Source organism: Streptomyces sp. NPDC050617 (assembly GCF_040654795.1).
Classification (GTDB): Bacteria; Actinomycetota; Actinomycetes; order Streptomycetales; family Streptomycetaceae; genus Streptomyces.
The window spans coordinates 287,611-386,842 of record NZ_JBFAIS010000004.1 but is presented as its reverse complement, the minus strand read 5'-3'; the positions used below and the strand labels follow the sequence as shown (position 1 = coordinate 386,842).

Genomic DNA, 99,232 nt, shown 5'->3' with positions numbered 1-99,232 from the left:
GAGGGCGCGTCCGGCCCGGCCGACCAGGACGCGATCTTCGAACGCGCCATGCGCCGCCTCTTCGCGGGCTTCGCGGCGGAGAGCGGGGGGCGGGGCCCGGCCGTCGCCGCCGCGGCCCGCGCCGCGGCGGCCGGCTCCGGCTCGCTCGCCGTCGAGGAGCACCATCTGAGCGTCGCCCAGTACCGGGCGGTGCGCTCCGTCACGCCGGGGATGCGCCTGGCCGACCTCGGCCGCGCCGTGGAGCAGCAGCGGGTCGTCAAGGACGAGGAGGAGATCTCCTGCCTGCGCATCGCCGCGGAGATCACCGACCAGGCGCTCGGCGAACTCCTGGAGTCGATCCTGGTCGGCCGCACCGAGCGGCATCTGGCGCTGGAGCTGGAGCGCCGCCTCGTGGACCACGGCGCGGCCGGCCCGGCCTTCTCGACGTCGGTGGGCGCGGGGCCGAACTCGGGCTCGCCGGACCACCGGCCGACGGACCGCCGGGTGGAGGAGGGCGACTTCCTCAGCGTCCGGCTGGGCGCCGACTACGGCGGCTACCGGTGTGAGATCGGCCGTACGTTCGTCATCGGCACCTCCCCGGCGTCGTGGCAGATCGAGCTGTACGAGGTGGTGTTCGCGGCGCAGCGGGCGGGCCGGGAGGCGCTCGCGCCGGGTGTGGCGTGCCGGGATGTGGACCGCGCGGCGCGGCAGGTGCTGCGGGCCGCGGGCCACGGCGAGGGGCTCGAAGCGCGCACCGGCCACGGGGTCGGACTGGAAATCGACGAGGACCCTCGGCTGGAGCCCGCGGCCATGGGTAAACTGGATGCCTGCGTGCCGGTCACCGTCGAACCGGGGGTTCACCTCCCGGGACGGGGTGGTGTCCGGATCGATGACACGCTCGTCGTCCGCTCCGAGGCGGACGGCGGCCCCGAGCTACTCACCATTACGACCAAGGAGCTGCTCGCGCTGTAGCGCGCGCCTCCTGGTTCCACCAGCTTCAGTCCAGGAGATTCCGCAACCGTGGCATCCACGAACGACCTCAAGAACGGCATGGTGCTCAAGCTCGACGGGGGCCAGCTCTGGTCCGTCGTCGAGTTCCAGCACGTCAAGCCCGGCAAGGGCCCCGCCTTTGTGCGTACCAAGCTGAAGCACGTGCTCTCCGGCAAGGTCGTCGACAAGACGTTCAACGCCGGCACCAAGGTCGAGACGGCCAATGTCGACAAGCGCGGCATGCAGTTCTCGTACAAGGACGGCGAAAACTTCGTCTTCATGGACATGGAGACCTACGACCAGCTCTTCATCGCTCCCGAGGTCGTCGGCGACGCCGCCCGGTACCTCCTCGAGGGCTTCGAGGCCGTCGTCGCGGTGTACGAGGAGAACCCCCTCTACGTCGAGCTGCCGGCCGCCGTCGAACTCGTCATCAAGTACACCGAGCCCGGTGTGCAGGGCGACCGCTCCACCGGCGGCTCCAAGCCGGCCGAGCTGGAGACCGGCTACGAGATCGCGGTCCCGCTCTTCATCACCACCGGTGAGAAGATCAAGGTCGACACCCGTTCCGGTGAGTACCTCGGTCGGGTGAACAGCTAACCGTGGCTGCCCGTAACAAGGCCCGCAAACGCGCCTTCCAGATCCTCTTCGAGGCCGACCAGCGCGGTACGTCCGTGCAGAACGTGCTCGCGGACTGGATACGGCATTCCCGCTCGGACGACCGGCAGCCGCCGGTCACCGAGTACACGATGCAGCTCGTCGAGGGGTACGCGGAGTTCGCGCCCCGGATCGACGAGCTGATCGCCGACTACGCGGTCGACTGGACGCTCGACCGGATGCCGGTGGTCGACCGGAACATCCTGCGGCTCGGCACGTACGAGCTGGTCTGGGAGGACGAGACGCCGGACGCAGTGGTGATCGACGAGGCGGTGCAGCTCGCCAAGGAGTTCTCCACCGACGATTCGCCCGCGTTCGTCAATGGTCTTCTCGGCCGTTTCAAGGAGCTGAAGCCGAGCCTGCGGCGCGATACGCGGTAACGGCAGCACCAGCAGGACCGCCGCCCTCGGCGGAACCCGGGAAGGGGTTCCGCCGAGGGCGGCGGCACGTTTCTGCAGTGGTGCGGCGAGACGATCGAGACCTCGGGGGCTTCAGATGTCCTCGTGCTGCACGGCGCGGCGCGCGTCGGCGTCGAGCACGCCCCAGCTGATCAGCTGCTCCGTCAGCACCGAGGGCGACTGGTCGTAGATGACGGCGAGGGTGCGCAGGTCGTCCTGGCGGATCGAGAGCACCTTGCCGTTGTAGTCGCCGCGCTGGCTCTGGATCGTGGCCGCGTACCGCTGGAGGGGGCCGGCCTTCTCGGCCGGCACGTGGGCCAGCCGCTCCAGGTCGAGCACCAGCTTCGGCGGCGGCTCGGCGGCTCCGCCGGGCGTGGTGCCGGGCAGCAGCTCCTGCACCGGGACGCCGTAGAAGTCGGCCAGCTCGGCCAGGCGCTGCACGGTGACGGCTCGGTCGCCGCGCTCGTACGAACCGACGACCACGGCCTTCCAGCGGCCCTGGGACTTCTCCTCGACGCCGTGCAGCGAGAGGCCCTGCTGGGTGCGGATGGCGCGAAGCTTGGCTCCGAGCTGTTTGGCGTATTCGCTGGACATAAAGCTCCCCGGACGAAGACTGGTAACTCACTGTGAGGTTACGCAGCGTAATCTGACTTCGTCAAGCCGAACGGTCCATGCCGTCCCCCGTCAGGGGTGTTGACGTACGCCCCGTACGACCCTGGTAACGTGACTGGCGTAAACCCGACGTCCTTTAAGGTCCGTCCCGTGAGGCGGAGAAGGAGGTCCGTTTCCCATGGACACCAAGAGCCCGGACCTGGGTCCGGACGCAGGCAGCCCGGAACCGGCACGCCCCGTGCTGGAAGCCCCGGACATCGCGCGGGTCCTCACCCGCATCGCCCACGAGATCGTCGAACGCGCCAAGGGCGCCGACGACGTGGTGCTGCTCGGCATCCCCACCCGCGGCGTCTTCCTCGCCGACCGGCTGGCCGCCAAGCTGGAGGAGATCACCGGCCGGAAGATGCCGGTCGGCTCCCTCGACATCACCATGTACCGCGACGACCTGCGGCTCCGCCCGGCCCGCGCCCTCGCCCGCACCGAGATCCCCGGTGACGGCGTCGACGGCCGCCTGGTGATCCTCGTCGACGACGTGCTCTTCTCCGGCCGCACCATCCGCGCCGCCCTCGACGCGCTCGGCGACATCGGCCGCCCGCGCGCCGTGCAGCTCGCGGTCCTCGTCGACCGGGGCCACCGCGAACTCCCGATCCGCGCCGACTACGTCGGCAAGAACCTCCCCACGTCGCTGCGGGAGACGGTCAAGGTCCAGCTCACCGAGGAGGACGGCCGCGACAGCGTGCTCCTCGGCGTCAAGCCCACCGCCCAGTCCGGCGGCGAGCGGTAGCGCGGACACCCCCGACGGACCCGGCCCAGCCGTGTCCGCGGCTCTGTCTGCCTGCCTGCCCCACGGCATCCACGCACCTCTTTCAGCACCCACGGAGTACCCGGATGAATCGTCACCTCATCTCGGCCGCCGACCTCACCCGCGACGACGCCGTACTGATCCTCGACACCGCCGAGGAGATGGCACGCGTCGCGGACCGGCCGATCAAGAAGCTGCCCACGCTGCGCGGCCGGACCGTCGTCAACCTCTTCTTCGAGGACTCGACCCGCACCCGCATCTCCTTCGAGGCCGCCGCCAAGCGGCTCTCCGCCGACGTCATCAACTTCTCCGCCAAGGGGTCCTCGGTCTCCAAGGGCGAGTCGCTCAAGGACACCGCGCTGACCCTGGAGGCGATGGGCGCCGACGCCGTCGTCATCCGCCACCACGACTCCGGCGCGCCGCACCGCCTCGCCACCTCCGGCTGGATCGGCGGCTCCGTCGTCAACGCCGGCGACGGCACGCACGAACACCCCACCCAGGCGCTGCTCGACGCCTTCACCATGCGCCGCCACCTGGCGGGCGCGGCCGACGGCGGCCCCACCCACCACCGGGGACCGGGCGACGGCACCGGCCGGGACCTCGCCGGGCGGCGCATCACGATCGTCGGCGACATCCTGCACAGCCGCGTCGCCCGCTCCAACGTCCACCTGCTGACGACGCTCGGCGCCCACGTCACCCTGGTCGCGCCGCCCACCCTGGTCCCGATCGGCGTCGGGCAGTGGCCCTGCGAGGTCTCCTACGACCTCGACGCGGTGCTGCCCAAGTCCGACGCCGTGATGATGCTGCGGGTGCAGCGCGAGCGGATGAACGCCGCGTTCTTCCCCACCGAGCGCGAGTACGCGCGCCGCTACGGGCTCGACGGCGAGCGGATGGCGCGGATGCCCGACCACGCGATCGTCATGCACCCCGGCCCGATGAACCGCGGCATGGAGATCACCGCCGAGGTCGCCGACTCCGTCCGCTGCACCGCGGTCGAGCAGGTCGCCAACGGCGTCTCCATCCGGATGGCCGTCCTGTACCTGCTGCTCGGCGGCGCCCCGGCAGCCGCCCCTTCGCACACCACCGCCCGCACCGAGGAGACCGAGTAACCATGAGCAAGATCCTTATCCGCGGTGCGCGCCCCCTCGGCGGCGAGCCGCAGGACGTACTGATCGACGCCGGGACCATCGCCGCGGTCGGCCCCGCCCTGGAGGCTGCCGACGCCCAGGTCGTCGAGGCCCAGGGGCAGATCCTGCTGCCCGGCCTCGTCGACCTCCACACCCATCTGCGCGAGCCCGGCCGCGAGGACTCCGAGACCGTCCTGACCGGCACCAAGGCCGCCGCCGTCGGCGGCTTCACCGCCGTGCACGCCATGGCCAACACCTTCCCCGTCGCCGACACCGCGGGCGTCGTCGAGCAGGTCTGGCGGCTCGGCAAGGAGTCCGGCTACTGCGACGTGCAGCCGATCGGCGCCGTCACCGTGGGCCTCGCGGGCAAGCAGCTCGCCGAGCTCGGCGCGATGCACGACAGCGCCGCCGGGGTGCGGGTCTTCTCCGACGACGGCAAGTGCGTGGACGACGCGGTGATCATGCGCCGCGCCCTGGAGTATGTGAAGGCGTTCGACGGCGTCGTCGCCCAGCACGCCCAGGAGCCCCGGCTCACCGAGGGCGCCCAGATGAACGAGGGCGTCGTCTCCGCGGAACTGGGCCTCGGCGGCTGGCCCGCCGTCGCCGAGGAGTCGATCATCGCCCGCGATGTGCTGCTCGCCGCGCACGTCGGCTCGCGCGTGCACATCTGCCACCTCTCCACGGCCGGCTCCGTCGAGATCGTGCGCTGGGCCAAGTCCAAGGGCTGGGCCGTCACCGCCGAGGTCACCCCGCACCACCTGCTGCTGACCGACGAGCTCGTACGGTCGTACAACCCGGTCTACAAGGTGAACCCGCCGCTGCGCACCGAGGCCGACGTGCTGGCCCTGCGCGAGGCGCTCGCCGACGGCACCATCGACTGCGTCGCCACCGACCACGCCCCGCACCCGCACGAGGACAAGGACTGCGAGTGGGGCGCCGCGGCCATGGGCATGGTCGGCCTGGAGACCGCGCTCTCCGTCGTCCAGCACACGATGGTCGACACCGGCCTCCTCGACTGGCAGGGCGTCGCCGACCGCATGTCGGTGCGCCCCGCGGACATCGGGCGGCTCCGCGGCCACGGCCGCCCCATCGCCGCCGGGGAGCCCGCCAACCTCACCCTCCTCGATTCCGCTTACCGTGGAGCCGTGGACCCCGCGGGCTTCGCCTCCCGCAGCCGCAACACCCCCTACGAGGGCCGCGAGCTGCCGGGGCGCGTCACCCACACCTTCCTGCGGGGCCGGGCAACGGTCGTGGACGGGAAGCTGACGTGAGACTTTCGACAATCCTCGCTGCGGAGCAGAAGTCGCAGGAGGTCACCGACTGGGCCGGACGGATCGGCTGGGTCGTCGGGCTGCTGCTCTTCATCGCGCTCGTCTACTGGCTGATGCGCGAGGGCTGGAAGTGGCGCGGCTCGCTCCAGGGCGACCTGCCCGAGCTGCCCGTCGCGCCCGAGGCGCCGGGCGAGCCCCGGCTGACCATGACCGGCCGCTACCACGGCTCGACCACGGCCGGCCAGTGGCTCGACCGCATCGTCGCCCGCGGCCTGGGCACCCGCAGCCGCGCCGAGCTCACCCTGACAGACGCCGGGCTGGACGTCGTACGCCCCGGAGCGCAGGACTTCTTCATCCCCGCGGACCGGCTGCGCGGCGCCCGGCTCGACAAGGGCATCGCGGGCAAGGTCCTCGCCGAGGGCGGCCTGCTGGTCGTCACGTGGGAGCACGGCGGCAAGGAGCTCGACTCCGGGTTCCGCTCCGACCGGGCCGCCGAGCACGCGGAGTGGACCGAGGCAGTCAACACCATGATCAACGCAACGGAAGGCACCGCACGATGACGACCTCCAAGCCGGGGAACGCCTCGCAGAGGCAAGGGGCGGCCCCCGCCGTACTCGTCCTGGAGGACGGCCGCAGCTTCCGCGGCCGCGCCTACGGGGCCGTGGGGGAGACCTTCGGCGAAGCGGTGTTCAACACCGGCATGACCGGCTACCAGGAAACGCTGACCGACCCCTCGTACCACCGCCAGGTCGTCGTCATGACGGCGCCGCACATCGGCAACACCGGGGTCAACGACGAGGACGACGAGTCCCGGCGGATCTGGGTCGCGGGCTATGTGGTGCGCGACCCCGCCCGTACGCCGTCCAACTGGCGCTCCCGGCGCACGCTGGACGAGGAGCTGGAGCGGCAGGGCGTCGTCGGGATCTCCGGCGTCGACACCCGCGCCCTCACCCGCCACCTGCGCGAGCGCGGCGCGATGCGGGCCGGGATCTTCTCCGGCGAGAGCGTCGCCGACGAGGCGGCGCTGCTCGCCCGGGTCCGCGAGGCCCCGCAGATGACGGGCGCCGACCTCGCCGCCGAGGTCGCCACCGCCGAGCCGTACGTCGTCCCGGCGATCGGGACCAAGAGGTTCACGGTCGCCGCCGTCGACCTGGGCATCAAGGGCATGACCCCGCACCGGATGGCCGAGCGCGGCATCGAGGTGCACGTCATGCCGGCGACCGTCACGGCCGAGGAGCTGTACGCGGTGGAGCCCGACGGCGTGTTCCTCTCCAACGGGCCGGGCGACCCGGCCACCGCGGACCTGACCGTGGTCAAGGAGGTGCTGGCGCGGCGGACCCCGCTCTTCGGCATCTGCTTCGGCAACCAGATCCTGGGCCGCGCGCTCGGCTTCGGCACGTACAAGCTGGGCTACGGCCACCGCGGCATCAACCAGCCCGTGCAGGACCGCACCACCGGCAAGGTCGAGATCACCGCGCACAACCACGGATTCGCCGTGGACGCGCCGCTCGACGCGGTCTCCGAGACCCCGTACGGCCGCGCCGAGGTCTCCCACGTCTGTCTCAACGACGGCGTGGTGGAGGGCCTCCACCTGCTCGACCAGCCGGCCTTCAGCGTCCAGTACCACCCCGAGGCAGCAGCCGGCCCGCATGACGCGGCCTACCTCTTCGACCGCTTCGCAGACCTCATGGAGGGCCAGCGTGCCTAAGCGCTCCGATATCCAGTCCGTCCTGGTCATCGGCTCCGGCCCGATCGTCATCGGCCAGGCCGCGGAGTTCGACTACTCCGGTACCCAGGCGTGCCGCGTGCTCAAGGCCGAGGGCCTGCGCGTCATCCTGGTCAACTCCAACCCGGCCACGATCATGACCGACCCGGAGATCGCCGACGCCACCTACGTCGAGCCGATCACCCCCGAGTTCGTCGAGAAGATCATCGCCAAGGAGCGCCCCGACGCGCTGCTGCCCACCCTCGGCGGCCAGACTGCGCTCAACACCGCGATCTCCCTGCACGAGGCCGGCACCCTCCAGGCGTACGACGTCGAGCTGATCGGCGCCAACGTCGAGGCGATCAACAAGGGCGAGGACCGCGACCTGTTCAAGGGCGTCGTCGAGGCCGTCAACGCCAAGATCGGCTACGGCGAGTCGGCCCGCTCCGTCATCTGCCACTCCATGGACGACGTCCTCGCGGGCGTCGAGCAGCTCGGCGGCTACCCCGTCGTCGTCCGCCCCTCCTTCACCATGGGCGGCGCGGGCTCCGGCTTCGCGCACGACGAGGACGAGCTGCGCCGCATCGCGGGCCAGGGGCTCACGCTCTCGCCGACCACCGAGGTGCTCCTGGAGGAGTCCATCCTCGGCTGGAAGGAGTACGAGCTGGAGCTGATGCGCGACCGCAACGACAACGTGGTGGTCGTCTGCTCCATCGAGAACTTCGACCCGATGGGCGTGCACACCGGCGACTCGATCACCGTCGCCCCGGCCATGACGCTCACCGACCGCGAGTACCAGCGGCTGCGGGACGTCGGCATCGCGATCATCCGCGAGGTCGGCGTCGACACCGGCGGCTGCAACATCCAGTTCGCGATCAACCCGGAGGACGGCCGGGTCATCGTCATCGAGATGAACCCGCGCGTCTCCCGCTCCTCGGCGCTGGCCTCGAAGGCGACGGGCTTCCCGATCGCGAAGATCGCGGCCCGGCTCGCCGTCGGCTACACCCTGGACGAGATCCCGAACGACATCACCGAGAAGACCCCGGCGTCCTTCGAGCCCACGCTCGACTACGTCGTGGTCAAGGTGCCCCGCTTCGCGTTCGAGAAGTTCCCGGCCGCCGACGCCACCCTCACCACCACCATGAAGTCGGTGGGCGAGGCCATGGCCATCGGCCGCAACTTCACCGAGGCCCTGAACAAGGCGCTGCGCTCGCTGGAGAAGAAGGGCTCGCAGTTCGACTTCGCGGGCGTGCCCGGCGCCGTCGGCGACAAGGCGGAGCTGCTGGAGAAGGCGGCGGTCCCCACCGACGGGCGGATCAACACCGTCATGCGGGCCATCCGCGCCGGGGCCACGCAGCGCGAGGTCTTCGACGCCACGAAGATCGACCCGTGGTTCGTGGACCAGCTCTTCCTGATCAACGAGATCGCGGACGAGATCGCGGCGGCCGAGAAGCTGGAGCCGGGGATTCTCGGCGAGGCCAAGCGGCACGGCTTCTCCGACGCCCAGATCGCGGAGATCCGCGGGCTGAGCGAGGACGTCGTGCGCGAGGTGCGGCACGCGCTGGGCGTACGGCCGGTCTATAAGACGGTCGACACCTGCGCCGCCGAGTTCGCCGCCCGCACGCCGTACTTCTACTCCTCGTACGACGAGGAGAGCGAGGTCGCGCCGCGCGAGAAGCCCGCCGTGATCATCCTCGGCTCCGGGCCCAACCGCATCGGCCAGGGCATCGAGTTCGACTACTCCTGCGTGCACGCCTCCTTCGCGCTCTCCGACGCCGGGTACGAGACCGTGATGGTCAACTGCAACCCGGAGACCGTCTCCACCGACTACGACACCTCCGACCGGCTCTACTTCGAGCCGCTCACCCTGGAGGACGTCCTGGAGATCGTCCACGCGGAGACGCAGGCGGGCCCGGTCGCGGGCGTCATCGTGCAGCTCGGCGGCCAGACCCCGCTGGGCCTGGCCCAGGCGCTCAAGGACAACGGCGTGCCGATCGTGGGCACCTCGCCGGAGGCCATCGACCTCGCCGAGGAGCGCGGCGCGTTCGGCCGGGTGCTGACCGAGGCCGGGCTGCCCGCGCCGAAGTACGGCACCGCCTTCTCCTTCGCGGAGGCCAAGGACATCGCCGCCGAGATCGGCTACCCGGTCATGGTCCGCCCCAGCTATGTGCTGGGCGGGCGCGGCATGGAGATCGTCTACGACGAGCCGTCGCTGGGCGAGTACCTGGAGCGCCACGCCGGGCTGATCGACCAGCACCCGGTCCTCATCGACCGGTTCCTCGACGACGCCATCGAGATCGACGTGGACGCGCTCTACGACGGCCACGAGCTCTACCTCGGCGGCGTCATGGAGCACATCGAGGAGGCCGGCATCCACTCCGGCGACTCGGCGTGCGCGCTGCCCCCGATCACCCTCGGCGGCTACGACATCAAGCGGCTGCGGAACTCCACCGAGGCCATCGCCAAGGGCGTCGGCGTGCGCGGGCTGATCAACATTCAGTTCGCGATGGCCGGGGACATCCTCTACGTCCTCGAAGCCAACCCGCGCGCCTCCCGCACCGTCCCCTTCACCTCGAAGGCGACCGCCGTCCCGCTGGCCAAGGCCGCCGCCCGCATCTCGCTGGGCGCGACCGTCGCGGAGCTGCGCGCGGAGGGCATGCTGCCGAGGACCGGGGACGGCGGCACGCTGCCGCTGGACGCGCCGATCTCCGTCAAGGAGGCCGTGCTGCCCTGGTCGCGGTTCCGGGACGCCTCCGGCCGCGGCGTGGACACCGTCCTCGGCCCGGAGATGCGCTCCACCGGCGAGGTCATGGGCATCGACTCGGTCTTCGGCACCGCGTACGCCAAGTCGCAGGCCGGCGCCTACGGCGCGCTGCCCACCAAGGGCCGGGCCTTCGTCTCCGTCGCCAACCGCGACAAGCGCTCGATGATCTTCCCGGCCCGCGAGCTGGTCGCGCACGGCTTCGAGCTGCTCGCCACCTCCGGCACAGCCGAGGTGCTGCGGCGCAACGGCATCAACGCCACCGTGGTGCGCAAGCAGAGCGAGGGGGAGGGGCCGAACGGCGAGAAGACGATCGTCCAGCTCATCCACGACGGCCAGGTCGACCTGATCGTCAACACCCCGTACGGCACCGGCGGCCGCCTCGACGGCTACGACATCCGCACCGCCGCCGTGGCCCGCGCCGTCCCATGCCTGACCACGGTGCAGGCGCTCGCCGCCGCCGTGCAGGGTATCGAGGCGCTGACCCGCGGGGACGTCGGGGTGCGCTCCCTCCAGGACCACGCGGAACATCTGACCGCGGCGCGCGAGGCGTAGCGCGCGGGAGGGGGGACACCGGCCGGTGTCCCCCCTCTTCGCGAGACCCGTCTCTCCGTGATTCCCGTGCAGCCCTATGCCCAGAAGGCCCGAAATGTACCGAATCTTCTTTCAGCTGATCTTCCGCCGCATGGACCCGGAGGCCGCCCACCACCTCGCCTTCGGCTGGATCCGCGGCGCCGCCCGCGTCCCCGTCCTGCGCACCCTCCTCGCCGCCCTCCTCGCGCCCCGCCACAAGGCGCTGCGCGTCGAGGCCCTGGGTCGCCGGATGCACGGCCCCTTCGGCCTCGCCGCCGGGTTCGACAAGAACGCCGTCGCCGTCGACGGCATGACGATGCTCGGCTTCGACCACGTCGAGATCGGCACCGTCACCGCCGAGCCTCAGCCCGGCAACCCCAAGAAGCGCCTCTTCCGCCTCGTGCAGGACCGCGCGCTGATCAACCGTATGGGATTCAACAACGAAGGCTCCGCGGCCGTCTCCGCCCGCCTGGCGGCCCGCAACCCCGTCTTCAAGACCACCGTCGGCGTCAACATCGGCAAGACCAAGGCCGTACCGGAGGAGGGCGCCGTCGCCGACTACGTCACCTCCACCGAGCGCCTCGCCGCCCACGCCGACTACCTCGTCGTCAACGTCAGCTCCCCGAACACCCCCGGACTGCGCGACCTCCAGGCCGTCGGCCACCTGCGCCCGCTGCTCACCGCCGTACGCGAGGCCGCCGACCGCACCGTGCCCGGCCGCCGCGTCCCCCTCCTGGTCAAGATCGCCCCCGACCTCGCCGACGAGGACGTGGACGCCGTCGCCGACCTCGCCGTCGAACTCGGCCTGGACGGCATCATCGCCACCAACACCACCATCGCCCGCGACGGCCTCGGCCTCAGGTCCGAGCCGTCGCTGACCAAGGAGACCGGCGGACTCTCCGGGCAGCCGCTGAAGGCCCGCTCCCTGGAGGTCCTGCGCCGCCTGTACGCCCGGGTGGGCGACCGGATCACCCTGATAGGGGTCGGCGGCGTGGAGAGCGCCGACGACGCCTGGGAGCGCATCCTCGCCGGCGCCACCCTCGTCCAGGGCTACAGCGCCTTCATCTACCAGGGCCCCTTCTGGTGCCGCACCCTCCACCGCGGCCTCGCCGAGCGCCTCGCCGCCAGCCCGTACGCCACCCTCGCCGACGCCGTCGGCGCCGAGCACCGGAAGGTGACCGCATGACCAGCGCCCCGGAGCCCTTCGGAACCCGCCTGCGCCGCGCCATGGACGAGCGCGGCCCGCTGTGCGTGGGCATCGACCCGCACCCCTCGCTGCTCGCCGACTGGGGACTCGGCGACGACATCGCGGGGCTGGAGACCTTCACCCGTACGGCCGTGGCGGCGCTCGCCGACCGGGTCGCCGTGCTCAAGCCGCAGTCCGCCTTCTTCGAGCGGTTCGGCTCGCGCGGCATCGCCGTCCTGGAACGGGCCGTCGCCGAGGCCCGCGCCGCGGGCGCCCTGGTCCTCATGGACGCCAAGCGCGGCGACATCGGCTCCACCATGGCCGCGTACGCCGCGACCTACCTCGACCCGGCGAGCCCGCTCTTCTCCGACGCCGTCACCCTCAGTCCGTACCTCGGCTACGGCTCGCTGCGCCCGGCGCTGGACCTGGCCCGCGAGAGCGGCGCCGGCGTCTTCGTGCTGGCGCTCACCTCCAACGCGGAGGGCGCCGAGGTCCAGCACGCCGTACGGGCCGACGGCACGAGCGTCGCCGCCACGATGCTCGGCCACCTGCGGGACGAGAACGCGGGCGCGGCGCCCATGGGCTCGTACGGCGCGGTCGTCGGCGCGACGCTGGGCGACACGCTCGGCGCGGCCGGCGTGGACCCGGCGATCAACGGCCCGCTGCTCGCCCCCGGCATCGGCGCGCAGGGCGCGACCCCCGCCGACCTCCCGCGGGTCTTCGGCGCGGCTGTGCGGGACGTCGTCCCGAGCGTCAGCCGGGGGGTGCTGCGGCACGGTCCGGACGCCGCCGGACTGCGCGCTTCCGCCGCGCGGTTCGCCGAAGAAGTCCGCGCGGCGGTCGGCTGATGTCAAAATTGTTGGTTGTTATGTCCGGAAAAGTACTAGTCGAGCGAGTCTGACCAGGAGTTTTCACCTGTTCTCGCTGACTGGAGCGGGATCGGCCGCTAGTCTCCGACGAGAGCGAACGTGCAAGCGCGTTGCTCGTTGCTCCGTAGGTGTGGGGCGACTAGGTTCCTCACCGGTCCGTATCCGACAGTTCGACATCCGAGGTGACGTAGGCGTGGCTCTTCCGCCCCTTACCCCTGAACAGCGCGCAGCCGCGCTAGAAAAGGCCGCCGCGGCTCGCCGGGAGCGCGCCGAGGTCAAGAATCGACTCAAGCACTCCGGCGCCTCGCTGCATGACGTCATCGAGCAGGGACAGAAGAACGACGTCATCGGCAAGATGAAGGTCTCAGCCCTGCTTGAGTCGCTCCCCGGCGTGGGCAAGGTCCGCGCCAAACAGATCATGGAGCGACTCGGCATCTCCGAAAGCCGCCGTGTCCGCGGTCTCGGCACCAACCAGATCGCCGCGCTGGAGCGCGAGTTCGGCGGCAAGGCGGCCTGACGTTCCCAGGCACTCCTGGGAACCGGGATAATCGCTGCATGAGTACACCAGTCTCCCGGGGGACGGCCCCCGTCCCTCCGGCCAGACATCCGCGGCTGACCGTGCTCTCCGGCCCCTCCGGGGTCGGCAAGAGCACGGTCGTCGCGCATATGCGCAAGGTCCACCCCGAGGTATGGCTCTCGGTCTCCGCCACCACCCGCAAGCCGCGGCCGGGGGAGCAGGACGGGGTCCAGTACTTCTTCGTGGACGACGAGGAGTTCGACAAGCTCATCGCCAACGGCGAACTGCTGGAGTGGGCCGAGTTCGCGGGCAACCGCTACGGCACGCCCCGGCGGGCGGTCCAGGAGCGGCTGGAGGCGGGCGAGCCCGTCCTCCTGGAGATCGACCTCCAGGGCGCGCGGCTCGTCCGCGAGTCGATGCCCGAGGCCCGGCTGACCTTCCTCGCCCCGCCGAGCTGGGACGAGCTGGTCCGCCGGCTCACCGGCCGGGGCACGGAGCCGCCCGAGGTCATCGAGCGCCGGCTGGCCGCAGCCAAGGTGGAGCTGGCCGCCGAGGCCGAGTTCGACACCACCCTCGTCAATACCTCCGTCGAGGACGTGGCCCGTGAGCTGCTAGCCTTGATGCTGAATAACTCTGGGGAGTGATCCCCGGCAACTCTGGGGGATGACCCCCGCAGTACGACGCAGCGGAAGGCAGAGCGTGTCCTCTTCTATGACCGCGCCCGAGGGCATCATCAACCCGCCGATTGATGAGCTGCTTGAGGCAACCGACTCGAAGTACAGCCTCGTGATCTACGCCGCCAAGCGCGCGCGCCAGATCAACGCGTACTACTCGCAGCTCGGCGAGGGCCTCCTGGAGTACGTCGGCCCGCTGGTGGACACGCACGTCCACGAGAAGCCGCTGTCGATCGCGCTCCGCGAGATCAACGCCGGCCTGCTGACCTCGGAGGCGATCGAGGCTCCGGCGCAGTAAGCAGAACGACCCGTCCACGGGCCCGGCAGCGCGGCTGCCGGGCCCGTGGTGTGTCATGGGTACCCGCGGGGTCTGCGCGTGGCAGGCGGTACCCCGCGGCAGCCGCAGTACACCTGAGAGCGCGGGGAGAAGCGAAGAGCATGGAAAAGCCGGATCAGCCCAAGGTCGTCCTGGGAGTGGGCGGCGGCATCGCCGCCTACAAGGCGTGCGAGCTGCTGCGCCGCTTCACCGAGTCGGGCCACGCGGTGCGGGTCGTGCCGACCGCCTCGGCGCTGCACTTCGTCGGCGAGGCCACCTGGTCGGGGCTGTCCGGCAACCCCGTCTCCACCGAGGTGTGGGACGCGGTCCACGAGGTGCCGCACGTACGGATCGGGCAGGGCGCCGACCTGGTGGTCGTCGCCCCCGCCACCGCCGACCTGCTGGCCAAGGCCGCCCACGGCCTCGCCGACGACCTGCTGACCAACACGCTCCTCACCGCCCGCTGCCCGGTCGTCTTCGCGCCCGCCATGCACACCGAGATGTGGGAGCACCCGGCCACCCAGGAGAACGTCGCCACCCTGCGCCGGCGCGGCGCCCTCGTCATCGAGCCCGCCGTGGGGCGGCTCACCGGCGTCGACACCGGCAAGGGCCGCCTGCCGGAACCCGCGGAGATCTTCGAGGTGTGCCGCGGCGTCCTGGCTCGCGGCCCGGAGGCCGCGCGCGCCGACCTCGCGGGCCGCCATGTGGTCGTCTCCGCCGGCGGCACCCGCGAGCCGCTGGACCCGGTCCGCTTCCTCGGCAACCGCTCCTCCGGCAAGCAGGGCTACGCCCTCGCCCGTACGGCCGTGGCGCGTGGCGCGCGGGTGACGCTCATCGCCGCCAACTCCGGGCTGCCCGACCCGGCCGGGGCCGATGTGGTGCGGGTGGGCACGGCCGTCGAGCTGCGGGAGGCGGTGCTGGAGGCCGCTGTGGACGCTGATGCAGTAGTGATGGCCGCAGCGGTAGCCGATTTTCGGCCAGTTCAGTACGCCCAGGGGAAGATTAAAAAGAAGGACGGACAGGAGCCGGCCCCTGTCGATCTCACCCGCAATCCAGACATTCTGGCGGAGATCTCCGCGTCACGGGCGCGTCCGGGACAGATCATCGTCGGATTCGCCGCCGAAACCGACGACGTCCTCGCGAACGGCCGCGCGAAACTCGCCCGAAAGGGCTGTGACCTGCTGGTTGTCAACGAAGTCGGGGAACGCCGCACCTTCGGCTCCGAGCAGAACGAGGCCGTGGTGCTCGCCGCAGACGGAACCGAGACTTCCGTGCCGTACGGGCCCAAGGAGGCGCTGGCCGACACGGTGTGGAGCCTGGTCGCGCCCCGATTGGCGTGAGCGGATCGAGCGCCGTTCGAGGGTGTCGCAGGTCACGACGTTCCCATAGACCGAGACGCGATGCCCAGCTCAGGAGAAGGCCGGATAAACTGGCCCCGGATCGGCGTCGGGCGCAGCCCCCGACCGGTCCGTCAATGATCAGCCAGCAGCCGCTGCAACCCCAGGGAGCGATGTGTCCCGCCGCCTGTTCACCTCGGAGTCCGTGACCGAGGGTCACCCCGACAAGATCGCTGACCAGATCAGCGACACGATCCTCGACGCTCTCCTCAAGGAGGACCCGTCCTCGCGGGTCGCCGTTGAGACGTTGATCACCACCGGCCAGGTCCACGTGGCCGGTGAGGTGACGACGAAGGCATACGCGCCGATCGCCACGCTCGTGCGCAACAAGATCCTCGACATCGGCTACGACTCGTCCAAGAAGGGCTTCGACGGAGCCTCCTGCGGCGTGTCCGTATCCATCGGCGCCCAGTCCCCGGACATCGCGCAGGGCGTCGACGACGCCTACGAGAAACGAGTCGGGGGCACCGCCGAGGACGGCGAGGACGACGCACTCGACCAGCAGGGCGCGGGCGACCAGGGCCTGATGTTCGGCTACGCCTGCGACGAGACGCCCGAGCTCATGCCGCTGCCCATCAACCTGGCGCACCGGCTCTCCCGCCGCCTCTCGGAGGTCCGCAAGAACGGGACCATCCCCTACCTGCGCCCCGACGGCAAGACCCAGGTGACCATCGAGTACGACGGCCACAAGGCAGTCCGCCTCGACACCGTCGTCGTCTCCTCCCAGCACGCCTCGGACATCGACCTGGACTCGCTGCTGGCGCCGGACATCCGGGAGTTCGTGGTCGAGCACGTCCTGGGCGAGCTGCTCCAGGACGGCATCAAGCTCGACACCGAGGGCTACAAGCTGCTGGTGAACCCGACCGGGCGGTTCGAGATCGGCGGCCCGATGGGCGACGCCGGCCTCACCGGCCGGAAGATCATCATCGACACCTACGGCGGCATGTCCCGCCACGGCGGCGGCGCCTTCTCCGGCAAGGACCCGTCCAAGGTCGACCGCTCGGCCGCGTACGCCATGCGCTGGGTCGCCAAGAACGTCGTGGCCGCCGGCCTCGCCTCGCGCTGCGAGGTCCAGGTCGCGTACGCGATCGGCAAGGCCGAGCCGGTCGGCCTGTTCGTGGAGACCTTCGGCACCGCGACCGTGGACGTGGAGAAGATCGAGACGGCCATCTCGGACGTCTTCGACCTCCGCCCCGCCGCGATCATCCGCGACCTCGACCTGCTGCGCCCGATCTACTCGCAGACCGCCGCGTACGGGCACTTCGGACGCGAGCTCCCGGACTTCACGTGGGAGCGCACGGACCGCGTGGACGCGCTGCGCCGGGCCGCGGGGCTGTAACCCTCCCCGCGCGGACAACGGCTGCTTCGCCCCGCCGATCGGACGGATCCGATCGGCGGGGCGAAGCGCTGTCCGGTGCGGCGAGCGGGCGGTGCGCGTTACCTTTTGGGGCATTTCTTACTTTTTGGGGCACTTCTTCCATGCGAAGTGGTACAGCGTGTTGATGCTGCCGTCGGTGGAGTCCATCGCCATGTAGCTGGTGAGCTTGGGATCGGCGTTCTTGCCGTCGACGCGCAGCTCGGTGTTGATGTTGAAGTAGCGCTGTTCGCCGCAGGGCGCGTAGACGCGCGCGTCGAGCTCGGTCTCGTCCGAGGTCTGCCAGTTGGCGTCGTACGGGCCGGTGAACCGGTGGCTGAGGCGAGCCGTCTGCTGGGAGCCCTGGAAGTAGTAGCCGGCCTGCTCCAGGCCGGTGGCCTTGGGCGCGAGGGAGGCGTAGCCGCGGTAGTCGGCGCGGGCGATGGCGTAGGTGAAGCCCTGCGGTACGTGGACGTTCAGCGCGATCTGGCAGTTCTTGCGGGCGTCGGTGGGCTTGGTGTCCTTGCCCGCCTGGGCGAGGTATTCGCTGTACGTCACGGTGAACGCGGTGTTGTCCGGGGCGACGCCCACCGCGGCGCTGCCGGGGCGGCAGCCGGACCCGTTGACCGTGGCGACGGTGATCGTGATCTTGCCGGTGGGCGGCGGCACCTCGTCGCCGCCACGGGCCGGCGAGGAGGGGGCGGCCGTCCCGATGAGGAACAACGCCGCCGCGGCGGAACCAACGCCCAAGGTGCGGATCATGGGCTCTTCCTTCCAGTCGTCCTGGCGTCCCCGCGGCTCGGGGACGACAGGAGAGGAATGACGAGGGCATGCCAGCACGGGGATCATGGAACGGACCCCGCTCGCTCCGAGAGTCGGTGCGAAACTACGCCTTGATTCAGCCGGGGGCGGGCGGGGGGCCGTCCGGGTCGGTGAAGTCGTCCGTGTCGGTGGAGGGGGCTTCGGGGCCGGGGTCGCTGTCGGGATCGGGGGCGCTGCCTGCGCCGGGGCCGCTGCTTGTACGGGGTGCGCCGCCTGCGCTGGGTCCGTTGCCTGTACGGGGCGTGCTACCTGTACCGGGCCCACCGCCCGTACCGGGTGCGCCGGAATCCGGCCCGCCGCCCGTACGGGGTTCGTCGGAGTCCGGTCCGTCGTCATCGTCGGGTGGATCGGCGGCCGGCGGGGGCGTCGGAGCGTCGAAGCGGCGGCGGATCTCGTCGGCGGCGTCCGGCGCGTTCGCGGCATCGAGGTCGTTCGCGATCCGGCGGGCGAACAGCGCGCGCTCGGGGGCGTCCTCGCCCATCCCCGCCTGGTCCATCAGCCTGTCCACCAGGTCGGACAGCACCGTGCCGCCGCCCGGCGGGCCGTCATCGGCGGGAGGCGGCGGCTCGTAGGGCGATCGCTCGTAGGGCGGCGGCCAGGCCCCTGCGAACCGCGGCTCCGGCTCCGGCTCCGGCTCGGGGCGCGACCCGGGCACCAGCCGCTGGAACGGCTCGGGCACGTCCTCGTTGTTGGCCGCCGAGGTGAGCTGGGCGAGCGGGCCGATCAGGTTCACGGTCCTCTCGACCTCGTCCTCGTTGCGGGCCATCCACCACACCACGGCGCTGCCGGTGTCCTTGAGCACGTCCTTCCCCAGGTACTCGCGCTTGTTGCGCTCCCAGTTGCGCTCGTGCTCCCAGACGTCCTCGTCCTTGCGTACGGCGGAGAGTTTGACCAGCCGCTCCGCGTCGGACTCGCAGAGGCGGAGCGCGACGTTCTCGGCCATGGCCTCCACCCTGCACGAAGGGTCGGGGCGCATCGTGCCGAGCGCGCCGTTGAGCTGGTACTGGGCGAGTGAACTGCGGTGCGGCGGCTGGAGGACGGTGATGTGCCGGGCCCGTTCGAGCACCGACTCGATGGCCAGCGCGCCCGCGTTGACGTGCGGGGCGGCGGCCGGGGCGTCCAGCGGACACCAGCGGACGGTGGCGGAGAAGAGAAAGTCGTAGTCGTCCACGCGGCTCGGCAGCGCGATCCCCGAAACGGCCTGCTCCCAGCGCTCCGCCTGCGGAATCGGCCAGTCCGGCTCCAGCGCGTACTCCGGCGGAACCGGCCCGCGGGGGCGCGGGCCGGCCACGAGGACAAGGCCCGCGCCGACCAGCAGCGCCGCGGCGGCCACCGCCCAGGCCCACGGGGGCCACCGCGTGGTCAGCCCGGCGATGACGAGGATCAGCCCGCAGATGACGGTGACGAAGAACGTCATGGTCTTGTGGCCAGAACTCATAGCGCGGCCTCCCGCGTCCGGATCGTCTGAGTTTTCCGCGACACGTGTCACGTGCCGAGGGGGACGGGCTCGATGCCCTGCGCGGCGTCGAGCGCGCGGTCGAAGCGGGATACGAGCGCGGCGCGCTCCGGGCTCGGGTACGCCCAGTCCCTGAAGAGGACGTGGAGACGGCCCGGCGTACCGGGGCGGCCCGCGGCCGCTCGGGCGAGAACGTCCAGCAACTGCTCGCCGCGGCCGCCGACCAGGGCGCCGGCCGCCGCCAGCCAACCGCGCGCGGGCGCGCTCCACTCCTCGCGCGAGCGGTGCCGGAAGACGGCCGCCCAGCCGGTCATGAGGCGCTCGCGCACGGCGACGGTGGAGTAGAGGGCGCGGGTGCGGGAGGCGTGGTCGGCGAGCGCGTAGAAGACGACCGCGTCCCGCGGCCACCTGCCGGGCTCCAGGCGGTCGAGGAGCAGGCGGAAGAGGCGGCCGTCGCCGGCGGCGAGGGCGAGCAGGGCGTCGAGGGCCGGGTTCTCCTTCGCGGGCCGCTCCCGGCGGGCGAGGTGGTGCAGGCGCACCAGGGCCTGGTCGGGGTGGGTCTCCGACATGACCTTGGAGCACACCACGACCAGGACGCGCCTGCGCAACGCCGTCAGGTGCGGATCGAGGGACCAGTCGTAGATCTGCCTCCGGAACGCCCGGCCGTGCCGTTCGTGGCGCAGGCCCACGGCCAGGAGCTGGACGGTGTCGGGCATGAGCCGTACCGCGCCGCCGTGCGTCCACCGCTCGGCCAGCGCAAGCAAGTCCGGGGGACGGTCGGTGCGCAAGCCTTGTTCCGCGAAGTGCGGGACCATGACGGCGCGTTCGGGCGCTCCGAAGGCCGGGTCCAGGACGCAGTCCCTGACCCAGTTCCTGAAGTTGGTCCGTACGTCGGGGAAGTACGTCCAGAAGTGGGTGCGGATCGCCTGGGCGTACGCCGGTATGCGGAAGCGGACCATGCCGTCCGGCTGAGTCTCGGCCCCGATGCCCTTGAACTGTGCGGTCAGATCCAGGTGCTCCAGCCGGGGGCGTTCGTCCGTCGGATGACTTATGGCCTTCAGCAGCGACTCCGTGGCGCGGAAGACCGCGTCCGGCCTGCGCCCGTGGAGCATGGCCAGCGACAGCGCCAGCGCCCGCTGCCGCCCCTCCGCCTTGGCGATGAAGTCCGCGACTTCCGGGGTACGGTCGGTGACCGCGCCCAAGGCGCGTGCGCACCACTGGGGGAACGCGTCGTCCTTTTCGTGGCTGTCGTCCCGCTCCATGCGGATGCGGTCCGCCAACCTGGCGATCTCGCGCATGGGCTCGTGGAGTAGGTACTCCTGCAGGTCGGCGACGGAGTCCACCTCGCTGCGGTCGAAGACGACGCGGTCGACCCGCAGGTACCGCATCAGCACCTCGTGTCCGGACGGCCGCCCGATCTCCACCGTGAATTGACGCTGGCCGGGCCCCTGGAGGTAGCCGAAGTGGGCGGGGAGCACGACCACGAGCCGTGCCGCACGCTCGTTCAGCACCGCGCGAAACGCCGACAGTTCGTTCTGCACGGCGATGTACCGGGCCTCGTCGCTGTTCGACAGGTCCAGCAGCAGGCGGTCGCCCGCTCCGATGACGGAGGTGTCCAGGGCCTGGGAGCCCTTGTCGTCCTGGGTGTCGGGGAGCTCATGGAGGCTGCCCTCGGTCCCCGGCGACCGGTGCAGCAACATGACGGCCGCGGCCCGCCGGCCGCTCCCCGTCCCGCCGCCGAGCAGGACGCTGCCGTGGTCGCGCAGCATGTCGCGCGCCTGGCCGTACCGGTCGGGCTCGATGAAGCGCCGGTCGAGCCATTCGCGTTCGTCCCGGGCGATGAGCCGAGGGCTCCCGCCGAGATCGCCGAGGCGTGAAGTGGCCTGCTGCATATAGAGGTTGAACTGCGTGCCCTCGCCGGTGTGCGTCGCACCGTAGGACTCGGAGATGAAGGTGGTGTTGTCCTCCTGGGCCGGTCCGGCCATCAGCGTTCGCCCTCCTCGTCCCGATGGGAGGAGCCGAACCGAGGGTGGTTGCCGCCCTGGCTGTGGGCTACGTAGCTGGTGTTTTCGCCGTTGAACTGCGGTCCGTTGATCAGCTCGCCGCGCCCGGTGTGGAGCGGGCCGTACGACTCGTGGACGTATGTGTCGAGCCTCCCGTGCATATTGCCGATGCCGCCGCTCTGCCCGGTGTTGCTCATCGTCGGCTCTTGAGGCGCCGCCGACTGCTCGTCAGGGGCCGGGCGGTGCTTGTCCAGGGACGCCAGTTCCGGCACTTGCTGCACCAGCCGGTCGCCCAGCCGGACGAGGTCCGTGTCGGCGGTGCGCTCGTGGAAGCGCTCGAACTGGCACTCAGCCAGCCTGGCGATCGGCTTCGGGAGCCGTCGCGCGTCCAACTGGTCGGTGTGCCGTTCGATCAGGACCGGCACGACGAGCACGCCGCACCCGAACGCCTCCTCCAGCTCCCGGCGGACCCAGTCGTCCGGGTTGTTGAGCGCCCTGCGGCCCCTGCGCCGGGGGTCGGGGGCGTCGAGCCAGTCCGGGCCGACGAGGGCGAGCAGGACACTGCAGCGCCGGACCTTGTTGACGAGGGAGGCGATGTAGTTGGCGCCGAGGTCGATGGACTGGTGGCCGGCGAGGAAGACGCTGTCCGGACCGAACCGCTCGGTCAGGACGCGCTCGAAAGTGAAGGCCGTCGATTTGGCGGTCATGACACGGTAGTTGATGAACAGTTCATGCATGATGTGCGTCCTCTCAGAGAGACGATTGGGTCACAACGCTGCCCAGGTCCGGGGCCAGCGCTCGCACCGCCGCGCTGCGCGGATGCCGCCCCAGCACCCGCGCCAGCCGCCGCAGGTCCGCCGTGATCGTGGCGGAGCGCACCAGCCCGACGGCGTCGAGCAGGCCCCGCGTCACCGCGCACGCCTCCTCGATCTCCCCGGCCGCCGCGTGCGCCAGGGCCCGCCGCACCCCGTACCGGGCCCGCGTGCGCAGCGCGTCCGCGGGAAGGCGGGCGGTCTCCCGGTCGAGGACTTCGGCGGCGCGGCGCGGGTGGCCGAGTTCGTACAGGCACCAGCCGGTGAACATCGAGACGACGTCGGGCAGATGGGAGGCGCCGATCACCGGGGACGACGGGTCCGCGGCGTCGAGGGCGAGGAGTTCGCGGGAGCGGTCGAGGCTGCGCATGCAGGCGTCGTGGTCGCCGGCGACGGCGTGGCTCTGGGCGAGGTGCTGTGCGGCCAGGCCGCGGATGCGCGGTGGCGCGGGGCTGGCCAGGGCGTGGTCGGACAGGCGGACGGCGGCGGCCGTGTCGCCGCGGAAGAGGCTGACGAGGGCCCGGCGTACGAGCGCGTAGACGGCGAGTTCGCGGTCGCCGCCGGCGGTCGCGAGTTCCACGGCCCGGTCCGTCCACCACAGCGCGGAGCCGTCGTTGCCGGACTCCTGCGCCATCCAGCCCGCGTACTCCGCGTACCGGGAGGCCAGGACGAGCAGTTCGCGCCGGGTAGCCGGGCCGGAGCGGGCAGCCTGCTGTTCGAGGCTGTGGGTCTGGGCTATGAGCGGGGGCAGGACGCCGCCGGGGCCGGAGAGCTGGCCCAGCCTCCGGAACTGGTCGAACATCGAGCGGTGGGCGTCGACCAGCGTCGTCGCCCCGGTGTCGGCGGTGATCTGCACGCCGCCGACGCCCATGGCGAGAACCGAGACGGCTCCCGCCGTGAGGACCCGGCGGCGGTTCATCGGGCGGAACGAGCCCGTTCCGTCTTTGCCCAGGCGCATGAGCCACACCTCATCGTCGTGATGTGCGTCGGAGTGGTGCGTGTCGGAGTCGTGTGCGTCGTTGCGACGTGTGTCGTGGCGATGTGCGTCGTGGTGATATGCGTCGTCGTGGTGCGCGTCGTTGCGATGCGCATCGGAATTCGGCAGGCCGGTCGCCGGGGACCGGCCGGGGACCAGGGCGGCGAGCGCGCCGCCGGCCCCGAGCACGGTGTCGCAGAGCCGGGACAGCTCCTGGGTGGGGCGCTTGAGCCCCCGCTCCACTTTGCTCAGCTGGGCCTTGCTGTAGTGCACCGACTGGCCGAGCCGCTCCAGCGACCACTTCGCGGCCAGCCGCCGTCTGCGCAGCTCCCGCCCGAACTCGTACGGCTGCTCCGGCATTTCGACCTCCGTACTCCATGCGCCGGGCAGCTGACGTTCGCCGCGAGTAGCGTGCGGCAGGCCGTCCGGCGGAACAAGGCGAATGGGGACGTTTCCCGTTTCCTCTCTCGTTTCCTCTCCAGACTGCCGTTCGCTCGCGGGGCGCGGGAGTGTCAGTGGCGTCTGCTAAGACTGGAGCTGTGAGCAGCGAGAACGGGCGGCCGGAGCGTAATCCGGCACGGGCGGGCGCGTCCCCGGGGGACGCGCCCGCGCCGGACGTGCCCTCGGCGGGCGACCCCGCCGGGGGAGAGCAGCTCGCGCTCATCCGGGAGACCGTGCGCGAGGCGAAGAAGCCGCGCGCCAAGCCGCGCACCTGGCGCGGCGCCGCGCTCGCCGCGGACCGGCCCGTCGCCCGCGTCCTCGTGGACAAGGGGCTCATCCACCTCGACCAGTTCTTCGACTACGCCGTGCCCGAGGCCATGGACGCCGAGGCGCGGCCCGGCGCCCGGGTGCGGGTGCGGTTCGGGGCCCGCGTCGCCAAGGGGCGCCGCGAGGGCGGCGAGCTGCACAACGGCTTCATCGTCGAGCGCCGGGCGGAGAGCGACTACCGCGGCCCGCTCGCCCCCATCGCCCAGGTCCTCTCCCCGGAGCCGGTGCTCGGCCCCGAGCTGCTGGCGCTGTGCCGCGCCGTCGCCGACCGGTACGCGGGCACGCTCGCGGACGTCGTCCAGCTCGCCGTCCCGCCCCGCCGCGCCCGCCCCGAGGCCGAGCCCGCGCCCGAACCGCTGCCACCGCCCGCCCCGCCCGAGCCCGGCAGCTGGACCCGGTATCCGACCGGCCCCGCCTACCTCGACGCCGTCCGCCGGGGCGAGCGCCCCCGCGCCGTATGGACCGCGCTGCCCGGCCCGCACTGGCCCGACGAGCTGGCCCGCGCCGCCGCCACGGCCCTCGCCTCCGGCCGCGGCGCGCTGATCGTCGTGCCGGACGGGCGCGCCGCCGCCCGCGTCGACGCCGCGCTGACCGCGCTGCTCGGCGACGGCCGGCACACGCTGCTCACCGCGGACGCCGGGCCCGAGGAGCGCTACCGCCGCTGGCTCGCCGTCAGCCGCGGCGGCGTACGGGCGGTGGTCGGCACCCGGGCCGCGATGTTCGCGCCCGTACGGGACCTCGGCCTCGTCGCGATCTGGGACGACGGCGACGCCAGCCACAGCGAGCAGCACGCGCCCCAGCCGCACGCGCGCGAGGTGCTGCTGCTGCGCGCCGCGCACGAGAAGGCTGCCTTCCTGCTCGGGGGCCACGGCTGCACGGTCGAGGCCGCCCAGCTCGTGGAGACCGGCTGGGCGCTGCCGCTGGCCGCCGACCGCGCCCAGGTGCGCGCCGCCGCCCCCATGATCCGTACGGTCGGCGACGGCGACCAGGCACGCGACGAGGCGGCGCGCGCCGCCAGGCTCCCCACCCTCGCCTGGCAGGCCGTGCGCGACGGTCTCAAGAGCGGACCGGTGCTGGTCCAGGTGCCGCGCCGGGGGTACGTACCGCGGCTGGCCTGCGAGCGGTGCCGCGAGCCCGCGCGATGCCGGCACTGCGCCGGGCCCCTGGAGGCGCGCGGCGGCGACGGCGAACTGCACTGCGGCTGGTGTGGGCGCGAGGCCCACGACTGGCACTGCGCCGAGTGCGGCGGCTTCCGGCTGCGGGCCCAGGTCGTCGGGGCCCGGCGCACCGCCGAGGAACTGGGCAGGGCGTTCCCCGCCGTGCCCGTACGGACCTCCGGACGCGACCACATCCTGGACACCGTGCCCGACGGACCCGCCCTCGTCGTCTCCACCCCCGGCGCAGAGCCCATCGCCGAGGGGGGGTACGCGGCGGCCCTCCTCCTCGACGGCTGGGCCCTCCTCACCCGTCCCGACCTGCGCGCGGGCGAGGAGGCGCTGCGCCGCTGGCTGGGCGCGGCCGCCCTGGTGCGGGGGCAGGAGGCGGGCGGCACGGTGGTCGTCGTCGCCGAGCCCACCCTGCGGCCCGTACAGGCCCTGGTGCGCTGGGACCCGGCCGGGCACGCGGTGCGGGAGCTCGCGGACCGCGCCGAACTGGGGTTCCCGCCCGTCTCGCGGATGGCGGCGGTGGCGGGGCCGCCGGAGGCCGTGGCGGACCTGATCGAGGTGGCCGAACTCCCCGCCGACGCCGAGGTGCTGGGCCCGGTCGCGATGCCCGTGACCGAGGCCGGACGGCCGCGCCGTACGGGCGACCCGCCGCCGGGGGAGCGGTGGGAGCGGGCGCTGCTGCGGGTGCGCCCCGGCAGCGGGGCCGCGCTGGCCGCCGCGCTGAAGGCGGCGCAGGCGGCCCGGCTGGCGCGCCGCGAGGGAGCCCCGGTGCGGATCAGGATCGATCCACCGGACATCGGCTGACATCGGCCGACATCGGCTGTCATCAGTTGCCCACCAGTTGTCATAGGCCGATATCAGCTGGCAGGAGACTGGTCGGAGGAGTGGCTGGAATGGCGCTGCCCCGCGGTCCGGCGCGGCCGGGCCTCGGGGCAGTGAAGGGGGCAGTGCAGGGACGGGCGAGTGGAGCGGATTCGGGGGCGGCGGTCGGGTCAGCCGTTGCGGGGGCCGGGGAAGACGCCGGGCCGCGGCTCGTCCCGCAGCCCCGAATCCCGCAGCCCCGAGTCCCGCAGCGCCGCATCGCGGAGACCGGGCTCCCGCAGGCCCGCGTCCCGCATACCCGCGTCCCGCATACCCGAGTCGCGCAGCGCCGGGGCCGACTGCCCCGGCATGGCGCGGGCGGCGGGCACGGCGGGGAGCTGGGGGCCCACGGATACGGCCGGCAGCCCGCCCGTGTCCGGCGTACGGACCGACTCGCCGCCGCCCGCGGCGTTCTGCGCGGTGGCCCGGCGCGTGCCGTAACGCCGGTGCACCGCCTGCTTGGTGACACCGAGCGCCGAACCCACCGCGTCCCACGAGAAACCCAGCGAGCGGTCGAAGTCCACGGCCGCGGTGACGAGCGTCTCGATGCTGTCGCGCAGCTCCTGCGCGAGCCGTACGGTCGGTGCGGGCGCCCGCCCGTACACGACGAAGCCCGCGGACGGGCCGGTGCGCCGCGGGCGGTAGACGTTTCCGAGCTGGGCGGTGAGGGTGCGCAGTGCGTCCACCTGTCGGCGGACCCGCTCGATGTCCCGCACCAGCAGATGCAGGCTGGCCCGTGCCTGGGCGTCGTGGGTTGCATGGTCGGCCATGAACAAGCCTCTCGAACCGGCGTGGAAAGCGGAATAGGGAAGGTGGAACAGGGAAGGTGGAACGCGGACATCAGGGCAGTGAGTCGGCCGGCCATCGGAAGCGAACGAGGGCCGGACCGTGCCGCGGCCCGTTCCGGTCAATCTCTCTTGACCTCAACGCGAGACGTGCCTTGTGGGTCACGCTGAGGGGGCGTACGGCCTGCGCGGCGGGGCGCGAATTGACGCGTACGCCCCCTGCGGCCGCAGCTTCGCTCTGCGGGCCCTGTCGGCCCGTACGGCCGCGTTACGGTCCCGGCGTCCCGTCGGCCTGTGCGACCGTGGCTCCGGTCCCCGGTCGCTGTCTGTCCGTACGGCCGTGGCTCCGGCCCCCGGTCGGTGTCCGCCCGTACGAGCCCCGCCCCCCGGGCCGACCCGAGTCCGCCGGCCTGACCTCCCAGCCCCGCCCGCCCCGCCGGGACGAGGTCGCCCCCGCCGTGCCGAGGCCGCCCCGCCGGACAGGGCCTAGACTGGTCCGCCGTTCAGCTCGGCGCGTTGAGAGGTAGATCGCCACCCATGAGGCTCGTCTTCGCCGGTACCCCCGAGGTCGCAGTGCCCGCCCTCGACGCGCTGCTCGCGTCGGACCGGCACGAGGTCGTCGCCGTCGTCACCCGGCCCGACGCCCCCGCCGGGCGCGGCCGCCGGCTGGTCGCCAGCCCCGTCGCCCAGCGCGCCGAGGAGGAGGGCATCGAGGTGCTCAAGCCCGCCAAGCCGCGCGACGAGGACTTCCTCGCCCGGCTGCGGGAGATCGCCCCCGACTGCTGCCCCGTCGTCGCCTACGGCGCGCTCCTGCCCAAGGCCGCGCTGGAGATCCCCGCTCATGGCTGGGTCAATCTGCACTTCTCGCTGCTGCCCGCGTGGCGCGGCGCCGCCCCCGTGCAGCACGCGGTGCTGGCCGGGGACGAGGTCACGGGCGCGTCGACGTTCCTGATCGAGCAGGGGCTCGACTCCGGGCCGGTCTTCGGGGTGCTCACCGAGGAGGTCCGCCCCACGGACACCAGCGGCGACCTGCTGACCCGGCTGGCCTTCGCCGGGTCCGGGCTGCTCGTGGCCACCATGGACGGCATCGAGGACAACACCCTCGAAGCCGTGCCGCAGCCCGAGGAGGGCGTCACCCTCGCGCCGAAGATCAACGTCGAGGACGCCGAAATCGACTGGACCGTGCCCGCGCTCCGCGTCGACCGCGTGGTGCGCGGCTGCGCCCCCGTGCCCGGCGCGTGGACCCTCTTCCGCGGCGAGCGGCTCAAGCTGATGTCCGTGGCCCTGTGCCCGGACCGCGGCGACCTCGCGCCCGGCGAACTGTCCGTCACGAAGAACGCCGTGTACGCCGGCACTGGCTCGCACGCTGTCGAGCTGCTGTGGGTCCAGCCCCAGGGCAAGAAGCCGATGAAGGCCGCCGACTGGGCGCGCGGCGTCCGGATCGCCCAGGGCGAGCGGCTCGGCGCGGAGTGAGGCGCGGGGCGTAGCCTAAGCCCATCGTCATCCCAGCTCCGGAGCACCTTTCGTGAACGATCAGGCCCCCCGCCGCCGGCCCGCCAGGCCCGCGAAACCCCACCGCCGCCCCAAGAAGGATCCCGTGCGGATCCTCGCCTTCGAGGCGCTGCGCGCCGTGGACGAGCGGGACGCCTACGCGAATCTGGTGCTGCCGCCGCTGCTGCGCAAGGCCCGCGACAAGGCTCGGGACGACGCCGCCGCGGGCAAGGGCGGCCCGGCGTTCGACGCGCGGGACGCGGCGCTGGCCACCGAGCTGGTGTACGGGACGCTGCGCCGCCAGGGCACGTACGACGCGATCATCGCGGCCTGCGTGGACCGGCCGCTGCGCGAGGTGGACCCGCCGGTCCTCGACGTGCTGGGCCTGGGCGCGCATCAACTGCTCGGGACTCGTATCCCCAGCCACGCGGCGGTCTCCGCCACCGTGGAACTCGCCCGTGTCGTCCTCGGCGACGGGCGCGCGAAGTTCGTCAACGCCGTGCTCCGCAAGATCGCCGCAGACGACCTCGACGGCTGGCTGGAAAGGGTCGCGCCGCCCTACGACGCGGACCCCGAGGACCACTTGGCGGTCGTCCACTCCCACCCGCGCTGGGTCGTCTCCGCGCTGTGGGACGCGCTCGGCGGCGGCCGGGCCGGCATCGAGGACCTCCTCGAAGCGGACAACGAACGGCCCGAGGTGACGCTCGTGGCCCGCCCCGGCCGCACCACGGTCGACGAGCTGATGGACGAGGTGGGCGAGGACTCGGGGCTGCCCGGCCGCTGGTCGCCGTATGCCGTGCGGCTCGCCGAGGGCGGCGAGCCCGGCGCGCTGGACTCGGTCCGCGAGGGCCGGGCCGGCGTGCAGGACGAGGGCAGCCAACTGGTCGCGGCAGCCCTGGCGAACGCCCCGCTGGACGGCCCCGACCGGCGCTGGCTCGACGGCTGCGCGGGCCCCGGCGGCAAGGCCGCCCTGCTCGCGGCGCTCGCCGCCGGGCGCGGCGCGTCGCTGCTCGCCTCCGAGAAGCAGCCGCACCGCGCCCGCCTCGTCGAACGGGCGCTGGCCGGCAACCCCGGCCCGTACCAGGTCATCGCGGCGGACGGTACGCGCCCGCCCTGGCGCGAGGGCGTCTTCGACCGCGTCCTGGTCGACGTGCCGTGCACCGGCCTCGGCGCGCTGCGCCGCCGCCCCGAAGCCCGCTGGCGGCGCCGGCCCGAGGACCTGGACGGCTTCGCGCCGCTCCAGCGCGGGCTGCTGCGCGAGGCGCTGCGCTCGGTGCGCGTCGGCGGCGTCGTCGGCTACGCGACCTGCTCGCCGCACCTCGCCGAGACCCGCGCCGTGGTCGACGACGTCCTCAAGGGCCGCGGCGGCCCGGCGCCCGGCGCCGAACTCATCGACGCGCGCCCCCTGATGCCGGGCGTCCCGGCACTCGGCGACGGCCCGGACGTACAGCTGTGGCCGCATCTGCACGGTACGGACGCGATGTACCTGGCGCTGCTGCGGCGTACGGACTGACGGATCCGACCTGTAGGTTCGCTTTTCGCGTGTCCTTTTCTCATTACCGATGGCCTTTGTCCGGCCCCAAGGACAGCGAGGTGAGACGCACTCCCGTCTCATCGTTCACTCGTCGTGGTGCGTTCCCGGTCTCGGGCGCCATGTCCCGGACTTCCTGGTACTGCGGGAGAAGACGTGTGGCGTCGTGAACGTCAAGCCGCGGCGTCTGCTCTTCCTCGTGGCTATCGCTGCGACTGGCCCTTCGACGAGGACCTGCTCGCTGAGATTCGGGGGCGAATCTGGACGGGGCACTGCTGGGCGAGGCGTTTCGTGCTTTTCCGCACCGCCCGGCGTGGAAGATGCGGGCCGCCGTCCTGGGGCTGTCGCGGTGCCAGCACTTCGTGACCGACCTGACCGTGTTGTTGTTCGAGCGCCACAGGTCGGCCACGGTGGTCGGCGCCGGGCAGCCCGGCCTGCTTCGTCCAGTCAAGGAGTGCGGGATCGATGTTGGTGGTGGGATCAGCTTGCACGCCGGCACTCAGGAGTGCTTGCCGACCTCACTACAACACCGCCATCATGAGGCGTTGAGGACGACAGGAGCCACGGGGGAGCAGGCTTGCGATCGGCATCTGAATTACTCGACTGGAATTGTCCGTTCGACCCAGACGCGCTGCCACGCGATGGCGTAGAACGGCTTCCGGCCCCGGGAGCGGGCGTCCTGGAACGCATCGAGGTGTTGTCCTCGTTCGAGGGCACCGCGCACCAAAGCCCCGTGCATCTGCGCCTCCTCGGCATTGCCCAGTTCCTTGCCGGCCAGCCGTTCCTCGCCATCCGGACACTACTGTCCGTACTCGCCCAGGATCCGGGTCTGTCGGCGGCTCAAGTCGATCTGGCTACCGTCTTCGCCCATACCGAACGCATCGACATGGCCATGACCTGCCTGATCCAGGTGATCGACAGCACCACGGCCAAGGCGATGAGAGGTCCTGCGGCAGCCCGAACGCCGGATAAGTTCCGCTTTCTTCCTGGCACCCCGCAGGCCGCCGAAACCACTGGCCGGTACTACGCCGCCAACGACCTGGTCAGACGACGCAAGGACGAACTGTCCTTCCTCCTCCTGCGCACCGCCGAGGATGCGGAGGCCCGTTCACGCTCCCGGTACCTGCGTGCCGAGGAGGTCCTGCGCCACACCACTGCGCTGATCGCGCTCGGTGAGCTGACCGAGGTCGTGCATCCCTTCGACCAGGCCGCCGAGCTGCTCACGCCCAATCTTTCCTTCCTCGATGGGGCGGAGCTGGAGCAGCTCGCGCGGATCCGTATAGCCGCGGGCCCCACGTCCGCGCGGGACGAGGTACTCGGGCGCCTGCAAAAGACGGCACCGCAGTCGCGCGTCCTGAGGGATCATCACCGGCCCTCCATGCTGGAGCGTCGCCTCCAGGAGCAGGATGCCCGCTTCGAGGCTCAACTGCTGGCCCGTGAGGCGATGAACGGGGTCCAGGGATGGACCAGCCTCCGTCGGCCCATCGACCACCTCGTGCTGCGCGCCCGGGCATCGGACCACCCCGAGCCCTATCGGGCCGCATTGGTACAAGCGCAGGCCGTTCCGGGCGGAGGGGATCACCATTCCTGAAGGCATGCGTGACCCCCGGACCGATTCGGCAGCCCTTCGTAGCGTCATGTCCCCCACGCTCGACGAGGCACTGCGGCACCTCGACCGGGTTCCCGCGTCCCAGTACCCCGCACTTGTCGAAATGCTCCACAGCCTGAGCGAGTTGATGCAGCGGACGAACCGCCCGCACGCGGCCACGCTGGCCAACTTCCTCGCCGCGCGCTTCGACGAATCCACTGCGCACGGCAGGAACGCAGCCGGCGGATCCAGCCCGGCGCCTCCACCTGAGAGCACGTCACAGGGCCTGGTCTCCACGTTCCCTGCCCTGGTGCGCCGCGCGTCGGCAGCATCAGCGCTGCTCCACGCCCACGCACTGATCCGCCGCCATCAACACCTGCTCCCGGATCGACCGGTACAGGCCGCACTTCGGGTCTTCGCCGAGGAGGGCGCCGATCGCGATGACAACGCTCATGTCATCGCCGCGCTCGGGCTGTTCGATGAGGACGGGCCCAGCCAGGTGGCCGCCCGGTTGGACTGGGTCGTGCACCTGTTGAAGTCCGGTCGCCGTAGCAGAGCGCTCCATCATGCGAGGCGCGCGCTGTCTCTGCACTACGCCGTCGGCGACGCCACCTCGCTCGCGCCCGCCCACCTCCAACTGGCCCATATCCTCGGCCAGACCGGCGATCTCCCTGGATGCATCGACGTCCTCCTACGGGCCGACGAAGCCGTCGACAGGACTGACGGGATCCCTGCGGCGGTAAGATTCGACCTTCAAACCGCCCTCATCGACGCGTTGATGGAGCTGTACCGCTACCGCGAGGCCATGTCCGTCCTCGATACCGCCGAGGACCTCATTGCGGGCGGCGGACTCGGGAGGGACACCCCGTCTGATCCGCTACTGGAGATCCTCCTCAACCGTGCTGCGGCCTCCGAAGAGCTCGGAGCGATGAGTGCCGCCATCCGTGCCTACCGGCGCATTCTCGACGGCCCCGAGCTTCCCCGGCACGACATCCCCCGGTCCTGGGTGACGACGCAACTCGCCTCCTGCCTGAAGCGGAGTGGAAGGCGACGGGAGGCCGTCCGACTTCTGACGCGCGAGCTGGAAGCGGCCGAGCAGAAAGGGGCCGCCGAGTCATCCGTGCCGGAGCACTGCGCGCTCGCCTGGCTGCTGCTGGAGCACGACCCGGGTGCCGACGTCGACCGTCATCTCGGCAGTTGCCTTTACGACGGCGTCCGCAGCAGCTGGACCGGTCTCGGCCAGATCTTCGTCATCATGGGTGATCTTGAGCGGCGCGATGGCAATCTCCCCGGAGCCGCCGATTGCTACCGGTACGCCCTCTACCTGGCCCCGGGGCCCGAGCACCTGGAACAGCCGGAGCGGCTCCCCGAGCGCGCCGAGCGCGTCCTTCGCCCACGCGGTGATCTGCCCCTGCCTCCGGCCGACGGGGTACTCACCCCGCTTCTCGCACGCCTGCGCAGCGCCTTCGACAGCGGCGACCCGTCTCCGGACCCTCTCTTGCCGGAGCTGCGGATCATGGCCCGGGAGCGGCTCTTCCATGTCACCGCGGACCGCAGCGAACGTGCACGATTGGTGGACGAACTGGCGCACAGGATGCGCCAAGCGCTCCAATGGGACCAGGCCGTCACCCTGCGCGAGCTCACCGTTCCCGTCTCCGAAGTGCTGAACCGTACCCGCGGCCCGGTAGCCGCCGCGGCGCTTCTCACCGAGGTGCTGGACCACCACGAGCGACTCGGCCGTCTCGCGGAAGCCGAGTTGGCCCTGACGCTCGCCCAGCTCCTGGCCGAGCTGCCCGCAGGGCCCCAACGCTCCTTCGACACGCTCTGGCACCATCGTGAACTGCGCCTGCGAAACCGGAAGTTGAACAGTATCCACCGGAATGCTGACGAAGAGGCGGGGCAAGCCCAGCCGATCTACGAGGAACTGCTGTCACTCCTCCACCTCCACGGCGTGAACCTGCGCCTCCCCGACCACCGCTCACCCACGGTGCTGGCCTTCGACCTCCATGAGGAAGGCAAGGCCCAGGGGATGATCGACGACCTCTCCCGGATGCCGCTGGCGCCGCCGCCCAATGTCCCCTTCGACCTCTACATCAGAGAGGGCATCCTCCTCACCGCGCAGCGCCGCTTGGCCGCGGGCGACCACCCCGACCGGGCCGCGCGCTGGAGCGAGCACGCGGAGCTACTGGTCGGTCTGCACCGCCGTCTCGAACTGCTTGCCCCCGACTACGTGCGGCTGCGTCGCGCCGAGAGCGCCCGGTTCGACGACGCGGTCCGGCTGGTGGAGCAAGCCGGACCAGCGGAAGGTATGGTGCTCGCTTCCTACTTCGTCGGTGAGGCGCAGACCTTCTGCTTCGTCCTGGCCTCCGGCAGCTCGGAGCCGGTGCTGTACTGCATTCCGTGTGGCCGGGCGGAGCTTCACAACGCAGCCGAGGAGATCCGGCGGACGGTCGACGGAGACCGGACGATATTTCCGACCATCCCGCCCATCAAACCGCGGCGCCCGACGGCCCTGCCGTTGGAGGGCCTGGCTGACCGGCTGCTGCCTTTCCAGGAACTCCTGGAGGGGCACGCACTGTTGTGCGTCGCCCCGCACGGCCCGCTGTCAATGGTGCCGCTCGGCGCCCTACGGCTGAGTGACGGGCGATGCTGCGCACAGCTGGTCGCACTGACCTACGCGCCGAGCGTTTCCGCGTTGCGCTACCTGCGTGCCACCGGTCCCGTCCGGACCGGGGCAGCACTGTGCGTTCGCGTCGCCGACACGGGTGATCTGCAGGACGGCACAGCAGGGTTCGAGGACCATGCGCCGCCAGCGGCCCCCGGCTGGGAGGTCACTTCCCTGACGGGGCAACAGGCCACGCCGGAGCAGGTGTTCGCGGGTCTCGGCCAAGCCGGGCTTGCCTACATCGCCTGCCATGGCTACCGGGATCTCAACGACTCGGAGAACTCCGCACTGATGCTCTCCAACGGCATAGACCGCCCGAGCCTGCGCCTCGACAGCTCCTCGCGGCAGGCCATCCGCATGTTCCTGCGCGCCCGTGACCTTCCCAAGGGGAGCAGGATGCCTGACCGAGTCGTCCTGCGGGCCTGTTCGGCAGGATGGCATGAGCCCGAGCACCCGGGAGAGGACTTCACCGGCCTGCCCCGCGCCCTGCTCCGCGAAGGCACCCGCACGGTAGTCGCCCCAATCTGGCAGGTGGACCGTGACAGCTCGGCCGAGCTGCTCGACCACTTCACGGCCGGCGTGATGCGCGGTCAGCCGGTCTGGCGCGCCCTGTGGGACGCCCAGCAGCGGATGCTGACGGACGAATCACGCCCGTATCTCTCCCACCCCTACCACTGGGCAGCGTTCGTACCGCTCGGAGACTGGAGCTGATGTGTTCACCACCGGCCCTGGCCGGCCCTTCACCGAGCTCTCCGACCGGACGGTGCTGCTGGCCCTGGAAGAGATCACACACACGCTGAACGGCCGCTTTCCGTCGCCCGTAACCGCTGCTTCGCAAGCACAGGACGTCCTCGACGCGCTCTTCGAAGCCACCGACACCCCACCACTTGCAGTCGCCGGAAGCGCTATTGCGGCGCGGCGGATACTCGCGGCATTCGCCCACGAGGAGGAGAGCGCCAATCTGGCAGGCGAGATCTTGGCAGATCCGCCCAAGGACGACCAGATGGGCGGCGAGGATCTGGCCACCGACCTGGTTGTACTCGCGGGCGTCGTAGCCTTCCTCCGACTTCACATCGGCTTCCACTTCAAGCGCAGCAACGGCCGCTCAACCGTCGAGTTCCGGCTGGAACAGAAGCCGCTCACCGATGGCCTGATGGCCTCCCTGGTCCGTACCGTCCTCGACTTCTTCCAGCGTGAGCAGTAGGAAGTGTCTCTTCGATCAGCGGCTCATGTCTTGATCATGCTCAGCATGGAGAGTCGCCGAGGTGACCAGGCAGATGCGCTCGATCGCACTCTTCACCAGCACAGTGGGACGCCCGGTCACGTACGGCAGAAAGGCAATCTCTGCTCTTGGTTCGGACGAACCCCTGAAGGTTCGTCGGACTGCCACCACGGGGGCCTTCGCCTTCGGGAGCATGCATGGTTCTGCCGCCACCACGTACGAGACCGGAGTTCTTCACCAAACTGAGTTGTCATCAGCCGAGGTTGATCCGGACCACTACCGCCGGCTTCACCGGCGTGTACGCCAAATCCGCCCCAGACACGTGCACCATCGCACTGGTCGGCGCCGACGTGCCGAGAAGACCATCGCCTGGGAAACCATGCCGAAGATCCCGCTCGGCAGCACCTCGGTAGAGGAGAAGCCGGACCACAGGCTGATCAGTCCGCCATCTTGTAGCCCGACAAAAGGGCCAAGTTCGTGAGACAAGATGCCGTGACCCACGAATCAGACATGCCTCAAACACGCAGGTCGCTACAACGGAACAGGACACTCCCATTGCGGGCCTACGCGACCCCGCGGCGGGGCCACGCGTCGTCCGCTGAGATGAGTCGCCGGCACACCATGGGCACGGTCTGCCACGCGACCCGGCACCTCGATCAGACGGTCGCCACACCGCTGACCGGTGTGCCGACGGCCCCAAGCGGGCCCCTTGTCTCCAGCGGCTGGTATCTCTTGTGAAGAAGGCGCCCTTTTGGTGTATGGGTACCCTATGGATACTGACTTGCTCGACGAAACCATCAGGTCCTGACTCCCCGCCTTCGCCATGGATGCTGCGCTGACTGCTGCCGGCCTGGCCGGAGCACACGTCGCCCCGCCGAATCGACTGATCCGGCGGGGCGAAGCCGGCCGACAGTCTCAGCCGGCCGGGCGGGCGGGCGGGCGGCGCGGGCCGCGAGGCTGTCAGGCAGCACTCGACGGCCCTGCCGCGGTGAGGCCGTCAGTAGTCGATGTGGCCTGAGACCTTGGCCGTTCCCTCGAATTGCAGGAAGAACTGGGTGCCGTTCAGCACGTCCTCGGCGGCGAGGCCCCAACGGCCCTGGTGCAGGGGGCGCCAGCCGTTGCAGGTCCAGCCGGAGCCCTTCTTGAAGCACGTCCGCACGTCGAGGTTGCGGGCGGGCTTGACGTTGATGTCGTCGCATCGGGCGGTCGTGGTGGCGTACGTGCCGCGCTTGGGCCAGTACGAGGGGTCGTTGGGGCCGGTCCCCGGATAGCTGGTGAAGGACGGCGCGTCTTCCAGGCACTTCCGCGCGATGCCGGTGGTGTCCGAGGCCGTGGCGGGTCCGGCCGTCGCGGTGACCGTGCCGCTTCCGAGCAGCAGGGCCGCTGCGGTGAGCGGTATGAAGATGAAGGTTTTCCGCATGGTTCAACCCTTTCCTTCGGTGTCTTCGGTGCGGACCGGGCGGTGCCCGTCGGGTGCCGGAGAATCACGTGGACGGGAGCGGAACATCGCTGTCGTCCAGCGGGCCGATTGCCCCTTTCGAACAGGCGGCGTCGGGTGGTGTCCGGCCGGGCGGTCGTGGTCGCGGAGACGAGTCCAGCGGCTCGCGAGTTGTTCGGCAGCCCACTCCCTGCCGCCAAACAACCTGACCGGTCTGGCCGGTAGGGCACTTGCCGCGCCAGAGCCCCCATCCATAACGTGGAATGTTGCTTTATCCGCTGATCGGGGGCGCGTGTGGGGAGGCCGGAGAAGCAACTCGACCCCGGGTCCGGGCCGGTCCAGCGATTCGCCTGTGAATTAAGGAAGCTGCGTCAGAAGGCCGGGCTTTCCTACCGGGCCATGTCCCAGCGCGCGGGCTATTCGCCCACTGTCCTGTCCCAGGCCGCCGGCGGCGACCGGCTGCCGTCCCCGCGCGTCGTACGGGCCTACGCCGACGCGTGCGGCGCGGACCCCGACGAGTGGGAGGAGAGGCGGCGGGCCGCGGCCGAGGAAGAGGCCCGGCGGCCCGTCCCGGACGCGGGCGGCGACGCCGCGTCTCCGCCGTACCGGGGGCTCGCCCGGTACGAACCCGGTGACGCCGCCCTCTTCTTCGGCCGCACACGGCTGACCGAGGAACTGGTGGAATTGGCGGGCCGGAGGAAGGTGACCGTGGTGCTGGGCCCGTCCGGCAGCGGCAAGTCGTCCCTGCTGCGCGCCGGACTGATCACCCGGCTGCGCACGGCGCCCCACGCCGGGCCGCGGCCGGCGGCGGTGCGGATCCTCACACCCGGCAGCCGGCCCCCGCGATCAGCCGATCCGGTGCTGGCGCCCGCCGACGGGGAAGGCGACACCTGGCTGATCGTCGACCAGTTCGAAGAGGTATTCACCCTCTGCCAGGACTCGGGCGAGCGGGCGCGCTTCATCGCCGCCCTGCTGGCCGCCGAGGAACCCGGCCACCGATTACGCGTCGTACTCGCGGTACGGGCCGACTTCTACCCCCACTGCCTCGAACACCCCGGCCTCGCGGCCGCCGTCCGCCACGCCGGTCTGCCCGTCGCCCCGCTCTCACCCGGCGAACTCCGCGAGGCGATCGTCAAACCCGCGGCCGCGGCCGGGCTGCTCGTCGAACGCGCCCTCACCGCACGGCTGATCAAGGAAGCCGCCGAGGAACCTGGCAGCCTGCCCCTGCTCTCCCACGCCCTGCTGGAGACCTGGCGCCGCCGCAGCGGTCGCACCCTCACCCTCGACGCGTACGAAACCACCGGAGGGCTGCGCGGAGCCATCGCCCAGACTGCCGAAACCCTCTACACCGGCCTGCCCGACCAGCTTGCGGCGCAGGTCCGCCGGATCCTCCTCCGCCTCATCACCCCCGGCCAGGGCGCACCCGACACCCGCAACCCTGTCGGCCGCACCGAATTCGACGCCGCACCCGGCGCCCATACCGGCGAGGCCCTCGAACTGCTCGCCCGAGCCCGCCTCGTCACTCTTGACGAGAACACCGTCGACCTCGCCCACGAAGCCCTCGTCACCGCCTGGCCCCGCCTGGCGCAATGGGTGGACGGAGACCGCGAACGCCTCATCCTGCTGCGACGGCTGACCGACGCCGCCCGCATCTGGGACGAACTCGGCAGGGAAGAAGCCAGCCTCTACCGGGGTACCCGGCTCGCCACCGCGGCAGAAGCCTTCGCGGCGCCGGGGCGACGTGGTGAACTCACCGCCCTGGAAAGCGACTTCATCGACGCGGGCCTCGCCGTGCGCGCGAAGGAGCGCCGTGCCGCATCACGTGCCGCGCACCGGCTGCGTACGCTCACCCTCGCCGGGTCCCTCCTCCTCGTCCTCGCCCTCATCGCCGGAGGCATAGCCTGGCAGCAGAGTCGGCTCAGCTCGCGTGAACAGCGGTTGACGGCGGCGCGCCGGGTCGCTCAGGTGGCGCAGGGGCTGTGGTCGACCGACCCGAGGAGAGCGGCGCGGCTGAGCGTCGCCGCATGGCGCGTCGCGAAGCTTCCCGAGACCCGCTCCGCGGTGGTGGCGGCCATGGCCCAGCGGGTGGCGGACGTACTCGCGGTGCCCACGAGAGGTCCTATGGAGGGGCTCACCTCGCTGAGCGCCGACGGCCGGATCCTGCGGGTCCTCTCCGGCGGGGACCGGCTTGAGGAGTGGGACGTCGCCGGTCACCGCCGGGTGGCCGCACGCGAGATCTCGGGAAACGAGGATCATGCCAACCTGTCCGGCGGAGTCAGCCCTGATGGGAGGTATGTCGCCGGGGTCAGTACCGATGATTCCGTGCACTTCGTGCTGTGGGACACGATCGCCGGCACACGGCGCGAGATTCCCGCCACGGCCCGCACCGAGTCGCAAGCGTCCGGAGTCTTCTGGGCGGGCAGCAGCCGGATGGTGGGCGTCACCTTCGACGACCGCGTCGAACTGTGGGACAGCCGGCACCTGCGCAGGACGCTGAGCTGGAAGGTCGGCGCCGTGTCCAAGGGGCGCCTCCCGTCGAGGGCGAACCGGCTGCGGCTCAGCGTCAGTCAGGACGGGCGACTGGCAGCCGTGTGCGGGTCCGGGGGCCGTTTGGAGTTGTGGGACGTGTCGGCCCGACGCCGGCTGAGCGACGAGTGGCCGGGGGAAGAGGCCGGGCTCGGGGACTGCGCCCAGGTGGTTCTCCGCCTCACCGCCGACGGCCGGACCCTGGGCGTCCTCGACCGCTCCGGCCTCCGCATCCTGGACACCTCGTCGGGGCGGCGGACCGGCGCCATCGCGTACCCGCTCCTGCGCTCCTTCAGCTTCAGCTCCGACATGAAGTTCGTGGTGGCCGCGAGCGCGGACGAGGTACTGCTGTGGCGGCTCGACGCCCAGGCGGACAGCCCGGCAGGCCAGACGGGCCAGACAGGCCAGACGGGCCAGACAGGTCAGAAAGGCGAAGGGCGGGCCGTGGACCGGCACGAAGCCGCGGCGCCTGTGTTCCGGCACCCGCTGCTCGGCGACAAGGCCGCCTCGGTCACCATCGACTCCGGCGCCGGCCGTATCCGGTACCTGGGGTCCGGGGCCGGTGAGGAAGCGCTCGTACGCACCATCGATCCCGGGCCCGCGCTCACCGCCGCCTGGCGGACCGCCCCGGCCGATGCCTCCCTTCTCAGCCCGGACGGCCGTCGTCTCCTCACTGCTCGGAAGACCGGCGGCGCCGAGCGGTTCGAGCTGCACGACACCCAGGGCAGCGCCCCGGCGATCCGGCTTCCGCCCGTCCGGCCGCTGCCGGGCCGGCGGGGAACGCCCGTATACGGCGTCACACCCATGGCATTCAGCTCCGACGGCCGCTACCTCGCCTACACCGCCGACGTCCCGGCCTCCGTCACCATCTGGGACACCGCCAACCGGCGAGTGCACACCACATTCACCCCGGCCGACGACAGCGAGCAGCCCGACGCTCTGGCCCTGCGCTCACGCGACGGCGCGCTGTCCGCATACGGCGCCACCCTCACCGACGTGCTGGACCTCCTGACCGGAGAACGTCTGAATCTCACGCCCGCTTACCGCTCCTCCTCGCCGAGCCTGGCTCTGCGCCCCGACGGCAAGCTCCTCGTCTCCGACGACGGCACCGTCAGCGAGCTGCCCAGCGGCCGTGCCGCCCACCGCAACCTGGGTCAAGGAAACGGCTCACCCCTGCTGTTCAGCCCGGACGGCCGCTATCTCGCCGTCGGCAACACCACGGGTGAGGTCACCCTCTGGGACGGCGACGCCCGACATCGACTCGGTGTGCTCTCCGCCGCACAGGGCCCGGCCCGTCTCGGCGGTGCGGAAGCCACCGCCGCACTCGCCTTCTCACCCGACGGCCGCACCCTGGCCGCCGCCGGACGCTCCGGCAGCCTCAGGCTCTGGGACCTCCCCTCCCGCCAGCCCCTCGGCGTCGGCCTCCCCACCCCCGGCGACGAGATCCACTCCATCGCCTTCGACCGGACCGGCACACGACTCCACGTCGCCGGCGCCCACACTCCGCCTCAGCGGATCCCCCTCGCACCCGCTCGGCTCGTCGCCGACCTCTGCGCCCGCACCGGCCCCCTCACCCCTGACGAGTGGCACACCTATCTCCCTGATCTCCCCTACCGGAAGACCTGCTGACCGCGGTGCGCACCCATCGGCCCGCGAATTGACCTTCGAGCCGGTTGAACGTCCACGATCGCTTCCATGAACGACGAGGATGACGACGCGCCGCTGCTGAGCATCGGCGCCTTCGCCCGCTGCGTGGGGCTGGCCCCCAGTGCGCTGCGGTTCTACGACGACTGCGATGTGCTGCGGCCCGCCAGGGTGGACGAGGCCACCGGGTACCGCTACTACGCCCGCGCCCAGCGGCCGCGGGCCGTCGCGTTGCGCAGGCTGCGGGCCGCGGGGCTGCCGTTGGCCGAGGCGGCGGCGGTGCTCGACGGGGAGCCCGAGGAGGCCCGCCGGGTGCTGCACGGGCATCTGCTCCGGACGCGGGATCTGGCCGAGGCGACGCGTGCGGCCGTCGAGGAGATCCTGCGCACGCTGCCGGGCGGCGGCGGGCGCGCGGCGGCCGTCGTCGGCGGGCCTGAACTCGCCGGCGCGCTGCGGCAGGTCGCGCCGGCCGTGGCGCGCGGCGCGGCCCGCGAGGAGTTCCCGGTCCTCGGCAACGTACTGATCGAACTCGACGGCCAGGAGGTGCGGCTGGTGGCCACCGACCGCTACCGCCTCGCCGTCCGCGTTCTGCCGGGGCGCTCGATGGCGGGCGGGCCCGGCCGGGCGCTGGTCGACGCCGATCTGCTGGCGGACGTCGGCGGCTGGGCGCTGCGCGGTACGGACGTCCGTATCGAGGTCGAGGGAGGGCGGGCCGTGCTGCGCGCCGACGACGGGCCGGAGCGCGCCCTGCCGGGGGCCGACGGCGCGTTCCCCTCGTACCGCGTGATGCTCGACGCCCTCGCGCCCGTACGGACCCGCGTGATCACCGACCGGGGCGCGCTGCGGGCGGCCCTCGACGGGCGGCACGGCGAGGGCGAGGGCGGGAGCGTGGTGCGCGTCCGCGCCGAGGAGCGGGAACTCGCCCTGAGCCGGGGCGACTCGCCGCCGACGGCCTTGCGCGCCGTGTGCACGGGGCCGCCGCAGGACCTCGTCTTCGACCCCGCCGTGCTGCTGCCGGCCCTGGAGGCGAGCGTCGGCCCCGACGTCCTGCTGGAGATCGCCTCCGCCGCCGAACCGGTCGTCGTCCGCTCCGCGGACCAGGGCAGTTTCACCATGCTGGTCATGCCGGTGCACGACGGCGTCTGACACGACGGCTTATGAGCGGTACCGAGGAGGCGAAGATCATGATGGACCCCGGCAATCCCGTCGTACGGCTCTGCGTCCAGGGCATGGAGGCCGAGACCCGCGGCGCCGGCGCCGACGCCGACGCCCGCCGGCTGTTCGTACGCGCCTGGGAGACGGCCGCCGACGACTACGAGGCATGCGTGGCCGCCCACTACGTCGCGCGGCACCAGCCCACCGCGCGAGCGACCCTCAACTGGAACGCGGAGTGCCTGCGCCGGGCCGAGCTGGTCGGCGACGAGCGGGTGCGCGGCTTCTTCCCGTCGCTGCATCTGAACATGGCGCGGGCGCACCAGGAGCTCGGCGACCGCGTCAGCGCCCGCGAGCACTTCCGGCGGGCCGCCGGGGCGCTGGCGGACGCGCCGCCGGGGCCGTACGGCGACTGGGGCCGTTACGCGGTCGCCGAAGGGCTGCGGGGCACGGGCGGAGTGGACGGGCGTGCCGACGAGTATGACGGGCGGCTTCGGGAACTGGTCACCGGGCTGTGCGCCCGCGCGGATCTCGTCTCGCTGGCCCTGGTGCTGCCCGCCTTCGTGGGCGACCTCGGCACGGACGGCGACCGGGTCCGGCTGCTGACGGCGCTCGGCCTGCTCCACGCGGGGCGGCGGCTGCCCGCCGCGGAGCAGGCGTCGCTCGGCGAGATCATCGCTTCCCTCCGGGCGCGGGCGGATCCGGACGCCTTGTGATGTGTGCACGTCAGGCGGAAGGGTTCCGAATCCGGGGCGTTATGTGCGGCTCGGTCGCGGAATGCCTGCCTCCCGAGTCGGGGCCGCGGCGCGGGCATGGCAGGCTTGGGGCATGGCCGTGCAGATCAACCCCAGCATCCTGTCCGCGGACTTCTCCCGGCTCGCCGACGAGGCGAGCCGCGTAGGAGGCCCCGGCGGCGCCGACTGGCTCCACGTGGACGTCATGGACAACCACTTCGTTCCGAACCTCACGCTCGGCGTGCCGGTCGTCGAGTCGCTGAGCAGGGCCTCGGACATCCCGCTGGACTGTCATCTGATGATCGAGGAGCCGGACCGCTGGGCGCCCGCGTACGTCGAGGCCGGGGCCGGGTCCGTCACCTTCCACGCGGAGGCCGCCGCCGCGCCCGTACGGCTCGCGCGCGAGATCCGGGCCAAGGGGGCGCGGGCGTCCATGGCGCTCAAGCCCGCCACGCCCATCGAGCCGTACGAGGACCTGCTGCCCGAGCTGGACATGCTGCTGATCATGACGGTCGAGCCCGGCTTCGGCGGCCAGGCGTTCCTCGACATCATGCTGCCCAAGATCCGCCGCACCCGGCAGCTGATCGCCAAGCACGGGCTGGAGCTGTGGCTCCAGGTGGACGGCGGGGTGTCGGCGACCACCATCGAGCGGTGTGCCGAGGCCGGCGCCGACGTCTTCGTCGCGGGTTCGGCCGTCTACGGCGCGGAGGACCCGGCGGAGGCCGTACGCTCCCTGCGTTCGATGGCCGAAGAGAACACCGGAGAGGCGGGCTGGTCGTGCGACCACTCGGCCACGGGGAAGTGAACTCGAAGGTCAGGGCCTGAGCGGCGCCCGCGGCATCTGACAGGATGACGGTGGTGTCCGCGCCGCGGACCCACGCGCACGCACAGAACTTGAACTCATCGCTTCAATCCGTACCTTGAACCAAGTCTTGAACTAAGTAAGGAGACCGCGGTGTCGACGGGCCGTTCAGCCACGCGGATGGGACCCGCCGAGCTCGTTCAGGCGGCGGCCATGGCCCGCCGCTTCTACCTGGAGGGCAAGTCCAAGATCCAGATCGCCGAGGAGTTCGGCGTCAGCCGCTTCAAGGTCGCGCGCGTCCTGGAGACCGCGCTCGAACACGACCTCGTGCGGATCGAGATCAGGGTGCCCGCGGAGCTCGACGCGGAGCGTTCCGATGCGCTCCGGGCCCGGTACGGCCTGCGCCACGCCGTGGTCGTGGAGTCCCCGGCCGACGCCAGCGACGACGCGCCCGACCCGGAGAACCTCGGCGAGGTGGCGGCCGACCTGCTGGGCGAGCTCGTCGCCGAGGGCGATGTGCTCGGCCTCGCCTGGGGCCGCTCCACCATCCACATGGCCGCGGCCCTGCACCGGCTGCCGCCGTGCACCGTCGTCCAGCTCACCGGCGTGTACGACGCGGGCACCGCCGAGCGCGGCTCCGTCGAGGCCGTACGGCGGGCCGCCCAGGTCTCCGGCGGCGAGGCCCACCCCATCTACGCGCCGATGCTGCTGCCCGACTCGGCCACCGCCGCCGCGCTGCGCAACCAGACCGGCATCGCCCGCGCCTTCGAGTACTTCGACAAGGTCACGGTCGCCGCCGTCTCCATCGGCTCCTGGGAGCCCGGCATCTCCACCGTGTACGACATGCTCTCCGCCGAGGAGCGGGCGCGCTACGCCTCCTTCGGCGTCGCCGCCGAGATGTCCGCGCACCTCTTCGACGCGGACGGGCGCCGCGTCGGCCGGGACCTCGGGGAGCGCTGCATCACCGTCGAGGCCGACCGGCTGCGGCGCATACCGGAGGTCGTCGCCATCGCCGGCGGGTCGCGCAAGGCTGCCGCGATCGGGGCCGTGCTCCGCTCCGGGCTCGTCACCAGCCTGGTCACGGACACCGCCGCCGCCGACTACCTGCTCCTGGAGACCGGGCCCGGCCCGCGCCCCGCACTGGACCGGGCGGACCCGGACGGCGCGTAACGCGCACGGGGGGCACGGGCCGGGGCAGGGCCGCGGGTCCGCCCGCGGCCCCTGCTCAGCGGCGCGCCGCTACGGGCGTACGGACCGGGGCGCACCGCCCGCGCCTCTCGCTCGTACGCCCCCGGAACCACCCCCGTCGCACGCCGCCGCCCCCGTCACCGGGCGGCGGCGTGCGGGGCTCCCGGCTGCAGGCCGTGGAGGGCCGGGTGGCCGCGGTAGGGCGTGAGACCGGCGCGCATCGACTGGACCGCGCTGCCCACCGTGTGGGAGCGCAGCCCGCCTCCGGCCCGCAGGAACTCCCGCCAGTTCGCGCACGCCTCCTCCAACTGGCCCATCTCCAGCAGGACTTCCGCCTGCCGGGCCAGGGTCAGCGCGCGGCCCCGGCGGTCCGCCGGGGCGCGGTGGCGCAGCGACTGCTCCAGCGCGCGGGACGCCGCCGTGAGCTGCCCCAGGCGGTGCAGCGTCTCGGCGGTCTGGAACGCCAGCGCCGCGGGCGGGTAGTGCGCGAAGGGGCCGTCCTCCGGCGGCCGGTCGCCGGAGCGGTCCCAGGAGCGCTCCCCGGCGCGTTCGGCGGCCGTGAGCGCGGCCAGCGCCGCGTGCTTGTCGCCGGTGGCCGCGTGGGTCAGCGCCAGCTGGGCCAGGGCGAACGCCCGTACCGCGTGCGGCGCGTGCGCGGGCAGCGCCTCGACCGCCGCCTCCACGCAGTGCAGCGCGGTCCGGTGGTGCCCCAGGGCCAGGGACTGAGCGCCTATCGCGCGCAGCGCCACGGCCCAAGTGACGCGGTCGCGGGTCTGGTTGGCGAGCTCCATGGCGAGGCGCAGATACCGCTGCGCCAGGCCGTGTCCCGACATGTCGGAGTGCATCCGGGCCAGTACGAACGCGAGCCGGGCGGTCTCGGTGCGCAGCGTGTCGCGCACGTCCCGCGGACCCGGGGCGCGCAGCCAGGGCACGGCCGTGTCCGCGATGCAGGCGGCCAGCGCCACCCGGGCGTGCGCGCCCCCGTGCGCCTCCATCGAGGAGGCGAAGAACCGCACCGCGCCGCGCAACACCGTGACCTCGCACGGCCCTACGCGCATGCGCTCGGCCGACAGCGGCTCCGCCGGGGCCTCCTCCGGCTCCGCCCAGACCGGCACGTGCGACACCGCCGCCCGGAACGGGCGCAGCAGCAGCGGCGCCCGCGTCACGGGGTCCGTGTCCTGCCGGCTCAGCACGGCAAGGGCGTTGACGGTCTCGGCGGCCCCGGCCCGCCGGGCGGCCGTCGGCGGTTCCTTGGGGTGCCGGGGTGACGGGGGAGGCTGGGGAGGCGTCTCCTCGAACCCCGCGGCGCTCACCGTCATCGCCCGCCCCGTCCTGCGCGTGAGCGCCTCGACGATCAACTGCGGCACGGGGGCGTTCGGCCGGGTGCCCGCCAGCCAGTGCGATACGGAGCTGCGGTCGTACGCGAGGCTCAGTCCGATCTCCGAGCCGACCGAATTGACCGCTCGGGCGAATGCCTCATGGGTCCATCCCGCCTCGCGCAGCAGCGCGCGCAATCGCTCATTGGGGCACCGTCGTTCGGCCATCATGCCTCCGGTAAACCGCAAATCATCATTACGGGCCGACTGCCGGGCGGCGGGGCCGGAGGCGGTGCGCGACGCGTGGTCCGGCCGCTGCGGCGGGTCAGCTCTCCTCATTCATCTCACAGCTGCGACGGGGCGTGAAAGGGCGCATTGGACCGTGCGCGGAGCCATATTCCGTCGCGCCGGGCTTTCAACACTTTCAACACATGACGGTGTGTGGTTCGGCCTCATGGATTGACGATTGCGGGTAGTTCTTGATCCATGCCGACCCTTGCCGCTTCTCATCATGAATTCGGACCGATGATGAATCCACAAACGTTCTTGGAGATCACATGACCGCCCGGCCCGCCCGCCGGCGCCGCGTCAAGAAGGCGCTGTCGAGGCTCTGGGCGGCGGCGGTGCTCGCGCGCGGCGAGGAGCCCGGCCGGCAGTCCGAGGTGGCCTGCTCCGGCACGTACGGCGACGGGCCGGGCGAACCGCTGCGGCTCGTCCTGCTCGGGGACTCGGCGGCGCTGTCCATCGGCGTCGAACGCCGCCCCGAGACCGTCGGATCGGTCCTGGCCACCGCGTTGTCGAAGGCCGCCGCCCGCCGCGTCGAACTCCGGGTGCTGGCCCGCTTCGGGGCGCTCAGCGGCTCCTTGAGCCGCCAGGTCGACCGGATGATGCTCGCCCACCCCGGCGTCGCCGTCGTCGCCATCGGCACCAGCGACGTCCTGGCGCCCGTACGGACCCGGACCGCCGCGCGCCACCTGGAGGCCGAGCTGCGGCGGCTCACCGACGCGGGCTGGTCCGTGACGATCGCGACCTGCCCGTACGTGCGCCAGCAGCCCGCCGTACGGCGCTGGGCCCGCTCGCTCACGGCCCGCCGCAGCCGCCGCCTGGCCCGCGCCCAGACGCATGCCGCGCTGCGCTGCGGGGCCCAGTCGGTCTCGCTGTTCGACCACCATCTCGACCTCGGCGCCGAACCCGGCCGGGACCTGCTGTGCGCCGACGGCCTGCACCCCTCAGCGCAGGGCTACGCGCTGCACCTGCGGCGCCTGGTCCCCGCCATCCAGGCCGCCGCGCGCCCCGCGGCCGAGCCCGGCCGGACCCGGCCGCAGGAGCACCGGGCCATGCCCGAGCCCCGGCGGTCGGCCGACGGGCCGGTGGGCGCGGGGGCGTCCTGGCCGTACGGGCGCGAGGTCCCGCTCCGTACCGCCGCCGCGGCGGCGGTCATCATCCCCGGCCTGCAGTGCGCGCCGGGCCGCCCCGGCCGGGCGGTCGTGCGCCTGACGGACTTCCCGCTGCCGCTGAGCCCCTGAGGCTTTGCGTCCCTGAGCCCCTGAGCTCCTGAGGGCCTGTGCCCCTGAGGCCCTGAGTTCCCGAGGCTTTGCGCCAGTCGGTCCCCGCCCGGGGCCTTGTCCCGGCGTCAGCCTCGGCCGATGCCGGCCGTCAGCCGCACTCGCCGCCGGTGCCCATGGTCACGTGGTCGCCGCGGACGTCGTCGGCGCTCAGCGCGACGCCGAGGGCGCGGACGTCGGTCAGCCGCACGTACGGCACGGGCACCGGCGGCAGGACGCGGGTGGAGAAGCCCACGGGGAGCAGGCCGAAGACGCGGCCGGTGAGCCATTCGGCGCGCAGCCGCACCGTGCCGCGGACCGTCAACCGCCGTGCCGACGTGCACAGTTCGCGGTCGCCGCCGTAGGACACCACGGGGTCGTCGAGGACGACGGACTCGGCCCGGCACACGCCGCGGGCGAGGGGCAGGAGCGGGCACAGCAGGCCCGTCACCGTCATGGTCCGGGCGGTGAGCGAGACGACCGGCCCGCCGAGTGCGGGCACGGCCGGGCGGCGGCCCCCGGTCAGACAGCCGGCCAGCGCGGACGCGGCCTCGCGGGCCGACGCGGGGGCCTCTTCCGGAGGCGCCGTGCGGGGGAGCGCGGCGCGCCGGCAGCGCTCGCCGTCCGGCGCGGGGGCCGGGTCCGGAGTTGGGGCGGGGGCGGCGCGTGGCTCCGGCGAGGCGGCGGGGGACGGCGCGGCGGGGGCGCGGGCGCTCGGCGGGGGAGCGGCCGGCCATGCGGGGGAGGCCGTCGCCAGTGAGGTCTGGACCAGGACCGCGAGGGCCGTCCAGCGCGTCGCCGTGCCGGTCACCGCGCCGTCGCGGGCTTGTCGGGCGCGGACGTGGACGGGCGTACCACCGTGGGCGCGGTGGCGGATGCGGGGTCGTGCGCGCGTCCGGTGCCGGGCGCGGGCGGGCGTACCACCGCGGGCGTGGGCACGGACGCGGACGCGCTGTCGGGCAGGGCGGCGTGCGACCGTACCGGCGCAGACGCAGACGCAGACGCAGCCGCGGACGCAGACGCAGACGCGGGTCCGGGCGTCGGCGCCGGTGCGGACGCCTGTGCCGGTACGGGCGCGGGGTCGGGCGCGGACCGCCAGGCCGTCGCGAACGCCCCGCCCAGCACGGCCAGCACCATGCCGACGAGGAAGCCCCCGAGGTTGGCCATCGGGCACGACACCAGCCCCAGCACGATGGCCGCCACGCCGCAGACCGGCGCGCGCCGGGGCCGCAGCAGCAGGAGCACGGCGCAGCCGACGAGGGCGCAGGCGATGAGGACGGCGGAGGTGCCGCCGACCCCCTGGAGGCCGAGCAGTTCGGGGCGGCGCAGCGGGAAGTAGGCCAGTTCGACACCGGCCGCCGCCATCAGCGCGGCGGCGGTGAGCGGGCGTTCGCGCAGACCGCGCAGCCCGCGCGGGCGGGCGCGGGCGGAGGGGCTCACAGACACGAGTGATCACCTGGGCTGATGGCCATGCTGGCGCCCTTGAGGCCGAAGGTGCCCGCGGTGAGCGACCAGGCGCGCAGCCGCATCCGGTCGATGTCCAGGGTGCTGGCCTGCTGCCCGTAGGAGCCGCGCGCGCCGTGCACCCCTTGGACGGCGTCCAGCGTTCCGGCGTCCCGGCCCATCTGCACCCGGCCGAACCGCAGGTCGCCGTCGAGCCGCTTGAGGTCGATGACCAGGTTCTCGGCCTCGACGGGGTGGTCCTCGCCCGACCGGATGGTCAGCGTCACGCTGCCGAACGGGGTGTGCGCGACCGACGACTGGCACAGGTGGGAGATGCGGGCGCTGCCGATGCCCGCCACCGCCACGGGGCGCTGCTTGCCGGCGGCGTCCGAGGCGACGGAGGCGAACTGCACGGCGTCCTTGCCGGCCAGGTGGTCGGCGGCGACCTGGAAGGTGCTGCCTGACACGGCGAAGGTGACGGGGACCGCCGAGGCGGTCGTCGCCCAGACGCTGCCCGCCGCCAGCGCCAGCGCCAGCGGCCCGGCCAGCGCCAGCCGCCGCCAGTCCGTACGGGCCCGCCGCGCCCCGCCGCCCGCTGTTCTCCCCCCGGGTACCGCTCCGTCCCCGGCCGGGCCGCCGGGCTCTTGAGAGGTCATGAATTCCTCCACCGTCGTTATGGCCATGGCAGTGGCCATAACCGCCTCGCGGCGCCGTAGGACACGTGGGCGGGGAGTTTCTGCGCTTTCTCCAGCCGATCGGGCCCATAAACACCGGAGGGGCCGCCGGATCGTCGGGTGTTCCTACAACCGGCGCAGCGCGCAATCGGACGATCGTATTGCGGGGGAAGGGGGCAAGTACCCTGGTGGCATGCGATTCCTCAACCCGCGGACCGGCGCCGTGGAGAGCAGTTCTTCCGTGCCGTACGACCTGACGTACGACGACGTGTTCATGGTGCCGCGCCATTCCGCGGTCGGTTCCCGGCAGGGCGTGGACCTCTCCGCGCCGGACGGGACTGGAACGACCATTCCGCTCGTGGTCGCCAATATGACCGCCATCGCGGGCCGCCGGATGGCCGAGACGGTCGCCCGCCGCGGCGGGCTCGTGGTGATTCCGCAGGACATCCCGATCGACGTCGTCACCGAGGTCATCGGCTGGGTCAAGACGCGCCACCACGTGCTGGACACCCCGATCGTGCTGTCGCCCGCCCAGACCGTCGCCGACGCGCTGGCCCTGCTCTCGAAGCGGGCGCACGGCGCGGGCGTCGTCGTGGACGGCGACCACAAGCCGGTCGGCGTGGTCACCGAGACCGACCTGACCGGCGTGGACCGCTTCACCCAGGTCTCCGAGGTCATGTCCCGGGAGCTGCTGCTCCTCGACGCGGACATAGATCCGCGCGAGGCGTTCAACCGGCTCGACGCCGGGCACCGCAAGCTCGCCCCCGCCGTCGACGCGGACGGCCGGCTCGCGGGCATCCTCACCCGCAAGGGCGCGCTGCGCGCGACGCTCTACACCCCGGCCCTCGACGCGGACGGGAAGCTGCGCGTCGCCGCCGCCGTCGGCATCAACGGCGACGTGGCGGGCAAGGCGAAGGCGCTGCTCGCGGCCGGTGCGGACACCATCGTGGTGGACACCGCGCACGGCCACCAGGACTCGATGATCAGCGCGATCAAGGCGGTGCGGGCGCTCGACCCGCAGGTCCCGATCGTCGCGGGCAACATCGTCGCCGCCGAGGGCGTGCGCGACCTCATCGAGGCCGGCGCGGACATCATCAAGGTGGGCGTGGGCCCCGGCGCCATGTGCACCACCCGGATGATGACGGGCGTGGGCCGCCCGCAGTTCTCCGCCGTGCTGGAGTGCGCCGCCGAGGCGCGCAAGTACGGCAAGCACGTCTGGGCGGATGGCGGCGTGCGGCACCCGCGCGACGTCGCCATGGCGCTGGCCGCCGGCGCCTCGAACGTCATGATCGGTTCCTGGTTCGCCGGTACGTACGAGTCGCCGGGCGACCTCCAGCAGACCGCCGACGGCCGGCTGTACAAGGAGAGCTTCGGCATGGCCTCCGCGCGCGCCGTGCGCAACCGCACCAGCGAGGAGTCCGCGTACGACCGGGCCCGCAAGGGCCTCTTCGAGGAGGGCATCTCCACCTCGCGGATGTTCCTGGACCCGGCCCGGCCCGGCGTCGAGGACCTGATCGACTCGATCATCGCGGGCGTGCGCAGCTCCTGCACGTACGCCGGCGCGGACTCCCTGGCCGAGTTCCAGGAGCGGGCCGTCGTCGGCGTCCAGAGCGCTGCGGGCTACGCCGAGGGCAAGCCCCTGCACGCCAGCTGGAGCTGACTTCGGCGGACCCCGCCACGGGCCCGGCCGCCGCGACCTCGCGGCGGCCGGGCCCGTAGCCGTACAGGCCGTGTTCCGCACCGGTGATTCGCCCCCGCCCGAATCCCTTTCCGGCCTCCGGGCCCCGTGCTGTGCTGGTCCGCATGAGCGAAGAGATGCGCGCGGGAAGCGCGGGAGCGGGACCAGGAACGATCACCCCGGACGGCTGCGCCGTCGAGATGTACGCCCGGATGGCGCCCGATGGCGAGCAGCACGTCATCGCCGGGGCGCTACCGGCCGGGGCCGGGGCCGTACTCGAACTGGGCGCGGGCGCGGGCCGGGTGACGCACGCCCTGCTGGAGCTCGGCTTCGAGGTGGTCGCGGTCGACGAGTCGCCCGAGATGCTGGCGCGGATCCGCGGCGCGCGCACCGTGCGCTCCACGATCGAGGGGCTCGACCTCGGCGAGCGCTTCGACGCGGTGCTGCTCGCCTCCTACCTCGTCAACACCGCCGGGCCCGAGGTCCGCGCCGAGCTGCTGCGCACCTGCCGCCGCCATGTGCGGGACGACGGCTGCGTGCTGATCCAGCGCGAGGGCGCGGGCTGGAACGACCCCGCGAACGTGCCCCGCGAGCACCGGCGCGGCCCGCTGCGGATCACGGTGGCCGCCGCCGAGCCGCTCGGGCCGGGCGTGACGTCCGTACGCATGGAGTACGAGTTCGAGGGGCGCCGCTGGAGCCAGACGCACACCTCCCACGAGCTGGACGAGGCGGCCGTCGAAGAGGCCCTCGCTGAGGCCGGGCTGCGGGTCGACGCCTATCTCACCGACGACCGGATCTGGCTGCGGGCGGTACCGCAATGTACTGATTGATGACATGAGGAGCAACGTTTCCCCATTCGGCCGCCCCCTGCGCAACGATCGTGCGCCGGTGCGCAAGAATGATGCATTACGGGCGTACGCACCCGGCTCGTAGGGTCGTGCGCTGTACGTGGAGTGGCGGGGACCGCCTGCTCGGCGGTCCCTCGGCTACGGGTTGTGCGCGCCTTCCGCGCGCCTGCCGCCCGGGTCCGCCGCCGGTCGCCGCCCGACCGGCAGCGATGAAGGAGCCACCCCAGTGTTGGAGCACGGCGCAGCGCCCCCGGCCGCGGATCCCGGGCGGCCCCCGCGGACGCCCGCCGGCCCCGTCGGTCGCATCATGCGGCGCAAGCCCGTCGAGCTGCTGGTCGCCGAGAGCGGGCAGGGCGAGGGCGGCTCGCTGCGGCGCTCCCTGGGCATGTGGCAGCTGACGATGATCAGCATCGGGGCGACGCTGGGCACCGGCATCTTCGTCGTGCTCGGCGAGGCGGTGCCCAAGGCCGGACCCGCCGTGATGATCTCCTTCGTCCTCGCCGGGGTGACCGCGCTCTTCTCCGCCCTCTCCTACGCCGAGCTGGCGGGCACCATCCCCGTCTCCGGCTCCTCCTACTCGTACACCTACGCCACCCTCGGCGAACTCGTCGCCTGGGTCTGCGGCTGGTGCCTGATCCTGGAGTACGGGGTCTCCGTCGCGGCCGTCGCCGTCGGCTGGGGCCAGTACCTCAACGAACTCCTCGACGGGACCCTCGGCGTCACCATCCCCGCGGCGCTCGCGAGCCCGCCCGGCGACGGCGGCGTCTTCAACCTGCCCGCGCTCCTCGTGGTGGCGCTCTGCATGGCCTTCCTGCTCGGCGGCGCCCGCGAGAGCGCCCGCGCCAACGCCATCATGGTCGGCGTGAAGATCGTGGCGCTGCTGCTCTTCTGCGCCGTCGCCTTCACCGGCATCCGGGCCGGCAACTACACGCCGTTCCTGCCGCTCGGCCTCGGCGGCGTCAGCGCCGCCGGAGCCACCCTCTTCTTCTCCTACATCGGCTTCGACGCCGCCTCCACCGCCGGCGAGGAGGCCAAGGACGCCAAGCGCGACCTGCCGCGCGCGATCATGCTGTCCCTGCTGATCGTCACCGCGCTGTACGTGCTGGTCGCGGCCGTCGCCGTGGGGGCCATGCCCTGGCGCTCGTTCAAGGGCTCCGAGGCCGCCCTCGCCGGGATCATGGAGGACGTCACCGGGCAGAGCTTCTGGGCCGTGCTGCTCGCGGCAGGCGCGGTCATCGCCATCGCCAGCGTCGTGCTGACCGTGCTCTACGGTCAGACCCGCATCCTCTTCGCGATGGCCCGCGACGGCCTCGTGCCCAAGGTCTTCGGCAGGGTCCACGCGCGCACCGGCGTCCCCCGCGCCAACACCGTCCTCGTCTCCCTCTTCTGCGGCGTCCTGGCCGCCGCGATCCCGCTCGGCCAGCTCGCCGACGCCACCAGCATCGGCACGCTCTTCGCGTTCGCGCTGGTCAACGTGGCCGTCATCGTGCTGCGCCGGACCCGCCCCGAGATGCACCGCACCTTCCGGGTGCCGCTCGCCCCGCTCTTCCCGGCCGTCGGTTTCGTCCTGTGCGTCTACATGATGGGTAGTCTGTCCCCCATCACATGGGTCGTTTTCGCGGCATGGATGGCGGTCGGCCTCGTGATCTACTTCGGGTACGGCATGAACCGCTCGCGGCTGGCCCGCGACGCCCGGCCCGCCCCGGAAGACCCGCAGGCACCCGTAGAAAAGTGACCCGTCCGCACGTGCGCCAGATGAACGAGCTCGACCAGCGCATCGTCCACGCCCTCGCCCAGGACGCCCGCCGCTCCTACGCCGACATCGGCGCCGAGGTCGGCCTCTCCGCGCCCGCCGTCAAGCGGCGCGTGGACCGGCTGCGCGCCGAGGGCGCCATCACGGGCTTCACCGTCCGGGTGGACCCGGCGGCCCTCGGCTGGGAGACCGAGGGGTTCATCGAGCTGTACTGCCGCCGCAACACCTCGCCCGAATCGATCCACCGCGGCCTCGCCCGCTACCCGGAAGTGGCGTCCGCCTCCACCGTCACCGGCGAGGCCGACGCCATCGTCCAGGTCTTCGCCTCCGACATGCGCCACTTCGAACGGGTGCTGGAGCGCATCGCGGGGGAGCCGTTCGTCGAGCGCACCAAGTCCGTCCTCGTGCTCTCCCCGCTGCTGCGCCGGTTCACCTCCGGCGCGCCCTCCTGAGCCGTTCCGCCACGCGCGCGAGGCGCGGCGCAATGAATCGCCGCCCGGTCCGTACAACACGCAACGAATCGTCCGGGAACGCGCAACAGAGGCCGCTTGTCCGGCGCTGAGCGGAAAACGTAGCGTCGGTACATCCCGGCGATCGCCTCTTCGGCGCCGGTCCGCCGCCCCCCCGAACCCGGTGAAGAGGTGCCCCATGCCGTCGCTGCGCATCGCGCTGTACCAAGGTCCCGGCGGTGTCCCCGAGACCACCGCGGACAGCGTCGCCGCGCTCGCCGCCGCCGCCCGCCGGGCGGCGGAATCGGGGGCCCGGCTGCTGCTCGCCAGCGAGCTGTACCTCACCGGGTACGCGATCGGCGAGGACGTCCGGCGCCGCGCCGAGACCGCCTCCGGGCCGGGCGCCGAGGCGGTCGCCCGCATCGCCGCGGAGCACGGCCTCGCCATCGGCTACGGCTATCCGGAGCGGGCCGGGGCCGCCCTGTACAACTCCGTCCGGCTCATCGGCCCCGCCGGCGAGCCGCTGGCGAACTACCGCAAGACCCACCTCTTCGGCCCGTTCGAGACGGCCTGCTTCACCCCCGGCGACGACCCCCTCGTCCAGGCCGACCTCGACGGCGTCCGCCTCGGGCTGCTGATCTGCTACGACGTCGAGTTCCCGGAGACCGTACGGGCCCACGCGCTGGCCGGCGCCGAACTGCTGCTCGCGCCGACCGCGCTGATGCGCCCGTACGAGATCGTCCCGCAGACGCTCATCCCGGCCCGCGCCTGGGAGAGCCAGCTCTACCTCGCCTACGCCAACCGCTGCGGCACGGAGGGGGAGTTCGACTTCGCCGGGATGAGCTGCGTCGCCGCGCCCGACGGGACCGTACGGGCGCGGGCCGGCGCGGGCGAGGACCTGATCCTCGCCGACGTCGACACCGACCTCCTGAAGGCGTCCCGCGCCGAGAACAGCTACCTCGCCGACCGGCGGCCCCGGCTGTACACCTCGCTCGTGTGAGCACCCTTTCTTGAAATCCCTCACCCCCCTTTGCCAGTAGGAGAGTCCAGCCGATGACGTCCACGGTGCCCACCGCCGTCCACGACGAGCAGGCCGAGCCCGCCCTGCCGCCCATCACCATGTTCGGCCCGGACTTCCCCTATGCCTACGACGACTACCTCGCCCACCCGGCGGGCCTCGGCCAGATACCCGCGACCGAGCACGGCACGGAGGTCGCGGTCATCGGCGGCGGCCTCTCCGGCATCGTCACCGCGTACGAGCTGATGAAGATGGGGCTGCGGCCCGTCGTCTACGAGGCGGACCGGATCGGCGGCCGGCTGCGCACCGAGCGCTTCGAGGGCTGCGACGAGTCGCTGACGGCCGAGATGGGCGCGATGCGCTTCCCGCCGTGCTCCACCGCGCTCCAGCACTACATCGACCTGGTCGGGCTGCGGACCGAGCCGTTCCCCAACCCGCTGGCCCCCGACACCCCCTCCACCGTCGTCGACCTCAAGGGCGAGACGCACTACGCCGAGACCGTCGAGGACCTGCCCGAGGTCTACCACCAGGTGATGCACGCCTGGAACGCCTGCCTGGAGGACGGCGCCGACTTCTCCGACATGCAGCACGCCATCCGCGAGCGCGACATCCCGCGCATCCGCGCGATCTGGGCACAGCTCGTCGAGCGGCTCGACAACCAGACCTTCTACGGCTTCCTCTGCGACTCCCCGGCCTTCAAATCTTTCCGGCACCGCGAGATCTTCGGCCAGGTCGGCTTCGGCACCGGCGGCTGGGACACGGACTTCCCCAACTCGATCCTGGAGATCCTGCGCGTCGTCTACACCGGCGCCGACGACGACCACCGGGGGATCGTCGGCGGCAGCCAGCAGCTCCCGCTGCGGCTGTGGGAGCGCGAGCCCGCCAAGACCGTGCACTGGGCGCCCGGCACCTCGCTGGCCTCGCTGCACGGCGGCGACCCGCGCCCGGCCGTGACCCGGATGGACCGTACGGCCGGCAACCGCGTCACCGTCACCGACGCCTCCGGCGACATCCGCACGTACCGGGCGGCGGTCTTCACCGCGCAGTCCTGGATGCTGCTCTCCAAGATCGCTTGTGATGAGGCGCTGCTGCCCATCGACCACTGGACGGCGGTGGAGCGCACCCACTACATGGAGTCGTCCAAGCTCTTCGTCCCCGTCGACCGGCCGTTCTGGCGGGACACCGACGAGGAGACGGGCCGGGACGTGATGAGCATGACGCTCACCGACCGGATGACGCGCGGTACGTATCTGCTGGACGACGGCCCGGACCGGTCCGCCGCCATCTGCCTCTCGTACACCTGGTGCGACGACAGCCTCAAGTGGCTGCCGCTGTCCGCGAACGAGCGGATGGAGGTGATGCTGAAGTCGCTCGGCGAGATCTATCCCAAGGTCGACATCCGCAAGCACATCATCGGCAACCCGGTCACCGTCTCCTGGGAGAACGAGCCCTACTTCATGGGCGCGTTCAAGGCCAACCTCCCCGGCCACTACCGCTACCAGCGGCGGCTGTTCACCCACTTCATGCAGGACGGCCTCGCCGAGGACAAGCGCGGCCTCTTCCTCGCGGGGGACGACATCTCCTGGACCGCCGGCTGGGCGGAGGGCGCCGTGCAGACCGCGCTGAACGCCGTGTGGGGCGTGATGCACCACTTCGGCGGCGCGACGGACCCGGCCAACCCCGGTCCGGGCGACCGCTTCGAGGAGATCGCGCCCGTGGAGCTCCCCGAGGACTGAGGGACGGCCCCTCGCACCGAGCCGCGGGCCGCCGCCGCGTTCAGGGGACGCGGCGGCGGCCCGCTTCCATGGCGGGCGTCAGGTCAGCGGCGTCAGCAGGCAGCGGCCGACCAGGCCGACGCTCGCGTCGATCCGCTCCGCCAGCTCCTCGGCGACGTCGCCGAGCGCGCGTACGGCCCACAGCGCGCGGAACGCCGACCACGCCGCCTCCCGCGCCGCCTGCAGGCTCCACGAGCCCACCAGATGCGTCAGCGGATCGGCCACGTCCAGCAGGTCGGGGCCGGGCATCAGCTCCTCGCGGATCATCTCCTCCATCCCCACGAGAAGATCGCCGATCCGGTCGAAGTCGCCCTCCAACGCGGCCGGTTCGACGCGCCGGGCCCGGCAGGTGTCGACGAGGGCGAGCGCCAGATCGTGTCCGATGTGCGCGTTGATGCCGGCCAGCGCGAACTGGAGGGGCCGTACGGCCGGGTGGCGCCGCAGCTGGAACAGCGGCCGCCAGCAGGCGGGGGCCCGCCGCCCGGCCGCGGCCGCGTCCACGGCCGCCAGATACCGCCCGGCGAACCGGGCGTCCAGCTCCGCGGCCGCGTCCCGGTCCCCGAAGTGCCCGGCGGTGATCCGCCGGTCGATCTCCGCGGTGACCGACAGGTACACCCGGTTGAAGACGGCCACGCCGTCGCCCGGCGGCAGTTCGGCGTCCAGCGCCCGCATGCGCGCCAGCACGCCGTCGACATCGGTCTGGGCCCACTGCGACTGCGTCGTCGTCATGCGCTCAGCGTGACAGGGGCGTATCGGGCGCGCCGGGCGCCGGGCGGCGGATGACCGGAACGGATGAACCGCGCCTCCCGTGCCAGCGCGCGGCGTCCCGCCCCAGTCCGCTGCGCAGATCGGACCGTTTCGCGCGTCCCGTGCCCGCGTGCGGCGTCCTCACCGGCTCTCCCGCCGGGCTGTACCGGCGGGCCGCCCCGCCCGGCTGTCCCGGCCGGCTGTCCCGTCTGGCCGTCCCGGCCGGCCGTGCGGCCACCGCTGCCCCCGGTGTCAGCGGTGACCGGGGCGGGTGCGGCGGCGCCTCCGGCGGGGAGGCCGACGGAGGCGCCGACTCGGACCCGGCCGCCCACCGGGCCCGTACCGGCCGCGTGCCCATGCCGGTCGCACGCGGCCCCGCGGGCCGCCCGCCCGTACGCGCTCCGGGCGGGGACCGGCCCCTTCAGCCGCGTCCGGGCCGAAGGGGTATGACGCAGCGTCGGCCGCGTGTGACGCGAGCAACAGGGTGTGCGCGGACGGAGAGCGGGCACATGGCGTGCGCGGGGTACGGACCCGACCGTTCCGGATGATCCCCGGCCGGGCCGCCCGGCAGCGGCGGAAGGCGCCGGAGCGAGTCCGGCCGTACGGCGTTTTCGTCACTGAGCGAATCCACTCGAATACCCCTTCCGGTTCGGTTTGTCCCCGTCGAAGTGATCAGCTATTAATCACTTCGGCTCTGTGGCGTGCAGGGCGGCACAGATGTGGAGCGTGATCATGGCGGGCTTCGGGTGGAAGCTGCACGGCGACGGCAAACACCTGGGACCCGACGAGGTGGTCAGGCCCGGCGAGCGGCTGACGTGGGGCAGGACGGTCGGGCTCGGCGCCCAGCACGTCGTGTCGATGATCGGCGCGTGCTTCGTCGCCCCGGTGCTCATGGGCCTGGACCCCGGTCTGGCGCTGATGGCCTCCGGCGTGGCGACGGTGCTGTTCCTCCTGATGACCCGCGGCCGCATCCCCAGCTACCTGGGCTCCTCGCTCTCCTTCGTCGGCGTCTCCGCGGTCATCGCGGGCCAGGGCGGGGACGCGGGCACCCTGACCGGCGCCATGCTCGTGGTCGGCGCCTGCCTGGCCGGGTGCGGCATCGCCGTGCACTTCCTGGGGGCGCGGGTCATCCACGCCGTGCTGCCCCCGGCGGTGACCGGCGCGGTCGTCATGCTGATCGGATTCGGCCTGGCCCCCGTCGTCGCCTCCACCTACTGGCCGCAGGACCAGTGGACGGCGCTGGCCACCATGCTCTTCACCGGGCTGGCCCTGGTCGTGCTCCGCGGCTTCTGGGGCCGTGTCGCGATCTTCCTCGGGCTGGTCTTCGGCTACGTGCTCTCCTGGGTCCTCGACGCGGCGCTGGGGCAGATCCACTCGGCGGACGGCGCCGGCAAGGTCGTCGACCACTGGCGCATCGACTTCTCCGGCGTGGCCCAGGCCGACTGGATCGGCGTCCCCACCTTCCACGCCCCCAACTTCCAGTGGTCGGCGATCCTGGTGGCGCTGCCCGTGCTGGTGGCGCTGATCGCGGAGAACGCCGGGCACGTCAAGGCCGTCGGCGAGATGACCGGCGACGCCCTGGACGACAAGATGGGGACGGCCATCATCGCGGACGGCACGGCGACGATGCTCTCCACGGCGGTGGGCGGCCCGGCCACCACCACGTACGCGGAGAACATCGGCGTCATGGCGGCCACCCGCGTCTACTCGACGGCCGCCTACTCCGCCGCCGCCTGCTTCGCCCTCCTCTTCGGGCTGTGCCCCAAGTTCGGCGCGGTCGTCGCCGCGATCCCCGGCGGCGTGCTCGGCGGCATCACCGTGATCCTGTACGGCATGATCGGCCTGCTCGGCGCGCAGATCTGGGTGCGGAACAAGGTGGACTTCTCGCAGCCGCTCAACCTCGTGCCCGCGGCGGCCGGCATCATCATCGGCATCGGCGGCGTCACCCTGAAGTTCACCGACAACTTCGAGCTCAGCGGCATCGCGCTGGGCACCCTGATCGTCCTCACCGGGTACCACGCGCTGCGCTGGCTCTCCCGCGCCGCCGCCGGGCGCCGGCCCTCCCTGCTGGACGGCGGGACCACCGAGTACGACCGCGCGGCCGGCGGACGGGACTGAGCGGGCTTCCGCACTATGCCGCAAGCCCGGCGGCCGCACCCGCTGAGCTGCTGCAACCGGCTCAATCGCGGCCACCCCATCGAATGCACTGGCGTCGAGCCGGGAACCGTGGGGCGCCGCGGCGCGATAAGCGTTCGGTGTCACATTCTTCCTGCGCAACAGGAGACGCAAGATGCTGAAGTTCATCGGTCGCGCCGCGGCCGCCACGATCCTGGCGGGCGCCGTCGTCGTCCCCATGTCCGGCGTGGCCCAGGCCCACAACGGCGGTCACCACCACCACAACAACTGCTACTCCTACGGCAGCTACCACGACCTGCCCGCCCGCGGCTGGGGCAACAGCTGGAACAACGGCTGGGACAACGCCCTGTGGGGCCACAGCGGCCGCTGGGGCAACAGCAACGGCTGGGGCTGTGACGACTACCGCTGGGGCGGGCACCACCACCACGGTGGCGGCGGCTACCCGGTCCACGGCTGGGGCATCTGACGCTCGGCCGCTGATCTGTCGGCAGACCACGGGCCGTACCGCGCACTCCGTCAAGGGGAGCGGGGTACGGCCCGCGGCCGTGCTCCCGGCGGCCCCCGGTCAGGTGCGCCCGCCCGCCGTGGACGGCGCCCCGGCCGCCTCGTGGCGCGCGCCGCGCAGCACGCCCGCGCCCGCTATCAGCCCGAACGCGAGCGCCGTGACCAGGCCGAAGGAGACCGTGAGCGACGTCGCGTTGGCGATCTGGCCGATGGCCGCCGGGGCGATGAGCCCCGAGGTGTAGGTGATCGTCGCGACGCCCGCGATGGCCTGGCTGGGCGCCGGGCCGCTGCGCGCCGCGGCCGCGAAGGCCAGCGGCACGACGACCGCGATGCCCAGCCCGATCAGCCCGAACCCCGCGATGGCGGGCGCCGGACCGTCCGCGAGGACCACCAGCAGCCCGCCCGCCGTCGCCAGCACGCCGCTCGCCCGTACGGTCCGTACGGGCCCGAAGCGGCGCACCACCGCGTCGCCCGCGAACCGGGACGCGGCCATCGTGCAGGAGAAGGCCGTGGTGCAGGCGGCGGCCAGGCCCGCGTCGGAGTCCATCACGTCCCGCAGATAGACCGCCGACCAGTCCAGGCTCGCGCCCTCCGCGAAGACCGCGCAGAACCCGACGGCGCCGATGACCAGCGCGGAGCGCGGCGGCAGCGCGAACCGCGGCGGCGGGTGCTCCTCGGCCGCGCCGCGCAGATCGAGGACCCACCGGCAGGCGAGCGCGCCCAGCGCCACGAGGGCGCCCGCCGCGACGGCCAGATGCAGCCGGGCGTCCACGTCGGAGCGCGCGGCGAGGGCGCCCGCCGCCGAGCCGAGGAGGGCGCCCGCGCTCCACATGCCGTGCAGCCCGGACATGATCGAGCGGCCGAGCCGCTCCTCGGTCTCCACGCCCAGCGCGTTCATCGCGACGTCCGCCGCACCGGCCGTGGCGCCGTAGACGAACAGGACCGCGCACAGCCCGACCAGGCCCGGGGCGACGGCGGGCAGCGCGAGCGCCGCGCACCACAGGCCGAGCAGCCCGCGCAGCGCGGTCCGGGAGCCGAAGCGGTGGGATATCCGGCCCGCGAGCGGCATCGCGCACGACGCGCCGATCGCGGGGAAGGCGAGCGCCAGCCCGAGCAGGCCCGAGCTGATCCCCAGGTGCTCCTGGATCCAGGGGACCCGGGTGGCGAAATTGCCGGTGACCGCGCCGTGCACGGCGAAGACCGCCGAGATGGCGACGCGCCCCCGGCGCAGTTGCGGATCCGTGCCCTTGGCCATGCCCCCATGTCCTCCCCGAAGGGCCGCCGCTCCGCCCTCCTCCCGTCCTGCCCCGTCCATTCGGAGCGATAAACTATCAGGAACCCTGCCTGTTAAATAGCGCTGGCCTGAGTGCTTTCACCCAGCGCCTTCACCCAGCGCCTCACCCAGCGTCTGCGAGGAACCCGGCATGCGCACCGCGACCCCGAGCACGGCCCGCGCCATCAACGACCGCATCGCACTCGAACTCCTCCGCGACGAGGGCCCCTTGACCGCGGGCCAGCTCAGGGACCGCACCGGGCTCGCCCGGCCGACCGTCGCCGACCTCGTCGAACGGCTCCGCGAGGCGGGCCTGATCGCGGTCGTCGGCGAGGCGGGCGCCGAGCGCCGCGGCCCCAACGCCCGGCTGTACGGGCTCGTCGCCGACCGCGCGCACCTGGCCGCCCTCGACGTCCGCGCCCACAGCGTCACCGTCCGCGTCGCCGACCTGCTCGGCCGGCCGCTCGCCGAGGCGTCGCTGCCCGTCGACCCGGAGGCGGGTACGGGCCCGCGCCCGACGGGCGTCCTGCTGGACGCCGTCGAGCTGGTGGCCCGTACCGCCGCGGAGGCCGGCGCCACCCGCCTGCACACCGTCGGGGTCGGCGCGCCGGGCCTCATCGACCCGGCCACCGGCGCGCTCTCGCCCACCGGCGGCCTGCCGCGCTGGCACGGCCGGCTCTCCGCCGCCCTGCGCGAACGGCTGGCCGTCCCCGTGCTGCTGGAGAACGAGGTCAACCTCGCCGCCGTCGCCGAACAGCGCCTCGGCGCGGTCCGCGACCGGGACACCTTCGTCCTGCTCTGGCTCGGGCACGGCACCGGCGCGGCCGTCGTCCTGGGCGGCAGGCTCCACCGCGGCGCGTCCGGCGGCACCGGCGAGATCGGCTTTCTGCCGGTACCCGGCACCGCGGCCCTGCCGTCGGCGACCGCCTGCGACGGCGGCTTCCACTCCCTCGCGGGCAGCGCGGCCGTCTGCGCCCTGGCCCGCGAACACGGCTTCGCCCCCGTCCCGGACGTGGCCGGGCCGCCGGACGGGGCCGCCGCGGCGGAGGCGGCGGTACGCGCCGCGGCCGGCGCGGGGGAGCGGGGCGCAGCCTTCCTCGACGCGCTCGCCGACCGCGTCGTCCTCGGCGCCGCCGCCCTGTGCGCCGTACTGGACCCGGGCTGCGTCGTCCTCGGCGGCGAGAGCGGCCGGGCGGGCGGCGCGGCCCTCGCCGGCCGCGTCGAGCGGCGCCTCGCCGGGATGTCCCCGCTGCGCACCGAGGTGCGGCCCACGGCCGTGGGCGGCTCGGCGGTGCTCCGGGGGGCCGTCCTGACCGCGATGGACGCCGCCCACGACGCGCTGTTCTCGCCGGCTCGTTGACCGCGGTCCGGGCGGTGCGAGGGGCGTAGTGAACCGATGACCCGATGTATGCTCACATGGCGTCGGGTCGGTCCTTGCCGTCCCCGACGGCCTGCGGACACGAATGCCGCTCCCGCTCCGGCCCCCGGCGGTCCCGGCTCCGATGCCGAACGGACGCTCACCGGAGTGCTTCGCGCCGCCGCAGGCAGCGGTCCTCTGCCGCCCCGGCTCCGGGCTCGTCCGCAGATCTCCCCGCCCCGTGGGGTCCGCTCGCCTTCCCAAGGCCCACCACCGCGATGCCCGGAACGCCGCACGCCCGCCCGCCGAGGCCGCGCCCGGCGTGCCGCGATCGCACTTCGAATGGGGACAGTTGTGAAGTTGAGCGAACTGCTGGACGGGCACGAGCACCAGGTCCTCCAGGGCGACCCGAACACCGCGGTCACCGGAGGCATGACCTTCGACGCGGACCGCTCGGCGCCCGGCTCGCTCTACATCGCGGTCCGCGGCCACGCGGACGGCGGGCCCGGGGCGATCGGACGGGCGCTGGCGCGGGGCGCGGTGGCCGTGCTGATCGACGGCGAGGCCCCGGCGCCCGAGGGGGCGGGCGACGGCGTGTGCGTGGTGCGGGTGCCGGACGCCCGCGTCGCGGCCCCCGTCGTGGCCTCCCGCTACCACGGCGAACCGGGCCGGGGCATGGACCTGGTGGCGATCACCGGCACCAACGGCAAGACCTCGGTCTCGTACATGGCCGAATCGATTCTGCGGCTCGCCGAGGGCGCGCGGGTGGGCGTCATCGGCACCTCGGGCAGCCGGGTCGGCGGCGAGCCGATCCCGATGCCGAGGTCGGTCCTGACCACGCCGGAGGCCCCGGAACTCCAGTACCTGCTCGGGCGGATGCGCGATCGCGGGGCCTCCAGCGTGGTGCTGGAGGCCACCTCCATGGGGCTGTTCACCCACCGGATGGACCGTACGTTCGTCGACGTCGGGGTGTTCACCAACCTCACCCAGGACCATCTCGACGACCACGGCACCATGGAGCGGTACAAGAAGGCCAAGCTCCGGCTCTTCCAGGGGCTCTGCCGACGCGCGGTCGTCAACGCCGACGACCCGGTCGGCGCCGAGATCCGGGCGCTGATGCCCGACGCGTCGGTCACCTACGCCATCGACGCCGAGGCCGACTACCGGGCGAGCGACCTCTCCGTGGGCGCCTCCGGCAGCCGCTTCACCCTCCACTACGACGGCCAGAAGCACCCGGCGGCCATCCCCTTCCCCGGCCGCTTCTCGGTCTCCAACGCGCTGGCCGCCGTCGCCGCCTGCCACCAGCTCGGCCACAGCCTCGAAGCGCTGGTCGGCACGCTCGACCGGCTGCCGCCCATACCGGGCCGGTTCGAGCGGTACGACACCCGGGACGGCACCTCGGTGATCGTGGACTACGCGCACTCCCCGGACTCGCTGGAGAAGGTCCTCACCACGCTCCGGGGCTTCGCCGCCGCCCGGATCATCACCGTCTTCGGCTGCGGCGGCGACCGGGACACCACCAAGCGCGCCGCCATGGGCGCGATCGCCGGCCGCCTCTCCGACCTGTGCGTCCTCACCTCGGACAACCCGCGCACGGAGAACCCGGAGACGATCCTCGACCACGTGGAGGCCGGCGTCAGGCCGACCGGCACCCCCTTCGAGCGGTTCGCCGACCGGCGGCGCGCGATCCGCTTCGCGCTGGCCATGGCCCAGCCCGGCGACACCGTCCTCGTCGCGGGGAAGGGCAGCGAGCCCTATCAGAGCATCGGCGACGACCTGATCCCCTTCGACGACATGGACGTCGTCCGCGAGCTCGCCGAGCCCAGCCGGACGCCGAGGGCCGGCGCCCGGCCCCGCGGCGTGTGACCCAGTGCACAACAGTTCGCTCGCATGCCCTTCGATCAGACGTGGCAGACTGGACCCGTACTGATATACGCAAGCGCACTCCGGGGTCGGTGAAAGTCCGAACCGGCGGTTACAGTCCGCGACCCGGTCGCCTCCAGCGGCCGGTTGACCAGGTGAAACTCCTGGACCGACGGTTAAAGTCCGGATGGGAGGCAGTGCGCGGCGGGCTCGTTTCGGTACGCCGTCGCCGACGGCTCGTCCTCCCCTGGGCGACCTGTATCCCGGCGTCCGCGTAGCCGTCGCGTGGTCCGTTTTCGTCGTTCCGACAGCCCCGGAGTCCGTGCCTGACCAGGCAGGAGGACCCGGTGGCCACCCCAGCCGCAGCGCCCCTCGGGGAACGCGACGCCATGCGCCGCGCCATCGAGCTCGCCGCCCGCGCCCTCGGCGCCACCAGCCCCAACCCCGTCGTCGGCTGCGTCGTCCTCGACGACCGGGGCCGCGGCGCGGGAGAGGGCTGGCACGCCCACGCGGGCGGCCCGCACGCCGAGGTCGTCGCGCTGCGCGCGGCGGGGGAGCGGGCCCGCGGCGGCACCGCCGTCGTCACCCTCGAACCGTGCAACCACACCGGCCGCACCGGCCCCTGCGCCCAGGCCCTCCTGGACGCCGGGATCGCCCGCGTCGTCTACGCCGTCGCCGACCCCACCCCCGCCGCGACCGGCGGCGCCCGCACCCTCGCGGACGCGGGCGTCGACGTCGAGGGCGGCCTGCTCGCCGACGAGGCCGCGGCCGGCAACGAGGCATGGCTGACCTCGGTCCTGCGCCACCGCCCCTTCGTGCTGTGGAAGTACGCGGCCACCCTCGACGGCCGCACCGCCGCCGCCGACGGCACCAGCCGCTGGATCACCTCGCCCGAGTCCCGAGCCGACGTGCACCGGCTGCGCGCCGAGGCCGACGCCGTGATCGTCGGCTCCGGCACCGCCCGTACGGACGACCCGCAGCTCTCGGCGCGGCTGCCGGACACCGAGGTCAGCCAGCCGCTGCGGGTCGTCGTCGACACCGCCGCCACCGCCGTGCGGCCCGGCGCCCGGGTCCTGGACGGCGCCGCGCCCACCCTCATCGCCGTCGCCGAGGACGCCGCCACCGCCCACCTCGACGGGCTCGCGCCCGTCGTGCGCCTGCCGCGCGCCGCCGGCGGCCGCGGCCTGGACATCCACGCCCTGCTCGCCGAGGTGTACGGCCGCGGCGTGCGCTCCGTCCTGCTGGAGGGCGGCGCCACCCTCGCCGGCGCCTTCCTCGCCGCCAACGCCGTCGACAAGGTCGTCGGCTATCTCGCCCCCGCCCTGCTCGGCGCCGGGCCCGCCGTGCTCACGGACGCCGGAATCGGCACGATCTCGCAGGCGTTGCGCCTCGACGTGAGCGAGATCCACCGCCTCGGCCCCGATCTGCGCGTCACCGCCGTCCCCCGCGTCCAGCACGCCGCCGCCGGAGCGGGCCCCGCCGCCCCCGGCCGCGCCGCCGCCCCGCACCCCGCCCGCTAGGAGAGTCACGTGTTCACCGGAATCGTCGAAGAACTGGGTGAGGTCACCGCCGTCGAGGAGCTCGGCGACGCCTCCCGCTTCAGTTTGCGCGGCCCAGCCGTCACCGAGGGCGCCCGCCACGGCGACTCGATCGCCGTCAACGGCGTCTGCCTCACCGTCGTCGCGCGGGGCGACGGCGAGTTCACCGCCGACGTGATGGCCGAGACGCTGAAGCGCTCCAGCCTCGCCGACCTCGCCGTCGGCTCCCGCGTCAACCTCGAACGCCCGATGGAGCTCGGCGGCCGGCTCGGCGGCCATCTCGTCCAGGGCCATGTCGACGGCACCGGCACCATCACCCACCGCGAACACTCCGAGAACTGGGACACCGTCCGGATCTCCCTCCCCGCCGACCTCACCCGCTACGTCGTGGAGAAGGGCTCCATCACCGTCGACGGCGTCAGCCTCACCGTCGTCGACGCGGGCCCCGACTACTTCACCATCAGCCTCATCCCCACCACCCTCGCCATGACCACCCTCGGCATCAAGCAGCCCGGGGACCGCGTCAACCTTGAGGTCGACGTCATCGCCAAGTACGTGGAGCGGCTGCTGGGCGACCGTACGGAGACCGCCAAGTGACTGCCATCGGTTGGCTGAACGGCGAGGCGTTCGCCGTCCTCGGCCAGCACGTCATCTGGTCCGACATGATCGGCAACACCATCGGACTGATCGCCCTCGCCCTCGGCTGGCGGCGCTCCATCTGGACCTGGCCGGCCCAACTGCTCTCCGGCATCGTCCTCGTCTCCGCCTACGCCTACGCCCACCTGTCCGGCGGCGTCGGCAAGCAGCTCCTGGTCATCGGCGTCGCCCTGTGGGGCTGGCGGCTGTGGCAGCGCGGCCGGCGCGACGCGCAGGACGGCTCCATCGCCGTCCGCTTCGCCACCTGGCGCGAGCGCGGACTGCTGGCCGCCGGCACGGCCGCGGGCACCGCCGCCGTCGGCGCGCTCTTCGCCGCCGTCCCCGAACTGTCCTGGAACCCCTGGCCCGACGCGTACATCTTCGTCGGCACCCTCACCGCGATGGTCGCCCAGGCCCGCGGCCTCGTCGAATTCTGGTTCGCCTGGCTCCTGGTCGACCTGGTCGGCGTCCCGCTGGCCTTCACCAGCGGCCTCGCCTTCGCCGGCCTCGTCTACGTCGTCTACCTCGGCCTCGTCCTGTGGGGCCTGCGCGACTGGTGGCTGCGGTCCCGCACGACCACCCAGCAGCCCATCCCGGAAGGAGCGGCGGCATGACCGCACCGCACAGTTGGTACGGAGCCGAAGAGGACCTCACCCTCGACCCCGTCGAGCGCGCGATCAGCGACATCGCCGCCGGCCGCCCCGTCGTCGTGGTCGACGACGAGAGCCGCGAGAACGAGGGCGACCTCGTCATCGCCGCCGAGAAGGCCACCCCCGAGCTCGTCGCCTTCATGATGAGCGAGTGCCGCGGCCTGATCTGCGCGCCCATGGAGGCGAGCGCCCTCGACCGGCTCGACCTGCCGCAGATGGTCGCCCGCAACACCGAGTCGATGAGCACCGCCTTCACCGTCTCCGTCGACGCGAGCGCCGCGCACGCCGTCACCACCGGCATCTCCGCGGCCGACCGCGCCACCACCATCCGGCTGCTGGCCGACGCGGGCTCCGAACCCGGCGACTTCGTCCGCCCCGGCCACGTCTTCCCGCTGCGCGCCCGCCCCGGCGGCGTCCTGGTCCGGCCCGGCCACACCGAGGCCGGCGTCGACCTCGCCCGCCTCGCCGGGCTGCGCCCGGCCGCCGCCATCGTGGAGATCGCGGGCGAGGACGGCGCCATGCTGCGCCTGCCCGAGCTGGTCCCCTTCGCCCGCAAGCACGGCCTCGCGATCATCTCCATCGAGGACCTCGTCGCCTACCGCCGCTCCGCCGAGCCCACCGTCCGCCGCGAGGCCGCCACCCGGCTGCCCACCGCCTTCGGCGACTTCCGCGCGTACGGCTACCGCTCCACCGTCGACGGCGTCGAGCACATCGCGCTGGTCAACGGCGACATCGGGGACGGCGAGGACCTCCTGGTCCGGGTCCACTCCGAGTGCCTGACCGGCGACATCTTCGGCTCGCAGCGCTGCGACTGCGGCCCGCAGCTGCACGCCTCCCTGGAGCGCGTCGCCGCCGAGGGCCGCGGCGTCGTCCTCTACCTCCGCGGCCACGAGGGCCGCGGCATCGGCCTGCTGTCCAAGCTGCGCGCGTACGAGCTCCAGGAGCGCGGCCGCGACACGCTCGACGCCAACCTGGAGCTGGGCCTGCCCGCCGACGCCCGCGACTACGCGGCCGGCGCGCAGATCCTCGCCGACCTCGGCGTACGCAGCCTGCGGCTGATGACCAACAACCCCGACAAGGTCGCCGCCCTCGTCCGGCACGGCCTGCGGGTCACCGGCCGCGAGCCCATGCCCGTACAGGCCCAGGAGCACAACCTCCGCTACCTGCGCACCAAGCGGGACCGGATGGGGCACGACCTGCCGTGGCTGGACGCCGAGCGCGCCTCCGCCTGCGGCAACCAGTAGGACCGACCCGTACCCAGCAGCACAGCACCAGCACCGAGGAGAGACGTGAGCGGCAAGGGCGCACCCGAACTGAGCGTGAAGAACTGCGGCGACCTGCGTGTGGCGGTCATCGCGGCGCAGTGGCACCAGAAGGTCATGGACGGCCTCGTCGACGGCGCGCTGCGCGCCCTCGGCGAGCTGGGCATCGACGAGCCCACCGTGCTGCGGGTGCCGGGCAGCTTCGAGCTGCCCGTCGTCGCGAAGGTCCTCGCCGGCCGCGGCTACGACGCGGTCGTCGCTCTCGGCGTCGTCATCCGCGGCGGCACCCCGCACTTCGACTACGTCTGCCAGGGCGTGACCCAGGGGCTGACCCAGGTCAGCGTCGACACCGGGGTGCCCATCGGGTTCGGCGTGCTGACCTGCGACACCGAGGAGCAGGCCCTGGACCGGGCCGGCATCGAGGGGTCCACGGAGGACAAGGGGCACGAGGCGGTCACCGCCGCCGTCGCCACCGCCACCACGCTGCGCTCCGTGTCGGAGCCCTGGCGCTGAGCCCCGGCCCGCCACCCCGTAGGCTTGGCACCACCATGGCCAAGAAGACATTCGAGGAGCTCTTCGTCGAGCTCCAGCACAAGGCCGCCTCCGGCGACCCCAGCACCTCCCGCACCGCCGAGCTGGTGGACAAGGGCGTGCATGCCATCGGCAAGAAGGTGGTCGAGGAGGCCGCCGAGGTGTGGATGGCGGCCGAGTACGAGGGCGCCGCCGCCACCGCCGAGGAGATCTCCCAGCTGCTGTACCACGTTCAGGTGATGATGGTCGCGCGGGGGATCTCCCTCGACGACGTATACGCTCACCTCTGACCCGGCCCCCGGCCGGGCCCGCACCGCCGCGAACGTCCAACACCCCGACGTACAAAGGAAACAGACCTCATGCTGCGCATCGCCGTCCCCAACAAGGGTTCTCTCTCCGAGCCTGCGTCGGCGATGCTCCATGAGGCCGGTTACCAGCAGCGCAAGGACCGCAGGGAACTCGTCCTCGTCGACGCCGCCAACGAGGTCGAGTTCTTCTTCCTGCGCCCCCGCGACATCGCCGTGTACGTGGGCAGCGGCAAGCTCGACATCGGCATCACCGGCCGCGACCTGCTGCTCGACTCCGGCGCCAACGCCGAGGAGATCATGCAGCTCGGCTTCGCCGCCTCCACCTTCCGCTACGCGACCCGCCCCGGCACCGCCTCGGACGTCCGCGACTTCGGCGGCATGACCGTCGCCACCTCCTTCAACGGACTGGTCGCCAAGCACCTCGCCGACCACGGCGTGGACGCCTCCGTCGTCCACCTCGACGGGGCCGTCGAGACCGCCATCCAGCTCGGCGTCGCCGAGATCATCGCCGACGTCGTGGAGACCGGCACCACGCTGCGCAACGCCGGTCTGGAGATCATCGGCGAGCCGATCCTGGAGTCCGAGGCCGTCGTCATCCGCCGCACCGGCGAGAGCGTCGACGACCCCAAGATCCGGCAGTTCCTCCGCCGCATGCAGGGCGTCCTCGTCGCCCGGCGGTACGTGATGATGGACTACGACATCCGCGTCGAGCACGTCGAGCGCGCCGTCGCCCTCACCCCCGGCCTGGAGTCGCCCACCGTCTCCCCGCTGCACCACGAGGGCTGGGTCGCCGTCCGCTCGATGGTCCCCTCCAGCGACGCCCAGCGCATCATGGACGAGCTGTACGAACTGGGCGCCCGCGCGATCCTCACCACGGGCATCCACGCCTGCCGCCTCTGACCCCCAGCACGCCAGCCCACCACGAGATCCCTCCACGAGAGATGACGTCCGTGTCCGCGACCCAGCCCGACCTCCCCGCCCTGCCGGTCACCTTCCGGCCCACCCGCACGCGGGTCGTCCTGCTGACCGTGGGCACGGCCGTGCTCATCGCGCTCACCGTGATGTCGCTGATGCTGGAGACCCTGAGCCCCGGCGACAAGGCCACCTTCATCGGCACCGGCGTGGTGATCTTCGCCGTGCTGGCGCTGCTCAGCCGCCCCAAGATCGTCGCCGGTCCGGACGGCGTCCTCGTCGTCAACCTCACGACGACCCGCCGGCTGGACTGGGCGCAGATCGTGCGCGTCAATCTGCGCCCCGGCGACGCCTGGGTCCACCTCGACCTCGCCGACGGCACCAGCCTGCCCGCCATGGGCATCCAGCCCGGCGTCGCCAAGGAGCAGGCCATCGGCGACGCCCGCGCGCTGCGCGCCCTGGCCGAGACGCACGGAGCGGGCGCTTCCGCCTGAGGCGGCTGCCCCGTACGGGGCCTCCTTGATTACTCTGGTGCCACGGGCACACACCGTGCTCCGCCCCGCACCCAAGCGGCCGCGCCCCAACCGGCCGGCGGGGGACCTGCGAACCGAGGAGTGACTCCCTCCAGCGATGGACGGATCGTCCTGTAGTACCTGCGCCGCCCCCCACCACGAGGCGGCGGCATGAGCGTCACCGTGTCTCTCCTGCTGCTCGCGGCAGCCCTTCTCCTGATCCTCGCCAACGGCTTCTTCGTCGCCGCCGAATTCGGGCTGGTGACCGTCGAGAAGCCGGAGGCCGAGCGGGCCGCCGCCGGCGGCGACCGCCGCGCCCGGACCGTCGTCGAGGCGCTCCGCGAACTCTCCTTCCAACTCTCCGGCACCCAGCTGGGCATCACCATCACCTCCCTGGTGGTGGGCATGCTCGCCGAGCCCGCGCTCGGCCGGCTGCTGACCGGCCCGTTCTCCGCCGTCGGCCTGCCCGGCGGCGCCGGAGCGGGCGTCGCGGTGGTCGTCGGCATGCTGGTGGCCTCCGCCGTCCAGATGATCATCGGCGAGCTGGTGCCCAAGAACTGGGCGGTCTCCCGGCCGCTCCAGGTCGCGCGGTTCGTCGCCGGCCCGCAGCACGCCTTCACCCGCTTCTTCCGGCCCGTGATCACCGCCCTCAACAAGGTCGCCAACCGGCTCGTACGGGCCCTGGGCGTCGAACCCGCCGACGAGCTGGCCTCGGCCCGCACCCCCGGCGAGCTCGTCTCGCTCGCCCGGCACTCGGCGCTCGCCGGCGCCATCGAGCAGGACACCGCCGACCTGTTCGTACGGACCCTCTCGCTCGGCGAGCTGACCGCGCAGCACGTGATGACGCCGCGCGTGAAGGTCAGCGCCCTCCAGTCGTCCGCGACCGCCGAGGACGTCCTGAACCTCACCCGCGCCACCGGCCTCTCCCGCTTCCCGGTCTACCGCGAGCGGCTGGACGAGGTCGTCGGCATGGTCCACCTCAAGGACGCCCTGGCGGTCCCCGCCCACGAGCGGCTGCGCACCCCCGTGGCACGCGTCGCCGTGGCCCCGATGCTCGTACCCGAGACGCTGCCCGTACGGCCGCTGCTGGAGCGGCTGCGCAGCGAGCAGCCGATAGCCGTGGTCGTCGACGAGTACGGCGGCACGGCCGGGGTCGTGACCCTGGAGGACATCGTCGAGGAACTGGTCGGCGAGGTCCGCGACGAACACGACGGCCATGACCTGCCGGAGCTGGCCGCCGCCCTCACCGAGGACGGACGGCCCGCCTGGGACGCCGACGGCGGCTGCCGCGTCGACACCCTGCGCCGCATCGGCCTCGCCGCCCCGGACGGCCCGTACGAGACCGTGGCCGGACTCGTCGCCACGCTGCTCGGCCGCATCCCGGCCCCCGGCGACAGCGCCGAACTGCCCGGCTGGCGCCTCTCGGTGCGCCAGGTCGGCCACCACCGCGCCGAACGGGTGCGGATCGCACGGACCGGCGGCACGCAGGGAGAGCACCGATGAGCCTGCTGCAACTCCTCTTCGCCCTCCTGCTCGTGCTCGCCAACGGCTTCTTCGTGGGGGCCGAGTTCGCGCTCGTCTCCGTACGGCGCAGCCAGATCGAGCCGCGCGCCGCCGAGGGCTCGGCGCGCGCCCGCACCGTCCTGACCGGACTGGAGAACCTGCCGCAGATGATGGCGGCGGCCCAGTTCGGCATCACCGTCTGCTCGCTGACCCTCGGCGCGGTCGCCGAACCGACCGTGGCGCACCTGCTGGAGCCCGTCTTCCACGCCGCGCGCCTGCCCGAGCAGCTGGTCCACCCCTTCGGCTACGCCATCGCGCTCGCCCTGGTGGTCTTCCTGCACCTGGTCATCGGCGAGATGGTGCCCAAGAACCTGGCCATGTCCGCCCCCGACCGGGCGGCGCTGTGGCTGGGGCCCGGACTGGTCGCCTTCGCGCGGCTGTGCCGCCCGGTCACCGCGCTGCTCGGCGCGTGCGCCCGCGGCGTGCTGCGGCTCTTCGGAGTCGAGCCCAAGGACGAGGTGGAGGCGGTCTTCACCAGCGAGCAGCTCACCCACCTCGTCGACGACTCCCGGCAGGCCGGGCTGCTCGACCCCGAGGCGCAGGAGCGGCTGGAGGACGCGCTGGAGCTGGGCAGCCGCCCGGTCACCGACGTCCTCCTGGACGCCGCCACCCTGGTCACCATCGACCCGTCGGCCACTCCCCGGCAGATCGAGGAGCTGACCGTACGGACCGGCTACTCGCGCTTCCCGGTCCGCGCCCCCGGCGGCGCGTTCATGGGATACCTGCACGTCAAGGACGTACTGGAACTGGAGGACCGGGACCGGGCGGTGCCGCAGCACGTCTGGCGGCGCATCGACACGCTACGGGCCGAACTCCCGCTGGACGACGCGCTCACCGTGCTCCGCCGGGCCGCGGCCCACCTCGCGGCCGTGGCGGACTCCTCGGGCCGGGTGCTGGGCCTCGTCGCGCTGGAGGACGTCCTGGAGAAGCTGGTCGGCGAGGTCCGCGACCCGGCGCACCGGGACGTGCCGCAGGCCCGGCCCGACGCGGTGCCGGGCGACCTGCTGCGGCGCCCGCGGACGGCGGGCGGCACACCGCTGGTGCCGGCGGAGCGGGACGCGATGGCGGGCTGAGACCGTCGAGCAGCGGTCCGAGGGGGCCGCGGCGGTGCCGGCGGGCTGCCGAAGGGCGGCCCGCCGGCCTACTGCGGCTCCCGCGGGTCGCGGTCCAGCGGGCCGCGGCCGGAGAGGACCTCGCCGTACGCCTGCATCAGGTCCGGCAGCCGCAGCGTGGCGAGGTCGGCGCGGGTGGGGGTGGCCGCGAAGCCCGACAGCCGCAGATCGCGGTACGCGCAGCTCTTCTCGTACAGCGTGCGCAGGAAGCGGCCGTTGCCCAGCTCGTCGATCCAGCCCTGCTCCACGACGTGCCCGCTGATGCTGCGCAGCTCCTCCAGCGCCTCGTCGTCCCAGCCGTCGCCGTTCTCGCCGGCCAGCACCTCGCCGATGCTGGTGAGTTCGAGGGGACGGTAGCTGGGGAAGTCGACGCGGGTGGTGAAGCGGGAGCCGAGACCGGGGTTGGCGGCGAGCAGCCGGTCCATGCCCTCCGGATAGCCGGCCAGGATCACCACCAGCCGGTCGCGGTTGTCCTCGGCGCGCTTGAGCAGCACCTGGAGCGCCTCGTCGCCGTAGGCGTCGCCCTTGCTGTAGCCGGAGTTGGAGAGGCTGTACGCCTCGTCGACGAAGAGCACCCCGCCCAGCGCCGAATCGATCAGCTCATTGGCCTTGACGGCCGTCTGGCCGAGGAACTCGCCGACCAGATCGGCCCGCTGCGCCTCCACCAGATGGTCGCCGCCGAGCAGCCCGAGCGCGTAGAAGACCCGACCGAGGATGCGGGCGACGGTGGTCTTGCCGGTGCCGGAGGGGCCGGAGAAGACGAAGTGCCGTTTCGGCGGCTGCACGGGCAGGCCCTGCCCGGCGCGCAGCCGCGCCATGTGCAACTGCGCGGAGAGCGCCCGCACCTGCCGCTTCACGGGCTCCAGCCCCACCATCCGCTCCAGCTCGCCGAGCGCCTTCGCCAGGAGCACGGGGTCGGAGGGGCCGGCGGGCAGCTCGTCGTCGCCGGGCGGTACGGGCCGCCGGCCCTTGGACCGTATGCCGTCCGAGTCGAGGGGCGCGGCGCCGGGCGGCGCGGCGCCGGAGAGGTCCGGGTCCAGGCCGCCGAGCAGATCGCGGCCGTCCGGGGGGCCGTCGGCGGCCGGCGTCTCGGGGTCGCCCGCCGCGTCCTGGCCGAGGCCCGCGAGCGACACGGCTGCGAGGTCCGCCTCGACGGGCCCGTCGAGGCCGTCCCCGTCGGCGATGGCGGCGAGCCGGGCGGCGGTGTCCATGAACGCCGTGTCGACGCGGTGCACGGCGCGGTAGAGGGGGAGGGCCGCGGCGCTGCGGCCGGTGCCCTCGTGGGCGCGGGCCAGCCAGTAGCGCAGCTCCTTGCGCTGCGGCTGCTCGCTGCGGCAGCGCATCAGGGCGGCGGCGAGCAGCGGCTCGGCCTGTCCGTACATCTCCAGCCGGACCCGCGCCATGCCGCCGAACAGCCCGGCCTCTATGCCCAGCACCGGGTCGTCGAGGAGCGGTTCGGTATGGCGTACGAGCTGGTCCCAGTCCTTGACCAGATAGGCGCGGCACGCGTGCAGGAACCGCACCTGGGCGTCGGCCTCGACGGGCGGGCAGCCGGCCAGCGCCCGGTCCAGCTCGGGGACGTGGCGGCCGTCGAGCCAGTGCGAGGCGTGCGCGAGCAGCAGGTCGCGGCCGCTCTCCAGCACCGGCTGCACCCACCAGCCGAGCCAGTACCAGGAATTGAGGGAGCGTCGGTGGCGGGCGCGCTGCTCGCCGAAGCGGTCGCGGTGGCGGTGCATGCGCAGCAGCGCGGTGGTGGTGTCGGCGCGCAGCGCGTGCAGGCCGAGCCAGGCGTCGGCCATCGCCGGATCGATGCGGACCGCGACCCGGAACTCCTCCTCGGCCTGCGCGTACGCGCCCATGGTGTAGGCGTCGACGGCGCGCAGCCAGGCGAGTTCGGCCGGGGCGTGTGAGCCCTGCGTGCCGAATTCCATCACGTCCCCCACAAACCGTGCCCCCGTGGCGTGCCGCCGGGCGAGTGCCTGGCCGCGCTTTCTGACCGTTGTGCCGTGGACGGGAGTTGACCATTGCGTCGGCGCCCTCGTGCGGCGACCCGCCGAGTGCGCCGTTTGGCATCGTACCTGCGGAGTTGGCGTCGACCGAAGGGTGCCGCACGGCTGTTCGCGGCGCGGAGGGGAATACCGGCGGTGGTGACCGAGGGTAAGGGCTGATATGCGCAAAGGCCACAAATGGCCGCGCCAGGACAGAACGAAGCCCCCGATCACGGGGGAACAACCGGGGGCTTCGCGTCTGCCGACGGCCCTCGCGGGCCGCACATTGGAAACGTAAGTCCTGTACGGCCCCCAGGTCAAGCGGAGTTGAAGCACTCGGCGAGGAACGCGCGGCGGCGGGAAGCGGACCGACCGCACCCGGTCACGGAGCGTGAGGGCAAGGGCAGTTCAGCGGGGTCCGGCGGGCCCCGGCAGTACCTCATACCCCTGATCCCGCGAGAACACCAGGAGTTCGGCATGCGGACGCGAGGGGTCCGCGGCGAAATGCGCCTGTTCCGCGCGCATCCAGCCGTCCCAGAATCCGGACAGCCCGGGGCCGTCGCGGCGCCGGCCCCGCGCCCAGGAATCGCCCCGCGGCAGCTCCATCCACAGCAGGCAGGACAGATGCGGCCGCAGCGCCCGCCGCCCGGCGCCCACGCCCTCGACGAGCACGACCGGTTCGGGGGCGGCCTCCTTCACCTCGGAGAACCGCCGCCGCACCCAGTCGTACGCGCGATACCGCGCGGTCTCGCCGCGCCCCAGCGGCCCGAGCACCTGCTCGCACAGCCGGCCCGTCCAGCCGAACAGCTCCTCGTGGGTCGCGAGGTCGTCCAGGTGCAGCACCGGCGCGCCGCCGAGCGCCTCGGACAGCCGCCCCGCGAACGTGGTCTTGCCGGAGCCCGCGTGCCCGTCCACGGCGACCAGCCGCACCGGGCCGAGGGACGGCGGCAGCGCTGCGAGCCGCCGGGCGAGCGCGTCGAGCGGAGCGGGGGCGCCGCTGTCGATGGGATCTTTCACCTGGTCACCCTACGGTCCGCCGGGCAGGCGGCCCGCCCGTGATCCACCACAAGGTGGACCAGAGGGCGCCGGCGGTGGTATTTGCCAATATTCATGGCGCGCCACACGGGGAATCACTGGTCCAGGAGACCGGAACCGGGCGATAGTTATGTCGCGCTCCCGCAGTTCCCGCCCATCCGCAGACGATCTCCGCAGACGACTGGGGGACACCCGCCATGACCAGCAGACCCACTCCCCGCCGCACCGTGCTCGCCGTCGCCATCGGCGTCGTCGCCGCCACCGCCTCCTCCACGGCGCACGCCGCGCCGCGCCGCGGCCCCCAGCCGCCGGACGGCCCGGCCGCAGGGGACGGCCCCGGGCCCGGCGCGCCGGAGGCGGCGGACGCGGCGGTCACGGACGCGGCGGCCCGCGCGGCCGTCGACTACCACGGCTGGACCAGCTACGGCGACTGGCGCTGCGGCGCCGCCGAGGGCACCCGGGTCGAGTCCGGCGACCGGCCCGGCGTGGTCATCGACCACCCCGTCGGCACCACGCTCTACACCGACCCGCACACCGGCGCCCGCGCCACCTGGGAGTACGCGACCTGGACCTCCCCGCAGCGCACCCTGCCCGTACCGGCGGGCGAGGCGGTGGTCTCCTGGAACGCCCACACCCCGCCCGGCACCTGGCTCCAGATCGAGCTCCACGGCACGTACACGGACGGCACCAGCACCCCCTGGTACGTGATGGGCCGCTGGACCTCCGGCGACGCCGCCGGGGACATCCGCCGCACCTCCGTCGACGACCAGCGCGACGGCAGGAGCAGCGTCTCCACGGACACCTTCGCCATGGACGCGGCCGCCGGACCGCTGCGGCTGGCTTCGTACGAGCTGAAGGCCACCCTCTACCGCAAGCCGGGCACCCGGCTCACGCCCACCGTGTGGCGGCTCGGCGCGATGGCCTCGGACCTGCCCGACCGGTTCACGGTGCCCGCCTCGACGCCGGGGCCGGGCAGCGCGCGCGAGCTGAAGGCGCCGCGCTATTCGCAGGAGATCCACAAGGGGCAGTACCCGGAGTACGACAACGGCGGCGAGGCGTGGTGCAGCCCCACCTCCTCGCAGATGATCATCGAGTACTGGGGCCGCCGCCCCACCGCGGCCGACCTGGCCTGGGTGAACCCCGCCTACGCGGACCCCCAGATCTGCCACGCCGCCCGCTACACGTACGACTACCAGTACCAGGGCTGCGGCAACTGGCCCTTCAACGCCGCCTACGCCGCGACCTACCGCGACATGCAGGGCGTCGTCACCCGGCTCGGCTCCCTGAACGACGCCGAGAAGCTCATCGGCGTCGGCATCCCCCTCATCACCTCGCAGTCCTTCCTCGCCGCGGAGCTGGACGGCGCGGGCTACGGCACGGCGGGCCATCTGATGACGGTCGTCGGCTTCACCGCCAAGGGCGACGTCATCGCCAACGACCCGGCGTCGCCCACCAACGCGGCGGTCCGCCACGTCTACAAACGCCGGCAGTTCGAGAACATCTGGCTCAGGACGAAGCGCTACAACGCCTCCAACAAGGTGGTCAGCGGCACCGGCGGCATCTGCTACCTCTACTTCCCCGTCGAGGTGACGGAGGAGCAGCGGCGCGTCCTGAGGTCGTTCGGCATCCGCTGACCGGCGCGGCGGGGCGTCAGCCGTTCGGCGCGGCCCGGGGAGGGCGGGCGGACATTCCTGCCGGAAGTGCGTGGTACGCGGACAGGGCCTGCGCCCGGGGCGGCCGTTCGGAGGAGAATGTGCTGTGCGGCACTTTCCCGCGGCGTGCGCCGCGGAGCTTGAGACCGTACGATTGAGGGGCTCACGCCGTGTCACATGCGCCCCTCCATGGCCGAATGCGGACCGTGCTTTTCCGCTTCGGGGTTCCATTCGAACGGACGATCAGTAGCCTCGGCTCAACACACCCGCGATGAGCTGGAGCGACTGACTGATGGAGCGTCCCACCTGGGCCCCCCAGGGAATCGACCTGTCTGTGCCGAGCGTGTCCCGGATCTACGACTACTACCTGGGCGGCTCGCACAACTTCGAGGCCGACCGCGAGGCCGGCCGCAGGGCGATCGAGGCATTTCCCGGGCTGCCGAAGGTCATGCAGACCAACCGCGCCTTCATGCGGCGCGCCGTGCGCTACGCCATCGGCGAGGGTGTGAACCAGTTCCTGGACATCGGCTCCGGCATCCCCACCTTCGGCAACGTCCACGAGATAGCCCAAGCGGCGGACCCCGCCGCCCGGGTGGTCTATGTGGACCACGACCCGGTGGCCGTCGCCCACAGCCGGGCCGTGCTCGACGGCGACCCGCGGTCCGCCGTCGTCGCCGCCGATCTCCGCGCCCCGCTGGAGATCCTGGCCAGCCCCGAGGCCCGCCGGCTGCTCGACCTCGATCGCCCGGTCGCGCTCCTGCTCGTGGCCGTGCTCCACTTCATGGAGGACAAGGACGACCCCTGGAAGGCGGTCGCCCGGCTGCGCGACGCGCTCGCTCCGGGCAGTCTGCTGGTGATGACGCACGCCTCCCTGGAAGGCGGGCCGCGGAAGCCGGAGGAGGGCGCAGGAGTGCAAGGTGTGTACCGCGAGGTCGGCTCGCCGCTGCTGATGCGCTCGCGGGACGAAGTCATCCGGTTCTTCGACGGGTTCGAGATCGTCGAACCCGGCCTGGTCTCCATGCCGCACTGGCGGCCCGACGCCGCCGACACCCCCGAGGGCTCGGACGAGGACCCGGTGGTCTTCAGCGGATTCGCCGGCGTAGGGCGCAAGCAGTGACCGTCGCACGGGGCGGCAGACAGATGCCACGGAGCGCCGCCGACGAGGACCGGCTCCAGCGGTTCGCCGCCATCTGGAGCCGCGCCGTCTACCCCGCCACCACCACCTCCATGACGCGCGCCGAGTTCGAGGGCTACCTCGTGCCGCTGGCGGGCCGGCTCTGCGACGCGCTGCGCGCCCAGCCCTTCGACGCCGGGCCCGCCGCCGACATCGGGGCCGCCCTCGTCGACGCCCACTGCACCGACCCCGAGGCGCTGCCCCTGATCCTCAACGTCATCGACGCCTACCTGGTCCTCTACTGCCCGCCCGGCGACGAGACGTCCGCCGAGGAGAGCCGCTCCCGCTGCTCCCGCCTCCAGCACGGCGTCGCAGCCGGCTTCGCCCGCGCCCTGCGCGAGCGCACCCGCAGCGAGCAGGAGGCCATCACCCGCGCCGCGCTGGGCGCGCGGGCCGAGGCCGAACAGGCGCTGCACGTCAGCGAGGCCCGGTTCCGCGCGGTGTTCGAGGCCGCGGCGGTCGGCATCGGGATCGCCGACGTCGACGGCAAGGTCCTGGAGGTCAACGACGCGCTGTCCCGGATGTTCGGCGGCATGGAGCACCTCGCCAGCGGCAGCAGAGCCACCGACTGGGGGCACCCCGAGGACTCGCCCGAGGTCTGGGGCCTGTACCGCGAACTCGTCCGCGGCGAGCGCGACCACTACCGCATCGAGAAGCCGTACGCCCGCGGCGACGGCAGCGTCCTGTGGACCACGCTCACGGTCTCCCTGCTGCGCGACGCCGACGGCGAGCCCAAGTACCAGATCGCGCTGATGGAGGACATCACCGAGCGGCGGCGGCTGCACGAACGGCTGCGCTACGAGGCCCGCCACGACGCGCTCACCGGCCTGCCCAACCGCACCATGTTCTTCGAACACCTCGACCGCGCCCTCGCGAGCGGCCCCGACGGCGCGGGCGGCGACCGGGTCGGCCTGTGCTACCTCGACATCGACGGATTCAAGGCCGTCAACGACAGCCTCGGCCACGCCGTCGGCGACGAACTGCTGGTCGCCGTCGCGGAGCGGCTGCGCGCCTGCGCCACCGCACCCGGCCAGCTCGTGGCGCGCCTCGGCGGCGACGAGTTCGTCGGCCTGGTCACCGGCCCGTCCGCGGACGCCGAGGCCACCGCGCTCGCCCGGCGGATGCTGCGGGCCCTCGCCGACCCCGTCCACCTCGAAGGCCGCGAGCTGTCCGTACGGGCCAGCATCGGCGTCGTCGACGGGAAGACCGGCACGGCCGCCACGCGGGGCGCCGCCGAGGTGCTGCGCAGCGCCGACATCACGATGTACCGCGCCAAGGCCGCCGGCGGCAACCGCTACGAGCTCGCCGACGCGGCCTGCGACGCCCGCGCCATCGCCCGGCACTCCCTCACCAACTGTCTGCCCGCGGCCCTGGACAACGGCGAGTTCTTCATCGAGTACCAGCCGCTGGTACGCCTCGGCGACGGCGTCGTACGCGGCGCGGAGGCGCTCGTACGGTGGCTGCACCCGGTGCACGGCGTCCTCGGCCCCGACCAGTTCATCCCGCTGGCCGAGTCCACCGGGCTGATCGTGCCGCTCGGCCGCTGGGTCCTCCAGGAGGCGGCCCGGCAGGCCCGCGCCTGGCGGCACGCCGAGGGGGACGGGCCGGACGCCGGGCCGCTGCGCGTCAACGTCAACCTGTCACCGGCCCAGCTCTGCTATCCGGGGCTGGTCGCCGAGACGGTCGAGGTGCTCGCCGAAGCGGGGCTCGACCCCGCCGCCCTATGCCTGGAAGTCACCGAGAACGCCCTGATCGGCGCCGACGAGGACGCCCTGCGGCCGCTGCGGCAACTCGCCGACCTCGGCGTGGACATCGCCCTCGACGACTTCGGAACCGGCTACTCCAACCTCTCCTACCTGCGCAGACTGCCCGTCTCCACGCTCAAGCTGGACCGCTCCTTCACCCGCGGCATGCAGGGCTCGCCCGCCGACCCCGTCGACGTGAAGATCGTCGAGGGGATCGTCTCGCTCGCCCACACGCTCGACCTGTCGGTCACGGTCGAGGGGGTGGAGACGGGGAGCCAGGCCGAGTGCCTGCGCGTGCTGGGCTGCGACACCGCCCAGGGCTGGTACTACGCGCGCCCCGGCCCGCCCGAGCGGCTGCACACGCTCTCGCTGGTGGACGCGGCGTCGTAGGCGCCCCGGCCGGCCCCGGCTGCGGGTCTACGGGCCTTCGGGTCTACGGGCCTGTCACGGGCCCACCGGCGGGCGCCGCGGGTCGCCGAGCTGTTCGTGCTCCTCGTCGGTGAGCAGCCGCGAACGGATCAGGAACCGCACCCCCTCCGGAGCTTCGAGTGAGAAGCCCCCGCCGCGACCCGGCACCACATCCACCGTGAGGTGGGTGTGGTGCCAGCGCTCGAACTGGTCGGCGGCCATCCAGAAGTCGACCGGTTCGGCCACCCCGTCGATGTCCAGCGAGGCGAGCAGCACGTCGGAGGAGCCCGTACGGAACTCGCCGGCCGGGAAGCACATGGGTGAGCTGCCGTCGCAGCAGCCGCCGGACTGATGGAACATCAGCGGGCCGTGCGCGGCGCGGAGCCGGCACAGCAGGTCGGCCGCGGCCGGGGTCAGTGCGATGCGCGAGGCGACAGTCATGGAGGTCTCCTCCGGGGGCGTTGCCGGGAACCGGTTCCTCACCAGGACAGCAGGGCGCCCGTTGCAAGGACGTTGCGAGGGCGCGGCGCGTCCTCTTCCGGGGCGCCCCGGCGGGCCGGTCAGTCGAAGCGGATGTGGCGGGCGCTCGTCGCGTACTGGCGCAGCCGCGTCCGCAGCGGGCCGTCGTCGTTCGCCGCGATCGGCAGCCCGGCCGACCGCGCGATGCGCTCGGCGACGCGCGCGACCGGGGTGCGGTCGGTGCGGATGTGCTCGGCGAACTCCGGTTCCCGCAGCCGCTTCAGGCAGTCGTCGAGCCGGGCCACGGCGAAGCTCTCGGTCTTCAGGCCGAACCCGAACCCCCGCTGGCGCAGCCGCCGCAGCACCGTGGCGCGCTCGGCGAGCAGCGAGAAGTGGTGCACCTCGTGGCCGCCGTCGCGGAGCCTGCCGACGATCTCGGCGAAGTAGCCGGCATCGACGAGCGTCATCGGGACGATGACCGGGCCGGGGTGCTCGCGCAGGGCCAGGTCGAGCATGTCGTACACGCTCCGCCGCCAGGCCGGAAGATCCTGGAAGTCGCCGCGCAGGGCGGGCGGCAGCATGCGGTGCAGCCCGAACCCGGCGTGCTCGGGATCGCACACGACGCTGCCCGCGATCCGCCGGCGCAGCTCGAACGCGGTCTGGGTCTTGCCGCCCCCGAAGGGGCCGTTGATCCACAGCAGCATGCGGCCGACGATACCGGCGGCGCGTCCCCGGCCCGGCGGCGGCGACCGCCGGGCCGGGGCGCCGCGAGCTCGTGCACGGTCACGAACCCTGCTGCATGCGGCGCAGGGAGGCCACCAGTTCGTCCACCTCCTGCGAGGTGTTGTAGAGCGCGAACGAGGCGCGGGCCGCGCTCTCCAGCCCGTAGTGGCGCAGCGCCGGCTGCGCGCAGTGGTGGCCGGCCCGTACGGCGATCCCGTCCCGGTCCAGACAGTCGGCGATCGCCGCCGGGTCCTGGCCCGCGAGCGTGAACGTCAGCACGGCGATCCGGCCCGGCGCCGCGCCCAGGATCTCCAGGCCGTCCACGGCGGCCAGGGCCTGCTGGGCGTACGCGGTCAGCGCCGTCTCGTACGCGGCGACGGCGTCCCGGTCGAAGGAGGTCAGCCACTGCAGGGCGGACAGCAGCCCGACCACCCCGCCGATGTTCCCGGTACCCGCCTCCATCCGGTGCGGCGCCGCCGCGAACGTCGTCTCGGCGAAGTCGACCGACTCGATCATGTTGCCGCCGCCCTGCCACACCGGCATGGCCGCCAGCACCTCCGGCTTCGCGTACAGGGCGCCGATGCCCGTGGGGGCGAACAGCTTGTGCCCGGAGAACGCGTAGAAGTCGGCGTCCAGCGCCTGGACGTCCACGGGCAGGTGGGCGACCGCCTGCGCGCCGTCCACCAGCACCTTGGCCCCGTACCGGTGCGCCAGCGCCGTCATCTGCGCCACGGGCGGAACGGTCCCGAGCACGTTCGAGGCGTGGCTGAGCGCGACGAGCTGCGTCCGCGACGAGAGCAGGTCGGCGTACGCGTCCTGGTCGATCTCCCCTTCCGGCGTGAGCGGCACCGGCACCACGCGGGCATGCCGCTCCTTGGCGATCAGCTGCCAGGGAACGATGTTGGAGTGGTGCTCCAGCACCGGGACGAGGATGTCGTCGCCGGGGCCGAGGTTGGCCCGGCCCCAGCTCTGGGCGACGAGGTTGATCGCCTCCGTGGTGCCGCGGGTGAAGACGATGTCCTCGGGCGCGGCGGCCCCCAGGAAGTCGGCGACCGCCGCGCGGCCCGCCTCGTACGCCTCCGTCGCCTCGCGGGCCATCGTGTGCGCGCCCCGGTGGATGTTGGAGTTGGCGGCGCCGTAGAAGGCGGCGAGCGCCTCGATCACCTGGCGGGGCTTCTGCGTGGTGGCGCCGTTGTCCAGCCAGACGAGCGGGTGACCGTTGACGGTGCGGTGCAGGATCGGGATGTCCTGCCGGGCCGCCTCGGGGGAGAAGCCGCCGCGCCGCGCCGTGGCGCCGCCGGGCGCTCCGGCCGCGCCCGTCGTCGGATACCGGGGCATGCCGGACTCCGCGCCGAGCCCTTGCGCCGAGCCGAGCAGCGCTCCCTCGGACGCGCCCTGGGGGAGCGCTGTGGGGGTCCCGGCCATGGCGCCCGGGGCGGCTTCGGGGGCGGCGGAAGGGGCGCCTGCCGGGGCGGTGGCGGTCGTGCCGGCGGGAACACCGCCCGCGGCTCCGGCGGTGGCCGCGGGCGTACCGCCGGCTCCGGCTCCGGTTACGGCCGCGGGGGGTGCGCCGGTCGCGGCCGTCGGCGCGCTCGCGGCCCCGTTCGCGGGCACGCCCGGAACACCCGGAACGCCCGGCATGCCCGCGCCTCCCGCCGTCGGCGCGCTCGCGAGCAGATGCGCCTCCTCGTAGAGGCGCGCCGCCTGCTCGTACAGGCGCGCCGCCTCCGACAGGCTCTCGCCGCCGGGTACGCCCGTCCTGACGTCAGGAGTAGTCATGGTAGTTCGACACCTCGACGTTCTGGAGCACGGCGCTGGCGTCCTCCACCAGGACCGCGGTGTTGAAGTACGCCGTCATCAGATGCGAGGTGATGCCCTTCTGGTCGGTGCCCATGTTCCGCATGGACAGACCCGGTTCGACCTCGTCGGGGACGCCGGCCGGGCGCAGGCCCACCACGCCCTGCTCGGCCTCGCCCACCCGCATCAGCAGGATCTCGGTGGTGCCGGCGCACTCCGATCCCGCGAACCGCACCTTGTCGGACGGCAGCAGCGGGACTCCGCGCCAGGTCAGCAGCGGACTGCCGAACCGGCTGTCGGTGACCGGGGGCACACCCCGGCGGGTACATTCGCGGCCGAACGCCGCGATGGCCTTGGGGTGCGCGACGAAGTAGCCCGGCTGCTTCCAGACCTTGGCGAGCAGTTCGTCGAGGTCGTCGGGGGTCGGCGAACCCGTGCGGGTCTGTACGCGCTGGCCCGGCGCGACATTGTTGAACAACCCGAACTCGGGGTGGTTCAGGAGCATCGACTCCTGGCGCTCGCGCAGCGCCTGGATGGTCAGGTTGGCCTGCGCCCGGGTCTGGTCGATCGGCTCGTTGTAGAGGTCGGCGACCCGGCTGTGCACGCGCAGCACGGTCTGCGCGAGGCTCATGTGGTACTCGCGCGGCGAGTCCTCGTAGTCGACGTATGTACCCGGAAGCATCGGTTCCCCGACGTGCCCGGCGGTGAGGTCCACCGGCACCTCGGCGCCCGGTTCGGGCATCTCCCCGGCGACGTAGGAGTCGATCGCGGTCCGTACGGCCTGGTCGCGCTCGGCCAGCGAGGCCAGCGCGCTGTGGTCGGCGCAGAGCGCCACGCCTGCGGTGAGGGCCCTGACCCGGTAGGGCATGGGACAGGAGCGGGCCCAGGCGTCGAGGTCGAAGAACTGGCCGTCGCAGACCACTTCGAGCAGCGCGTCCTGTCCGTACCGCCCGGTCACGCGCTTCTCGGCGCGGCCGCGGACGAGCACCCACAGCCGGTCGGCGGAGTCGCCCTCCTGCGCGAGTAACTGTCCTGCCTCGAAGTTGACTTCGGTGAACGCCTCGGCCAGTTCGTTGAGCAATTCCTGGTCGGCGTCGCGCAGATACGGGACCTCTCGCAGGTCTTCGGCGACCACGTGGTGGGTGTCGTTCTCGGTGTAGCAGCTGATCCGGTCGTCGCCGACGACGAACGTCCGGCGGCGGTTGACGCGGTAGACGCCGGACTCGACGTCGACCCAGGGCAGCGCGCGCAGCAGATACCGCGGGCTGATGGCCCGCATCTGCGGGGTGGTCTTGGTGGCGGTGGCCAGCTGGCGTGCGGCCTGGGGACTGAGACTCAATCGGTCGTTCATGGAAACCCCCTCATAGGCGGTGCGCGATCCGGTGGCAGGCCAGAAATCGTGCACGGAACGATGCCCGATGGTCTTCTTGTCACCTCGTGTCCACAAGACGCCATTTTTCTGCAACAGGCTTGAAATATGCGGGTCGATGCTCCTGCAAATTCGTGCAGGGGTGAAGGATTCATGGTCAAAAGGTTCCATGACCACGTGTGCGGCCCCGCGGCCCTGAGCCGTACCCGGTCGGCGATGCGCGGACCGGGTGCTCCGGCCGCGCGCGTACGCGTCCAGAATCGGCCCGTGGCGAATTCGCCTGGCGAATCGGGGCGGGCGGGCGAGGCGGAACCGGGGACGGCCTCGGAAGGGCCCCCGGAAGGACTCCGGCAGGATTCCGGGGCCGGGCCCCGGAGCTCCGCCGACGGCCGCCACGCGACCGAGGAGTTGGAGCACGTCGGCTACAGTGACCTGCTGTTATCCAGATGCACCCGAGCCCTCGCGGTTCGGGGGACGGGAAGGAAGAACCATGCGTCGACGCATGTCCACGCTCGCCGCGTCCGCGGTGCTCGCCGGCGGACTCCTGTTCGCGGCGGTCCCCGCGCAGGCCGCGACGGCCACCGCCGACACCGCCACGATGGCGGCCCGCGGAAAGGTCACGTGCAATGTGAAGAAGATGCGCGCGGAGATCAACGCCCTCAAGAACAAGGCCGCCAAGTACGCGCAGATGGGCGACAAGCAGCGCGCCCAGCAGACGCGTGCCAAGGCGAATGCCAAGCAGCGGCAGCTCCAGGCGTGCATCGACGCCGACAACAACAGCTCGGGCCCGTTCGGCTGAGCGCCGTCGGCTGAATGACGACCCTCGAAAGCCCCCGTTCGGCGATTTCTCCGCCGGGCGGGGGCTTTCGCGCGGGCCGGGAACTCCGCCGGGCAGCCGCTTTCGCACGGACGGCGCCCGCGTACGGACAGCGCCTTTTGTACGGACGGGAGTATTCCTACGGGCAAACGGCGTTGGGCGGGGCGGCAGTCGCACAAGGGGCCCGGCTCCTCCTGGAAGCCGGGCATCCGGTACGGATCTCAGGCGCCGCGAGGCTCGACGTGGAAGCCGAACGCGGCGGTCCCCGGATCGATCATCGTCACCCCGCCGTCGATGGCGAGAGCCACCCCGTTGACATAGGACGCGGCGGGCGACAACAGCCAGGCGATCGCCTCGGCGACCTCCTGCGGCTCGCCGGGGCGGCGCGCGGGCGTGAGCCGGGTCGCCGCGTCGTACCCCGCATCGGCGCCGCCGTCCCCCAGCCCCGCCTCGTCGGCGAAGCGGGCCATCCGCCGGTCGGCCATATCCGTACGGATCCAGCTCGGGCACACCGTGTTGGCGCGCAGCCCCCGCGGCCCGTAATCGGCGGTGAGCGAGCGGCACAGCTGAAGGAGGGCCGCCTTGGACGTCGCGTACGCGGAACTGCCCACGCCGCTGCGCAGCGCGGCCACGGAGGCGACGGCGACGACCGAGCCGCGTGCCTGGAGGAGGTGCGGCAGGGCGGCCTGGATCAGCAGGAAGGGGCCGGTGACGTTGGTGCGCATGACCGCCTCCCAGTCCTCGACGGAGACGTCGCCGACCGCTCCGGCGCGCGCGATTCCGGCGTTGAGCACCAGGCCGTCGACCTGTCCGTAGGCGTCCACGGCCGCGTCGACGAGGCCGCGGACGGCATCGGGGTCGCCGGCGTCGGCGGGGTGGGCGAGGGCCCCGGTCTCCTCGGCGAGCCGGTGCAGCGGCTCGGGCCGCCGGCCGGAGATCACCACCTGGTGCCCGGCGGCGCGCAGCAGCCGCACGGTGGCGGCGCCGATGCCCGTTCCCCCGCCGGTGACGATGACAACTCGCTGATCAGCCATGGTCGTTCACCCTCCGAATATGATCGAGTGCAGGCTGTGCGAGCCTACGTGCGCACTGGCCGTGGGGCGAGAGCGCCTGCTGGTGCGCGGTGGGCCAAGGGCGGTGTGTCAAAGGCCGTGAGTCAAAGGTGGTGTGCCGAAGGCTTGCGTCAGAGGCCGTGCGCCAAAGGTCGGGTGTCGAAGGCCGTGTGTCGAAGGCCGCGTGTCGGAGAAAGAAGCGCTCCGGGGCCGTGCCGGGAGGCGGGGGCGCATGTCAAGATCCGTCGCATGGCCACACTGAGCGAGCTGCTGCCCGTCGAGGCCGTCCGGCTGGACGTCGCGGCGCCGGACTGGCGGGAAGCGGTGCGGGCCGCGGGTGATCTGATGGTCGCCACGGGCGCCTGCACCGCCGCCTATACGGCGGAAATGATCCGCAACGCGGCCGACAACGGGCCGTACATCGTGCTCGCGCCCGGCTTCGCGTTCGCGCACGCCCGGCCGTCGCCGGCCGCGCTGAGGACCGGAATGTCCTGGGTGCGGCTGCGGCGGCCCGTGGAGTTCGGGCATGAGACGAACGACCCGGTGACGCTCGTCGCCGGGCTCGCGGCGCGGGACGCGAGCGCGCATACGGCGGCGATGGCCGAACTGGCGCGGCTCCTGGCGGACCCCGGCGCCGTACGGGCGCTGCACGAGGCCCGTACGCCACAGGCGGCGCATGACGTGCTGACGGGGCGCGCGGAACCGCTGCGGTCGGCAGTGGCCGGTCCCGGTCGCGGCGCCGTCGTGCACAAGATCCTGACCGTGTGCGGCAACGGCCTGGGTACGAGCCTGTTCCTGAAGCACACGCTGGAGCAGGTGCTCGACCGCTGGGGCTGGTCCCGGTACGTCGAGGTCGAGGCGACCGACACCGTCTCGGCCAAGGGCAAGGCGTCCGAGGCCGTCGCCGTCCTCACCTCCCGGGAGATCGCGAGGACGCTCGGCGACGTGGGCGTACCGGTGCGGGCGGTCGAGGACTTCACCAGCGCTGTCGAGGTCGACGCCGTGCTCAGGGACACCTATGACGTATGAGGGCGGGCCCTCAAGGGGCGGGCCCTCTGGTGGCGGGGCGCGGCGAACGGGCGTCTGCGGACGGGATCGGGACGAAAGGCATCATGGACATGGACTGGCTCGTATCCCTCGCGAAGTTCCTCGTGAACGAGGTCCTCAGCCAACCCGCCTACCTCATCGGCCTCATCACCGCCGCCGGCCTGATCGCGCTGCGGAAGCCGGCCGGGCAGGTCGTCGCCGGGGCCGTCAAGTCGACGCTGGGGTTTCTGCTGATCGGCGCGGGCGCGGGGCTGGTGGTCAAGTCCCTGGGGCCGCTGGGGGAGATGATCCAGGGGGCGACCGGCGCGCATGGTGTGATTCCGACCAATGAGGCGATCGTCGGCATCGCCCAGGCGCAGTACGGCGCGCGCGTCGCCTGGCTGATGATCCTGGGGTTCGGGATCAGCCTGCTGCTAGCCCGGTTCACGCCGCTGCGCTATGTGTTCCTGACCGGCCATCACATGCTGTTCATGGCGACCTTGCTGACCATGGTGCTGGCCACGGCCGGGCTGCCGCCGGCGGCCGTCGTGACCATCGGCGGCGTGCTGCTGGGCATCGTGCTCGTCTCCATGCCGGCCTTCGCGCACCCGTGGACGCGGCGCGTCACCGGCAACGACTCCGTCGCCATCGGCCACTTCGGCACCGCCGGGTATGTCGTCGCGGGCGCGGCGGGGCAACTGGTGGGCAGGCGCAGCCGCAGCACCGAGGACATGAAGCTGCCCGAAGGACTGCGCTTCCTGCGCGACTCGATGGTGGCCACGGCGCTGTCCATGGTGCTGATCTACGTCCTGATGGCCGTCGGCTACCTGGTCAAGGCGGGCCGCGAGGCGGCGTTCAAGGCGTTCGCGGCCGAGGGCGGCACGGCGGCCGGGGGCGTCGGCGACTACGTGATGCAAGCCGTCATGCAGGGGCTGCAGTTCGGCATCGCCGTCGCCGTGATCCTCTTCGGCGTCCGTACGATCCTGGGCGAACTCGTCCCCGCCTTCCAGGGCATCGCCCACAAGGTCGTGCCGGGGGCGGTGCCCTCGCTCGACGCGCCCATCGTCTTCCCGTACGCGCAGAACGCCGTACTTCTCGGCTTCGTCTTCAGCTTCCTCGGCGGCCTGGTCGGCCTCGGCCTGCTGTCGGCGGTTCTCGGCCCGGCCTTCGGCCTCTCCCTCGTCCTGCCCGGTCTCGTACCGCACTTCTTCACCGGGGGCGCGGCGGGCGTCTTCGGCAACGCGACGGGCGGCAGGCGCGGCGCGGCGGTCGGCGCGTTCCTCAACGGCCTACTGATCACCTTCCTGCCCGCGCTGCTGCTCAAGGTGCTCGGCGCCTTCGGCGAGGAGAACACCACCTTCGGCGACGCCGACTTCGGCTGGTTCGGCTCCCTGACCGGCAACGCCGCCAAGGCGGGCGGCGCCGGGGGAGTGGTCCTCCTGCTGCTGATCGGGGCGGTCGTGCTGGGCGGCGCGGTCGTGGTGCAGAAGCGGGTCGTGGCACGAGGCTGGGACCCCGGCGCCCGCCGCGACGCCTTCTTTCCCAAGGGCGGCCCGCCGCCCGGCGACAGCGGCGACGCGGACGCGGCCACCCGGACGTACGGGCGGATCGCGCCCCCGCCCGGAGCACCGACACCGCCCCCACCCCCGACGCGGGAACCATGACCCGCGACGGAGGTGGGCACCTGGACAGTTGGACGGCCCGGATCGCCGGATACCCGCACGGATGCCTTTGTACGGGCGTGAAGCCGACCGCTACCGGCGCGACCTGCCCCACGCCCGCGACGCCTTGACCCGCCCGGCCGCGACGGGGGAGGGGGCGGAGGGGAGCGGCACGGACCCGAGTTGGAGCCGCCGCGCACAGGTGGTCTTCTGCACGACCGACAGCCCCGCGATCACCGTCCCCAGCACCAGCCATCCGGCGGGCCCGGCCGCCATCACCACCCCGGTCAGCAGCGGCGGACCGGCGGACTTCTGGATGGACTGGGACATCCCGGCCACCCCCAGATACGCGGCGCGCGCGTCCGGCGGCGCGAGCAGCACCGCCAGCTCCCAGGAGCTCACCGAACGCATCAGCTCCGCCATGGTGACGAGCAACGCCCCTACGAGCAGGGCCGCCCCGGCCATCCACGCCCCGCCTCGGGCGGACGCCGCCATCACCGCGCAGCAGACGAACATCAGCACCCCGTACAGCAGCACCGCCCGCGTGGCCCGGCGCGGCCCCTCCGCCCGCCGCGACACGCTCAGCTGCAACACCACGACCAGCACGGTATTGATGATCAGGAAGGCCGGGACGATGGCGTGCGGCGCCGACGTCCGGTCGACCAGCCACAGCGGCAGCCCGACGCTGAGGATCGAGTCGTCGAGATTCATCGCGATGTCCAGCAGCGCGAACCGTAGGTAGCCGCGATCCCGCCACGGATTCGCCGGCCGCGCCGCCGACCCGCTCTCCCCCCTCGGCCCGGCCCCTTCCGCCGATTGCTTTGATTCCTCTGGTTCCTCTGGTTCCTCCGACTCGGCTCCGGGCGCGCTGTCGGAGCCCGGCGTCGAGGTGCCGCGGGAACGCGCCACCTCGACGCTCGCGGCCTTCGGTTCCCGGGCGCGCCATACCAGTGCCGCCGCGGCGACGAACGACAGCGCGTCGCCCAGGATCAGCACCCGGTAGGCGCCGACCGTCCCCACGGCCACGCCGATGGCGGCGAGCCCCGCGCCGACCGCGTACCCCGCGTTGGCCGCGCTGCGCGACAGCGCCTGATAGGCCACGCGCCGCTCGCCCGCCGCCCGGGTGGCGAACAGCATCTCCAGCATCTTCGCCGCCCGGTCGCCCAGGTAGGTGACGGCGACGATCGGGAGCAGGGCCGCGAACTCGGTGCACACCAGCAGCAGACTGAGCGTCAGCAGCCGGAGCAGATGGGAGCCGATCAGCAGCGAACGCACCGGGAAGCGGCCCGCCAGCCGCCCGGCCAGCGGGGAACCGGCGATACCCGCCACGCCGGCCGTGCCCAGCAGCACACCGACCTGCTGAGCGCTCAAGTGGGTGACGAAGGTGAAGTAGAGGACCGACGACGAGGCCCACAGCCCCGAGCCCGTCCGGTCCAGGGCCAGGGCGAGCAGCATGATCCGTGCGTTGCGGCCGCCCGGCGGGTTGCGCAGTTGGGCGATCAGGCCCTGCCTGTCCTTCAGTTCCCGCCCGCCCGGTGTGCCGCCGCGCCGCATCGCCCGCCCCCTCGGATGTATCTCGACGTCAAGAGATCGAAAGATCGAGGGGTAGCCTGCCGGGCATTAATCTCGATGTCAAGATACTTTTGGGTCGGTAGACCTGGCGCGCAGAGTCCGGCATGGGCTCGGGCGCCGCGCGCCAGGTCCGCGATCGAATGGCGGAAAGTCGAATGACGGAAAGCGGATTACCTCAGGCTCAGCAGCTCAGATTTCCGCCGGTGGAAGTGCCCAGTATCTGGGTGAACCTGCGGAAGGTGTCGATGCGGTTCTGGACCTGGCCGGGGTTGCCGCCGTTGCACTCGACCGCGCCGTTGATGCTGCGGATCGTCTCGCCGAAGCCGCGGTCGTTGACGATCGCGTCGTGCGGCGTCATCGTGCCGGGGCCGCGCTGGGTGTTCCAGTACCAGAGCCCTGTCTTCCAGGCCACGGCCGGGTCGGTCTGCACCAGGTTCGGGTTGTGCAGCAGGTCGATGCCGAGCGCGTCGCCGGCCGCCTTGTAGTTGAAGTTCCAGCTCAGCTGGATCGGCCCGCGACCGTAGTAGGCGGCCTGCCCGGCCGGGCAGCCGTACGGCCGGTTGGGGTCGCAGTAGTGCGGATAGTTGCTGGTGTCCTGCTCCACGACGTGGACGAGGCCGCCCGTCTCATGGCTGACGTTGGCGAGGAAGGCGGCGGCCTCCCGCTTCTTGATGGTGTCGCTGCCCGTCTTGGTGAAGCCGGGGTAGGCGCTCAGGGCCGCGGTCAGCCCCTTGTACGTATAGAACGAGTTCCGGTTCGGGAACATCTGGTTGAACTGCGCCTCGCTCACCACGAAGTCCGTGGAGGGATTGGTCGGGCCACAGTTGTACGGCTCCCAGAACCAGGTGCTGATGACCGGGTCGTAGCCCGGGTTGTCATGGGTGGCCCGGTAGTAGTTGCCATTGGTGTACTTGACGATATCGCCGGTCCGGTACGACTTCCCGGCGGTCCATACGGTGTAGTTGCAACTCGCGACAGTGGTGGGGGCGGCGGTCGCGTCGGGGGTGGCGGCCGCGGTCGCGGACGGCGCCCCGACGGCGAGAACGGCGGTGAACGCGGCGGCGGAGAGGACGGCCGCCATGCGCTGTCTCAGCAACACTTGATCACTCCTCGGTGCGGCAGGAGCCGCAGGGGATCGGCGTCGGACGACCCGACGCACGTGTATGCGTCCCCGCGGTCGGCGTCCGGGGCCGGACGCCGACCGCAGAGATGAGGTACTCAACCGCTGCGGTCTGGACCAGTCAAGACCGCAGATCGACTACATGCCTCCTGACCAGCGCGGACGGGACGTCAACTCCCGCGCCACCCCCCTACGAAGAGGCCCGGTCACGCAGGCGGCGGGGTGCCGGCGCCCCCTCGCTCCAGCACGGTGATGGCGCCGGCGGGGCAGACCCCCGCCGCCAGCCGGACCGACGCCCGCCGCCCCGGCGGCGGTTCGGCGTCCAGGACCAGCACCCGGCCGTCCTCGGCGTCCTGGTCGAAGACCTCGGGGACGCTGAGCACACACATCCCGGCGCCGACGCAGCGCTCGCGGTCCACGCCGAGTTCCACCGGCCTACTCCTCGCCCCAGGTGACGGGGAGCCGCTCCACCCCGTAGATGTTCATGGCGCTGCGCAGCGGCACGTCCCCCGGCGGAACGGCGAGCCGCAGCGACGGGAAGCGGGCGAAGAGGGCCGGTATGGCGACCCGCATCTCCACCCGCGCCAACTGCTGGCCCAGGCACTGGTGGACGCCGTGGCCGAAGCCCAGATGCCCGGTGGCCTTCCGGCGCAGGTCCAGGGAGTCGGGGTCCGGGAACCTCACCGGGTCGCGGTTGGCGGCCTGGAACGAGACGGTGACGCACTCGCCGGCCTTGATCAACTGGCCGTCCAGCTCTATGTCTTCCAGCGCCGCCCGCACGCCGGGATCGGCAACGGTCAGATAGCGCATCAACTCCTCGACGGCCTGGTCCGCCAGGTCCGGATCGGCCCGCAGGGCGGCGACCTGGTCCGGGTTGCTGAGCAGGGCGAAGGTGCCGTGGGCGATCATGTTGGCGGTGGTGTCCAGGCCCGCGACCAGCAACAGGACGCCGATGCCGGTGAGTTCCTCATCAGTGAGGTCGCTGGATGTCAGATCGCTGATCAGATCGTCCGTGGGCTCGGCGCGTTTGGCCAGCACCAGCTGACGCAGATACTCCGTCAGCGCCGTCAGGGCCGCTTCCCGCTCCCGCTCCTCGGCGGACTGGGTGAGCAGCGTCGAGGCGTGGTCCTGGAAGAGCTCCCGGTCGGCGTAGGGCACCCCCAGCAGCTCGCAGATCATCAGCGCGGGAACGGGCCGCGCGTACGCCTCCACCAGATCGGCCGTCCGCCCCCGGCGCTCCATGGCGTCGAGGTGCTCGGCGGTGATCTGCTCGACCCGCTCGGTGAGCGCGCGCATCCGGCGCACGGTGAAACTCCCGATGAGCAGCCGCCGATAGCGCGTGTGCTCCGGCGCGTCGATCCCGGTGAGATCGCCGAGCGCCGCCGGGGGAAGCTCGCCGAGGTCCATCATCGGGGAGTGCAGGAGCTCCTGGCGCGAGCTGAAGCGCCGGTCCGCCAGTACCTCCCGGACCACGGAGTGGCCGGTGGCCAGCCAGCCCATGTGCCCGTCGGGGTACCGCATCCGTACGAGCGGCCCCCCTTCCCGAATCCGCGCCAGCTCGGCGGGCGGGTCGAACGGGCAGCCTTCCGTGCGGTCCAGCGGCATCGTGACCGGCTCGGAGTGCGTCGGTGGTGTGTGGTGGTGCATGGGGTCCTCCGGTTCAGAGTGCAGAGTGACGTGCCATGTGCGCTGCCACGCGCGGTACGCGGGTGTTGGGCGTTCGGTGCGCGCTCGGTGCGTGACCGGTGAGTGATGCGGAGCGCGATCGCGGTGCAGAGGGGTGTTGCAAGGGGGTGCCTGGGCGGAAGCGGCGCGTACGAGCGCGCCGGCCCGCCGCTCGGCGTGCCGCGGCAGAACCGCACCGCGGGCGTCCAGCGGACGCGATGGGGTTCAAAGGCGCCGCCACCCGCCACGGCGGCGAGTTGAGCGCGAACGTGCTTCGTTCGTACGGCCAGCGAGCCTGACTTCCCAGACCGGGCCGGGCCCGGCGGATCAGACCCGGTGGATCAGGCCCGCCGGGCCCGGCCCGGTGGTCCAGACCCGGCGGATCAGGCGCGGTGGATCAGGATGTCGCCGATTCCGGTGCTGGCGCGGACCTCGACGGTCTCGTCGGCGGTGTCCGGGCCGTCCGTCGTGCTCAGGGAGTTGCGGACGCTGCCGACGCCGGTCTTCACCTCGAGCCAGGCGGCCGTGGACTCGCGGATGCCGACCTCGACATCGCCGATGGCGGCCTGGAGCGCGATGCTGCCGCGCGTCACCTCGCCGACCCGGATGCCGCCGTTGGCGGACTTGGCGTCGACACCGGCATGCGCGACCTCGACGGAGATGGTGCCGTTGGCCGCGTTCACCCGCAGCTCGCCGACGGCCTCCCCGACCTTGGTCTCGCCGTTGCCGTTCTTGATTCTCGAAGTGCCCCCGAACGTGCCGATCTCGATCCGCCCGGCCCCGATGACCTCGGCATCCCCCGCCAGGTGGGCCGCTTGGATGTCCCCGTGACCTGTCTTGAGGAACGCGGCCTCCGCCTCGTCGACCCGGATGTCTCCGAGCGACGTTCTGAGCCGGCACTCGCCGAGGCGCCCGGTGCAGAGGAAGTCCGCCATGGGGGTGGAGCCGTGGACGTCCGAGCCGGCCGGCAGCTCGACGCTCACGTCGACCGATCCGGTCTTGCCGAACAGCGAACGCTTCTTGGGCCCCTTGACCAGCAACTTGCCGTCCGCGTAACTGACTTTGGTCTGCTGGGCGGCGCGTACGTCGGCGTCCTCGGCCGCGTTGCTCGGCAGCACCTCGACGACCGTGTCGGCGCGTTCGCCCGCGGCGATCCGGGCGGAGCCGACGTCGAATTCGATGGTGGCGGAGATCGGTGCCGGAGTGTCGAAGGTAGGCATGGCTGTCCCGTCCTCATGGCTCAGGTTTGCGTCCCCGCCGGTGGGGCGGGTGAAGGAGAGTGGCGCCCGAACGCCGCGCCGGTCGGAACCCGTCAGCGGACCCAGCCGGTGAAGCCCTGCCGGCCCATATGGCGGCCGCGCCCCGGAGGCCGCCCGCGCTCGGTGGGTTCCAGGGCGGCGGCGACGGCCCGTACGAGCCAGGCATTGACGGACAGGCCTTCCTGTCCCGCCGCCTCCTCGACACGGGTCTTGAGGTGAGAGGGAAGCCGCAGATTGACGCGCGCCGTGCCGCCGTCGTCGCCGTCCGAGGCCGGGGGGGCCGGTGCCATGGGCGCTCGCGCGCCGCCTGACGGGCCCTCGTGCGCCCCTACTTCCTCGAACCCCTCCAGCGCCGGCGGCGGCGTCACGACGAACTCGGGGTCGAGCCCCCGCAGCCGTACGTCGACCGACCCCGGTGCCAGGTCGCGGGTGACCTCGCCCATGGCGCTGGACAGCGCGTCCAGCAGCATGAGCCGGACGGCCGATTCCAAGGGCGTGGTGAGTCGCTCGGCGAGCTCGCGCGCCTCGTCCCCGCCCGTGTCGGCGGCGACCGCGAGTTCGTGCCGGAGGTTGTCGACATACGGCGTGAGGTCCATGACGCCATCATGGCACCATCGTGACGCCATCGCAAGGGGGTGCATGGCGCACGCCTGGCGCCAGGGCCCGGATGGGCCTGAATGGCGTGGTCAGGCGGCCTGGGCCGCGACTGAGGCGACTCACTCGCCGGGATCACGCGCCTGGATCACGTGCCTGGATCACGCGTCCGGGCCATGAGCCCGGGCCATGAGACCGGACCATAAGTCCGGACCATAAGTCCGGACCATAAGTCCGGATCGTGAGCCCGGACCACTCGCCCCGACCACTCGCCCCGATCACTCGCCCCGGTCAGGCGAGCGGAATGACCGTACGGTACTTCCCGCCGGGCGCCTGTCGGGGAGGCTCCGCGGCCCGTTCGACGGAGACGCCGTCCAGCCCGTTGTCGGCGAGCAGGCGGGTCAGTTCGCGGCAAGCGGCCTGCCACACGCGGTCCGGGTCGGCTCCGTCGGCCGGGAGCAGGCGCACCCGCAGCGTCGTGCGGGCGGTCTGCTCGATCTGGAACCGCTCGACTCCGGGCGTACGGTCGAAGAGGGTGCCGAAGGCCAGCGGGGCGAGGCTGACGTCCTCGCCGCGGCCGTTCGGGAAGGTGAGGATGTCCCCGGCGCGCCCCTGTACGCGGATCGCGGGCAGGGGGTTGCCGCACGGGCAGGGCTCGGGCCTGACCATGACGCTGTCGCCGAGGTCGTAGCGGAGGAACGGCTGCACTCGGTTGGCGAGATTGCTGACCAGGACGGTGTGCGAGAACTCCCCGGGCGGCGTGGGCCGGTGGTCGGCGTCGACCGGCTCGACCACGGCCCAGTCGCTGTTGACGTGGTACCACCCCGCCGCGCAGCCGTAGCTGAGGTACGCGCACTCGGTCGCGCCGTACACCGTGCCGACCTTCGCGCCGAAGGCGGCCGCGATGCGGTCCGTGTCGCCGGTGGTCATCGTCTCGCCCGCGGGCTCGACCAGGAGTGGGTCGATGCGCAGCCGGCCCGCCTCCTGTTCCGCGGCGAGCAGCATGAGCGTGCTGGCGTAGCCGATGACGATGGCGGGGCGGTAGGCGTTGAGCCGGTCGACCAGCTCCGCCATCGGAGTGTGCACCGAGAACGCCCGGATCAGCCTGGCGCGCCAGCCGCCCTCGCGGACCAGGCGGGAGTACCCGGCGAACCCGGCGTAGTGGCCGCCGGTGGCGATCAGTTGGGCGAAGCGCCCGCCGCGGGCGGTGGCCCGCAGCACGCCGGCGGGGCCCAGCCAGGAGGTGAGTGCGCGGGAGGTCAGGGCCGAGGTGACGGCCATGTACCGGTCGTCGAGTATGAACAGGCCGCGCCGGCCGCTGGTGCCCGACGTGGTGGCCACCATGTACTTCCCCAGGAACCGCTGCCCGATCAGCTCCGGGTCGTCGCCGAAGGCGGACACCTTCTCGTACGTGATGCCGCGGTCGCCCACCCAGTCGTCGAAGTTCGCCATCAGCTTCTTCTTGTCGGTGACCGGCAGCAGCGCCGGGTCCGTCACGCGCTCGGGCAGGTCGCGGTAGAGCTCGTGGTAGTAGGGCGACGTGGCGCGGGCGTGCGCGACGATGCCGGCGAGCCGGATCTTCTGGCGCCGGTCGACGGCCGCCGGGCCCTGCCTGCGGGCCCGGCGGATGTCCCGGCCCAGCCATGACGCGTTCTCACTCATGTTCCGTGTGCTCCTTGGAGGTTGGGGCCCCGTCCGCGTCCGGCCGGTAGCCGGCCTGCCGGAGTACGGCGAGGAAATACGCCTCCACCTCGTCCGCGCCGGTGGTGTCGGGGCAGGCGGCGAGGTGGTGCAGGGCCGCGCCGCTGAGCAGTTGCCGCAAGATGTCCGGATCGCTGTCCGCGGGGAGGCGGCCTGCCGCGCGGGCCTGTTCGAGGGCGGAGTGGACCGCCTGGTCGC

82 protein-coding genes, 1 pseudogene and 1 riboswitch (1 of these 84 cut by a window edge) are annotated in these 99,232 nt (G+C 72.6%); of the genes and pseudogenes, 54 read left to right on the top strand and 29 right to left on the bottom strand.

Annotation, left to right across the window (positions count from 1 at the left end; genetic code table 11):
• Positions 1–33: 33 nt before the first annotated feature.
• The 3 genes from AB0I49_RS08515 to nusB are packed head-to-tail and all read left to right on the top strand — an operon-like array spanning position 34 to position 2,003.
• On the top strand, positions 34–951 hold the full coding sequence (locus AB0I49_RS08515) for a M24 family metallopeptidase (RefSeq protein ID WP_363226078.1): 918 nt from the start codon (positions 34–36) through the stop codon (positions 949–951).
• A 48-nt stretch (positions 952–999) separates the two neighbouring features.
• On the top strand, positions 1,000–1,566 hold the full coding sequence (gene efp / locus AB0I49_RS08510; protein ID WP_363226057.1) for an elongation factor P: 567 nt from the start codon (positions 1,000–1,002) through the stop codon (positions 1,564–1,566).
• Between the two features lie 2 nt (positions 1,567–1,568).
• The gene (gene nusB, locus AB0I49_RS08505) at positions 1,569–2,003 is read left to right on the top strand and encodes a transcription antitermination factor NusB (RefSeq protein ID WP_363129724.1); all 435 of its coding nucleotides are present in this window, start codon (positions 1,569–1,571) and stop codon (positions 2,001–2,003) included.
• A gap of 111 nt (positions 2,004–2,114) precedes the next feature.
• Here the strand turns inward: nusB and bldD are convergent, their stop codons facing one another.
• Positions 2,115–2,615: a transcriptional regulator BldD gene (bldD, locus tag AB0I49_RS08500; protein ID WP_003982726.1), complete on the bottom strand. Its 501-nt coding sequence runs from the start codon at positions 2,613–2,615 to the stop codon at positions 2,115–2,117.
• 196 nt (positions 2,616–2,811) lie between these two features.
• Between bldD and pyrR the strand changes: the two genes are divergently transcribed.
• From pyrR to metK, 13 genes are all read left to right on the top strand, one after another.
• Complete coding sequence (gene pyrR, locus AB0I49_RS08495; protein ID WP_363226056.1) at positions 2,812–3,417, top strand: bifunctional pyr operon transcriptional regulator/uracil phosphoribosyltransferase PyrR; 606 nt, start codon at positions 2,812–2,814, stop codon at positions 3,415–3,417.
• Between the two features lie 104 nt (positions 3,418–3,521).
• Positions 3,522–4,544 carry an aspartate carbamoyltransferase catalytic subunit gene (locus tag AB0I49_RS08490; RefSeq protein ID WP_363226055.1) on the top strand — a complete coding sequence of 341 codons (1,023 nt, stop codon included), beginning with the start codon at positions 3,522–3,524 and terminating at the stop codon, positions 4,542–4,544.
• 2 nt (positions 4,545–4,546) lie between these two features.
• Positions 4,547–5,833, top strand: coding sequence for a dihydroorotase (locus AB0I49_RS08485; RefSeq protein WP_363226054.1), 1,287 nt, complete (start codon positions 4,547–4,549; stop codon positions 5,831–5,833).
• Complete coding sequence (locus AB0I49_RS08480; RefSeq protein WP_363226053.1) at positions 5,830–6,393, top strand: hypothetical protein; 564 nt, start codon at positions 5,830–5,832, stop codon at positions 6,391–6,393. The genes AB0I49_RS08485 and AB0I49_RS08480 overlap by 4 nt, the downstream gene beginning before the upstream one ends.
• Positions 6,390–7,541: a glutamine-hydrolyzing carbamoyl-phosphate synthase small subunit gene (gene carA / locus AB0I49_RS08475; protein ID WP_363226052.1), complete on the top strand. Its 1,152-nt coding sequence runs from the start codon at positions 6,390–6,392 to the stop codon at positions 7,539–7,541. The genes AB0I49_RS08480 and carA overlap by 4 nt, the downstream gene beginning before the upstream one ends.
• On the top strand, positions 7,534–10,854 hold the full coding sequence (gene carB, locus AB0I49_RS08470; RefSeq protein ID WP_363226051.1) for a carbamoyl-phosphate synthase large subunit: 3,321 nt from the start codon (positions 7,534–7,536) through the stop codon (positions 10,852–10,854). The genes carA and carB overlap by 8 nt, the downstream gene beginning before the upstream one ends.
• 94 nt (positions 10,855–10,948) lie before the next feature.
• Positions 10,949–12,058 carry a quinone-dependent dihydroorotate dehydrogenase gene (locus AB0I49_RS08465; protein ID WP_363226050.1) on the top strand — a complete coding sequence of 370 codons (1,110 nt, stop codon included), beginning with the start codon at positions 10,949–10,951 and terminating at the stop codon, positions 12,056–12,058.
• Positions 12,055–12,906 (top strand): orotidine-5'-phosphate decarboxylase, encoded by an 852-nt coding sequence (gene pyrF, locus AB0I49_RS08460; RefSeq protein WP_363226049.1) that lies wholly within the window; start codon positions 12,055–12,057, stop codon positions 12,904–12,906. Before AB0I49_RS08465 ends, pyrF begins: the two co-directional genes overlap by 4 nt.
• 214 nt (positions 12,907–13,120) lie before the next feature.
• Positions 13,121–13,444 (top strand): integration host factor, encoded by a 324-nt coding sequence (locus AB0I49_RS08455; RefSeq protein ID WP_030879735.1) that lies wholly within the window; start codon positions 13,121–13,123, stop codon positions 13,442–13,444.
• Positions 13,445–13,482: 38 nt separating this feature from the next.
• Positions 13,483–14,088: a guanylate kinase gene (gene gmk / locus AB0I49_RS08450; RefSeq protein ID WP_363226048.1), complete on the top strand. Its 606-nt coding sequence runs from the start codon at positions 13,483–13,485 to the stop codon at positions 14,086–14,088.
• Positions 14,089–14,143: 55 nt separating this feature from the next.
• Positions 14,144–14,416, top strand: a complete 273-nt coding sequence (gene rpoZ / locus AB0I49_RS08445; RefSeq protein ID WP_030879741.1) for a DNA-directed RNA polymerase subunit omega — start codon at positions 14,144–14,146, stop codon at positions 14,414–14,416.
• Positions 14,417–14,556: 140 nt separating this feature from the next.
• Positions 14,557–15,774: a bifunctional phosphopantothenoylcysteine decarboxylase/phosphopantothenate--cysteine ligase CoaBC gene (coaBC, locus tag AB0I49_RS08440; RefSeq protein ID WP_363226047.1), complete on the top strand. Its 1,218-nt coding sequence runs from the start codon at positions 14,557–14,559 to the stop codon at positions 15,772–15,774.
• A 172-nt stretch (positions 15,775–15,946) separates the two neighbouring features.
• Positions 15,947–17,170: a methionine adenosyltransferase gene (gene metK, locus AB0I49_RS08435; RefSeq protein ID WP_363226046.1), complete on the top strand. Its 1,224-nt coding sequence runs from the start codon at positions 15,947–15,949 to the stop codon at positions 17,168–17,170.
• A 117-nt stretch (positions 17,171–17,287) separates the two neighbouring features.
• Here metK and AB0I49_RS08430 read toward each other — a convergent pair whose 3' ends face one another.
• From AB0I49_RS08430 to AB0I49_RS08410, 5 genes are all read right to left on the bottom strand, one after another.
• Positions 17,288–17,947, bottom strand: coding sequence for a DUF4360 domain-containing protein (locus AB0I49_RS08430; protein WP_363226045.1), 660 nt, complete (start codon positions 17,945–17,947; stop codon positions 17,288–17,290).
• Positions 17,948–18,083: 136 nt separating this feature from the next.
• On the bottom strand, positions 18,084–19,445 hold the full coding sequence (locus AB0I49_RS08425; protein WP_363226044.1) for a hypothetical protein: 1,362 nt from the start codon (positions 19,443–19,445) through the stop codon (positions 18,084–18,086).
• A gap of 47 nt (positions 19,446–19,492) precedes the next feature.
• Positions 19,493–21,448: an ABC transporter substrate-binding protein gene (locus tag AB0I49_RS08420; RefSeq protein WP_363226043.1), complete on the bottom strand. Its 1,956-nt coding sequence runs from the start codon at positions 21,446–21,448 to the stop codon at positions 19,493–19,495.
• A complete protein-coding gene (locus AB0I49_RS08415) occupies positions 21,448–22,203 on the bottom strand; it encodes a TIR domain-containing protein (protein ID WP_363226042.1) in 756 nt (251 codons plus the stop codon). The genes AB0I49_RS08420 and AB0I49_RS08415 overlap by 1 nt, the downstream gene beginning before the upstream one ends.
• Before the next feature lie 13 nt (positions 22,204–22,216).
• Positions 22,217–23,614 carry a helix-turn-helix domain-containing protein gene (locus tag AB0I49_RS08410; RefSeq protein WP_363226041.1) on the bottom strand — a complete coding sequence of 466 codons (1,398 nt, stop codon included), beginning with the start codon at positions 23,612–23,614 and terminating at the stop codon, positions 22,217–22,219.
• 257 nt (positions 23,615–23,871) lie between these two features.
• Between AB0I49_RS08410 and AB0I49_RS08405 the strand changes: the two genes are divergently transcribed.
• On the top strand, positions 23,872–25,992 hold the full coding sequence (locus AB0I49_RS08405; protein ID WP_363226077.1) for a primosomal protein N': 2,121 nt from the start codon (positions 23,872–23,874) through the stop codon (positions 25,990–25,992).
• A gap of 335 nt (positions 25,993–26,327) precedes the next feature.
• On the opposite strand, the pseudogene AB0I49_RS08400 reads toward AB0I49_RS08405, so the two are convergent.
• Positions 26,328–26,819 (bottom strand): annotated as a pseudogene (locus AB0I49_RS08400) (hypothetical protein); the annotation flags it as partial.
• A gap of 552 nt (positions 26,820–27,371) precedes the next feature.
• Between AB0I49_RS08400 and fmt the strand changes: the two are divergent.
• From fmt to AB0I49_RS08375, 5 genes are all read left to right on the top strand, one after another.
• Positions 27,372–28,307 (top strand): methionyl-tRNA formyltransferase, encoded by a 936-nt coding sequence (gene fmt / locus AB0I49_RS08395; RefSeq protein ID WP_363226040.1) that lies wholly within the window; start codon positions 27,372–27,374, stop codon positions 28,305–28,307.
• Between the two features lie 52 nt (positions 28,308–28,359).
• On the top strand, positions 28,360–29,838 hold the full coding sequence (locus tag AB0I49_RS08390) for a transcription antitermination factor NusB (RefSeq protein ID WP_363226039.1): 1,479 nt from the start codon (positions 28,360–28,362) through the stop codon (positions 29,836–29,838).
• A 595-nt stretch (positions 29,839–30,433) separates the two neighbouring features.
• Positions 30,434–31,447 carry a hypothetical protein gene (locus tag AB0I49_RS08385; RefSeq protein WP_363226038.1) on the top strand — a complete coding sequence of 338 codons (1,014 nt, stop codon included), beginning with the start codon at positions 30,434–30,436 and terminating at the stop codon, positions 31,445–31,447.
• A gap of 46 nt (positions 31,448–31,493) precedes the next feature.
• Positions 31,494–34,820, top strand: a complete 3,327-nt coding sequence (locus AB0I49_RS08380; protein ID WP_363226037.1) for a CHAT domain-containing tetratricopeptide repeat protein — start codon at positions 31,494–31,496, stop codon at positions 34,818–34,820.
• 1 nt (position 34,821) lies between these two features.
• The gene (locus AB0I49_RS08375; RefSeq protein WP_363226036.1) at positions 34,822–35,313 is read left to right on the top strand and encodes a hypothetical protein; all 492 of its coding nucleotides are present in this window, start codon (positions 34,822–34,824) and stop codon (positions 35,311–35,313) included.
• 1,015 nt (positions 35,314–36,328) lie between these two features.
• Here the strand turns inward: AB0I49_RS08375 and AB0I49_RS08370 are convergent.
• Complete coding sequence (locus AB0I49_RS08370; protein ID WP_363226035.1) at positions 36,329–36,751, bottom strand: hypothetical protein; 423 nt, start codon at positions 36,749–36,751, stop codon at positions 36,329–36,331.
• Between the two features lie 312 nt (positions 36,752–37,063).
• Here AB0I49_RS08370 and AB0I49_RS08365 point away from each other — a divergent pair, with 312 nt between their 5' ends.
• The 5 genes from AB0I49_RS08365 to AB0I49_RS08345 all read left to right on the top strand — a co-directional run bounded on the left by AB0I49_RS08365 (position 37,064) and on the right by AB0I49_RS08345 (position 44,797).
• Positions 37,064–40,924, top strand: a complete 3,861-nt coding sequence (locus AB0I49_RS08365; RefSeq protein WP_363226034.1) for a helix-turn-helix domain-containing protein — start codon at positions 37,064–37,066, stop codon at positions 40,922–40,924.
• A 66-nt stretch (positions 40,925–40,990) separates the two neighbouring features.
• The gene (locus tag AB0I49_RS08360) at positions 40,991–42,085 is read left to right on the top strand and encodes a MerR family transcriptional regulator (RefSeq protein WP_363226033.1); all 1,095 of its coding nucleotides are present in this window, start codon (positions 40,991–40,993) and stop codon (positions 42,083–42,085) included.
• A gap of 11 nt (positions 42,086–42,096) precedes the next feature.
• Complete coding sequence (locus tag AB0I49_RS08355) at positions 42,097–42,807, top strand: hypothetical protein (protein WP_363226032.1); 711 nt, start codon at positions 42,097–42,099, stop codon at positions 42,805–42,807.
• Positions 42,808–42,919: 112 nt separating this feature from the next.
• Positions 42,920–43,630, top strand: a complete 711-nt coding sequence (gene rpe, locus AB0I49_RS08350) for a ribulose-phosphate 3-epimerase (protein ID WP_363226031.1) — start codon at positions 42,920–42,922, stop codon at positions 43,628–43,630.
• 177 nt (positions 43,631–43,807) lie between these two features.
• Positions 43,808–44,797: a sugar-binding domain-containing protein gene (locus AB0I49_RS08345; protein WP_363226076.1), complete on the top strand. Its 990-nt coding sequence runs from the start codon at positions 43,808–43,810 to the stop codon at positions 44,795–44,797.
• A 155-nt stretch (positions 44,798–44,952) separates the two neighbouring features.
• Here AB0I49_RS08345 and AB0I49_RS08340 read toward each other — a convergent pair whose 3' ends face one another.
• Positions 44,953–46,359 carry a helix-turn-helix transcriptional regulator gene (locus AB0I49_RS08340; protein WP_363226030.1) on the bottom strand — a complete coding sequence of 469 codons (1,407 nt, stop codon included), beginning with the start codon at positions 46,357–46,359 and terminating at the stop codon, positions 44,953–44,955.
• 329 nt (positions 46,360–46,688) lie between these two features.
• Here AB0I49_RS08340 and AB0I49_RS08335 point away from each other — a divergent pair, with 329 nt between their 5' ends.
• Entirely contained in the window at positions 46,689–47,657 is a 969-nt protein-coding gene (locus tag AB0I49_RS08335) for a GDSL-type esterase/lipase family protein (RefSeq protein ID WP_363226028.1), read from the top strand.
• Between the two features lie 130 nt (positions 47,658–47,787).
• Here the strand turns inward: AB0I49_RS08335 and AB0I49_RS08330 are convergent, their stop codons facing one another.
• Genes AB0I49_RS08330 through AB0I49_RS08320 form a run of 3 tightly spaced genes read right to left on the bottom strand, consistent with a single transcriptional unit; the run spans position 47,788 to position 49,774 of the window.
• Positions 47,788–48,486 carry a hypothetical protein gene (locus AB0I49_RS08330; protein WP_363226027.1) on the bottom strand — a complete coding sequence of 233 codons (699 nt, stop codon included), beginning with the start codon at positions 48,484–48,486 and terminating at the stop codon, positions 47,788–47,790.
• Entirely contained in the window at positions 48,483–49,121 is a 639-nt protein-coding gene (locus tag AB0I49_RS08325) for a DUF6114 domain-containing protein (protein WP_363226026.1), read from the bottom strand. Before AB0I49_RS08325 ends, AB0I49_RS08330 begins: the two co-directional genes overlap by 4 nt.
• A complete protein-coding gene (locus AB0I49_RS08320) occupies positions 49,112–49,774 on the bottom strand; it encodes a DUF6230 family protein (protein WP_363226025.1) in 663 nt (220 codons plus the stop codon). The genes AB0I49_RS08325 and AB0I49_RS08320 overlap by 10 nt, the downstream gene beginning before the upstream one ends.
• 211 nt (positions 49,775–49,985) lie before the next feature.
• Here AB0I49_RS08320 and AB0I49_RS08315 point away from each other — a divergent pair, with 211 nt between their 5' ends.
• From AB0I49_RS08315 to AB0I49_RS08290, 6 genes are all read left to right on the top strand, one after another.
• Positions 49,986–51,452, top strand: coding sequence for a GuaB1 family IMP dehydrogenase-related protein (locus AB0I49_RS08315; protein ID WP_363226024.1), 1,467 nt, complete (start codon positions 49,986–49,988; stop codon positions 51,450–51,452).
• 143 nt (positions 51,453–51,595) lie between these two features.
• Complete coding sequence (locus AB0I49_RS08310; RefSeq protein ID WP_363226023.1) at positions 51,596–52,300, top strand: class I SAM-dependent methyltransferase; 705 nt, start codon at positions 51,596–51,598, stop codon at positions 52,298–52,300.
• 244 nt (positions 52,301–52,544) lie between these two features.
• A complete protein-coding gene (locus AB0I49_RS08305; RefSeq protein WP_363226022.1) occupies positions 52,545–54,053 on the top strand; it encodes an amino acid permease in 1,509 nt (502 codons plus the stop codon).
• A gap of 20 nt (positions 54,054–54,073) precedes the next feature.
• Positions 54,074–54,523 carry an Lrp/AsnC family transcriptional regulator gene (locus AB0I49_RS08300; RefSeq protein ID WP_363226021.1) on the top strand — a complete coding sequence of 150 codons (450 nt, stop codon included), beginning with the start codon at positions 54,074–54,076 and terminating at the stop codon, positions 54,521–54,523.
• 196 nt (positions 54,524–54,719) lie between these two features.
• Entirely contained in the window at positions 54,720–55,520 is an 801-nt protein-coding gene (locus AB0I49_RS08295; protein ID WP_363226020.1) for a carbon-nitrogen hydrolase family protein, read from the top strand.
• A 53-nt stretch (positions 55,521–55,573) separates the two neighbouring features.
• Positions 55,574–57,274 (top strand): NAD(P)/FAD-dependent oxidoreductase, encoded by a 1,701-nt coding sequence (locus AB0I49_RS08290; RefSeq protein ID WP_363226019.1) that lies wholly within the window; start codon positions 55,574–55,576, stop codon positions 57,272–57,274.
• Positions 57,275–57,352: 78 nt separating this feature from the next.
• Here AB0I49_RS08290 and AB0I49_RS08285 read toward each other — a convergent pair whose 3' ends face one another.
• Positions 57,353–58,042, bottom strand: coding sequence for a DUF5995 family protein (locus AB0I49_RS08285; RefSeq protein WP_363226018.1), 690 nt, complete (start codon positions 58,040–58,042; stop codon positions 57,353–57,355).
• A gap of 750 nt (positions 58,043–58,792) precedes the next feature.
• Here AB0I49_RS08285 and AB0I49_RS08280 point away from each other — a divergent pair.
• The gene (locus AB0I49_RS08280; protein ID WP_363226017.1) at positions 58,793–60,178 is read left to right on the top strand and encodes a solute carrier family 23 protein; all 1,386 of its coding nucleotides are present in this window, start codon (positions 58,793–58,795) and stop codon (positions 60,176–60,178) included.
• Between the two features lie 172 nt (positions 60,179–60,350).
• A complete protein-coding gene (locus tag AB0I49_RS08275) occupies positions 60,351–60,662 on the top strand; it encodes a hypothetical protein (RefSeq protein WP_363226016.1) in 312 nt (103 codons plus the stop codon).
• A gap of 99 nt (positions 60,663–60,761) precedes the next feature.
• Here the strand turns inward: AB0I49_RS08275 and AB0I49_RS08270 are convergent, their stop codons facing one another.
• Positions 60,762–61,955, bottom strand: coding sequence for an MFS transporter (locus tag AB0I49_RS08270; RefSeq protein ID WP_363226015.1), 1,194 nt, complete (start codon positions 61,953–61,955; stop codon positions 60,762–60,764).
• Between the two features lie 169 nt (positions 61,956–62,124).
• On the opposite strand from AB0I49_RS08270, the gene AB0I49_RS08265 reads away from it, so the two are divergent.
• The 12 genes from AB0I49_RS08265 to AB0I49_RS08210 all read left to right on the top strand — a co-directional run bounded on the left by AB0I49_RS08265 (position 62,125) and on the right by AB0I49_RS08210 (position 74,178).
• Positions 62,125–63,333 (top strand): ROK family transcriptional regulator, encoded by a 1,209-nt coding sequence (locus tag AB0I49_RS08265; RefSeq protein WP_363226014.1) that lies wholly within the window; start codon positions 62,125–62,127, stop codon positions 63,331–63,333.
• A gap of 351 nt (positions 63,334–63,684) precedes the next feature.
• Complete coding sequence (locus AB0I49_RS08260) at positions 63,685–65,196, top strand: UDP-N-acetylmuramoyl-L-alanyl-D-glutamate--2,6-diaminopimelate ligase (protein ID WP_363226013.1); 1,512 nt, start codon at positions 63,685–63,687, stop codon at positions 65,194–65,196.
• A gap of 71 nt (positions 65,197–65,267) precedes the next feature.
• Positions 65,268–65,398: riboswitch (FMN riboswitch) on the top strand.
• 184 nt (positions 65,399–65,582) lie between these two features.
• Positions 65,583–66,713 (top strand): bifunctional diaminohydroxyphosphoribosylaminopyrimidine deaminase/5-amino-6-(5-phosphoribosylamino)uracil reductase RibD, encoded by a 1,131-nt coding sequence (gene ribD, locus AB0I49_RS08255; RefSeq protein WP_363226075.1) that lies wholly within the window; start codon positions 65,583–65,585, stop codon positions 66,711–66,713.
• 9 nt (positions 66,714–66,722) lie between these two features.
• Positions 66,723–67,328, top strand: coding sequence for a riboflavin synthase (locus AB0I49_RS08250; RefSeq protein ID WP_363226012.1), 606 nt, complete (start codon positions 66,723–66,725; stop codon positions 67,326–67,328).
• Positions 67,325–67,981, top strand: coding sequence for a nicotinamide mononucleotide transporter family protein (locus tag AB0I49_RS08245; protein WP_363226011.1), 657 nt, complete (start codon positions 67,325–67,327; stop codon positions 67,979–67,981). The genes AB0I49_RS08250 and AB0I49_RS08245 overlap by 4 nt, the downstream gene beginning before the upstream one ends.
• Positions 67,978–69,261 (top strand): bifunctional 3,4-dihydroxy-2-butanone-4-phosphate synthase/GTP cyclohydrolase II, encoded by a 1,284-nt coding sequence (locus AB0I49_RS08240; RefSeq protein WP_363226010.1) that lies wholly within the window; start codon positions 67,978–67,980, stop codon positions 69,259–69,261. The genes AB0I49_RS08245 and AB0I49_RS08240 overlap by 4 nt, the downstream gene beginning before the upstream one ends.
• Positions 69,262–69,306: 45 nt before the next feature.
• On the top strand, positions 69,307–69,792 hold the full coding sequence (ribH, locus tag AB0I49_RS08235; RefSeq protein ID WP_363226009.1) for a 6,7-dimethyl-8-ribityllumazine synthase: 486 nt from the start codon (positions 69,307–69,309) through the stop codon (positions 69,790–69,792).
• Between the two features lie 35 nt (positions 69,793–69,827).
• Entirely contained in the window at positions 69,828–70,100 is a 273-nt protein-coding gene (locus AB0I49_RS08230; protein ID WP_363226008.1) for a phosphoribosyl-ATP diphosphatase, read from the top strand.
• A 69-nt stretch (positions 70,101–70,169) separates the two neighbouring features.
• Complete coding sequence (gene hisG / locus AB0I49_RS08225) at positions 70,170–71,018, top strand: ATP phosphoribosyltransferase (protein WP_363226007.1); 849 nt, start codon at positions 70,170–70,172, stop codon at positions 71,016–71,018.
• A 41-nt stretch (positions 71,019–71,059) separates the two neighbouring features.
• Positions 71,060–71,524 (top strand): PH domain-containing protein, encoded by a 465-nt coding sequence (locus AB0I49_RS08220; protein ID WP_363226006.1) that lies wholly within the window; start codon positions 71,060–71,062, stop codon positions 71,522–71,524.
• A gap of 189 nt (positions 71,525–71,713) precedes the next feature.
• Positions 71,714–73,045: a hemolysin family protein gene (locus tag AB0I49_RS08215; RefSeq protein WP_363226005.1), complete on the top strand. Its 1,332-nt coding sequence runs from the start codon at positions 71,714–71,716 to the stop codon at positions 73,043–73,045.
• A complete protein-coding gene (locus AB0I49_RS08210) occupies positions 73,042–74,178 on the top strand; it encodes a hemolysin family protein (RefSeq protein ID WP_363226004.1) in 1,137 nt (378 codons plus the stop codon). The genes AB0I49_RS08215 and AB0I49_RS08210 overlap by 4 nt, the downstream gene beginning before the upstream one ends.
• 68 nt (positions 74,179–74,246) lie before the next feature.
• Here AB0I49_RS08210 and AB0I49_RS08205 read toward each other — a convergent pair whose 3' ends face one another.
• Together AB0I49_RS08205 and AB0I49_RS08200 are read right to left on the bottom strand one after the other, a co-directional pair.
• Entirely contained in the window at positions 74,247–76,148 is a 1,902-nt protein-coding gene (locus AB0I49_RS08205) for an AAA family ATPase (RefSeq protein ID WP_363226003.1), read from the bottom strand.
• Between the two features lie 465 nt (positions 76,149–76,613).
• Positions 76,614–77,222, bottom strand: a complete 609-nt coding sequence (locus AB0I49_RS08200; RefSeq protein ID WP_363226002.1) for a hypothetical protein — start codon at positions 77,220–77,222, stop codon at positions 76,614–76,616.
• 215 nt (positions 77,223–77,437) lie between these two features.
• On the opposite strand from AB0I49_RS08200, the gene AB0I49_RS08195 reads away from it, so the two are divergent.
• From AB0I49_RS08195 to AB0I49_RS08185, 3 genes are all read left to right on the top strand, one after another.
• A complete protein-coding gene (locus AB0I49_RS08195) occupies positions 77,438–78,874 on the top strand; it encodes a peptidase C39 family protein (protein ID WP_363226001.1) in 1,437 nt (478 codons plus the stop codon).
• Positions 78,875–79,184: 310 nt separating this feature from the next.
• On the top strand, positions 79,185–80,009 hold the full coding sequence (locus AB0I49_RS08190; RefSeq protein WP_363226000.1) for an SAM-dependent methyltransferase: 825 nt from the start codon (positions 79,185–79,187) through the stop codon (positions 80,007–80,009).
• A gap of 23 nt (positions 80,010–80,032) precedes the next feature.
• Complete coding sequence (locus AB0I49_RS08185) at positions 80,033–82,201, top strand: EAL domain-containing protein (RefSeq protein WP_363225999.1); 2,169 nt, start codon at positions 80,033–80,035, stop codon at positions 82,199–82,201.
• Between the two features lie 54 nt (positions 82,202–82,255).
• Here AB0I49_RS08185 and AB0I49_RS08180 read toward each other — a convergent pair whose 3' ends face one another.
• The 4 genes from AB0I49_RS08180 to AB0I49_RS08165 form a co-directional block, all read right to left on the bottom strand.
• Complete coding sequence (locus tag AB0I49_RS08180; protein ID WP_363225998.1) at positions 82,256–82,660, bottom strand: DUF779 domain-containing protein; 405 nt, start codon at positions 82,658–82,660, stop codon at positions 82,256–82,258.
• A gap of 119 nt (positions 82,661–82,779) precedes the next feature.
• Positions 82,780–83,382 (bottom strand): AAA family ATPase, encoded by a 603-nt coding sequence (locus AB0I49_RS08175; RefSeq protein WP_363225997.1) that lies wholly within the window; start codon positions 83,380–83,382, stop codon positions 82,780–82,782.
• Between the two features lie 79 nt (positions 83,383–83,461).
• The gene (locus tag AB0I49_RS08170) at positions 83,462–85,180 is read right to left on the bottom strand and encodes a SufS family cysteine desulfurase (RefSeq protein WP_363225996.1); all 1,719 of its coding nucleotides are present in this window, start codon (positions 85,178–85,180) and stop codon (positions 83,462–83,464) included.
• On the bottom strand, positions 85,167–86,549 hold the full coding sequence (locus AB0I49_RS08165) for a family 2B encapsulin nanocompartment shell protein (protein WP_363225995.1): 1,383 nt from the start codon (positions 86,547–86,549) through the stop codon (positions 85,167–85,169). Before AB0I49_RS08165 ends, AB0I49_RS08170 begins: the two co-directional genes overlap by 14 nt.
• Before the next feature lie 508 nt (positions 86,550–87,057).
• Between AB0I49_RS08165 and AB0I49_RS08160 the strand changes: the two genes are divergently transcribed.
• A complete protein-coding gene (locus AB0I49_RS08160; RefSeq protein ID WP_363225994.1) occupies positions 87,058–87,366 on the top strand; it encodes a hypothetical protein in 309 nt (102 codons plus the stop codon).
• Positions 87,367–87,605: 239 nt separating this feature from the next.
• On the opposite strand, the gene AB0I49_RS08155 is transcribed toward AB0I49_RS08160, so the two are convergent.
• Positions 87,606–88,418, bottom strand: coding sequence for an SDR family oxidoreductase (locus AB0I49_RS08155; protein WP_363225993.1), 813 nt, complete (start codon positions 88,416–88,418; stop codon positions 87,606–87,608).
• A gap of 267 nt (positions 88,419–88,685) precedes the next feature.
• Here AB0I49_RS08155 and AB0I49_RS08150 point away from each other — a divergent pair, with 267 nt between their 5' ends.
• On the top strand, positions 88,686–89,465 hold the full coding sequence (locus tag AB0I49_RS08150) for a PTS sugar transporter subunit IIA (protein ID WP_363225992.1): 780 nt from the start codon (positions 88,686–88,688) through the stop codon (positions 89,463–89,465).
• A gap of 89 nt (positions 89,466–89,554) precedes the next feature.
• Positions 89,555–91,126, top strand: coding sequence for a PTS ascorbate transporter subunit IIC (locus AB0I49_RS08145; protein WP_363225991.1), 1,572 nt, complete (start codon positions 89,555–89,557; stop codon positions 91,124–91,126).
• 90 nt (positions 91,127–91,216) lie between these two features.
• On the opposite strand, the gene AB0I49_RS08140 is transcribed toward AB0I49_RS08145, so the two are convergent.
• From AB0I49_RS08140 to AB0I49_RS08105, 8 genes are all read right to left on the bottom strand, one after another.
• Entirely contained in the window at positions 91,217–92,677 is a 1,461-nt protein-coding gene (locus AB0I49_RS08140; RefSeq protein ID WP_363225990.1) for an MFS transporter, read from the bottom strand.
• A 199-nt stretch (positions 92,678–92,876) separates the two neighbouring features.
• Positions 92,877–93,791: a glycoside hydrolase family 19 protein gene (locus tag AB0I49_RS08135; RefSeq protein WP_363226074.1), complete on the bottom strand. Its 915-nt coding sequence runs from the start codon at positions 93,789–93,791 to the stop codon at positions 92,877–92,879.
• Between the two features lie 230 nt (positions 93,792–94,021).
• The gene (locus tag AB0I49_RS08130) at positions 94,022–94,246 is read right to left on the bottom strand and encodes a ferredoxin (protein ID WP_363225989.1); all 225 of its coding nucleotides are present in this window, start codon (positions 94,244–94,246) and stop codon (positions 94,022–94,024) included.
• 4 nt (positions 94,247–94,250) lie between these two features.
• The gene (locus AB0I49_RS08125; RefSeq protein WP_363225988.1) at positions 94,251–95,462 is read right to left on the bottom strand and encodes a cytochrome P450; all 1,212 of its coding nucleotides are present in this window, start codon (positions 95,460–95,462) and stop codon (positions 94,251–94,253) included.
• Positions 95,463–95,863: 401 nt separating this feature from the next.
• The gene (locus AB0I49_RS08120; protein ID WP_363225987.1) at positions 95,864–96,700 is read right to left on the bottom strand and encodes a DUF4097 family beta strand repeat-containing protein; all 837 of its coding nucleotides are present in this window, start codon (positions 96,698–96,700) and stop codon (positions 95,864–95,866) included.
• 92 nt (positions 96,701–96,792) lie between these two features.
• Entirely contained in the window at positions 96,793–97,335 is a 543-nt protein-coding gene (locus AB0I49_RS08115; RefSeq protein WP_363225986.1) for a hypothetical protein, read from the bottom strand.
• 289 nt (positions 97,336–97,624) lie between these two features.
• Positions 97,625–98,995: a phenylacetate--CoA ligase family protein gene (locus AB0I49_RS08110; protein WP_363225985.1), complete on the bottom strand. Its 1,371-nt coding sequence runs from the start codon at positions 98,993–98,995 to the stop codon at positions 97,625–97,627.
• Positions 98,988–99,232: the end of a TetR/AcrR family transcriptional regulator gene (locus AB0I49_RS08105; protein WP_363225984.1), read on the bottom strand. Its footprint extends 424 nt past the window's final position; 245 of the gene's 669 nt are visible here — the last part of the coding sequence; the start codon falls outside the window, past its right edge; its stop codon occupies positions 98,988–98,990. The genes AB0I49_RS08110 and AB0I49_RS08105 overlap by 8 nt, the downstream gene beginning before the upstream one ends.

Bases quoted from the DNA above. Each gene is read 5' to 3' on its own strand.
- AB0I49_RS08490 (WP_363226055.1), top strand. From the start codon at position 3,522: ATGAATCGTCACCTCATCTCGGCCGCCGACCTCACCCGCGACGACGCC.
- pyrF (WP_363226049.1), top strand. From the start codon at position 12,055: ATGACCAGCGCCCCGGAGCCCTTCGGAACCCGCCTGCGCCGCGCCATG.
- AB0I49_RS08155 (WP_363225993.1), bottom strand. From the start codon at position 88,418: ATGGCTGATCAGCGAGTTGTCATCGTCACCGGCGGGGGAACGGGCATC.
- AB0I49_RS08415 (WP_363226042.1), bottom strand. From the start codon at position 22,203: ATGCATGAACTGTTCATCAACTACCGTGTCATGACCGCCAAATCGACG.
- AB0I49_RS08315 (WP_363226024.1), top strand. From the start codon at position 49,986: ATGCGATTCCTCAACCCGCGGACCGGCGCCGTGGAGAGCAGTTCTTCC.
- carA (WP_363226052.1), top strand. From the start codon at position 6,390: ATGACGACCTCCAAGCCGGGGAACGCCTCGCAGAGGCAAGGGGCGGCC.
- gmk (WP_363226048.1), top strand. From the start codon at position 13,483: ATGAGTACACCAGTCTCCCGGGGGACGGCCCCCGTCCCTCCGGCCAGA.
- AB0I49_RS08210 (WP_363226004.1), top strand. From the start codon at position 73,042: ATGAGCCTGCTGCAACTCCTCTTCGCCCTCCTGCTCGTGCTCGCCAAC.
- AB0I49_RS08170 (WP_363225996.1), bottom strand. From the start codon at position 85,180: ATGACTACTCCTGACGTCAGGACGGGCGTACCCGGCGGCGAGAGCCTG.
- AB0I49_RS08275 (WP_363226016.1), top strand. From the start codon at position 60,351: ATGCTGAAGTTCATCGGTCGCGCCGCGGCCGCCACGATCCTGGCGGGC.
- AB0I49_RS08240 (WP_363226010.1), top strand. From the start codon at position 67,978: ATGACCGCACCGCACAGTTGGTACGGAGCCGAAGAGGACCTCACCCTC.
- AB0I49_RS08425 (WP_363226044.1), bottom strand. From the start codon at position 19,445: ATGAGTTCTGGCCACAAGACCATGACGTTCTTCGTCACCGTCATCTGC.
- AB0I49_RS08465 (WP_363226050.1), top strand. From the start codon at position 10,949: ATGTACCGAATCTTCTTTCAGCTGATCTTCCGCCGCATGGACCCGGAG.
- AB0I49_RS08355 (WP_363226032.1), top strand. From the start codon at position 42,097: ATGAGCGGTACCGAGGAGGCGAAGATCATGATGGACCCCGGCAATCCC.
- AB0I49_RS08190 (WP_363226000.1), top strand. From the start codon at position 79,185: ATGGAGCGTCCCACCTGGGCCCCCCAGGGAATCGACCTGTCTGTGCCG.
- AB0I49_RS08150 (WP_363225992.1), top strand. From the start codon at position 88,686: ATGGCCACACTGAGCGAGCTGCTGCCCGTCGAGGCCGTCCGGCTGGAC.
- AB0I49_RS08115 (WP_363225986.1), bottom strand. From the start codon at position 97,335: ATGGACCTCACGCCGTATGTCGACAACCTCCGGCACGAACTCGCGGTC.
- pyrR (WP_363226056.1), top strand. From the start codon at position 2,812: ATGGACACCAAGAGCCCGGACCTGGGTCCGGACGCAGGCAGCCCGGAA.
- AB0I49_RS08430 (WP_363226045.1), bottom strand. From the start codon at position 17,947: ATGATCCGCACCTTGGGCGTTGGTTCCGCCGCGGCGGCGTTGTTCCTC.
- AB0I49_RS08485 (WP_363226054.1), top strand. From the start codon at position 4,547: ATGAGCAAGATCCTTATCCGCGGTGCGCGCCCCCTCGGCGGCGAGCCG.
- AB0I49_RS08180 (WP_363225998.1), bottom strand. From the start codon at position 82,660: ATGACTGTCGCCTCGCGCATCGCACTGACCCCGGCCGCGGCCGACCTG.
- AB0I49_RS08295 (WP_363226020.1), top strand. From the start codon at position 54,720: ATGCCGTCGCTGCGCATCGCGCTGTACCAAGGTCCCGGCGGTGTCCCC.
- AB0I49_RS08340 (WP_363226030.1), bottom strand. From the start codon at position 46,359: ATGGCCGAACGACGGTGCCCCAATGAGCGATTGCGCGCGCTGCTGCGC.
- AB0I49_RS08165 (WP_363225995.1), bottom strand. From the start codon at position 86,549: ATGAACGACCGATTGAGTCTCAGTCCCCAGGCCGCACGCCAGCTGGCC.
- AB0I49_RS08205 (WP_363226003.1), bottom strand. From the start codon at position 76,148: ATGGAATTCGGCACGCAGGGCTCACACGCCCCGGCCGAACTCGCCTGG.
- AB0I49_RS08145 (WP_363225991.1), top strand. From the start codon at position 89,555: ATGGACTGGCTCGTATCCCTCGCGAAGTTCCTCGTGAACGAGGTCCTC.
- rpe (WP_363226031.1), top strand. From the start codon at position 42,920: ATGGCCGTGCAGATCAACCCCAGCATCCTGTCCGCGGACTTCTCCCGG.
- AB0I49_RS08175 (WP_363225997.1), bottom strand. From the start codon at position 83,382: ATGCTGCTGTGGATCAACGGCCCCTTCGGGGGCGGCAAGACCCAGACC.
- AB0I49_RS08270 (WP_363226015.1), bottom strand. From the start codon at position 61,955: ATGGCCAAGGGCACGGATCCGCAACTGCGCCGGGGGCGCGTCGCCATC.
- AB0I49_RS08280 (WP_363226017.1), top strand. From the start codon at position 58,793: ATGGCGGGCTTCGGGTGGAAGCTGCACGGCGACGGCAAACACCTGGGA.
- AB0I49_RS08410 (WP_363226041.1), bottom strand. From the start codon at position 23,614: ATGCCGGAGCAGCCGTACGAGTTCGGGCGGGAGCTGCGCAGACGGCGG.
- AB0I49_RS08160 (WP_363225994.1), top strand. From the start codon at position 87,058: ATGCGTCGACGCATGTCCACGCTCGCCGCGTCCGCGGTGCTCGCCGGC.
- AB0I49_RS08140 (WP_363225990.1), bottom strand. From the start codon at position 92,677: ATGCGGCGCGGCGGCACACCGGGCGGGCGGGAACTGAAGGACAGGCAG.
- AB0I49_RS08345 (WP_363226076.1), top strand. From the start codon at position 43,808: ATGGGACCCGCCGAGCTCGTTCAGGCGGCGGCCATGGCCCGCCGCTTC.
- AB0I49_RS08360 (WP_363226033.1), top strand. From the start codon at position 40,991: ATGAACGACGAGGATGACGACGCGCCGCTGCTGAGCATCGGCGCCTTC.
- AB0I49_RS08380 (WP_363226037.1), top strand. From the start codon at position 31,494: ATGTCCCCCACGCTCGACGAGGCACTGCGGCACCTCGACCGGGTTCCC.
- AB0I49_RS08125 (WP_363225988.1), bottom strand. From the start codon at position 95,462: ATGCACCACCACACACCACCGACGCACTCCGAGCCGGTCACGATGCCG.
- coaBC (WP_363226047.1), top strand. From the start codon at position 14,557: ATGGAAAAGCCGGATCAGCCCAAGGTCGTCCTGGGAGTGGGCGGCGGC.
- AB0I49_RS08310 (WP_363226023.1), top strand. From the start codon at position 51,596: ATGAGCGAAGAGATGCGCGCGGGAAGCGCGGGAGCGGGACCAGGAACG.
- AB0I49_RS08195 (WP_363226001.1), top strand. From the start codon at position 77,438: ATGACCAGCAGACCCACTCCCCGCCGCACCGTGCTCGCCGTCGCCATC.
- fmt (WP_363226040.1), top strand. From the start codon at position 27,372: ATGAGGCTCGTCTTCGCCGGTACCCCCGAGGTCGCAGTGCCCGCCCTC.
- AB0I49_RS08230 (WP_363226008.1), top strand. From the start codon at position 69,828: ATGGCCAAGAAGACATTCGAGGAGCTCTTCGTCGAGCTCCAGCACAAG.
- AB0I49_RS08420 (WP_363226043.1), bottom strand. From the start codon at position 21,448: ATGGCCGGACCGGCCCAGGAGGACAACACCACCTTCATCTCCGAGTCC.
- AB0I49_RS08285 (WP_363226018.1), bottom strand. From the start codon at position 58,042: ATGACGACGACGCAGTCGCAGTGGGCCCAGACCGATGTCGACGGCGTG.
- AB0I49_RS08120 (WP_363225987.1), bottom strand. From the start codon at position 96,700: ATGCCTACCTTCGACACTCCGGCACCGATCTCCGCCACCATCGAATTC.
- AB0I49_RS08110 (WP_363225985.1), bottom strand. From the start codon at position 98,995: ATGAGTGAGAACGCGTCATGGCTGGGCCGGGACATCCGCCGGGCCCGC.
- bldD (WP_003982726.1), bottom strand. From the start codon at position 2,615: ATGTCCAGCGAATACGCCAAACAGCTCGGAGCCAAGCTTCGCGCCATC.
- AB0I49_RS08265 (WP_363226014.1), top strand. From the start codon at position 62,125: ATGCGCACCGCGACCCCGAGCACGGCCCGCGCCATCAACGACCGCATC.
- AB0I49_RS08185 (WP_363225999.1), top strand. From the start codon at position 80,033: ATGCCACGGAGCGCCGCCGACGAGGACCGGCTCCAGCGGTTCGCCGCC.
- AB0I49_RS08335 (WP_363226028.1), top strand. From the start codon at position 46,689: ATGACCGCCCGGCCCGCCCGCCGGCGCCGCGTCAAGAAGGCGCTGTCG.
- AB0I49_RS08220 (WP_363226006.1), top strand. From the start codon at position 71,060: ATGACGTCCGTGTCCGCGACCCAGCCCGACCTCCCCGCCCTGCCGGTC.
- AB0I49_RS08290 (WP_363226019.1), top strand. From the start codon at position 55,574: ATGACGTCCACGGTGCCCACCGCCGTCCACGACGAGCAGGCCGAGCCC.
- hisG (WP_363226007.1), top strand. From the start codon at position 70,170: ATGCTGCGCATCGCCGTCCCCAACAAGGGTTCTCTCTCCGAGCCTGCG.
- AB0I49_RS08370 (WP_363226035.1), bottom strand. From the start codon at position 36,751: ATGCGGAAAACCTTCATCTTCATACCGCTCACCGCAGCGGCCCTGCTG.
- AB0I49_RS08320 (WP_363226025.1), bottom strand. From the start codon at position 49,774: ATGACCTCTCAAGAGCCCGGCGGCCCGGCCGGGGACGGAGCGGTACCC.
- AB0I49_RS08300 (WP_363226021.1), top strand. From the start codon at position 54,074: ATGAACGAGCTCGACCAGCGCATCGTCCACGCCCTCGCCCAGGACGCC.
- AB0I49_RS08215 (WP_363226005.1), top strand. From the start codon at position 71,714: ATGAGCGTCACCGTGTCTCTCCTGCTGCTCGCGGCAGCCCTTCTCCTG.
- ribD (WP_363226075.1), top strand. From the start codon at position 65,583: ATGCGCCGCGCCATCGAGCTCGCCGCCCGCGCCCTCGGCGCCACCAGC.